Origin of the sequence: Terriglobus sp. 2YAB30_2 (genome assembly GCF_052114765.1) — a bacterium.
Taxonomy (GTDB): Bacteria; Acidobacteriota; Terriglobia; order Terriglobales; family Acidobacteriaceae; genus Terriglobus.
The window spans coordinates 1-115,343 of the sequence record NZ_JBFRFJ010000006.1 but is presented as its reverse complement, the minus strand read 5'-3'; the positions used below and the strand labels follow the sequence as shown (position 1 = coordinate 115,343).

At 59.0% G+C, this 115,343-nt stretch carries 98 protein-coding genes (1 of these 98 running past the window's edge); 58 read left to right on the top strand and 40 right to left on the bottom strand.

The window, feature by feature from the left end; genetic code table 11:
* From add to AB4Y89_RS11265, 4 genes are all read right to left on the bottom strand, one after another.
* Positions 1-299 carry the 5' portion of an adenosine deaminase gene (gene add, locus AB4Y89_RS11280; RefSeq protein WP_442301028.1) on the bottom strand. Its footprint begins 733 nt before the window's first position, so 299 of the gene's 1,032 nt are visible here — the first part of the coding sequence; its start codon is at positions 297-299; the stop codon falls past the left edge of the window.
* A 165-nt stretch (positions 300-464) separates the two neighbouring features.
* Complete coding sequence (locus tag AB4Y89_RS11275) at positions 465-2,030, bottom strand: amino acid permease (RefSeq protein WP_442301166.1); 1,566 nt, start codon at positions 2,028-2,030, stop codon at positions 465-467.
* Between the two features lie 383 nt (positions 2,031-2,413).
* The gene (locus tag AB4Y89_RS11270) at positions 2,414-2,569 is read right to left on the bottom strand and encodes a hypothetical protein (RefSeq protein WP_442301027.1); all 156 of its coding nucleotides are present in this window, start codon (positions 2,567-2,569) and stop codon (positions 2,414-2,416) included.
* A gap of 97 nt (positions 2,570-2,666) precedes the next feature.
* Entirely contained in the window at positions 2,667-5,375 is a 2,709-nt protein-coding gene (locus AB4Y89_RS11265; protein WP_442301026.1) for an ATP-dependent helicase, read from the bottom strand.
* A 231-nt stretch (positions 5,376-5,606) separates the two neighbouring features.
* Between AB4Y89_RS11265 and AB4Y89_RS11260 the strand changes: the two genes are divergently transcribed.
* From AB4Y89_RS11260 to AB4Y89_RS11250, 3 genes are all read left to right on the top strand, one after another.
* Entirely contained in the window at positions 5,607-5,960 is a 354-nt protein-coding gene (locus AB4Y89_RS11260; RefSeq protein WP_147646937.1) for a hypothetical protein, read from the top strand.
* 65 nt (positions 5,961-6,025) lie between these two features.
* Positions 6,026-6,589 (top strand): TIGR00730 family Rossman fold protein, encoded by a 564-nt coding sequence (locus AB4Y89_RS11255; protein WP_442301025.1) that lies wholly within the window; start codon positions 6,026-6,028, stop codon positions 6,587-6,589.
* Between the two features lie 181 nt (positions 6,590-6,770).
* A complete protein-coding gene (locus AB4Y89_RS11250; protein WP_442301024.1) occupies positions 6,771-7,829 on the top strand; it encodes an alkene reductase in 1,059 nt (352 codons plus the stop codon).
* A gap of 180 nt (positions 7,830-8,009) precedes the next feature.
* Here the strand turns inward: AB4Y89_RS11250 and AB4Y89_RS11245 are convergent, their stop codons facing one another.
* Positions 8,010-8,345, bottom strand: a complete 336-nt coding sequence (locus AB4Y89_RS11245) for a YbjQ family protein (protein ID WP_442301023.1) — start codon at positions 8,343-8,345, stop codon at positions 8,010-8,012.
* Positions 8,346-8,418: 73 nt separating this feature from the next.
* Positions 8,419-9,429: an anthranilate phosphoribosyltransferase gene (gene trpD, locus AB4Y89_RS11240; protein ID WP_442301022.1), complete on the bottom strand. Its 1,011-nt coding sequence runs from the start codon at positions 9,427-9,429 to the stop codon at positions 8,419-8,421.
* A 43-nt stretch (positions 9,430-9,472) separates the two neighbouring features.
* Between trpD and AB4Y89_RS11235 the strand changes: the two genes are divergently transcribed.
* The 10 genes from AB4Y89_RS11235 (at position 9,473) to AB4Y89_RS11190 (ending at position 18,941) form a co-directional block, all read left to right on the top strand.
* On the top strand, positions 9,473-10,168 hold the full coding sequence (locus tag AB4Y89_RS11235) for a hypothetical protein (RefSeq protein ID WP_442301021.1): 696 nt from the start codon (positions 9,473-9,475) through the stop codon (positions 10,166-10,168).
* A 90-nt stretch (positions 10,169-10,258) separates the two neighbouring features.
* Positions 10,259-11,437 (top strand): ADP-forming succinate--CoA ligase subunit beta, encoded by a 1,179-nt coding sequence (sucC, locus tag AB4Y89_RS11230; protein ID WP_442301020.1) that lies wholly within the window; start codon positions 10,259-10,261, stop codon positions 11,435-11,437.
* A complete protein-coding gene (sucD, locus tag AB4Y89_RS11225) occupies positions 11,437-12,312 on the top strand; it encodes a succinate--CoA ligase subunit alpha (RefSeq protein ID WP_442301019.1) in 876 nt (291 codons plus the stop codon). The genes sucC and sucD overlap by 1 nt, the downstream gene beginning before the upstream one ends.
* Positions 12,313-12,480: 168 nt before the next feature.
* Positions 12,481-12,786, top strand: a complete 306-nt coding sequence (locus tag AB4Y89_RS11220; RefSeq protein ID WP_442301018.1) for a hypothetical protein — start codon at positions 12,481-12,483, stop codon at positions 12,784-12,786.
* A 130-nt stretch (positions 12,787-12,916) separates the two neighbouring features.
* Positions 12,917-13,552: a BON domain-containing protein gene (locus tag AB4Y89_RS11215; RefSeq protein ID WP_442301017.1), complete on the top strand. Its 636-nt coding sequence runs from the start codon at positions 12,917-12,919 to the stop codon at positions 13,550-13,552.
* Positions 13,553-13,710: 158 nt separating this feature from the next.
* Positions 13,711-15,621: an amidase gene (locus AB4Y89_RS11210; protein WP_442301016.1), complete on the top strand. Its 1,911-nt coding sequence runs from the start codon at positions 13,711-13,713 to the stop codon at positions 15,619-15,621.
* Position 15,622: 1 nt separating this feature from the next.
* Positions 15,623-16,396: an ATP-binding cassette domain-containing protein gene (locus AB4Y89_RS11205; protein ID WP_442301015.1), complete on the top strand. Its 774-nt coding sequence runs from the start codon at positions 15,623-15,625 to the stop codon at positions 16,394-16,396.
* 180 nt (positions 16,397-16,576) lie between these two features.
* On the top strand, positions 16,577-17,692 hold the full coding sequence (locus AB4Y89_RS11200; protein ID WP_442301014.1) for a hypothetical protein: 1,116 nt from the start codon (positions 16,577-16,579) through the stop codon (positions 17,690-17,692).
* A 55-nt stretch (positions 17,693-17,747) separates the two neighbouring features.
* Positions 17,748-18,365: a thymidine kinase gene (locus tag AB4Y89_RS11195; protein WP_442301013.1), complete on the top strand. Its 618-nt coding sequence runs from the start codon at positions 17,748-17,750 to the stop codon at positions 18,363-18,365.
* Positions 18,366-18,425: 60 nt separating this feature from the next.
* Positions 18,426-18,941: a superoxide dismutase family protein gene (locus AB4Y89_RS11190; protein WP_442301012.1), complete on the top strand. Its 516-nt coding sequence runs from the start codon at positions 18,426-18,428 to the stop codon at positions 18,939-18,941.
* Positions 18,942-19,339: 398 nt separating this feature from the next.
* Here AB4Y89_RS11190 and AB4Y89_RS11185 read toward each other — a convergent pair whose 3' ends face one another.
* The gene (locus AB4Y89_RS11185; RefSeq protein ID WP_442301011.1) at positions 19,340-20,416 is read right to left on the bottom strand and encodes an SRPBCC family protein; all 1,077 of its coding nucleotides are present in this window, start codon (positions 20,414-20,416) and stop codon (positions 19,340-19,342) included.
* 166 nt (positions 20,417-20,582) lie between these two features.
* Here AB4Y89_RS11185 and AB4Y89_RS11180 point away from each other — a divergent pair, with 166 nt between their 5' ends.
* Genes AB4Y89_RS11180 through AB4Y89_RS11160 form a run of 5 tightly spaced genes read left to right on the top strand, consistent with a single transcriptional unit; the run spans position 20,583 to position 26,487 of the window.
* Complete coding sequence (locus AB4Y89_RS11180; protein WP_442301010.1) at positions 20,583-21,356, top strand: RNA polymerase sigma factor; 774 nt, start codon at positions 20,583-20,585, stop codon at positions 21,354-21,356.
* A 9-nt stretch (positions 21,357-21,365) separates the two neighbouring features.
* Positions 21,366-22,256: an anti-sigma factor family protein gene (locus tag AB4Y89_RS11175; RefSeq protein WP_442301009.1), complete on the top strand. Its 891-nt coding sequence runs from the start codon at positions 21,366-21,368 to the stop codon at positions 22,254-22,256.
* Complete coding sequence (locus AB4Y89_RS11170) at positions 22,253-23,440, top strand: B-box zinc finger protein (RefSeq protein ID WP_442301008.1); 1,188 nt, start codon at positions 22,253-22,255, stop codon at positions 23,438-23,440. Before AB4Y89_RS11175 ends, AB4Y89_RS11170 begins: the two co-directional genes overlap by 4 nt.
* A 4-nt stretch (positions 23,441-23,444) precedes the next feature.
* Positions 23,445-25,169 carry a DUF4097 family beta strand repeat-containing protein gene (locus AB4Y89_RS11165; RefSeq protein WP_442301007.1) on the top strand — a complete coding sequence of 575 codons (1,725 nt, stop codon included), beginning with the start codon at positions 23,445-23,447 and terminating at the stop codon, positions 25,167-25,169.
* Between the two features lie 16 nt (positions 25,170-25,185).
* Positions 25,186-26,487 (top strand): serine hydrolase domain-containing protein, encoded by a 1,302-nt coding sequence (locus AB4Y89_RS11160; RefSeq protein ID WP_442301006.1) that lies wholly within the window; start codon positions 25,186-25,188, stop codon positions 26,485-26,487.
* Positions 26,488-26,778: 291 nt separating this feature from the next.
* Here AB4Y89_RS11160 and AB4Y89_RS11155 read toward each other — a convergent pair whose 3' ends face one another.
* Entirely contained in the window at positions 26,779-27,012 is a 234-nt protein-coding gene (locus tag AB4Y89_RS11155) for a hypothetical protein (protein ID WP_442301005.1), read from the bottom strand.
* Positions 27,013-27,090: 78 nt separating this feature from the next.
* Positions 27,091-27,960: a class II fructose-bisphosphate aldolase gene (locus AB4Y89_RS11150; RefSeq protein ID WP_442301004.1), complete on the bottom strand. Its 870-nt coding sequence runs from the start codon at positions 27,958-27,960 to the stop codon at positions 27,091-27,093.
* A gap of 229 nt (positions 27,961-28,189) precedes the next feature.
* Between AB4Y89_RS11150 and mug the strand changes: the two genes are divergently transcribed.
* From mug to AB4Y89_RS11135, 3 genes are all read left to right on the top strand, one after another.
* Positions 28,190-28,720: a G/U mismatch-specific DNA glycosylase gene (gene mug, locus AB4Y89_RS11145; protein WP_442301003.1), complete on the top strand. Its 531-nt coding sequence runs from the start codon at positions 28,190-28,192 to the stop codon at positions 28,718-28,720.
* A 335-nt stretch (positions 28,721-29,055) separates the two neighbouring features.
* Positions 29,056-31,095, top strand: coding sequence for a M1 family metallopeptidase (locus AB4Y89_RS11140; protein ID WP_442301002.1), 2,040 nt, complete (start codon positions 29,056-29,058; stop codon positions 31,093-31,095).
* A 383-nt stretch (positions 31,096-31,478) separates the two neighbouring features.
* A complete protein-coding gene (locus AB4Y89_RS11135; RefSeq protein ID WP_442301001.1) occupies positions 31,479-32,102 on the top strand; it encodes a GNAT family N-acetyltransferase in 624 nt (207 codons plus the stop codon).
* A 52-nt stretch (positions 32,103-32,154) separates the two neighbouring features.
* Here AB4Y89_RS11135 and AB4Y89_RS11130 read toward each other — a convergent pair whose 3' ends face one another.
* Both AB4Y89_RS11130 and AB4Y89_RS11125 read right to left on the bottom strand, forming a co-directional pair.
* Entirely contained in the window at positions 32,155-32,709 is a 555-nt protein-coding gene (locus AB4Y89_RS11130) for a glutathione peroxidase (RefSeq protein ID WP_442301000.1), read from the bottom strand.
* 84 nt (positions 32,710-32,793) lie between these two features.
* Positions 32,794-33,945, bottom strand: a complete 1,152-nt coding sequence (locus AB4Y89_RS11125; protein WP_442300999.1) for a tetratricopeptide repeat protein — start codon at positions 33,943-33,945, stop codon at positions 32,794-32,796.
* A 101-nt stretch (positions 33,946-34,046) separates the two neighbouring features.
* On the opposite strand from AB4Y89_RS11125, the gene AB4Y89_RS11120 reads away from it, so the two are divergent.
* The 3 genes from AB4Y89_RS11120 (at position 34,047) to AB4Y89_RS11110 (ending at position 38,255) form a co-directional block, all read left to right on the top strand.
* Positions 34,047-34,829, top strand: coding sequence for a hypothetical protein (locus AB4Y89_RS11120; RefSeq protein WP_442300998.1), 783 nt, complete (start codon positions 34,047-34,049; stop codon positions 34,827-34,829).
* Positions 34,819-35,607, top strand: a complete 789-nt coding sequence (locus AB4Y89_RS11115) for a tetratricopeptide repeat protein (protein ID WP_442300997.1) — start codon at positions 34,819-34,821, stop codon at positions 35,605-35,607. Before AB4Y89_RS11120 ends, AB4Y89_RS11115 begins: the two co-directional genes overlap by 11 nt.
* Before the next feature lie 293 nt (positions 35,608-35,900).
* Positions 35,901-38,255 (top strand): Tex family protein, encoded by a 2,355-nt coding sequence (locus AB4Y89_RS11110; protein ID WP_442300996.1) that lies wholly within the window; start codon positions 35,901-35,903, stop codon positions 38,253-38,255.
* Positions 38,256-38,309: 54 nt separating this feature from the next.
* Here AB4Y89_RS11110 and AB4Y89_RS11105 read toward each other — a convergent pair whose 3' ends face one another.
* Positions 38,310-39,056 (bottom strand): SDR family NAD(P)-dependent oxidoreductase, encoded by a 747-nt coding sequence (locus tag AB4Y89_RS11105; protein WP_442300995.1) that lies wholly within the window; start codon positions 39,054-39,056, stop codon positions 38,310-38,312.
* Positions 39,057-39,204: 148 nt separating this feature from the next.
* Here AB4Y89_RS11105 and AB4Y89_RS11100 point away from each other — a divergent pair, with 148 nt between their 5' ends.
* Entirely contained in the window at positions 39,205-39,654 is a 450-nt protein-coding gene (locus AB4Y89_RS11100; protein ID WP_442300994.1) for a RidA family protein, read from the top strand.
* A gap of 207 nt (positions 39,655-39,861) precedes the next feature.
* Here the strand turns inward: AB4Y89_RS11100 and AB4Y89_RS11095 are convergent, their stop codons facing one another.
* The gene (locus tag AB4Y89_RS11095; protein WP_442300993.1) at positions 39,862-40,473 is read right to left on the bottom strand and encodes a superoxide dismutase; all 612 of its coding nucleotides are present in this window, start codon (positions 40,471-40,473) and stop codon (positions 39,862-39,864) included.
* A 283-nt stretch (positions 40,474-40,756) separates the two neighbouring features.
* Between AB4Y89_RS11095 and AB4Y89_RS11090 the strand changes: the two genes are divergently transcribed.
* The 8 genes from AB4Y89_RS11090 (at position 40,757) to AB4Y89_RS11055 (ending at position 53,474) form a co-directional block, all read left to right on the top strand.
* Complete coding sequence (locus AB4Y89_RS11090; protein ID WP_442300992.1) at positions 40,757-43,180, top strand: glycoside hydrolase family 15 protein; 2,424 nt, start codon at positions 40,757-40,759, stop codon at positions 43,178-43,180.
* Between the two features lie 102 nt (positions 43,181-43,282).
* A complete protein-coding gene (gene tkt / locus AB4Y89_RS11085) occupies positions 43,283-45,256 on the top strand; it encodes a transketolase (protein ID WP_442300991.1) in 1,974 nt (657 codons plus the stop codon).
* A 326-nt stretch (positions 45,257-45,582) separates the two neighbouring features.
* Positions 45,583-46,491: a phosphogluconate dehydrogenase (NAD(+)-dependent, decarboxylating) gene (gnd, locus tag AB4Y89_RS11080; protein ID WP_147646965.1), complete on the top strand. Its 909-nt coding sequence runs from the start codon at positions 45,583-45,585 to the stop codon at positions 46,489-46,491.
* A 41-nt stretch (positions 46,492-46,532) separates the two neighbouring features.
* Positions 46,533-48,071 carry a glucose-6-phosphate dehydrogenase gene (gene zwf / locus AB4Y89_RS11075; RefSeq protein ID WP_442300990.1) on the top strand — a complete coding sequence of 513 codons (1,539 nt, stop codon included), beginning with the start codon at positions 46,533-46,535 and terminating at the stop codon, positions 48,069-48,071.
* Between the two features lie 135 nt (positions 48,072-48,206).
* Positions 48,207-48,989 carry a 6-phosphogluconolactonase gene (gene pgl / locus AB4Y89_RS11070; protein ID WP_442300989.1) on the top strand — a complete coding sequence of 261 codons (783 nt, stop codon included), beginning with the start codon at positions 48,207-48,209 and terminating at the stop codon, positions 48,987-48,989.
* Positions 48,986-50,023 (top strand): glucokinase, encoded by a 1,038-nt coding sequence (gene glk, locus AB4Y89_RS11065; RefSeq protein WP_442300988.1) that lies wholly within the window; start codon positions 48,986-48,988, stop codon positions 50,021-50,023. Before pgl ends, glk begins: the two co-directional genes overlap by 4 nt.
* A gap of 217 nt (positions 50,024-50,240) precedes the next feature.
* Positions 50,241-50,561 carry a GIY-YIG nuclease family protein gene (locus AB4Y89_RS11060; RefSeq protein WP_442300987.1) on the top strand — a complete coding sequence of 107 codons (321 nt, stop codon included), beginning with the start codon at positions 50,241-50,243 and terminating at the stop codon, positions 50,559-50,561.
* Between the two features lie 357 nt (positions 50,562-50,918).
* Complete coding sequence (locus tag AB4Y89_RS11055) at positions 50,919-53,474, top strand: M1 family aminopeptidase (protein WP_442300986.1); 2,556 nt, start codon at positions 50,919-50,921, stop codon at positions 53,472-53,474.
* A 111-nt stretch (positions 53,475-53,585) separates the two neighbouring features.
* On the opposite strand, the gene AB4Y89_RS11050 is transcribed toward AB4Y89_RS11055, so the two are convergent.
* From AB4Y89_RS11050 to AB4Y89_RS11035, 4 genes are all read right to left on the bottom strand, one after another.
* On the bottom strand, positions 53,586-55,199 hold the full coding sequence (locus tag AB4Y89_RS11050; protein ID WP_442300985.1) for a VWA domain-containing protein: 1,614 nt from the start codon (positions 55,197-55,199) through the stop codon (positions 53,586-53,588).
* Between the two features lie 118 nt (positions 55,200-55,317).
* A complete protein-coding gene (locus AB4Y89_RS11045) occupies positions 55,318-56,028 on the bottom strand; it encodes an aquaporin (RefSeq protein ID WP_442300984.1) in 711 nt (236 codons plus the stop codon).
* Positions 56,025-56,489, bottom strand: coding sequence for an arsenate reductase ArsC (locus tag AB4Y89_RS11040; protein ID WP_442300983.1), 465 nt, complete (start codon positions 56,487-56,489; stop codon positions 56,025-56,027). Before AB4Y89_RS11040 ends, AB4Y89_RS11045 begins: the two co-directional genes overlap by 4 nt.
* A complete protein-coding gene (locus AB4Y89_RS11035) occupies positions 56,486-57,298 on the bottom strand; it encodes an arsenite methyltransferase (RefSeq protein ID WP_442300982.1) in 813 nt (270 codons plus the stop codon). Before AB4Y89_RS11035 ends, AB4Y89_RS11040 begins: the two co-directional genes overlap by 4 nt.
* Positions 57,299-57,376: 78 nt before the next feature.
* On the opposite strand from AB4Y89_RS11035, the gene AB4Y89_RS11030 reads away from it, so the two are divergent.
* Positions 57,377-57,775, top strand: a complete 399-nt coding sequence (locus AB4Y89_RS11030; RefSeq protein ID WP_442300981.1) for an ArsR/SmtB family transcription factor — start codon at positions 57,377-57,379, stop codon at positions 57,773-57,775.
* A 144-nt stretch (positions 57,776-57,919) separates the two neighbouring features.
* Here AB4Y89_RS11030 and AB4Y89_RS11025 read toward each other — a convergent pair whose 3' ends face one another.
* The 3 genes from AB4Y89_RS11025 to AB4Y89_RS11015 form a co-directional block, all read right to left on the bottom strand.
* On the bottom strand, positions 57,920-58,420 hold the full coding sequence (locus AB4Y89_RS11025) for a hypothetical protein (RefSeq protein WP_442300980.1): 501 nt from the start codon (positions 58,418-58,420) through the stop codon (positions 57,920-57,922).
* A gap of 96 nt (positions 58,421-58,516) precedes the next feature.
* On the bottom strand, positions 58,517-59,002 hold the full coding sequence (locus AB4Y89_RS11020) for a hypothetical protein (RefSeq protein ID WP_442300979.1): 486 nt from the start codon (positions 59,000-59,002) through the stop codon (positions 58,517-58,519).
* A 434-nt stretch (positions 59,003-59,436) separates the two neighbouring features.
* The gene (locus tag AB4Y89_RS11015) at positions 59,437-59,925 is read right to left on the bottom strand and encodes a heme-degrading domain-containing protein (protein ID WP_442300978.1); all 489 of its coding nucleotides are present in this window, start codon (positions 59,923-59,925) and stop codon (positions 59,437-59,439) included.
* Positions 59,926-59,988: 63 nt separating this feature from the next.
* Between AB4Y89_RS11015 and AB4Y89_RS11010 the strand changes: the two genes are divergently transcribed.
* Together AB4Y89_RS11010 and AB4Y89_RS11005 are read left to right on the top strand one after the other, a co-directional pair.
* Positions 59,989-61,197: an MFS transporter gene (locus AB4Y89_RS11010; RefSeq protein WP_442300977.1), complete on the top strand. Its 1,209-nt coding sequence runs from the start codon at positions 59,989-59,991 to the stop codon at positions 61,195-61,197.
* Positions 61,198-61,630: 433 nt separating this feature from the next.
* On the top strand, positions 61,631-64,846 hold the full coding sequence (locus AB4Y89_RS11005; protein WP_442300976.1) for a vitamin B12-dependent ribonucleotide reductase: 3,216 nt from the start codon (positions 61,631-61,633) through the stop codon (positions 64,844-64,846).
* 360 nt (positions 64,847-65,206) lie between these two features.
* Here AB4Y89_RS11005 and AB4Y89_RS11000 read toward each other — a convergent pair whose 3' ends face one another.
* Together AB4Y89_RS11000 and AB4Y89_RS10995 are read right to left on the bottom strand one after the other, a co-directional pair.
* The gene (locus tag AB4Y89_RS11000; RefSeq protein ID WP_442300975.1) at positions 65,207-65,593 is read right to left on the bottom strand and encodes a c-type cytochrome; all 387 of its coding nucleotides are present in this window, start codon (positions 65,591-65,593) and stop codon (positions 65,207-65,209) included.
* Positions 65,594-65,638: 45 nt separating this feature from the next.
* Positions 65,639-65,842 (bottom strand): hypothetical protein, encoded by a 204-nt coding sequence (locus tag AB4Y89_RS10995; RefSeq protein ID WP_442300974.1) that lies wholly within the window; start codon positions 65,840-65,842, stop codon positions 65,639-65,641.
* Positions 65,843-66,029: 187 nt separating this feature from the next.
* Here AB4Y89_RS10995 and AB4Y89_RS10990 point away from each other — a divergent pair, with 187 nt between their 5' ends.
* The 5 genes from AB4Y89_RS10990 to era all read left to right on the top strand — a co-directional run bounded on the left by AB4Y89_RS10990 (position 66,030) and on the right by era (position 73,571).
* The gene (locus tag AB4Y89_RS10990; protein ID WP_442300973.1) at positions 66,030-69,434 is read left to right on the top strand and encodes a carboxypeptidase regulatory-like domain-containing protein; all 3,405 of its coding nucleotides are present in this window, start codon (positions 66,030-66,032) and stop codon (positions 69,432-69,434) included.
* 243 nt (positions 69,435-69,677) lie between these two features.
* Complete coding sequence (locus AB4Y89_RS10985; RefSeq protein WP_442300972.1) at positions 69,678-70,715, top strand: PhoH family protein; 1,038 nt, start codon at positions 69,678-69,680, stop codon at positions 70,713-70,715.
* Between the two features lie 62 nt (positions 70,716-70,777).
* Complete coding sequence (gene ybeY, locus AB4Y89_RS10980; protein ID WP_442300971.1) at positions 70,778-71,230, top strand: rRNA maturation RNase YbeY; 453 nt, start codon at positions 70,778-70,780, stop codon at positions 71,228-71,230.
* Positions 71,227-72,558 (top strand): hemolysin family protein, encoded by a 1,332-nt coding sequence (locus AB4Y89_RS10975; RefSeq protein ID WP_442300970.1) that lies wholly within the window; start codon positions 71,227-71,229, stop codon positions 72,556-72,558. The genes ybeY and AB4Y89_RS10975 overlap by 4 nt, the downstream gene beginning before the upstream one ends.
* Positions 72,559-72,560: 2 nt before the next feature.
* On the top strand, positions 72,561-73,571 hold the full coding sequence (gene era, locus AB4Y89_RS10970) for a GTPase Era (protein WP_442300969.1): 1,011 nt from the start codon (positions 72,561-72,563) through the stop codon (positions 73,569-73,571).
* A gap of 350 nt (positions 73,572-73,921) precedes the next feature.
* Here era and AB4Y89_RS10965 read toward each other — a convergent pair whose 3' ends face one another.
* From AB4Y89_RS10965 to AB4Y89_RS10955, 3 genes are read right to left on the bottom strand one after another with little or no spacing between them, the layout of a single operon-like run.
* A complete protein-coding gene (locus tag AB4Y89_RS10965) occupies positions 73,922-75,187 on the bottom strand; it encodes a D-arabinono-1,4-lactone oxidase (protein WP_442300968.1) in 1,266 nt (421 codons plus the stop codon).
* Between the two features lie 8 nt (positions 75,188-75,195).
* Complete coding sequence (locus AB4Y89_RS10960) at positions 75,196-76,545, bottom strand: sigma-54-dependent transcriptional regulator (protein ID WP_442300967.1); 1,350 nt, start codon at positions 76,543-76,545, stop codon at positions 75,196-75,198.
* A gap of 10 nt (positions 76,546-76,555) precedes the next feature.
* Positions 76,556-78,826: a sensor histidine kinase gene (locus tag AB4Y89_RS10955; RefSeq protein ID WP_442300966.1), complete on the bottom strand. Its 2,271-nt coding sequence runs from the start codon at positions 78,824-78,826 to the stop codon at positions 76,556-76,558.
* Positions 78,827-78,859: 33 nt separating this feature from the next.
* On the opposite strand from AB4Y89_RS10955, the gene AB4Y89_RS10950 reads away from it, so the two are divergent.
* Together AB4Y89_RS10950 and AB4Y89_RS10945 are read left to right on the top strand one after the other, a co-directional pair.
* A complete protein-coding gene (locus AB4Y89_RS10950) occupies positions 78,860-79,273 on the top strand; it encodes a TOBE domain-containing protein (protein ID WP_442300965.1) in 414 nt (137 codons plus the stop codon).
* 239 nt (positions 79,274-79,512) lie between these two features.
* Complete coding sequence (locus tag AB4Y89_RS10945; RefSeq protein ID WP_442300964.1) at positions 79,513-82,848, top strand: carboxypeptidase regulatory-like domain-containing protein; 3,336 nt, start codon at positions 79,513-79,515, stop codon at positions 82,846-82,848.
* Between the two features lie 293 nt (positions 82,849-83,141).
* Here the strand turns inward: AB4Y89_RS10945 and ald are convergent, their stop codons facing one another.
* Complete coding sequence (ald, locus tag AB4Y89_RS10940) at positions 83,142-84,257, bottom strand: alanine dehydrogenase (protein WP_442300963.1); 1,116 nt, start codon at positions 84,255-84,257, stop codon at positions 83,142-83,144.
* A 215-nt stretch (positions 84,258-84,472) separates the two neighbouring features.
* Between ald and AB4Y89_RS10935 the strand changes: the two genes are divergently transcribed.
* The 7 genes from AB4Y89_RS10935 (at position 84,473) to AB4Y89_RS10905 (ending at position 95,136) form a co-directional block, all read left to right on the top strand.
* Positions 84,473-85,537, top strand: coding sequence for a rod shape-determining protein (locus tag AB4Y89_RS10935; protein ID WP_442300962.1), 1,065 nt, complete (start codon positions 84,473-84,475; stop codon positions 85,535-85,537).
* 160 nt (positions 85,538-85,697) lie between these two features.
* Positions 85,698-86,798 (top strand): rod shape-determining protein MreC, encoded by a 1,101-nt coding sequence (gene mreC / locus AB4Y89_RS10930; RefSeq protein ID WP_442300961.1) that lies wholly within the window; start codon positions 85,698-85,700, stop codon positions 86,796-86,798.
* 17 nt (positions 86,799-86,815) lie between these two features.
* On the top strand, positions 86,816-87,328 hold the full coding sequence (gene mreD / locus AB4Y89_RS10925) for a rod shape-determining protein MreD (RefSeq protein ID WP_442300960.1): 513 nt from the start codon (positions 86,816-86,818) through the stop codon (positions 87,326-87,328).
* A 148-nt stretch (positions 87,329-87,476) separates the two neighbouring features.
* Complete coding sequence (mrdA, locus tag AB4Y89_RS10920) at positions 87,477-89,381, top strand: penicillin-binding protein 2 (protein ID WP_442300959.1); 1,905 nt, start codon at positions 87,477-87,479, stop codon at positions 89,379-89,381.
* 67 nt (positions 89,382-89,448) lie between these two features.
* Complete coding sequence (rodA, locus tag AB4Y89_RS10915; RefSeq protein ID WP_442300958.1) at positions 89,449-90,549, top strand: rod shape-determining protein RodA; 1,101 nt, start codon at positions 89,449-89,451, stop codon at positions 90,547-90,549.
* A 443-nt stretch (positions 90,550-90,992) separates the two neighbouring features.
* Entirely contained in the window at positions 90,993-94,052 is a 3,060-nt protein-coding gene (locus tag AB4Y89_RS10910) for an Rne/Rng family ribonuclease (protein ID WP_442300957.1), read from the top strand.
* 172 nt (positions 94,053-94,224) lie between these two features.
* Positions 94,225-95,136, top strand: coding sequence for a hypothetical protein (locus AB4Y89_RS10905; RefSeq protein WP_442300956.1), 912 nt, complete (start codon positions 94,225-94,227; stop codon positions 95,134-95,136).
* Positions 95,137-95,538: 402 nt separating this feature from the next.
* On the opposite strand, the gene AB4Y89_RS10900 is transcribed toward AB4Y89_RS10905, so the two are convergent.
* The 4 genes from AB4Y89_RS10900 to mqnC form a co-directional block, all read right to left on the bottom strand.
* On the bottom strand, positions 95,539-95,919 hold the full coding sequence (locus tag AB4Y89_RS10900) for a hypothetical protein (RefSeq protein WP_442300955.1): 381 nt from the start codon (positions 95,917-95,919) through the stop codon (positions 95,539-95,541).
* A gap of 11 nt (positions 95,920-95,930) precedes the next feature.
* The gene (locus tag AB4Y89_RS10895) at positions 95,931-97,289 is read right to left on the bottom strand and encodes an aminopeptidase P N-terminal domain-containing protein (RefSeq protein WP_442300954.1); all 1,359 of its coding nucleotides are present in this window, start codon (positions 97,287-97,289) and stop codon (positions 95,931-95,933) included.
* 200 nt (positions 97,290-97,489) lie between these two features.
* Positions 97,490-98,992, bottom strand: a complete 1,503-nt coding sequence (locus tag AB4Y89_RS10890) for a cellulose synthase family protein (protein WP_442301165.1) — start codon at positions 98,990-98,992, stop codon at positions 97,490-97,492.
* Positions 98,993-99,450: 458 nt separating this feature from the next.
* Complete coding sequence (gene mqnC / locus AB4Y89_RS10885) at positions 99,451-100,497, bottom strand: cyclic dehypoxanthinyl futalosine synthase (protein WP_147646999.1); 1,047 nt, start codon at positions 100,495-100,497, stop codon at positions 99,451-99,453.
* A 266-nt stretch (positions 100,498-100,763) separates the two neighbouring features.
* Here mqnC and AB4Y89_RS10880 point away from each other — a divergent pair, with 266 nt between their 5' ends.
* The gene (locus AB4Y89_RS10880; RefSeq protein ID WP_442300953.1) at positions 100,764-101,459 is read left to right on the top strand and encodes a hypothetical protein; all 696 of its coding nucleotides are present in this window, start codon (positions 100,764-100,766) and stop codon (positions 101,457-101,459) included.
* A 420-nt stretch (positions 101,460-101,879) separates the two neighbouring features.
* The gene (locus AB4Y89_RS10875; protein ID WP_442300952.1) at positions 101,880-103,544 is read left to right on the top strand and encodes a cytochrome c oxidase subunit I; all 1,665 of its coding nucleotides are present in this window, start codon (positions 101,880-101,882) and stop codon (positions 103,542-103,544) included.
* A gap of 170 nt (positions 103,545-103,714) precedes the next feature.
* Here AB4Y89_RS10875 and AB4Y89_RS10870 read toward each other — a convergent pair whose 3' ends face one another.
* The 5 genes from AB4Y89_RS10870 to AB4Y89_RS10850 all read right to left on the bottom strand — a co-directional run bounded on the left by AB4Y89_RS10870 (position 103,715) and on the right by AB4Y89_RS10850 (position 107,565).
* A complete protein-coding gene (locus AB4Y89_RS10870) occupies positions 103,715-104,419 on the bottom strand; it encodes a Crp/Fnr family transcriptional regulator (RefSeq protein WP_442300951.1) in 705 nt (234 codons plus the stop codon).
* A gap of 73 nt (positions 104,420-104,492) precedes the next feature.
* A complete protein-coding gene (locus tag AB4Y89_RS10865; RefSeq protein ID WP_442300950.1) occupies positions 104,493-105,533 on the bottom strand; it encodes an NAD(P)-dependent alcohol dehydrogenase in 1,041 nt (346 codons plus the stop codon).
* A gap of 38 nt (positions 105,534-105,571) precedes the next feature.
* Positions 105,572-106,504, bottom strand: a complete 933-nt coding sequence (locus AB4Y89_RS10860) for an AraC family transcriptional regulator (protein WP_442300949.1) — start codon at positions 106,502-106,504, stop codon at positions 105,572-105,574.
* A 123-nt stretch (positions 106,505-106,627) separates the two neighbouring features.
* Positions 106,628-107,167, bottom strand: coding sequence for an adenine phosphoribosyltransferase (locus AB4Y89_RS10855; RefSeq protein ID WP_442300948.1), 540 nt, complete (start codon positions 107,165-107,167; stop codon positions 106,628-106,630).
* Between the two features lie 116 nt (positions 107,168-107,283).
* A complete protein-coding gene (locus tag AB4Y89_RS10850; protein WP_442300947.1) occupies positions 107,284-107,565 on the bottom strand; it encodes an acylphosphatase in 282 nt (93 codons plus the stop codon).
* 37 nt (positions 107,566-107,602) lie between these two features.
* Here AB4Y89_RS10850 and AB4Y89_RS10845 point away from each other — a divergent pair, with 37 nt between their 5' ends.
* Positions 107,603-107,899 carry a hypothetical protein gene (locus AB4Y89_RS10845; protein ID WP_442301164.1) on the top strand — a complete coding sequence of 99 codons (297 nt, stop codon included), beginning with the start codon at positions 107,603-107,605 and terminating at the stop codon, positions 107,897-107,899.
* Between the two features lie 164 nt (positions 107,900-108,063).
* Here the strand turns inward: AB4Y89_RS10845 and efp are convergent, their stop codons facing one another.
* From efp to pncA, 3 genes are all read right to left on the bottom strand, one after another.
* Positions 108,064-108,624, bottom strand: coding sequence for an elongation factor P (gene efp, locus AB4Y89_RS10840; protein WP_442300946.1), 561 nt, complete (start codon positions 108,622-108,624; stop codon positions 108,064-108,066).
* A 231-nt stretch (positions 108,625-108,855) separates the two neighbouring features.
* A complete protein-coding gene (locus tag AB4Y89_RS10835; RefSeq protein WP_442300945.1) occupies positions 108,856-109,191 on the bottom strand; it encodes a hypothetical protein in 336 nt (111 codons plus the stop codon).
* Positions 109,192-109,229: 38 nt separating this feature from the next.
* Positions 109,230-109,862 (bottom strand): bifunctional nicotinamidase/pyrazinamidase, encoded by a 633-nt coding sequence (pncA, locus tag AB4Y89_RS10830; RefSeq protein WP_442300944.1) that lies wholly within the window; start codon positions 109,860-109,862, stop codon positions 109,230-109,232.
* A 23-nt stretch (positions 109,863-109,885) separates the two neighbouring features.
* On the opposite strand from pncA, the gene AB4Y89_RS10825 reads away from it, so the two are divergent.
* Positions 109,886-110,323 (top strand): acyl-CoA thioesterase, encoded by a 438-nt coding sequence (locus AB4Y89_RS10825; RefSeq protein ID WP_442300943.1) that lies wholly within the window; start codon positions 109,886-109,888, stop codon positions 110,321-110,323.
* A 150-nt stretch (positions 110,324-110,473) separates the two neighbouring features.
* On the opposite strand, the gene AB4Y89_RS10820 is transcribed toward AB4Y89_RS10825, so the two are convergent.
* Entirely contained in the window at positions 110,474-111,151 is a 678-nt protein-coding gene (locus AB4Y89_RS10820; RefSeq protein ID WP_442300942.1) for a hypothetical protein, read from the bottom strand.
* A gap of 101 nt (positions 111,152-111,252) precedes the next feature.
* Between AB4Y89_RS10820 and AB4Y89_RS10815 the strand changes: the two genes are divergently transcribed.
* Positions 111,253-111,882 (top strand): c-type cytochrome, encoded by a 630-nt coding sequence (locus AB4Y89_RS10815; protein ID WP_442300941.1) that lies wholly within the window; start codon positions 111,253-111,255, stop codon positions 111,880-111,882.
* A 52-nt stretch (positions 111,883-111,934) separates the two neighbouring features.
* On the opposite strand, the gene AB4Y89_RS10810 is transcribed toward AB4Y89_RS10815, so the two are convergent.
* The gene (locus AB4Y89_RS10810) at positions 111,935-113,086 is read right to left on the bottom strand and encodes a DUF481 domain-containing protein (protein WP_442300940.1); all 1,152 of its coding nucleotides are present in this window, start codon (positions 113,084-113,086) and stop codon (positions 111,935-111,937) included.
* Between the two features lie 139 nt (positions 113,087-113,225).
* On the opposite strand from AB4Y89_RS10810, the gene AB4Y89_RS10805 reads away from it, so the two are divergent.
* From AB4Y89_RS10805 to AB4Y89_RS10795, 3 genes are all read left to right on the top strand, one after another.
* Positions 113,226-113,360, top strand: coding sequence for a hypothetical protein (locus AB4Y89_RS10805; protein WP_263419549.1), 135 nt, complete (start codon positions 113,226-113,228; stop codon positions 113,358-113,360).
* 3 nt (positions 113,361-113,363) lie between these two features.
* Positions 113,364-114,053, top strand: coding sequence for a trimeric intracellular cation channel family protein (locus tag AB4Y89_RS10800; RefSeq protein ID WP_442300939.1), 690 nt, complete (start codon positions 113,364-113,366; stop codon positions 114,051-114,053).
* A 259-nt stretch (positions 114,054-114,312) separates the two neighbouring features.
* Positions 114,313-115,113 carry a GvpL/GvpF family gas vesicle protein gene (locus AB4Y89_RS10795; protein ID WP_442300938.1) on the top strand — a complete coding sequence of 267 codons (801 nt, stop codon included), beginning with the start codon at positions 114,313-114,315 and terminating at the stop codon, positions 115,111-115,113.
* The last annotated feature ends 230 nt before the right edge of the window (positions 115,114-115,343 follow it).

Genomic DNA, 115,343 nt, shown 5'->3' with positions numbered 1-115,343 from the left:
ACGCCCTGGGCGGCGAGCGCGCTCACCATGTTATAGGTGATCAGCTCGTAGTCTTCCGGTGTCTGCAGGCGTTCGGTCACGGCCTTGAAGGCCATCAGAAACTCAAGGAAGTTGTCGTACCGGTAGAGTGCGCGGGCCTGTTCCAGCGTAAGGGGAGTGGTGTCATGCCTGCGGGAGAGCTCGACCAGGGTCTCCGGCTCGATGGTGCCCTCGAGATGCAGATGCAGCTCACACTTCGGCAGGCGGCGGAGCCAGTCGCGCGGTTCGAGATCGGGGGGATACAAAGCCCGTTGCGGCATGATTGTTAGTGTACCGGGCAATAGAGCATTTTCCCTGTAGGTGCAGTGCAGGGTTTCGGCACCTATGGGCGTTATCCGCAATGAAAACGCCGCGGCACTCTTCTTCCGGGATGCCCAATAACAGGGAAAATGCTCTAAGTGGAGAGCATGCGGAGGTAATGGTAATTACCTTCCCTGCAGCGTGGCGACGGTTTCTGGCTTGGGCGCGAACTCGCTGCGCTTGCGGCTGTAGAGGAAGTAGACAAAGAGCCCGATCACCAGCCACACGAAGAAACGTACCCAGGTGATAGCCGGCAGGCCGGCCATCAGGAGCAGGCAGCAGAGAGTGCTGAGGACGGGAATGACCGGGCCGAATGGAACGCGGAAGCCTCGATGACGTTCCGGCTGGCGGCGGCGAAGTACGATCACGCCGATTGAGACCAGAACGAAAGCGAAGAGGGTGCCGATGTTCGACATCTCTGCGAACGAGCCCACGTCGAAGAGTCCCGATGGAATGGCTACGAGGATGCCGGCGAACCAGGTCGCGAAGGCGGGGGTGCGGTACTTCGGGTTCAGGCTGCTGAAGATATCGGGCAGCAGGCGATCGCGCGACATGGCGAACCAGACGCGGGCCTGACCGAGTTGGAAGACGAGGATGGAGGAGATCATCCCGACGATGGCTCCGAGAAGCACGGCCAGACGCACCCAATGCAGGTGATGGCCTTCCGGCGTGAGGCTGATACGTTTGAGGGCCGTCACCACCGGGGCAGCATCGCCCGCGATGGACTGCCAGGGCACGATGCCGGTCAGGATGGCGGCGACCCCGACGTAGAGAAGGGTGCAGATCACCAGCGTGGCGATGATGCCGATGGGAACATCGCGCTTGGGATCGCGGCACTCTTCACTCGCGGTAGAGACGGAGTCGAAGCCGATGTAGGTGAAGAAGATGATCGAACCGCCGGCGAGCACACCAGGGAAGCCATTGGGAACGAAGGGATGATAGTTGCCTGGATGGATAAAGCTCAGGCCGAAGAAGATGAAGAGCAGGATGGCGAATATCTTCACCAGCACCATGATGTTGTTGGTCCGGGCGGATTCGCGGATGCCGCGGACAAGGATCACGGTGAGAATAAGCACAATGAGGAAGGCCGGGATATTGAAGCCGAAGTGCCAGCCCGGTTGGTAAATATCGTGTCCGGCGAGGTCCTGCAGGCCGAGTGGCAGATAGGCCGGGGAGAGCCACTTGGGATCCATCTTGATGCCGAGCCAGTCGATGAGGTCGACGACGTGCGCTGCAAAGCCGACGGAGACGCTCATGTTCGAGAAGGCGTATTCGAGGATGAGGTCCCAGCCGATGATCCAGGCGATGAGCTCGCCCAGCGTGGCGTAGGTGTAGGTGTACGCCGATCCGGCAATCGGAATCATGCTGGCGAGCTCGGCGTAACAAAGGCCGGTCAGGCCGCAGACGATGGCTACCAGAATCAGAGAGAGCGCGAGGGCAGGGCCCGCGCCCGGACGGCCGGCGACCGAGCCGTGATGCAGGATCAAGTCGATGATGGGCGAGGCCTTCCAGTCCGCGAGCTTGGAGGGATTGCCGCCGATGGCCGTTCCGATGACAGTGAAGATGCCGGAGCCAATGACGGCGCCGATGCCCAACGCGGTGAGCGAGACCGGGCCGAGTGTCTTTTTCAGGCTCCGTTCCGGGTCTTCGGACTCGGAGATAAGCTTGTCAATCGACTTGGTCGCGAAGATTTGCCGGGCCAGCGGAGTGCTCCTGCGGATGTGGTGTGGTTCAGGTTCGATTACAGCAAGATTAGAGCAATTCTCCTAATACTGTAGCTTTGGAGAGAGCATTTTCCCTGTAGGTGTAGCGTAGGGCTTCTGCATCGATGGGCGTTTTCCGCAATGAAAACGCCGCTGCGCTCCTCTTCCGGATCCCCAGTAACAGGGAAAATGCTCTAAATCTGCGAATGCCGTTTTCTTCGCAGGAAAACGGCGCAAACAGCCAAAAATCCGCCTTCACACCTTTAGGAGAAATGCTCCATCGTCTGGAGGCAATGATTCCGGACAGCAAAAAGCAAGGCCCGCCGCGTAGGCGGGCCTTGCTTCGACTACTTGTTGGAAGGTGTGTGGCTCTAGCGCTTAGACTGGCCGCGCGACAACTTCCGGAGTTTCTGCTTGTTGGAGCCGCGCGGGGTGGTGCGCTTGGCCTTGGGAGCCGCCTTCTTACGGGCAGCGCGCTTCAGTTTCTTGCGCTCTGTTGTGTCGGTAACGCTCTTGGTATTTGCCACTGTCTTCTCTCTGTTCTCTGAAAATGTTGCACGCCCAGATCGCCTGCATGCGGAACCCCGGAATACGGAACTCCTGAATACGAACCCTGGATGCGACCTAGATGCGTTCGAGCTGGGCAAACTTCTCCACCAGCTTCTTAACGCCATGCTTCGTAAATTCTACCGTAATTTTGGCGTCATCCCCCTCGCCTTCGCGCCGAACCAGGATTCCTTCCCCGTATTTGGGGTGGCGGACCCGGGTTCCGCGGGCCATTCCGGTCTTGCCGGTGGGCTCGGGGAGGTCCATCTTCGGGCGGGAGACCTTCTGGCCCCTCTGCGAGAAGAAGCTGGCGATGTTGTCTATGGAGGAGCCGGAATGGCCGCCGCCGCCACCGCTGCCGGCGCCATAGCGTTGCTGCGGACGTCCGCGGCTGCCGGACTGGTCTTCGTCCTCGTAGGAGTAGTGCCGTTCGCCCTCTTCGTAGGGATCGCGCCGCTGCTGGCCATACCGGCCGCCGCCGCTTGACCACGACGGGGTAGGCCGCGGGCTGCCTAGGTCTTCCATCAGGCGGGAGGGAATCTCCTCCAGGAACCGCGAGGGCATGCTGGCCTCGGGCATGTCATTGCCGTAGCGGCGGCGATAGCGCGCCCGGCTGATGATGAGCGTATCCATCGCTCGGGTGATGCCCACGTAGCAAAGGCGGCGCTCTTCTTCCAGACCGGTGGGGTCTTGCAGGACACGCGAGTGCGGGAAGAGCCCCTCTTCCATGCCGCAGAGGAAGACCAGCGGGAATTCGAGGCCCTTGGCGGCGTGCAGGGTCATCAGCGTGACCTTGGCGTCGGCCTGGTACTGGTCTACGTCGGAGACCAGAGCGGCATGGTCCAGGAAGTCGGCCAGGGTCTCGCCGCGCTCCTGGGCATCCTGGGCGGCATTGGCGAGTTCCTTCAGGTTTTCAATGCGAGAGAAGGCTTCGGGTGTGCCTTCGTCTTCAAGGGCGCGGATGTAGCCGGAGCGATCGTTGAGGAACTTGATCAGCTCGGGAAGCGTGGCCGGATCGCCGGGCGCGCGGAAGCCGTCGACGCGGGCGCTGGTCTCGAGCTTTTCCGTCGAGGCATCGGCGTTGGAGGCAGGAGAGGGCTTCTCCACCACCGGAGCGAAGGGATTGAAGGAGACATCCTCGGTACCGTGTGCGTTTTCCGGGGCGATGGAAGATTGTTCCTCCGTCGGACCGAAATCGAAGTTGAAGTTGAAATTGAAGCTGGTGTCGAAGGAGGCATCGGCCTCTTCGTTTTCGACCTCTGCCTCGGCTTCGGCGAAGGAGAACGATACGTCTTCGTCTGCCGCGGTGGCCGTATCTTCGGCGAGCTTCTCTGCAAAGCCAGGGCCAAGGATGGCGCGCGCATCTTCGATCAGACGCTTGAAGCCTTCGAGCGCGGTAAGGGCGCGTTGTGGCAACAAACGTTGTTTGATGGCCTGGCCAATGGCGTCCCATGTGGACATGCCGGTCTCGAGTGCCAGGCGTTCGAGCGTCTCCATCGTAGTCTTGCCGATGCCACGTGCAGGCGCGTTGATGACGCGTGCCAGGCCGACGGAATCATGCGGATTCTGGACCAGCTTCAGGTAGCTGATCATGTCTTTGATTTCGGAGCGTTCGTAGAACGAGAAGCCGCCAACCATCGTGTACTTGATCTGGTAGCGGCGCAGCGCTTCTTCCACCAGACGCGACTGCGAGTTGGTGCGGTACAGAATGGCGCAGCGCGCTTCGCCTTCCCCTTCGGAAGCAGTCCTTAGATAGCTTTTCAGGCGATCGGCGATGAAGAGAGCTTCGTTTTCTCCGTCGGGAGCTTCGTAGTAGCCGATCAGCGATCCGCCATCGCGCGTGGTGAAGAGGTTCTTGCCTTTGCGCTGCGTGTTGTTCGAGACGACCGCGCCTGCTGCTTCAAGAATGACCTGGGTGGAACGGTAGTTCTGTTCCAGGCGGATGGTCTGAACCTCGGGAAAGTCTTTTTCGAACTCGAGGATGTTGCGGATGTCGGCGCCGCGCCAGCTATAGATGGACTGATCTTCATCGCCGACGACGCAGACGTTGTGATGATCACCGGCGAGCATCTTCATCAGCTCGTACTGCGGACGATTGGTGTCCTGGTACTCGTCGATAAGGATGTAGCGATAGCGGCGGTTGTAGCGCTCGCGTGTTTCTGAGGAGGACTTGAACAGGCGCACGGTCTCGAGCAGAAGATCGTCGAAGTCCAGCGCGTTGGCTTTGGCCAGCTCCTGTTTATAGATCTTGAAGATGTGTGCGATCCGCTCTTCCAGGGGATTGGTGGAGTTGAGGAAGTACTCCTGGGGATCGATCATGTGATTCTTTGCCCACGAGATGCGACCGAGAGCAACACGCGGCTTCAACTGCTTGTCATCGATGCCCAGCCGCTTCAGTGCCTGCTTGACGACTGCCTGCTGATCGGTCTCGTCATAGATGGCGAAGGTCTTGGTGAGACCCACGTTATTCACACGTAGCGCTTCGATATCGCGGCGCAGTGTGCGCACACAGAACGAGTGAAAGGTTGAGATCGATGGTTTGGAGAGCGATCCGTGGCCCAGAAGTGCGAGGACGCGTTCTTCCATCTCCTTTGCGGCCTTGTTAGTAAAGGTCACCGCGAGGATGGAATCAGGAGAGACACCCCGTTGATTAATCAGGTACGCGATGCGGTGTGTGATGACGCGGGTCTTACCGGAACCGGCGCCGGCAAGCAGCAACACAGGACCATCGACGGTCTCTACACCGGCCCTTTGCTGCGGATTCAACTTGTCGAGAAGATGCTGCAAGACGAGAAAACTACTCCTGCATCAAGTTTACCGCCGCAGCGCACAAGAACATATAAGACAGCCGCGACGAAGCGGACGTTAGCAGGCAAAGTTCAGAAAATTACTCGAAATTAATTTCGAAAAAAGTTGGAACAAAGTGGGAACGGGCCGCGTAATGCCTCCTGCGTGACGAAATCACCTGAACCTAGGCCAGATGAGATTCGATCAGCCACCGCAAAGGAGAGAACTCACATGAACCGTCAGACTGTTACGCGCGCTGCATTCGCAATCGCCTTCACCGCCATGACTTTGGCCCCTACCGCGCACGCCGCATCGTTCTTCAAGAAGGGCACCCCGGATACACAGACTTCCATGAAGAAGGCCGGCAAGACCATCAAGTTCACCGTTCGTAACGATTCCAATGAGGCACGCGAGCTTCGTATCGGCGATGACGTTGTGACGATCGCCGCGAAGAGCAGCAAGCAGCTCGAAGCCGCTGACGGTACCCGCGTTTACAGCAACACTGCCACCGACAAGGTCGCTGCAGGCACCCTGATGGTGCAGCTCTCCAAGGACATGAACAACGCTACCCTGGCGTTGAACTAAGATTCACACTTCTCAATCCGCTCCCCTACTGGATGGCTGGCGGTGAAGGCGTACTCTAATGGAGTATGTCTTCGCCGGCAGCCATCTCGCCTTCCCGCAGTATCTGTGTCTTTTGTGCCTCTGCCAATGGAACGCGGCCTGAATACCGCGCCGATGCCGAAGATCTGGGACGGCAGCTTGCCCTGCAGAATATCGGCCTGATCTATGGCGGCGCTCGCGTTGGCCTGATGGGTGCGGTGGCCGATGCCACGCTGGCTGCAGGCGGACGTGTGACCGGTGTGATTCCGCATGTGTTGGTCGATATGGAAGTAGCGCATCACGAGATCACTGAGCTTCATATCGTGAAGACGATGCACGATCGCAAGGCGCTGATGGGAGAGAAGGCAGATGCATTTCTGATTCTTCCCGGTGGCTTCGGCACGCTGGAAGAACTCTTCGAGGTGCTGGCCTGGTCGACCCTGAAGCTTCACTCCAAACCGATCGTGCTGTTGAATACGGCAAAGTTCTGGGATGGCATGTTGGCGTTTCTGGATCACTGCATTGCAGAAGGTGTATTGACACAGCCGAGGCGAGAACTGCTGCTGGTGGCCGATACGGTGGATGAAGCGATCCGGCTTTGTCTGGGATAGTGCATTTTCCCTGCAGGTATAGTGCAGGGCTTCCACATCTATGGGCGTTTTCCGCAATGAAAACGCCGCTACACATCCCTCCGGAGATACCCATGAACAGGGAAAACGCTCTATTGCGCCTTTTTATGGGCAGCCCGATCTGTTGAATCTTTCACGTTCATCGAACCATCCAAGCGTAGGTATGCCTACTCTGTTTGATCCCATCCGCGTCGGTGACCTCGATCTTCCCAACCGTATCTTCATGTCGCCGCTGACGCGGCTGCGCGGCACTCCGGACCATGTGCCCACGCTGATTCAGGCGGAGTATTACCGCCAGCGTGCAAGCGCCGGGCTGATTATCAGTGAAGGAACTCCCGTGGCTCCGCTGGGTGTTGGTTATCCGCAGGTTCCGGGAATTTGGAGTGATGAGCAGGTTGAAGCATGGAAGCCGATTACGCAGGCGGTGCATGAGGCCGGCGGCCGCATCTTTGCGCAGATCTGGCATGTCGGCCGCATCTCGCATTCGAAGCTGCTCAACGGTCAGTTGCCGGTAGCGCCGAGCGCGATCGCCGTGCAGGGAACGGTAAATGTCCTGCGGCCACAGGTTCCATTCGAGACGCCGCGAGCGTTGACGATTTCTGAGATCAAAGAGGTTGTAGAGCAGTTCCGCCGCGGAGCGCAGAATGCGCAGCGCGCCGGCTTCGATGGTGTGGAGCTGCACGGAGCGAATGGATATCTGCTCGACCAGTTCCTGCAGGACGGCGCCAATCATCGCGATGATGAGTACGGCGGCAGCCTGGAGAATCGCGCACGGCTGATGCTGGAGTGTGCGGATGCTGCAATCAGTGTGTGGGGACCCGATCGCGTGGGAATGCATCTGGCTCCTCGTCCAGGCGCACATGGCATTCAGGATTCAAACCCGGCTGCGACTTTTGGCCATGTGGTGACGGAATTGGGTAAGCGGAAGATTGCTTTCATCTGCGCTCGCGAACGCGTGGCGGAAGACAGCCTGGGGCCGGAGCTGAAGAAGAAGTTTGGCGGCGTCTATGTGGCGAATGAAGCGTTCACCTTCGAGCAGGCGGCCAATGCATTGAATGATGGCTGGGCCGATGCAGTGGCGTTCGGCAAGTTATTTATCGCCAATCCGGATCTGCCGCGGCGGTTTGCCGAAGGGCTGACGTTGAATCAGCCCAATCCGGAGACGTTCTATACGCATAATCCGGAAGGCTATGTAGATTACCCCACGCTGCCGGAAGACTGAGGCTGAGGAGAAGATGGGATGAGGAAGTCGGGCTTATGCTTGACTTCTTTTTGTTTGTCATCCCGTAGGGATCTGCTTTTCGCCTAAATCCCTGTTCAAAGGTGGGGAGAAAAGCAGATTCCTCCGCATTCGCTACGGAATGACAAACAAAAGGTCATTACAACTCAGTCTGCCGCTACCCTAAATCTTCTCCACAACGACAGCCGTGCCGTAGGCAAGCACTTCGGTGACGCCTTGCATGATTTCGGTCGCGTCGTACTTGGCTGCGATGACGGCATTGGCTCCGCTTTGCTCGGCGTGCAGCAGCATCATTTGAAAGGCGTCGTTGCGTGTCTTCTCGCAGAGGTCACTGAGGATGGTGATATTGCCACCGATCAATGTCTGCAGACCGGCGCCGATAGAACCGAAGATCGAGCGCGAGCGTACCAGAATGCCGCGGACGACTCCTATATTGCGAACGATGCGATAGCCAGGCAGCTCAAACGCGGTGGTGACCATAGACGGATCGATAGGCATGGAGTTCTCCTTGCGGTGAATTGTACGAGGAGAAGGTTTACTGAGTTCCAGATTCGGCGAAATATAGCCGCGCTTAACTGCGAAGCTTTTCCAGCAAAGCAGTAACCGCGCCGCAGTCGATGGTTGATTGTGCCAGGGCAACGCCCTCTTTCAGCGTGGCAGCTTTGCCGGCGACGACCAGCACTGCGGCGGCATTCAGCACCACAACATCCCGGCGTGGGCCTTGTTGCCCGGCAAAGATGGCGGTGAGGATGGCTGCGTTCTCCACTGCATCGCCGCCGCGGATCTCTGAGATAGGGGCACTCTTCAGACCGAGGTCTTCCGGCTTCAAGGTCATCAGCGAGACGACGCGTCCCTTCACTTCAGCGATCTGCGTGGCGCCGTCGAGCGTGATTTCGTCCAGGCCGTTTCCATGCACGATAAACGCGTGCCGCGTGTTGAGCATGGCCATGGCTTCGGCAACGACCGGCACCAGGTGTGGCGCATAGACACCCATCACCTGGGATGGGGCTCCGGCGGGGTTCGCCATCGGGCCAAGGATGTTGAATACAGTACGGACGCCGAGAGCGCGGCGTACCGGCATGACGGCCTTCATGCCGGGATGGAGCTCAGGTGCATGAAGAAAGAGGAAGCTGTTACGGCGTAGGGTTTCAGCGCCGGCCTCGGGGGTCTGTGAGATGGGAATTCCCAGGGCTTCCAATACGTCAGCGGAGCCGCACATCGAAGTGACGGAACGATTGCCGTGCTTGGCAACGCTGGCTCCGGCGGCTGTGGCGACCAGGGCCGCGGCGGTGGAAATATTGAAGGTGCCGCTCAGGTCCCCGCCGCTGCCGCAGGTGTCGACCAGCATTTCGCGTTCGCCTGCGTTGAGAGGAAGTTGCAGGGCGGCCAGACGCATGGCTTCGGCAAAGCCTGCGATCTCAGCGGCGGTCTCGCCGCGGGTAGCCAGGGCTGTGAGCAGGCCGGCGAGCGTGATCTCGGTAAAGTCGCCTGTGAGGATCTCGGCCATCAGGGCACGGGACTCCTCACGCGTGAGCACGGCTTTCTGTTCGACGATGCGCTTGAGAGTGAGTGAGAGACCCATATCCGTTTTTTGAGGGTAGCATTTAGATGCGAATCGGCCGGGAATGTCATCTAATATCCGTATGCGCTGGATGGCACTCGTCGCACTGTTCGTGACGCTCACCGCGGCTGCGCAGGACCCGCAGCGGACGGCGAAGCCCGGCGACGACAACAACAGAATCCGCAGCGTCCCGACAAACGACAACTATTCGGTTCCAATCGACTCAATCGATTACGACAACCCTATGGCGCATCCGGAAAATCGCCCTGCCGCGCCAATCTGTGATCCGGAACAGATTGAGGTAAAGATCGGCTCGGACAACGCTTCCAACGGCCAGCACGGCATTCCCATCAGCTTCCATAACGGCAGCAATCTGACCTGTTCCTTTTCATCCGTAATGGTGATGCAGCTCGAGAACAGCTCCGTCGTTCAGGAGAGGGTGCGGCAGGGCACGACATGGGTAATGAAGACGGTCACGCGGTACCGTCCAGTGCCGATCACGACCTGTCAGAACTGTGGCGGATTCCACTTCAACTCCAGCATCGGACAGGAGATTGTTGTCGAATCCGATGCCGTGGTCTATGCGATTATCGGCTTTAGTTCGCTCAACTCCGCACCCTGCGCTGACCCAGACACGTTCAGTTGGTTGACGCGTCCTGGCAGCCAGATGCAGCATGTTCCTCTCTCACTGCATGTCTGTGCGCCGCTGCGATTCTCCGGAATTATTAAAAGTTTGCCCGATGGCTTCCTGACACCGTAACCCCGTGCGAACATCGCACGAAAGTGCGATCTCCGGTTGCGCCTCGTTCTGCGGCTCGACTACGATCATTGGCGGATAGCTCCGGAACCAATGAAAATTCACGAGTATCAGGCAAAAGAGATCCTGCGGAAGTATGGCGTCACCGTCCCTGCCGGTGAGATGGCCACCACGCTGGAAGAGGCCGACAAGGCCGCCAAGCAGCTCTTCTCCAACGGCGCTCCCGCCGTGGTCGTCAAGGCGCAGATTCACGCCGGCGGCCGTGGCAAGGGTGGCGGCGTGAAGGTTGCCAAAACGATCGACGACGCCAATGCTGCATCGAAGGCGATCCTCGGTATGCAGCTGATTACGCATCAGACTGGACCTCAGGGCCAGAAGGTGCAGCGCCTGCTGGTCGAGGAGGCTTCCGCCATCGACCGTGAGCTGTATCTCGGCATCGTGCTCGACCGCGCTTCGGCCAAGCTGGTGTTCATGGCCTCGCAGGCCGGCGGCATGGAGATCGAAGAGGTTGCCGCGAAGGATCCTGAGGCGATTTATAAGGAGTACATCGATCCAGGTATCGGCCTGCAGCCGTACCAGGCGCGCAAGCTCGCCTTCAAGCTGGGCCTGAAGCCCACGCAGGTGGGTCAGGCGGTGCAGTTCATGATGGGCCTGTATAAGGCGTTCGTCGAGACGGACTGCTCGCTGCTCGAGATCAACCCCTTCATCACAACGAAGGACGACAAGCTCGCTGCGCTCGATTGCAAGATCAATTTCGACGACAACGGCATGTTCCGGCACAAGGACCTGAAGGAGCTGCGCGACATCACCGAAGAGGATCCGCTCGAGGTCGAAGCCAGCAAGTTCAACCTGAACTACATCCGCCTGGAAGGCAACATCGCCTGCATGGTGAACGGCGCCGGTCTTGCAATGGCGACGATGGACATCATCAAGTACGCCGGCGGAGCTCCGGCGAACTTCCTGGATGTGGGCGGCGGCGCCAGCCAGGAGCAGATTGAACAGGCCTTCGGCATCCTGTTGAAGGATCCGAATGTGAAGGCGATCTTCATCAACATCTTCGGCGGCATTCTGCGCGTGGATGTGCTGGCGACCGCTGTTGTGGCCGCCGCCAGGAACCTGGGCGTCAACATTCCAATCGTCCTTCGCCTGGAAGGCACGAACGTGGAAGAGGGCCGCAAGATCCTGAAGGAGAGCGGTCTGAAGTTCGAAGTAGGCGCAACGATGAAGGAAGCCGCTGACCTGGCTGTCGCGGCAGCCAAGGGGGTGGCGTAATGGCAGTACTGGTCGATAAGAACACGCGACTGATCGTTCAGGGCATCACCGGCCGCGAGGGTACGTTCCACGCCAAGGCCTGCGCCGAGTACGGCACCAAGGTTGTGGGTGGCGTTACGCCGGGTAAGGGTGGCACCATTCACGAAGGCTGGCCTGTCTTCAACACGGTGGCAGAGGCTGTACGCGAGACCGGCGCCAACGCCAGTGTGATCTTCGTTCCTCCGCCGGCTGCGGCTGACGGCATTCTTGAAGCAGTCGACGCCAAGCTCCCGCTCGTGATCTGCATCACCGAAGGCATTCCCGCGCTGGATATGGCGAAGGCCTGGCCGGTTGTGAAGGGTTCGCAGTCGCGCCTGATTGGGCCGAACTGCCCGGGTGTGATCTCGCCCGGAAAGGCGAAGATCGGCATCATGCCGGGCCGCATTCACAAGGAAGGCAGCGTCGGTATTGTGTCCAAGTCGGGCACCCTGACTTACGAGGCGGTTTACCAGCTCACGACCCGCGGCATCGGTCAGTCGACCGCCATCGGCATCGGCGGCGACCCAATCATTGGAACGACGCACATCGATGCGCTGAAGCTGCTGCAGGACGATCCGGAGACTGAGGCGATCATCATGATCGGCGAAATCGGTGGATCGGCCGAAGAGGCAGCCGCGGCCTTCATCAAGGAGCATGTCACCAAGCCTGTGGTCGGCTTCATCGCCGGACAGACGGCGCCTCCGGGACGCCGTATGGGCCACGCCGGTGCGATCATCTCCGGCGGCGAAGGCACGGCGCAGAGCAAGATGGAAGCTATGCGCGCGGCCGGCATCCACGTCGTGCAGTCGCCTGCGGAGATGGGCGAAATGATGGCCAAGGTGCTGGGCAAGGCCTAATTCATCGATAGACATCAGATATGGGGCGGCTTCGGCCGCCCTTTCTTACTGCGAAAAATCTGGTGTCAAGATTTCACTCGTTCCGGTCTCGGCAGGATTATCGCGTCAGGGCCGGGCAAAGGAATGCGATCCCTCACCATCTCACGCTCCTATTGAAGGAGAGACTCTATGCCGTATCTCACAGATCAGGATCATCGCGTAGTTCCGGGACAGGTGAAAGAAGATCAGGTCACCTCATATATCGAAAAGTACACATCACAACTTCCAAGTTCGTTTTATCTTGGCGTCGCGGGTGTTTCTGTAGCCGCATCTCTGGTGCTAAAACTTACCGGACGCGACCGGGATGCTCAGTTCGTTGGCCAATGGGTCGCCCCTTTCTTACTGTTCGGCATCTACAACAAGCTCGTAAAACAGCATGGCTCCGATGCGCAGGTGCATCATCACAGCGGAGAACAGACGTTACGCGCGGCGTAATCCTGCGTGGCCCCCCATGGCAACCTGAGCGCCGAAGTGCGCATCCCCACACTTCGGCGCAAGTCATCGTCTAAGATTTCAGGCGGCACGGCGCCAGCAAATGACGCTGATTCCGCTCTGGAGATACAAAATGAAACGTACCGCACGGTTTATTTTTCCCCTGCTCCTTGCCCTGCTGATCGCACCTCTACCCGCTGCTCATGCGCAGCAGCAATCCAAGTGGTCGAATGAAGATGCTTCGCGGATTGCGCGCGAGGTACAAAAGCAGCTTCTTCGACTGACAAACTACAGCGTCTTCGATAGTCTGCACTTCGGCCTGCGCGGCGGAGTCGTGACCCTTGGCGGTTATGCCAGCCGGCCCACATTGAAAGACGACGCGGCACGCGTGGTGAAGAAGATCGAGGGCGTGACTGAGGTCGACAATCAGATCGAGGTTCTGCCAAACTCACCCAACGATGACCGTATCCGGATGGCGGTTTACACCAACATCTACAGGCAGCCGGCGCTCCGTAAATACACCTCGAACTTCCCGAACGCTGCGCTGACGCCATCGATTCCACGCGCTGCGGGTGGCATCACCTGGGATCCGCCGCTTGGCTATCACGCGATTCACATCATTGTGAAGAACGGCAATGTAATCCTGACCGGGGTGGTCAACAACGAAAGCGACTCGATCATCGCGCAGATGCAGGCAAACTCTACCCCGGGCGTCTTCGGGGTCGAGAACCAGTTGATCGTGGCTTCGCAGCCGAAAAAAGAGAAGTAGCGGCAACAGGGAAACCAGTCCTGGTAATTTACGGGAGGCGGCTTCGCAAGAGCGTTTTTCCTGTAGGTATCGTGTAGGGCTTTCGCATCTGCGGGCGTTTTGCGCAATGAAACGCCGCTACGCCCTTTCTGGGATACCAGTAACTGGGAAAACGCTCTATGCTTGCAAACATGATGCAAGCTGACGAGTCTCGCCGCCGCTTTCTTGGCGTGTGCGCCAAAGCCGGTGTGGGCGCCACGTTGTTTCCCGGTGCACTGTATACGCTGGCCGCGCAGGCGCAGCAGAGTGCTGGGCCTGGAGCCAGGCTTGGAGCCGGGCTTGGAGCAGATCCGGGCACCTTTGCGAAGATCACACCGGAGATGATCGACCAGGCGGCCGCGATGGCGGGGTTGACGATCACCGACGAGCAGAAGAAACAGTTGCTCGATGGTGTTGTCGATCAGCGGGATTCCATTCGCCAGCTTCGCGATCTGCATCTGCCGAATCGAGTGGCGCCCGCGTTTTCGTTCGACCCCGTGCCTTCAGGGATGAAGCTTGAGACGGCGCAGAAGCCCGCCGTGCTGTCCGTAGCGCCCGATGTCAGCGCGCTCTCCCTGAGCAATGAGGAGAAGCTTGCTTTTGCCACGGCGAGGGAGCTGGGCGAGCTGGTCCGGACCCGGAAAATATCGAGCGTCGATCTGACCAAGCTGTATCTGTCGCGCCTCAAGCGCTTCGATCCGCAGCTGCACTGCGTCATCACCCTCACTGAAGAGCGTGCGTTGCAGCAGGCGGCGGAGGCAGATCGCCAGATCGCGGCAGGTAAACATCTCGGACCGCTGCATGGTGTTCCGTGGGGCGCGAAGGATCTGCTCAGCGTAAAGGGATATCGCACGACCTGGGGAGCGGCCGGTTTCGAAGAGCAGCAGTTCGATACCACAGCGACAGTTGTTGAACGGCTCGACAAAGCCGGGGCCGTGCTGCTCGCCAAGTTGAGTATGGGAGCCCTGGCGCAGGGCGATCTATGGTTCGGTGCACGCACGCGGAATCCCTGGAATACGAAGCAGGGTTCAAGCGGATCGTCGGCTGGTTCGGGCTCGGCGGTCAGTGCAGGTCTGGTGGGCTTTGCCATCGGGACAGAGACATTGGGTTCGATCTCGTCGCCCGCAACGCGTTGCGGTGTTACCGGCCTGCGTCCGACGTTTGGTTTTGTGCCGCGCACCGGAGCGATGGCGCTGAGCTGGACGATGGATAAGATCGGCCCCATCTGCCGCAGCGTGGAAGACTGTGCGCTGGTGATGGACGTCATTCACGGTCCTGATGGGCAAGATCGCATGGTCAAAGAGGCGGCCTTCTCCTGGGATGCGCGCTTTGACTGGAAGAAGCTCCGTGTCGGTGTGTTGTCGGCGGCGTTTGAGGCACCGAAGTTTGAAGAGCCGAAGCGCAAGGATGGCGAGGCCGATGCGGCGTACGCCGAGCGCGTTGCCATGGCAAAGCGCAACTACGAGCGGTCTGTCTATGACAACCGCTACGACCGCGCATCGCTGGATGCGTTGAAGAAGATGGGCGTGACCTTGATCCCGGTGGAGCTGCCGAAGCTTCCCTGGGGAGCGATCACGCCGGTGCTTGAGGTCGAAGCGGCAGCTGCGTTCGATGAGCTTACCTTGAGCGGACGCGATCGTTTGCTGACCGGGCAAAGCTCCGGCGACTGGCCTAACACCTTCCGCATCGCGCGTTTCTACTCAGCAGTGGATTATGTGCAGGCGATGCGCGCACGCACTCTCGGCATCGAGCAGATGGCGGAACTCTTTGCGAAGGTGGACGTGATTGTGACTCCTTCGGGCGGCTCGCAGCTTCGGGCCACCAATCTCACGGGACATCCGGCGGTGATCGTTCCCAACGGCCTGCGTGGTGACGATGCACCACTGCCATGGAAGACTGGCGATGGTGATCCGGGGAACAACGGTGGACCGGGTACGATGACGAGTATTACGTTCCTCGGTCAGCTCTACTCTGATGCACGGCTGGCCGCATTGGCGCGTGCGTACCAGGAGGCCACGGGCTTCCATAAACTCCATCCCAAGCTTGCCTGATATGTCTTTTGTCGTCGCTCAGAATCTGGTGAAGGAGTACCCGGCGAAGAACGCCGCCGGTAAGGTGTGTGTGGTGGATGATGTCTCGCTGACGATCGAGCGCGGCGAGACCCTTGGGCTGGTGGGTGAGTCGGGCTCCGGCAAGAGCACGGTCGCTCGCATGCTACTGCGACTGGTGGAGCCTACGGAGGGCTCTGTGCACGTCGATGGTGTCGATGTGCTGTCGGCGGGACGCGCAGGCATGCACGCTCTGCGACGCCGTATGCAGGTAGTCTTCCAGGACCCTTACTCGGCGCTGAATCCGCGGATGCGTGTGCGGCAGATCTTGCTTGAGCCGTGTGCGATTCATGGCGCACCGCAGGGCATGCGGCCGGAGGAGAGAGTACGGCGACTCTTGCATGAGGTCGGGCTTGATGCGTCAGCGCTTGAGCGCTATCCGCATGAGTTCTCCGGAGGACAGCGGCAGCGCATCAACATTGCCCGGGCGCTGATGTTAAGGCCGGAGTTCCTGGTGCTGGATGAGCCGGTCAGCGCGCTGGATGTTTCGGTGGCGGCGCAGGTGGTGAACCTGCTGTGCGAGCTGCAGCGGAGCTATGGGCTGACGTATCTGTTCATCTCGCACTCCATGCCTCTGGTGCGGTATCTCTGCGATCGTGTAGCGGTGATGCAGCGGGGGAGGCTGGTGGAGATTGGGGAAGCGCTGGAGGTTTGCGATCGTCCGCGCGAGACGTATACGCAGCAGTTGATTGCGGCTACACCGGAGCTCCCGGTGTAGTGTGGTTGGGACGACTCTTCCTGGAGCTTCCGAACGATGAGATGCCACCCGCTTTCTGTTCTCAGTTTGTTGTTGCTGTGTCTACCCTGCCGTGCCGCGGTTCGGGATATTCCCAAAGATCGTCTGCCATCTGATGCTGAATTTCGGAGTACGTATGAGACTCTAGACCGTATTGAGCCGATGGTTGATCACTGGGATGCGACGTGGAGGTATACCACTCCCCGCCAACGGGTTGTTGATCAGCTCGCCACGGCTTTGAAGACGGTGCAGGCTGCGCACGACAGATCTCCTGACGATCTGGAACTGACGCTTTTACTGGGGGTGGTGGCTCACTACGGCTATAACGTGGACCTACCACAGACCTACGAGCTTGCGATGTCGATGTTTGGAAAGGCAAACACCCTCGCGCCGGAAGATATTCGCGGCAGATGGTTTGAGGCCGCTCATGTCTGCCAGTCCGCGAGGCCGGCCGCAGGGATGAAGGCATTTCTCGAAATCGAACAATCGCATCCATGGAAGTCTCTCCCCGTCGATTTCTGGGATGACTACATGGCATGCGGTACTGTGACGGTAATGCCTGCACACGTGCTGCGAGCGGCAGATTACCTCTCGAAACTCAACGCTCCTGCAAATGACATGCGTTCTTTTCTCATCGAGGCGAACTCCAAGCGATTCACCGATCCTGACCCAAAAAACGTTCCACAGCAACAGGCATGGCGTGTCAGGAAGGCTAACTCCCCGAAGGTCAGAATCGGGTCGTATCTTTGTGGCTTTTCGATGGACGTTCCCGGGGATTGGGAGATAGGCTTTGCCCCAGTGAACGAACAGATATGTATGGTGCAGATGCAACTTCCGCAGGAGAAGAAAGCAAGGCTGCACTCTCAGGTGGCCGTAATGGCGCGTCCCGCGAAATCAGAGGAGACGGTAAAGGAGTTTCTGCGAACCGCCGTCCAGCACGGTGAGATACAGGACCTCGCCGAGCTACCCTGTCCTGTGGCAAGTTGCGTTCAGGTCAAGCTGGCGGATAAGAACAAGGCCGGCAAGGACGGGGACGAGATCGGCTGGCTGATTGCCTTCGAGAAAGAAGGACCTGAGTATCCTGGGTTGTTGCTCGAAGAGCCAACAGATCCGCCTACGAAAAAAGAGGACAAGCCACAATATTTTCATCCTGCCGAGCGCTCGACTCGGGCCAAGGGGCGTATTCTTTACCTCTTTGTTCTGGACACATCTTCGGTGTCCGCTCCGATGGCAAAACCTCGGATGGAAGAACTATTGCGTAGTCTTCAGGTGGAATAATCGCCCTGAATCCGGCCCCGTTTTTGCACACCCCGTGCAGCAGTACCATTCCGGAATGACCCAGCATCACGTCGGCCGGCTGGAGGTGATCACCGGCCCTATGTTCTCCGGAAAGAGCGAGGAACTGATCCGCCGTTTGAAGCGCGCCAAGATCGCGAAACAGCGAGTCGCCTGCTTCAAACCTGATATCGATCTCCGATACCACCGTACGGCGATTGCATCGCACTCCGAGCAGACGCATGACGCCGCTGTCGTTACGCCAACCTCCGAGCGCCTGAAGGCGACTCTGTTCGAGAAAGATCACATTCATGAGGTGGATGTCATCGGAATCGATGAGGTGCAGTTCTTCGATGAGGCTGTGATTCCGTTGGTGATGGAGCTGGTGCACCTGGGAAAGCGGGTGATTCTGGGCGGTCTGGACACGACCTTCGCCAACGAGCCCTTCGGTCCCGTGCCGAACCTGATGGCGCTTGCCGACGAGGTGACGAAGTTGTCGGCGGTGTGCATGGTGTGCGGGAATCCGGCGATTCACACGCAGCGGCTGGGACAGAGCCAGGAGCTTGTGGTGGTGGGAGCCGCCGGGCTGTATGAGGCTCGCTGCCGTGAGCACTTCCAGCCCTTTATCGATGAGAACCAGAGCGAGCAGATGGAGCTTCCGGCGGTTGCACAGTAGGCCACGTTTTGCATCGTGACGCATCCTAAACGTATCCTGCGGGATACAAGGAGATTCACTATGCGTCTTGCATCCGTTGCTGCGGCTGCCCTTCTGGCTACCGTTCCCGTTTTTGCTGCCGCACCCAAGCCCGTCAAGGTTATGTTGAAGGACGCAAACGGCAAGGACGCCGGTTACGTCACCTTCTCCCCGGCTAAGAGCGGTGTGAAGGTTATGGTCATGCTCGAGAATCTGCCCGCCGGAGAGCATGCCGTGCATGTGCACGCCGGGGCGACCTGTGAGGCTCCGAGCTTCCAGTCCGCGGGCGGTCACTTCAACCCTGAAAACAAGCACCACGGTTTCAAAAACCCCGAGGGACATCACGATGGCGACTTCCCCGAGTCTGTGACGATGACCGGAAGCATGGGTCACAAGACCTTCGACGCGGATTACCTGTCGCTGGACCCGGCGGCGCCGAACTCCGTCTACGGCCACACAGTGGTCGTGCATGAGAAGGCCGACGATCAGATGACCGACCCGGCTGGAAATGCCGGCAGCCGGCTGGCCTGCGGTGTGATCGAAAAGCCCTCGATGTAGAAGTAACGGGCAGGAAAAAGCAAAGGGGCTGGAGACGTTGTGTCTCCAGCCCCTGTTGTTTGCGTAACCACGGATCTGGGTGGGATATTTGAGCGCTCGAATTTGTTTGTCATCCCGAAGGGATCTGCTTTTCCTGCCGTGGGCGGGAGAGCTCCCGAACGTCTGGCGAGGCACAATGCTGTTGCCCCATTCTTTCGCGAAGCGAAAGGGTGGGGTATCGAGCGAAGCGAGACCGCTTCAATTTCCGGAAGCATTGAAACTGCGGTCGATGCTTCAGCCCCTGAAAAACTGTCAGGCGAGCAAAAAAGGTCGCGCATAGCGCGATACCCCACCCTTCGCGATTTCATCGCGAAGAATGGGGCAACGGGTGTATCGGCTCCCAACAAAGATATCTGTCTTTACCGTGGTGTGCCTGCCGGCGGTGCAGGCCTGCGTACGGCGCCTTCCGGCAACGGCTTGCCTTCGGAGAGCAGCTTCATGTTTTCGAGCATCTGGGTAAACCGGGTGCGGCGGTTTTCAATGTCCTTCTGCTTCGCGGCATCGTCCGGCAGTGCGGAGTTGTCGTAGAGCAGGGTGTAGTGCAGGCGGGTGGTGGTAGCGGTCAGGGGCTCGGCCTCCAGGTCGCCGTGGTACATGATGTAGTTGCTGCCGGCTCGTTTCGGTTGCGTGTAGATGTAGCTGTACTTTGTCTTGCCGACAAGCACCTCGTTGCCGATGGTGCGAATGGCGCCCAGCTCTCCGTCTTTGCCGGAGGTAATGGTGCAGCCGGGGAAGCCCCATTCGCCAATATCGCAGTACTTCCCGATGCGTGCCCAGACTTTGTCTGCCGGAGCATTGACGTCGATGCTCATAGGGATGGTGACGTAGTGCGGCTCAGCCACCAGCCATGGCGCCGTGGAGAGCACCGGAGGAGGCGCGGTCGGTTTTTCTACTTTGCCACCTTCGGACAACGTCTTCATATTCTTCAGGAAGCCGGTAAAGCGCATCTTTCGGGTGGCGGTCTCGGTATTCCGAGCTGCATCGTCCGTGAGCATGGAGTTGTCGTAGAGGAAGCTGTATTCCAGCCGGGAGGTCTTCGCCGTCACCGGAACCACTTCCAGCGTGGCGTGGTAGAGGTTGTAGGTAACCCCCTGTCGCGGAGCCTGGGCGTAGGTGTAGCTGTACTTGGTTTTGCCGACCATCACCTCGTTCTGGATCGACCGAACGGAGCCGATCTCATCTCCTGGCCCCTGGAGGATGGTGCAGGGAAATCCCCAGTCGCCGATGTCGCAGTATTTTCCGACCCGAGCCCAGACCGTGTCGGCTGACGCGTTGACATCCTGGGTCAGAACGAACGAGACGTAGTGCGGGTTGGGGCTTTCCAGCGGCGGGGGAGCCGGACGTGCGGCTGGGGCGGCCGCTGGCGCCTGGGCAAGGGCAATGGCCGAGCAGGCCAGCAGAGCACAGGCAGACAGGGAGAGATGGACCTTAGACATGGGTCTCCTTGAAACGGTGGATGAAACGGTGGAAATGAGTGGGTTTCTGCTGCAGGAGCATCAGACTCCGGCGAACCGACCACTGTCAACGCGCGTCCCTCTTTTGGGTCAGATTTTCTGGGACGTCCCTGGGAACTGCACAGTTACGTTTTTCGTATAGAAACACATGGGCGTTTTACACATGGCGATTCCCGCGCACGGCTTGCCGGTCATACCGGTAAAGCGGGCCATGCTGCTGGGACCGGATCCTAGAAAGGGCCAGGTTCCACCCTCCGCGCCTGTGCCGCAAGTTACACTCGATCAGACACATAAGCAGGCTGAGGAACATATTGTGGAACGCACGCCCGAGCAGGAGGCGATGGAGAAGCTGGTTCGTCAGTGCATGGCGGGGGACTCCCATGCCTGGCAGCAGCTCGTCGCCGCACAGCATCGGCGGATTTACGCCATCTGCTACCGCTTTACGGGCTCGCCTACAGACGCCGAAGATCTAACGCAGGACGTTTTTCTGAAGCTGTACCGGAACCTGGACAGCTTCGACGCCTTCAAGGGCAGCTTCCAGACCTGGATTACGACGCTGGCGCGCAATCTGCTGGTAGATCACTTCCGCCGTACGCGCATGGACCGGGTCTCGGATTCGATGGATGCGAGTTTTGACGGGGAAGACGACGGCCCGACCTTCGCCGATCGGCTGGCCGATACGCGTAAGGGCCAGCATGAGCATGTCGCCGGTCTGGAGCTGAAGACCCGTATCCAGACAGCGTTGAAACAGCTCTCGCCAGAGTTGCGTGAAGCAGTTATTCTGCGCGATCTGGAAGACATGGATTACAAAGAGATTGCGGCTGTACTCAAAGTGCCCGAGGGCACCGTCAAAAGCCGCATCAACCGCGGACGCGGTGAGTTGGCAAGAATTCTAGGAAAGACCGAAAGGCAGGTGGTGTAAGTGGCGGAGATGAACCAATTCGGAGCGCAGAACCCGGGAAGCCGTGCCGGAGGGATGGGGTGCGCCGAGTGTGAGGCTATGCTGACGGACGCGATCGACAGCCTGCTTACACCAGAGCAGCGGGCTCGGTTCGATCTTCATCTGCTGGGCTGTGAAGACTGTGCGATGGCGTACGAAGACGCCCAGCGCGGCGCGGCCTGGCTGGAGATGCTCAAAAGCGATCGTCCGCAGCCAACGACGGACCTGATGGCCCGCATCCTGGCTCAGACCTCTGGCGCGCAAATGGCTCAGCCGGCCTACGTGGCCGCAGTGGAGCCGGTGATGGCGCCTGCCATCGCGGCACGGTGGTCGACTCGCGTACGGGCCTGGTTCAACCTGAAGAACCTTGGGCAGTCTCTTCTGCAGCCACGGCTGGCAATGACGGCGGCGATGGCGTTCTTCTCGATTGCCCTCACGATGAACCTGGTCGGTATCCGCATTACGGATATCAAGGCAAGCGATCTGAAGCCCAGCAACTTGAAGCGAACCCTCTACCAGACCAACGCGCGTGTGGTGCGCTATTACGACAACCTGCGAGTGGTCTATGAGTTGGAGTCACGCCTGGGTGAATTGCGGCGTAACGACGATGCACCGGCGGGTAACAGCAATAACCAGAACCAGAAGAACGCCCAGCCGAAGAATCAGCAACAGAATCAGCAGCAGAAGAACGAAGAGAAGCGGCCGCGCAACGGATCGAGCCGGAAAGAAAGCATTCATCCGAGCTATGTGCTGACGGCCCAGGTCGAGCTCAACCTGATTGAGCCGAACCATATCGATCCAAAAGTTTTGCAGTACGACTTCCATGGTGTAGTAGCCAACGCCGTCCGCGCGGGCGGTAAAACGGAAAGAGGCACGGTATGATGTGCGCCAACCATAACGATCGTGAAAACGTGGCGTTTTGCCAGAACTGCGGCAAACCGCTCTGCCAGGAGTGCACACGTACCGTCGGCTCGGCTGTCTTCTGTGAGCCCTGCCTGGCGGCCAAGCTGAGCGGCGCCGTTCCCCCGCCACCTGCGGGTGCCGGATGGCAGCCAGTCTCAGGCGGCACGGCCTACACCGCCGTCCCGCCGGTTTCCAGCGGGCCGAATCCCGGTCTTGCAGGTCTGCTGGGTGTGATTCCAGGCGTTGGCGCCATGTACAACGGTCAGTTTGCCAAGGGCATCGTCCACCTCGCCATCTTTGCCGTACTCGCCTCGATGAGTGACCACGTCAACGGTTTCTTCGGGATCTTCGTCGCAGGTTGGATCTTCTACATGGTCTTCGATGCCTACCAGACAGCGAAGGCCCGTCGTGAGGGCACACCGTTGCCCGATCCCTTCGGCTTGAACGATGTAGGCGAGAAGTTCGGTTTTGGAAAGACCTGGCCTGCGAATCACGCCACCGGACCGGCCGGCCCCGTTCCGCCGCCATCTCCGGAACCTGTGGCGCCACCGCCGCCTCCCGCCGGTTGGAGCAGCTCCCCCTACACACCGCCCGCCGCGAACTACAGCGTGCCTCCGGTACCTCCGGTGCCTCCCGCCACTCCTGCGTATGACCCGAACTGGCAGCCTGCTCCGGTCAATCGTTTCCCCACCGGAGCGATCTGGCTGATCGGCCTGGGTGTGATCTTCCTGATCGGCAGCTCCGGGATTCTCGGCGGGATGAGCATGAACTATCTCTGGCCATTCCTCATCATCGGGTTCGGTATCTGGATCTTCCTCCGTAAGATGACGGAGAGCGGCCTGACGCTGGGTGACGACGGCAGCCTGGGATATCGCCTGCGGGTGCTGCGTGCGTTCCGCGGCTCGGTATGGATCATTCTGGTGGGCGTGCTCTTCTTCCTGAATCAGGTGCACGTGCTGACCTGGGGACATAGCTGGCCGATCTTTCTGATCGTTGTCGGTCTGCTGGCGATTGCCGAACGCGCCGCCTACTCTGACGCTGCGGCCGCGCAGTACTACACGCAGCCTGCTGCTCCAGGTACGACGGCAGCGGCTCCAACAGGGCCCCCCACCGTGCCTTCTTCGGGTACGGAGTCTGTGGATCACGAAGGAGAGGCCAGGTAAGAGCATGGCTACGATTCCTCCAATCGATCCTCGTTTTCAACGTGAGCAGTGGCGTCAGCAGCAGCGTATTGCCCGCGATCAGGCAAAGGCGCAGCGGGATGCATGGCGGGCCCAGGCCCGGTTGCAGCGTGAACAGATGCGCTGGCAGATGCGGCAGTATCGCCGGGGCTCCATCGTTGGCCCCCTGCTCCTGGTGGCCATCGGCATTGTTTTTCTACTGATCCAGACGGGACGCATTGCAGCGAATCAGTTCTGGAACTGGTATGGACATTTCTGGCCGCTGGTGCTGATTGCGATCGGTGTGCTGATGCTGGCCGAGTGGGCTGTGGATCGCTACTTCCGGGCCGGCGATGCTCCGCCGGTGCGGCGCAGTGTAGGCGGCGTGGTCTTTCTGGTGATCCTGCTGGCGTTTGTCAGCTTCGCCTATACGGACTCGCGCCGCGTCAACGGATGGGTTGCCCGCAGCTTCCATGTCAGTGGTGATAACTGGGATGAGTTTACGGGCGACAAGCATGAGAGCGATCTCACGCCGGTCGAGCAGACATTTCCAGACGGTGGAACTCTAACCGTAGACAACCCGCGGGGCGACCTGACGATTGCCGGTACCAGCGACGACGGCAAGCTGCACATTACCGGTCACAAAGAGGTTTACTCCGACAGCGACTCCCAGGCTGAGCGCAAGGCGAAGGCGATCGATCCCAATATTTCCGCCAGCGGCAACAGCGTGGTGGTGAATATCGCGGCAGAGAAGGGATGCAAGCTCGACCTTGAGATTACGGTTCCGGCCACGGCCGTTGTGACCGCAACCGCGAATCATGGTGAGCTGCATGTCCGCAATCTGAAGGCTCCGGTGAATCTGACGGCCAACCATGGCAACGTCGATATCTCGGCCATTACCGGAACCTCGAACGTGCATATCAACAACAACGATTCGTCGCTGAATGCACATTCTCTGACGGGTTCACTCAATATTGAAGGCAAGATCGACGAGCTTAGCATCTCTGATGTGAATGGTCCGGTGCAGATGAATGGAGACTTCTTCGGTGCGGGACGCATCGAGCGTGTCCAGGGGCCGTTCCAACTGCGCACCAGCCGCACCGAGTTCCGCTTCGTCCGCCTGGACGGTCACGTCGATATCGACCCGGATCACGACATGACGGTGGAGGATGTGTTGGGTCCCGTCGTTCTGAATACGCGCAGCCGTGACATCGTCATGAACCGCGTTGCAGGCGACGTGACGGTGACGAACAAGAATGGCACGGTCGAGATTGGGGTTGCGCAGCCCGTTGGCAATGTTACGGTGACCAATCGAAGCGGCGATGTGAAGCTTACAGTGCCGGAGAAGGCCGGCTACACGATCTCCGCGGAGACGAAGAACGGATCGACCGATACTGACCTTCCGTTGGACCGGAACTCGAGCGGCGATCGTCACATGCTCTCAGGTTCTATCAATGGCGGTGGCAAGCAGATTCGCATCCTCAACTCTGAGAGCGATATCTCCATCAACCGCAATACGCTTCCGCCGATTCCGGCTACACCGCCGGCGCCGCCGAAGATCACGATGGAAAAGCCCGAGCCTCCGGTTCCTCCGGCAGGAATAGATATCAGAGACGCGAACGGCACACGTGTCATCATTAATCAGAACGGTGTGGTTGTGCACGAGGGCAACAAGACGGCCTCGAAGCAGAAGAATAAAGATAAGAACAAGAGCAACGACACCGATTTCTAAGGAACGAGTCAGGTCGATGCGATTCGAATCAGTCCTCTGCCGTAGTTTTCTCGGGGCTGCGATACTTGCAGCCCCGTTGGCATCTCCAGCGCAGAGCGCCATCCATCGCCTGGATGGTACGACGCTCACGACAGCGCAGGCGCGGACCATGGCGCGTACGACGCTTGCCTCAGCGAATATTCCCGGAGCGCAGATCGCGATTCTGAACCATGGCAGGCCAGTGTGGGTGGAGAGCTTCGGTCTGAGAAACGTGGCACAGAAGCAGGCCATGGACAACGATACTGTGATGTGGGCGGCCTCCATCACCAAGAGTGTCTTTGCGACCTTCGTCATGCAGATGGTTCAGGCGCATGAGATCGATCTGGATACGCCGATCGCTACCTATCTTCCGAAGCCGCTGCCGGAGTATGAGAAGTACAAAGATCTTGCGGACGATCCTCGCTGGCAGAAGATCACACCCCGGCATCTTCTCTCGCATACGGCCGGGTTTGCTAACTTTGCCGCGTTGGAGCCGGATCATAAACTGCATATCCACTACAACCCGGGCACGCGCTTTGCCTACTCGGGTGAAGGGTTGAACCTGTTGCAGTTCACCATCGAGCAGAAAACTGGTCGCAGCCTGCGCGAGCTAATGGAGGAGCGCCTGTTTATCCCGCTCGGCATGACCCGCACCGATATGAGCTGGAAGGATAGCTTTGCTCCGGATGTGGCCGATGGATATACCCCTGACAGTAAGCTCGTCGCCCATACGCATCGCAGCAATCCGCGTGCCGCAGGCTCGATGGATATCAACATCAATGACCTGGTGAAGTTTACCCAGGCGCTTCTGGCCGGCAAGCTACTCAGCGGACCAATGCAGGCACAGATGCTTTCGCCGCAGGTCCAGATCCATACGGCGCATCAGTTTCCAACCCTTGCAGAGGAGACCTCGGAAGAGCCGATGCAGGTAGGTCTGGCGTATGGCCTGGGATGGGGTCTGCTGACGAATACGAAGTATGGCCGGGCGTTCTTCAAAGAGGGACACGGCGACGGCGCACAGAACTACATGATCTGCTTCGAGAAGACGGAAGACTGCATGATCATGCTGACCAACAGCGAAAACGGCGAGTTTGCCTTCAAGCCATTGCTGGAGAAGTTGCTGGGCGATACGGTGACACCGTGGGAGTGGGAAGGCTATACGCCGGAGCGGATTCGCGCACAGCAGATGAATGAGCATCCGGAGCTTGCTCCGCCTCCTCCCCCGAAGCCGCAGAAGAAGAGCTGGGTACGTAAGGAAGCGGAGAAGCTGGAGAAACTTAAGAAGCACCCACGGCAATAAGGGTTCAGGGTAGGAAAAATAGTTTATTCAGCCTGCCCAATATCCAGCGGTGTGATTTTGCCGACGTGATTCAGCACGAATCTGAAATACGTCCGGAACTCTCCCCAGGCGTCGGAGTGGAACTTTCCTTCGATTACAAGGCACCCCTTCCGGGCTAGAGCAGTTCTCCTAAAGGTGTAGAGCGAAGCGTTTGCAGTTTGCGCCGTTTTCCTTCGAAGAAAACGGCATTCGCAGATTTCTCCAACACCACAGTATTAGGAGAATTGCTCTACCCAGCAACCGGAAAATGCTCTAATCGAGGTCGGGTTGCGTTTCCATGCCAGCAAGCATCTCTCGTTTCTCCCGGATCTCCGTTGTCAGTGCTTCTTTTTCGTCGCGATACTGTTCTTCGGTGGAAGTAGCTCGAAAGCCTTCCAGACCAATGTTTTGCATCATGTCGTCCTCAAGATGCTCGACTTCACGGTATCGCTGCTCTTTCTGAGCGATCTCCGACTCTAACTGCTGGATGGCCTGCGAATCTTTCATGGTCAGTCTCCTTCTGATGTCGATGTAGGGTTCGATCTCCGGAACAGCTCCTTCGAGAGAGCACTTTCCGGAGGAGTGTCAGGTCAGCTTGTTGAAGAGTTTCAGACGCGATGTGGCGACCTGTTTGATAGCATCGATCGCTGCCGGAAGAATCTTGTACGGAACAACCTCGTGCGGCTGTTTTGCCAGGCTCGCATCGAGCCCCTGCCGCCAGGCGATACGCAGTTCTGTGTTGATGTGGATGATGTTGATTCCGGCGTCGATGGCTTTGCGCATGTCGTCATCATCGGTTCCGGAGGCTCCGTGCAAGGTGAGCAGTGCTCCGGTCGCGCTTTTGATCTTTGCGATGCGGGCAAGATCCAGGCGTTTTTTGGCTTTGCCCTGCACCATGCTCTGGACCATGCCGTGCATATTGCCTACGGCCGGTGACAGGATGTCGATGTTGCTCGCAGCCAGATATCGTTTCGCCTCTTCCGGATCGGTAAGGCCTTTCGACAGATCGGGGACCTCGTCATGAATCTCGGACCCGGTGCCGATATCGCCGATCTCTCCTTCGATCAGGATGGATGGATTGATCGCTTTCAGCGTCTCCACGGCCGCTTTGGTCTGCCGCGCATTCTCATCGATTGGCAACGTCGAGAGATCGAAGACGATGGCGTCATACCCGGCCTTTGCGGCTTCGACAGCGCTCGCAAGCGTATGAGTATGGTCGGCGTTGAGGAAGATGGGGAAGTCAAACTCTTCGCGCAGGCTGCGGACCAGTGCAGCGAGCTGGCGAACGCCCATGAATTTCCGCTCACCTTCGGAGGCGCCGACGATGACGGGTACCTTCAATTCATATGCGGCAGCGAAGACCGCCTTTAACAGGGAAAAGTCAGCGATATTGAAGTGGCCTATGGCTATTCCCTCTTGCGCCGTCCGGGTTAGGACATCTCGTAAGTTGGTCATTGACACTCATCTCCAGTGCAGTGTTCGTGTTTGAGGGGCGAAGTCTTCCGCGATCGAGTGACAGCGCGGCGCATCGGGACGCTCTTTTATGAGGCGTAAAACGGCATCTGAACTCATGGATGCTCGATCAGGGCGGCAGGAGTCATCTGGATACATTGATTCGCATCAGAAATTGACGAAGCCGATTTCCGCAGCATCCGCATCTTTGCGTCTGCGATACAGTCAAAGCTTGGCAAACCTTCCTGCGGCAACGGAAACTGCACCCCATCTCCCCGATATCCTGGCGGAGAACCTTGATACTGTGTTCTGCGGCATCAATCCTGCTCTGAGTGCCGCTCTCGCTGGTCATCACTTCTCCAATCCCAGCAACCGCTTCTGGCGGACGCTTCATCTGGCAGGCTTCACGCCACATCTCATCCCTGCAACGCAGGACCGCGCTCTGCTGCAATACGGTTACGGCATCACCGCCGCGGTAGCCCGTCCCACCGTTAGCGCCGGTGACCTGGCGCCGCGCGAATTGCGAGCCGCCGGCGAGGAGCTGGAGAGGAAACTTTTGTGCTACCGTCCACGAGTGATCGCATTCCTTGGGAAACCTGCCATCAGCGCCATCGTTCGTAAGCCCACGGTTGCATGGGGACGGCAGTCATTCAGCTTTGCCGGCTCCACGGTGTGGGTGTTACCCAATCCCAGCGGCCTGAACCGGGCGTTTTCGCTGAACGCACTTGTCTCCGGCTATCGCGAACTTCGTGAGGCCCTCTAGAGCATTTCTCCTGTAGGTGTAGTGTAGGGATTCGTATCGATAGGCGTTTTCCGCAATGAAAACGCCGCTGCACCCTCCTTCCGGACTATCCAGCAACAGGAGAAATGCTCTAGTGAGCGGGATTCCCAAACAGGTTGCTAGTTGGTGTGAAACACAGAGGAGGAACGGCTTCTCTGCTAAGGGTGATCCACCATGCGGCTGCGTCCTTTTCGGCGTTCCAGACGTCTTCTCATCACGTGCAAAAGAAGGTCCATCGGCTCCCCGATCCCCGCGGGAAAAACTCGCGCGCCTTCGTCTGCCCAATCCGCACCGCCACCTCTGATTCAGGAGATTTCATGACGCACTCGTGTGCCATGCGCCGCGCTTTTACCGCGGCCGTACTTCTCGTTTCCGCCGCAATGATGGCCGCTCAGCCGCCCCAGGGGCAGGGCCGCCGTCCGCAGATTCCGGATACCGGCGGACGTTCCGCCACCTACGATCCGCTGAAGACCTTTGCGCCTTATGCCATGCCGCAGCCAGTTACGAGCTATCGTGGCGCCGATGGCGCACCGACCCCGGCGTACTGGCAGAACTCGGCTGACTACGAGATGCACGCGACCATCGATCCGGGGACGAAGACGCTCTCGAATATCGAGACCATTACCTATACCAACAACAGCCCGGTGGCGCTCAACAGCCTATGGCTGCAGGTAGAGCAGAACACCTATCGCGCTGATGCACGTTCGCGTGCCTTCTCTGGCGGTAGCCGCCAGCGGCCGGAGAGTATCAACACCGACGGCACGGTCTTCGAATCGATGGAGCTGGTCTCCACCGCGAAGGGCGCCAAGCCCGTGAAGGCCGAGTACGAGATCAGCGATACGCGGGCACGGATCGATCTGCCCGCGCCGCTGGCGCATGGAAGCAGCATCAAGATTCTGATCAAGTATCACTACACGGTGCCGGGTATCTGGGGCGGACGCACCTCGGTCGACGATGTGAAGGATGGGCCGATCTACGACATCGCGCAGTGGTATCCCCGGATGGCTGTTTATGACGATATTCACGGCTGGGACACGCAGCCCTTCCTCGGCAACGAGTTCTATACCGAGTTCGGCAATTACGACTTCTACGTCACCGTGCCCTCGAACTACCTGGTCGCGGGTACCGGTTATCTGGTGAATGGCACGGAGGTGCTCACCAAGACGCAACAAGACCGCCTGAAGCAGGCTGCAACGAGCGACAAGACGATCTTCATTCGCACGCAGGATGAGGTGCACGATCCAGCCAGCCGGCCGAAGAAGGACGGCACGCTGACCTGGCACTATCACATGGACCACACGCGTGATGCCGTCTTCTCCGCATCGCCATCGTTCATCTGGGATGCCGCCAAGATCAATCTTCCCGGTGGCAAGACCTCGCTCGCGGAGAGTTTCTACCCTGCGGAGGCCGCCGGCGATGACGGTTGGGGACGCTGCACCGAGTATCTGAAGGACGCCGTCGAGCACTTCTCGCAGGATTGGTACGCCTATCCCTATCCAGCAGGTATCAACGTTGCCGGTTTCTCTTCCGGAATGGAGTATCCGGGCTTGGTCTTCGATGGTATCCGTTCCAAGAGCAAAGGGCTTTTTGTCGTCACTGCTCATGAGATCGGTCACACCTGGTTCCCGATGGTGGTGCAGTCGAACGAGCGTCGCGATGCCTGGATGGATGAGGGCTTCAATACCTTCATCGATATCTACGAGTCTGACCAGTTCAACCATGGTGTCTGGGGTCCGAAGCGCGATGGCGAGTATGCTCCCGGCGGAGGATATCCGGCAGACGAGATCGCCAAGGTCAATGCCGATCCAGAGGCTCCGCCCATTCTGATGCGCTCTGACGCCATCCGGGAGAGGTATCGCCATCCCATCACCTACTTCAAATCGGCGGAGGGGCTGTATCTGCTACGCGAAGAGATTCTGGGCCACGAGGTCTTTGACCGCGCGTTCCGTAAGTACATCAACGACTGGGCCTTCAAGCATCCCACGCCGTCAGACTTCTTCCGCGAGATGGAGAGTGAGGGTGGTGAAGACCTCAGCTATTTCTGGCGGGGTTGGTATGAGAACAACTGGGCGATGGATATGGCTGCGAAAGATCTGAAGTACAACGATCCGGCTGATCCTTCTAAAGGGGCCCATGTCACCATCGAGCAGAACGGGCAGTTGGTTCTGCCGGCGTGGGTGCAGGTGAAGTACGACGACGGAACGGACCTGAAGGTCAAGCTACCGGCGGAAACCTGGATGCAGAAGGCGACGTACAACATGCCTCTGCCGACGACGAAGAAGATCGCCGAAGTCACCATCGATCCGGAACATCGTATCCCTGATGGCAACCGTGCGAATAACACGGCGAAGCCGTAGTCGTCATTTCTTCTCTGGAGACAAGGCCGCACATTCTGTGCGGCCTTTGTGCCTTGCAGGTGCCTCCCAAAGGCACTAACGAGGGGTACCGATGAGTCTAGCCCATGCACTGGGTGCCCCATGTCCCTCGGGGACATGGGCCCGGTCTTTACTTTCCTAAGCAGGGAAACAATCTCTTTGGAGCTGTCGTTAGAGAGCTGGAAATACGGTCGCGCAAAGCGCGATACCCCACCCTTCGCGGTAAAACCGCGAAGAATGGGGCAACGAGAGCGTACAGCGTCCGAATTTGTCGACATAGCAGCAAGGGCCACAAGGGAGCCCAGTGAAGCTATAAATAAAGCATGGTTGGATCGCTCGTTGCGGAAACGAAGCCTTCAGGACTCGTGCTGAAGCGCCTTCAGCTCTCTTCTGAAGCGGAGTTCAGCGATCTGCTCAGCCTCTATGAGGAGGCGTTCCCAAGCTCCGAACGTAAACCGGTGGCGGTACTGCGTCGCATGCTTGCTGTGGAACAGTACTATTTTCTTCTAGCAACGGAGAATGAAGTAACAGTCGGATTCGCGATTGTGCGTGTACTTTCCGGCGGCACCGCGGCGCTGCTGGAGTACATGGCTGTTGCGCCGTCGCAACGTCGCCGGGGGATTGGTGGTCAGATTGTCCTTGCCGCTGCCCGGGCGGTTAACGCCCCACCGGTAACGCTTCTGCTTGAGGTGGAATCTGACAATGTCAAGAGCCCGGATCAGTCGTTGCGCACAAAGCGGAAACACTTCTATCGCGCCTTGGGAGCGCTCGAGCTGCGCAACCTTAGCTGGATCATGCCGCCTGTCATCGCGACACTGCCGCCGGCGATGGAGATGATGGTCCTCGCTCCAGCGGCCAGTACTATTCGGCGGGAAGAGTTACGGCAATGGCTGGTGAATATCTATGTCGATGTCTATGGACAGAGCGCGGACGATCCACGCATCGACGTTATGTTGAGAGAGCTTCCGGAAGAAGTAGAACTCATCTGAGCAAACAAAAAGGCGCCCAGTGCAATGGGCGCCTTTGTTGACGTGAGATCGGTTACTTCTTGTTCAGCTCATTCTCAATGGCGGTAATTACTTCCGGGGAGTCAGGCTTTATCGCCGGTTCGAAACGGTTGACCGGTGTCCCACTGCGTGCGATCAGGAACTTGGTGAAGTTCCACTTGATATCGCCACCGACAGCGGGATTTGCCGCCTTGTCCGTCAGGTAGTGATAGAGCGGCGTCTGATCTGCGCCGACGACCGAAACTTTCGACATCATCGGGAAGGTTACGTGGTACTTGCGGTTGCAGAAGGTCTTGATCTCAGCTTCGGTGCCGGATTCCTGGTTGGCAAAGTTATTGGCCGGAACGCCAACGACAACCAGTCCCTTGTCCTTGTACTTCTCATAGATGGCTTCCAGCGCGGTGTACTGCGGTGTAAATCCGCACGCGCTTGCCACATTCACGACAAGTAGAACCTTGCCCTTGTACTTCGCCAGGGAGGTCGGCTCACCATCGATTGTCTTCAGGCGGTAGTTGTAGACCTGCGTTGCTGTTCCGGCAAATGCCGCGATCGTAAAGCAGAGCAAGGACAGTATCAGTCGTTTCCGCACAGGTTTCTCCATTTCGCTAGCCATAGATGGCGTGTGCGGCCATTATAGAGATCGCGCTGCAGGGAGATGTCACCGACTGATCTTCTAGCTTTCTCCTTTGCGCAGGCTGTCCAGCTTTTTCTGAACTGCGTCTCCTTTTGCTCCTAGTTTCAATGCTTGCTCGAAAGCGGCGATTGCGTTCTTTCTGTCTTTCTTCTGGAGATAGGCTTCCCCAAGGTTGTCGTAGGCATCCGCTGATTGCGGATTCTCCCGCACGATCTGAAGAAACACAGGTAGGGCATAGCTGTATCTGTCGACCTTCAAAAGTTCGTACCCGAGCCAGTTCATGTCATAGATCACGTCGGCATCTTTACCCTCGGTGCTGTGACGAAAGCCGGTGTAGGTTGCCATCATCTGGCTGGGAGTGTCGTTGTTCGCCTGCTCGAGCATCTTCAAAACAACGGCTGTGATTCCTGATGGATGTACCTCAGGCGACTGAAAGATTCCAGGATCGTTGAGCGTGTTTGCTTCGATGGAGGTCCATTCCACTCCGTCGATGACTTCGCCTGTGTTGAAGTTCACCTCTTCCTCGCGCGAGAGAAGCCGGACTCCGTTCACTTCCAGGTTTTTCGTATAAACAGCGACGGTGTCGACGGCATCGCCACGCGCGTGAATCGGAAGCTTAGCCCGCGTCATGCGAATGGCATAGGTCTGCGGATCGAAGTAGTAGAGCATGCCCGATCCGCAGTCCGGCCTGTCGATCTGAATGGTTTCGACATCCACGCCAAGAACATGCTGTGTGCCGAGATAAGTGGCGCGGAACCCGCGCTCTTTGTAGTCGATGAAGAGATAGTCGAAGGCGGCTCCACAGTGCAGGGCATGTTCGGCCTTATTGACGGTGCGCACCATCCGTTGCTTCGGCCAGTTGAGCTCCCATCCGCGCAGGCCATCGAAGCCTTCGACGATTCTGCTCCACTGCCCCTGGCAGCCAGGAATCTCCGGTCTGCACCCTACAAGGCGTAATCCCGGGCGCATGCGCACCATTACCGAGCTTGACGTCTTGGTCTGCACGTACTCCTGCTGATAGCTACCTTCGTAATGGAACCCGCGATAGATCAGGCTGTGGAGAGCGTGGATCTTCTCGATGCCACCCATGGCGCCGACCGCCCTATGGATGACCTCATCCGCCTTCGTGTCTTGTGCCATCAGGCTTGGCGCCGTAAAGAGGATCGCTGTCAGCAGCCACAAACATGCCATCGTCGTCTCTCCCGTGTCTCTTAGACAAGCGGCGGTTGAGCCGGTTAGGGAAGAAAAGGGGCGTATGACGATAAACTGGAAGTTCCGCGCGCGGAATCTGCATGCCTGCCGAAATCATTCTCCAGCAAACTCCGGACGCCGCCGCCCTGCTCGACAGGCGCGAGCAGCTTGCCGGTGTTCGCGTCAGGCTCGCCGAGTGCGAATCGGAGCTGGCACAGCTTCGTGCGCAGCTCAAGGCCTTCGAAGGCCGGTATCTCCGCCAGGTTGGCATTCTTTACGCCGAGCTCGATGATCTGGAAGCGCGCATCGCCGAGCGCGAAGTTTCCCTGTATGACTCGGACGCAGCCCGTCAACGCGCCCAGGAAGCCCGCCAGCGAGCACAGGAGACGCATGATGCCGCGTTCGGTGCGGCGCGCGAGGCGGAAGAGTTCGATCCGCCGCCCAATCTCAAAACTCTTTTTCGCGATGTCGCCAAGCGTATCCATCCGGACTTCGCTCGCGATGATGCCGAACAACAACACTTCACCCTACTGATGGCCCGCGCCAACCAGGCCTACCGCCGCGGCGATACCGAAACCCTGCAGCGCATGCTGGACGACCATCGCGAGATCAATGCATCCATTGCAGGCGAAGACGCTGCTGCGGAACTCCTTCGCATCAGCCGCCAGATCCAGCACGCCGAGCGCGATATCGCCGCCCTGGAGGCAGAACGGCACACGCTGCTCGCCAGTGAGATCGCCCAGCTATTCCTCGACACTGAGAATGCAGCCCGCGAGCATCGCGATCTACTCACGGAGCTGGCCACCAGCCTTCAGGAGCAGATCGCTGACGCTAAGTATCGCTTTGAGTTTGTCAACCGTCAGATCAATGCTTATGGAAGATAAGACCAAAGTCGGTTTGCAGCACCTCCCCACCGGAGCTGCGCTGTCGTTGCATTCCACACGCTCTGGCCTGATTGCCCGCGGCCGTCGCGATGCTGCCAGTGCAGCCGCGAATCCCTACTACCAGCAAGCCATCATTGCTTACAAGGCCGGCAACTTCATCGAAGCCGCGAACGGCTTTCGGCTTGCCGCTGAACAGGGCCATGCTGAGTCACAGTATCTGCTCAGCACGATGTACGACGATGGCCAGGGCATGTCAAAGGACGATAGCCAAGCGGCCTTGTGGGAACGTAAAGCGGCGGAACAGGGCCACGCCTATGCGCAGGCCAATCTCTCTTTCCGTTATTACAGCGCTGGAGATTTCGCGGAGGCCTTTGCATGGTGCCAGCGCGCGGCTTATAGCAGCCTTGCCTGGGCACAATACAACCTCGGCCTGATGTATCAGAAGGGGGAAGGGGTTCAGCAGAGCCTTGCTGAAGCCGCCCACTGGTATCGTCTGGCGGCCACGCAGACCTTCCCCGAGGCCCAGCAGAAGCTGGCCGGTCTTTACTACTTTGGCCAGGGAGTCCCGCAGAGCTATGCGCAGGCGGCAACGTGGTATCGCAGGGCGGCCGACCAGGGCAACGCTGAGGCCCAATTCCAGCTTGCGCATCTCTATGCCACCGGGCAGGGCGTCGAGCATGATTATGTGCAGTCCCGCTATTGGACAAAGAAGGCCGCCGAGCAGGGACACGAAGCGGCAGTTCGAGAGCTCAAGCGCCGCGAATATCGCGATCCATAGCGATCTCAACACCGGATGAGGCTCTCGTTTACGGACGAGGTGCGCTACTGGTTCGTCTCATCGTGGTTTGTGGATAAAGCCTTGGTATGCGCATGACCTCAGCGGCTAAAGCCGCATATCGTGCAGTACCGGTCCGGCATGGCTGAAGCCATGCCCTTAAGCGAGACGGAGCGCCTTTGGCGCTCTAAGAAATTCATCCTAAGCTAAAAGCTGGTTCTATCGGTCTTCCACGATCGAATGTTGATACGCCGACATTTCCTCACCGCAACTTCCTTTAAGATCAGTCGAGGACTATGGCTGAATCGAAGTTTCCCGCGCTGGCTCTTCCCCTGTTGCAACACATCTCCAACGAACTCAATGTTCCGCTACGCAGCCTTGTGGCTGTGATCGAACTACTGGATGACGGCGGCACGGTTCCGTTTATCGCCCGCTACCGTAAGGAGGCGACCGGCAACCTCGATGAAGTACAGATCCGTTCGATCGAAGAACGCGTGACCTACTTCCGCGAGCTGGTCTCCCGCCGGGAGACGATTCTGGCCTCCATCGCGGAGCAGGGCAAGCTCACCGAAGATCTCAAGGCCCGTATCGAGGCCGCGATGGATAAGAGCGAGCTCGAGGACCTCTATCTCCCCTACCGGCCGAAGCGCCGCACCAAGGCCACCATTGCACGCGAGGCCGGGCTGGAGCCGCTGGCAGAGTATTTGTGGGCGCAACAGCGTGGCGAGCAGGATCTGGTCACTCTCGCTGCCACCTTCGTCGATGCAGAGAAAGGTGTCGCCGATGTGGAAGCTGCGTTGGAGGGCGCTCGTCATATCGTTGCTGAGCGCATCAGCGAAGACGCCGATCTGCGTAAGGAGCTGCGTCAGGTCCTGTTCGATGAGGGCATCATCGTCTCGCGCAAGGTGATGGAGCTTGAAGGCGATTCTCCGAAGGATCCGCAGGAAAAGTTCAAGATGTACTACGAGTACCGTGAGCCGGTGAAGACGATTCCGTCGCACCGTATGCTGGCGGTCCGCCGCGGTGAAGAAGAAGGCGTGCTCTACTTTCTGATCGAGAGCGATCAGGAGCGCATTCTGGCGTTGCTGCGGGCACGGGTTCTGCGCGACCAGGGAGACTGGACGTCGCACATGACCCTCGCACTGGAAGATGCGTGGACGCGTCTGATGAAGTCATCGATCCAGAGTGAAATTCGCCTGGAGCTGAAGCGCCGTTCTGATAAGGAGGCAATCGAGGTCTTCCGCGAAAATCTCCATCATCTCCTGCTGGCTCCGCCGGCTGGTCCGCTTGCTGTGCTCGGTATCGATCCCGGCCTGCGCACTGGATGCAAGCTTGCCGTCGTCGATGAGACCGGCAAGTTCCTGGCGCACGATGTGATGTATCCGCACACCGGCAAGGCCCAGGTGGAGCAGTCCAAGCAGAAGGTCGCGGCGCTGCTGAAGGGGCACAATGTGCGTGCGATCGCCATCGGCAATGGAACCGCATCGCGTGAGACCGACCAGTTTGTGCGCGAGTTCCTGCGCGAACATCATCTGAACACTGTCTTTTCGGTCACCGTAAGCGAGAGCGGCGCCAGTGTTTACTCCGCGTCGGACGTTGCGCGGCAGGAGTTCCCGGATCTCGATCTGACCGTGCGCGGAGCCATCTCGATTGCGCGCCGTCTACAGGATCCTCTCTCTGAGCTGGTGAAGGTTGATCCCAAGGCGATCGGCGTCGGTCAGTATCAGCACGATGTCGACCAGAAGGCGCTGCAGGAGTCGCTGGAGCATACGATTGAGAGCTGCGTGAACCGCGTTGGCGTTGATCTGAACACAGCGTCGTGGACCCTGTTGCGTTACGTTTCAGGTATCAGTGAGCGCACGGCACAGAGCATCGTCAGCCACCGAGACAACAACGGCAAATTTGTCTCGCGGCAGCAATTGCTGGAGGTCTCCGGCGTTGGACCGAAGACCTTCGAACAGGCCGCAGGCTTCCTGCGCATCCGCGGCGGTGTGAATCCTCTCGATTCGACAGCAGTGCACCCGGAGAGCTATCGGGTCGTTGAGCAGATTGCTTCGGCGATCGGGACACCGATCGAAGATGTCATCAAGAATCCGCAGTTGCTGGAGAAAGTCGATCGCTCGCGTCTCGATGCAGGATCGTTCACGCTGAATGACATCCTCGAAGAACTGCGCAAGCCCGGACGCGATCCGCGCGAGAAGTTCGTTGCCCCCAGCTTTGCTGAGGGTGTCAACGAGTTGAGCGATCTGCAAGAGGGCATGGTGCTGGAAGGTGTCGTCACCAATGTCACCAAGTTCGGAGCGTTTGTCGATGTTGGTGTACACCAGGATGGCCTGGTTCACATCAGTGAGCTCTCGAACAAGTTCATCAAAGATCCGCATGAGGCCGTAAAGACCGGACAGATTGTGAAGGTCAAAGTGTTGGGAGCGGATGAAAAGACGCGCCGCATCTCACTATCGATCAAGCAGCTTGAGGCTCCTGCCGGACCGAAGGTGAAGAATGCAAGTGCAGCCCCCAGCGGAAACGGACCGAATCGGGCAGCCGGCGGAGCCAGGCCTCCTGCAGGGAAGCCGCGTCCTGCTGCTCCTGCTCCACCGCAGACGATGGAAGAAAAACTCGCCGCCCTCGGCGGCAAGTGGAAGACAAGATAAAAAGTTAGGCCCGGCGAAACTGCCGGGCCTTTTTATTGCGGAGAGAAACCTGTCTTAGACGTTCAGTACGCCGCCGGAGACCAGCAGCGTCTCACCGGTCACCCAGCGGGCGTCGTCGGAGGCGAAGAAGGTGACGGTCGGAGCGATGTCATCGGGTTGACCGATGCGGCCGAGCGGCGTCTTTGCAACTACGTCTTTCTCAAAGTCGGTGCCCAGGAAGTCTGCTGTTCCCTCGGTCGCTACCAGACCAGGGTTTACCGCGTTCACGCGAATCTTCTTCGGGGCAAGCTCCTTGGCGAGCGAGTAAGTGATCGTATCGACTGCGCCCTTTGTTCCGGCGTAGATGGTCCCGTTCGGAACGCCGGTGCGGACGACAGAGCTGATATTCACGATGCTTCCACCCTCGGCGGGGAAGAGCGGCACGGCTGCTTGCGTCACCTGCAGCAGGCCCAGAACGTTGGTGCCGTACTGCTTCTGGAAGTCCTCAGCGGTGACCGCTTCAATCGGAGCAAAACCATAGATGCCTGCGTTGTTGACCAGTACGTCGACGCGACCGAACTGCTGCTTCACATCAGCGAAGAGCTTCGTCACATCGTCTTTGTTCTCGACGCGACCGCCGATGGCGACGGCTTTGCCGCCGGCCTTGGTGATGTCATTGACGACCTTCTCCGCGCCTTCGCGGCTGCTGGCGTAGTTCACCACAACCGTCGCGCCCTCTTTGGCGAGATCTTTCGCAATCGCCGCGCCAATGCCTTTGGAAGCTCCCGTTACCACCGCCACCTTATTCGCCAGACGTCCCATGACCTTCTCCTTTAATCGTCCCGTCATCATTTCAACGTTTCGATAGTCGTCTAAATGGATGGCGCGTCCGAGAGGAACGATTCAACTCTTTTTCCTCAGGCGGGCTGCGAGCGGTATGCTCAGGGGAATTTCCTATTAGGAGTGCTCCATGAACAAAGGTCGCAGATCTGTGGTCGCCTCTGTGTCTACTCTCGGGCTTGCACTGCTGGCCCCGTTTGCGAAGGCGGAGGCAGCCTTACGTAAGAAGATCTTCAGTGCGAACCCTCCATCAACGCCGCCGGCGGTTTATTCGCCCGCGGTCGCGTATGGAAATCTGCTGTTTCTCGCCGGGAAGAGTTCCCGTAGCGCCGCGCCGGGAGAGATCCATGCCGATGCGAAATGGGTCTTCGACGAGTTGGAGAAGGAGTTGAAGAACGCGGGTTCTTCGATGGAAAAGGTGCTGAAGGTGAATGTCGCGCTGAGCGATATCAAGGACTACGCGGCGCTCAATGAGATCTTCGCTGCGCGGTTTCCCAAGGAGCCGCCGGTAAGAACGACCATCGTGGCTGCCAATCCGCGAGGAACAACGGTCGAAATCGACTTGGTTGCATATCTCTAAAGCATTTTCCCTGTTGCTGGGTATCCCGGGAGGGGCGTGCAGCGGCGTTTTCATTGCGGAAAACGCCCATAGATGCGGAAGCCCTACATTACCCCCACCGGGAAATGCTCTAAGCCCTCCACGTTCTATACCATTCAACCATTCAACCCAAACAGAAGAGCCACCCGTCAGGGTGGCTCTTCTGTTCTTCAACTATTCAACTAATTCCTACTTCTTGGCTGTCTCGAAGCGCTTGTTGACTTCGTCCCAGTTGACGACGTTCCACCAGGCGGCCAGGTAGTCCGGGCGCTTGTTCTGGTACTTGAGGTAGTAGGCGTGTTCCCACACATCGTTGCCCAAGATCGGAAACAGACCGTCGGTCAGCGGAGAGTCCTGGTTGGGCTTGGTGACGATCTCGAGCTTGCCGCCCTTGTAGACCAGGAAGCCCCAGCCGGAGCCGAACTGCTTCGCAGTGGTCTCATTGAAGCTCTTCTTGAAGGCCTCAAAGTCGCCGAAGTCCTTCGTGATCTGGTCGGCGATAGCGCCGGTCGGAGCTCCGCCGCCGTTCGGCTTCATGATCTCCCAGAACATGGTGTGGTTGACATGGCCGCCACCGTTGTTGCGGACGACGGTACGGATGTCTTCCGGTACGCTCGCCAGACCGGCCACAAGCTCTTCCGGCGACTTTGAACCCAGCTCCGGATGCTTCTCGATGGCGCCATTCAGGTTCGTCACGTAGGTCTGGTGGTGCTTGTCGTGGTGCAGCTTCATGGTCGCCTCATCAATATGGGGCTCCAGGCCGGCGTAGTCGTAGGGAAGGGCGGGTAGTTCGTAGGCCACGTGAGATCTCCTGTCGGGTCGTTTCGGTTCAGGGTTAGGGCGTGCCATTAAATTCTGGCGTCAGCGGTGTGACACGCCCTTTGATGCGGCGATTGAGCACTGCGATGCGCAGTACGTCACGGACTCTGATGATATCGCAGCGAGCCGAAGGTCTGCTGCCACGTGAACTTAGGGACGTCGGCGCGCAATATGCCTCAGAAATAGTGCGACTCGCATAGAACCGGGCCGACATTTTTCCTTCATTTGCGGTTACCTGCGTTCCTATGGTTTTTAATCAGTAACAATGAACGCTTTATCCGCTGCGTATCGTTGGCTTGACGACCAGGGCATGGCTTTTGGTGCGCCTGGGCTTGAACCTCGCTGGACTTCCTCAAAAAAAGACGCTGTCTGTACGGCGTATGCCGCATCCTCACGAGTCTGGTTCACCGTCTCGCACGGAACACTGAATGAGGTCTACTACCCCACCATCGATCGTCCGCAGATTCGCGACATGGAGTTTCTGTTCACCGATGGGGAGACCTTCTTCCACGAAGAGAAGCGTGACTTTGAGTACGACTTCCACTATGTGGATCCGGATGCGCTTGCGGTCCGCGTCGTCGCCACCGACCTGCAGGGCCGATATCGCGTGACGAAGGAGTTTCTCTGCGATCCTCACCACCCGGTGGTGTTGGTCCGCGTGAAGATTGATGGGGAAGAGGACCTGCTGCAGCGGTTGAAGTGTTATGCCCTGCTGGCGCCGCACATTGAAGGTGGTGGTGCGGGAAACTCCGGCCGATCGATTGAAGTTGCTGGCCAGCGTGCCCTGATTGCCTGGAAGAACGGAACTTCGCTGTCGATGGGCGCCTCCTGCGGATTCACGCGTTCGTCCTGCGGTTTTGTGGGCTCGTCAGACGGCTACCAGGATCTGATTCAGAACATGAAGATGGACTGGCAGTTCGGGCAGGCGTTGAACGGCAATATCGCTCTGATGGGCGAAATCGATGTCGCCCGCAACCGTGAGTTCACCCTTGCGATCTCCCTCGGAGAGGGCCATCACGCTGCTCTTGCCGGAATGATGCAATCGCTCTCCACTCCTTACGAGGCGCACATGAAGCGCTTTATCGAGCAGTGGTACCGCGCTCCGGCTCCCGAACACTTGGCAGGAAAGTCCACCGACGGCGGCCGGTTGATGCGCATCAGTCACAACGTTGTGCTGGCGCACGAAGATAAGACCTATACCGGAGCATTCATCGCTTCTGCCTCCATTCCCTGGGGTGCATCGAAGGGTGACGACGACCTGGGCGGCTACCACCTGGTCTGGACGCGCGATATGGTGCAGTCTGCCAGCGCTCTGCTGGCCTGTGGGCGCGTCGATACGGCACGCCGGGCGTTGGTATATCTGGCCTGCTCCCAGCAGCCTGATGGCAGCTTCCCGCAGAACTTCTGGATCGACGGAACACCCTACTGGACCGGCATTCAGTTGGATGAAGTCGCGTTCCCCATCATTCTGGCGTGGCGTTTATGGAAGCTGGGTGGATTGGGTGGCTTCGATGTGTTTCCGTTCGTCGAAAATGCCGCCGCCTTCCTGGTGCACTATGCTCCGGTGACGCAGCAGGAGCGCTGGGAAGAGAACGCCGGATACTCTCCATCGACACTGGCTGCGGTCATCAGCGGCCTTATCTGCGCTGCCGATATCGCACGTGGCCATAAGGCGCCGGAGCTGGCGGAGTTCCTCGAGGTCTACGCCGACTGGATCGAGTCGCATCTGGAAGAGTGGACGACGACGACCAACGGTGTGCTGCATCCGGATGTGAGATATCACTATGTCCGTGTCACTCCTCCCTATCCCGGAGATCCTTTTTACAATCCGGCGATCGGCGATGGACGCCTGAACCTGGCCAATCGCACTCCGGGCGAGCAATACAACTTCGCTGCCAATGAGATTGTGGACGCCGGCTTCCTGGAGCTTGTGCGTTACGGCGTTCGCCGCGCAGATGATCCGTTGATCATCAATTCGCTGAAGGTTATCGACAAGGTATTGCGTATCGATACGCCCTACGGCCCCTGCTGGCGCCGTTACAACCATGATGGCTACGGCCAGCAAAAGGATGGAGGTCCGTTCCTTCACTATGGACAGGGCCGCGCCTGGCCTCTGTTGACTGGTGAACGTGCACACTATGAACTGGCGGCGGGCAAAGACGTGACCCCATTCATTACTGCGCTGGAACGCTTCTCAAGCTTCGGCGGCATGTTGCCCGAGCAGATTTGGGATTACCATGATCTCCCCGAAGAAGGGCTGTTCTTCGGCCGGTCCGCCGGGGCGGCGCAGCCGCTGGTGTGGGCGCACTCGGAATATCTGAAATTGTTGCGATCCACAACGGACGGTCAGGTCTTCGACCGCATCTCATGTGTCGCCGAGCGTTATGCAGCGCCCTGTGAGCAGCGCAAGGGCGGCTGCCAGATTGAGATCTTCAAGATCATCCGTCCGGTGCATACCGTCGGTGCAGGAAAGCGGCTCAGAATTGTGGATCGCGACCAATTCCAGGTGATCTGGACGACAGATGGTTGGACCACTCGTCAGGCTGCCGATTCGAAATCGGCGGGCTATCCGGGTTTCTTCGCTGAGATTGCAACTCAGTCAGGGCAGCAGGGCCACATCGAATTCACCCTCTACTGGCCGCAGCAGCATCGGTGGCTCGGCTATAACTTCACGGTGCAAGTCAGCTGACCACCCAAGGCCAGTCAACGGAACCTGTACACTGGAAGTGATAACGAAAACCCTTACTAACACGAGCGCACTAAGGCTTTTGCCCTGGTGCCCGAGGAATACATGAGCGACCTGGTTCAGAAGTCCATCAATACCCTTCGTCTTCTCGCAGTCGATGCCGTTGAAAAGGCCAAGAGTGGCCATCCCGGTGCTCCGCTGGCGCTTTCGCCGCTGACCTACCTGCTGTACCACGATGTGATGAAGCATAATCCCGCGGACCACAAGTGGATCGATCGTGACCGCTTTGTGCTGTCGAACGGACATGCTTCGGCGCTGCTGTATAGCGTGCTGCATCTCTCCGGGTACGACGTTCCGCTGGATCAGGTGAAGAGCTTCCGTCAGTGGCACTCCATCACGCCAGGTCACCCGGAGTACGGTGAGACCCCCGGCGTTGAAGTCACTACCGGTCCGCTGGGCCAGGGCCTTGCGATGTCCGTCGGTCTGGCGATCGCTGAGAAGCACATGGGTGCTCGTTTCAATCAGCCGGAGATGAAGATCGTCGATCACCACACCTATGTGATGTGCGGTGACGGCGACCTGATGGAAGGTGTCTCGCACGAGGCCGCGTCGCTTGCCGGAACGCTGAAGCTGGGTAAGCTGATCGTCTTCTATGACGACAACCTGATCTCGCTGGACGGACCGACCGAGCTCTCATTCACCGAAGATGTGACCAAGCGTTTTGAGGGCTATCACTGGCAGGTGCTGCACGTTGCCGACGGCAACGATCTGGACGCCTTGCGTAAGGCCATCAAGGAAGCTCAGGCTGAGACTGAGAAGCCGACCCTGGTGCGCGTGCGCACGGTCATCGGCTACGGCAGCCCGCACGCCGGCACCAGCAAGGTGCATGGCGAGGCTCTGGGCGCTGAGAACACCAAGAAGACCAAGGAAGCTCTTGGCTTCCCGCCGGAGGAATCGTTCTACATTCCTGAGTGTGCTGCGGACGACTGGGGCTCCATCAAGCCCAAGGGCGAGAAGATCCAGGAAGAGTGGAACGCTCTCTTCGCCAAGTACAAGGTCGCGCATCCTGACCTGGCCAACGAGTTCGCGCGCACCATCAAGGCAGAGCTGGCTGCTGACTTCGCCAAGGAGATCAAGCCCTTCCCGACCGACAAGCCGGTTGCGACCCGCAACGCCGGCCAGGTTGTGATGCAGGCTCTGTACAAGACGGTTCCGGAGCTGATCGGCGGCGCCGCCGACCTCACCGCCTCCACCAAGACCATCTTCAAGGAATCGACCAACTTCCACATCGACCCGAACGGCCGCAACATCTTCTTCGGCGTTCGCGAGTTCGGCATGGCTGCTGCCGTCAATGGTATGGCTGCTCACGGCGGTCTGATTCCGTTCGGCTCGACCTTCTTCGTCTTCTCCGACTACATGCGGAACGCTATCCGTCTGGCGTCGCTGATGAGCACGCACTCGCTGTTCATCTTCACGCACGACTCGATCGGCCTGGGCGAAGACGGCCCGACCCACCAGCCGGTGGAGCAGCTCATGAGCCTTCGCGCCATTCCGCAGCTCACTGACTTCCGCCCGGCGGACGCCAATGAGACAGCTGAGTGCTGGAAGATCGCCCTGCAGCGCAAGTCGGCAAGCTTCATGGCCCTCTCGCGTCAGGACCTGCCCGTTCTGGACCCTGAGAAGGCCAAGGGCGCCAGCAAGGGTGCGTACGTTCTGGAAGACGCCGCCGATGCACAGATCGTGCTCATCGCGACCGGTTCGGAAGTCTCGCTGGCTCTGAAGGCGCTGCCGGAACTGAAGGCTGCAGGCATCTCGGCGAAGGTTGTCTCCATGCCGAGCTTCCGCCTCTTCGACGAGCAGGACGAGGCCTACAGGGCTAGCGTTCTGCCCTCCAATCTGCCCAAGCTGGCCATCGAGGCCGGCGCCACCATGGGCTGGTACAAGTACCTGGGCGGCAACGGCGCTGTTATCGGTATCGACCGGTTCGGCGCATCGGCCCCGGCGCCAATTGTGTTCGAGAAGTTGGGCTTCAACACCGCAAACATCGTTGAGCACGCAAAGAAGCTCACCGGTAAGTAAAAGAAGGAAGGGAAGGGCCTCCGGGAACGGAGGCCCTTTCGCAAGACAGGCAAACGGGCATTGCCTTCCGGCTGGTTCAGGTTTCTTTGAAGACCGCTGCGACCTCCGCCTGCTCCGGAACACAAACTGCACCGCAAACTCCGCCGTTGTTCGGAACGGTGGACTGGGCCTTCCCAGAGGGTCTCTTTGAACCGTCCTGCTGAGGCGGAGCATCGAACGTAACGATGAACCGCCGGCCGGATAATTCAAAAATGGCCCAATAGTTGTCCAATCGTCGTACTGGTTTTACAGAAAGATATAAAAATAAAGCTACGTTAGGAGTCGAGATGGAAATCGGCCTCATTGGTCTGGGAAAGATGGGTGGCAACATGGCGGAGCGTCTTCGCCTTGCCGGCCATAAGGTAGTTGGATTCGACTTTAACCCACAGGCAACCGCCAAACTGACGGCGACCGGATCGGTCGGCGTGAATTCTCTGGAAGATCTGGTAGCGAACCTGACGACCGGAAAGCGCGCCATCTGGATCATGGTTCCGGCCGGAGATCCGGTGGACGAGACCGTAGCCAAGCTGAAGCCTCTGATGAAGCAGGGCGACATCTTTATCGACGGTGGCAACTCGAACTACAAGGACACCATCCGCAGGCACGATGAGCTGAAGCCGCAGGGCTTCGATTTTGTCGATGTGGGAACCTCGGGCGGCGTCTGGGGTCTGCAGGAAGGCTACTCGCTGATGATCGGCGGCGATGAGGAGCCGGTGAAGTATCTCTCGCCTATCTTTGAGGCGCTCGCTCCGGCTGCGGATAAGGGCTGGGGCCACGTTGGACCTACCGGTTCCGGCCATTTCACCAAGATGGTGCACAACGGCATTGAGTACGGCATGATGCAGGCCTTTGCCGAGGGTTTTGCGATTCTGAAGGCTAAGGAGAGTCTGAATCTCGATCTGGCGCAGATCTCCGAGATCTGGCGTCACGGTTCGGTTGTCCGCTCGTGGCTGCTCGACCTCACCGCAGAGGCGCTGAAGGAGAATCCGAACCTGGAAGGTCTGGCCGCGTACGTTCCGGACTCCGGCGAGGGCCGTTGGACGGTCTTCGAGGCGATCGACCTGAATATCTCCGCTCCGGTGATTACGGAGGCGCTGATTCGCCGTCTGCGTTCCCGTGAGGACAACAACTACACGGACCGCGCGCTCTCCATCATGCGCAATGCATTCGGCGGCCATGCCGTCAAGAAGTCTTAACCTCGTTTAGCCTTGAAGTAGTAAGGAGCTGGTGTAAGCCCATGGCGACTGCCGAAGTAACTGTATCTCCTGCGACCGTGAATGAACAGCGCAACGAGCGCAAGCCTGACCCATGTATCGTGGTCATCTTTGGCGCGTCGGGCGACCTGACCAAACGTAAGCTGCTGCCGGCGCTGTTCCATCTGGAACAGGAAGGTCTTCTGCCGGAGGAGTTTGCGGTGGTGGGTGTTGCCCGCCGCGACCTGTCGGCCACCTTTGCGAAAGACATGCGTGATGGCATCCTCAAGGGCGGAGGTGTGGATGACGACGACCCGAAGCTGAAGGAGTTCGTCGACCGCGTCCACTACTTCACCACAAACTTCGATGACGATCAGGGTTTTCAGAACCTGAACGCCACTCTCTCTGATCTCGATACCAAGTACGGTACCAAGGGCAACCGCCTGTTCTATCTGGCAGTGGCGCCTGAGTACTTCTCTGACATCATTCACCGGCTGGGCAAGCACAAGATGGCCAAGCCGGGGAGCGATGCCTGGGTACGCGTCATCATCGAAAAGCCCTTTGGCCATGACCTGCAGTCGGCGCGCGAGCTGAACGACGAGGTCAACCAGGTGCTGGACGAAGACCAGATCTTCCGTATCGATCACTACCTCGGTAAGGAGACGGTGCAGAACATCCTCGTCTTCCGCTTCGGCAATGGCATCTTCGAGCCGGTGTGGAACCGTACATATATCGACAACGTGCAGATCACCGCAGCGGAGTCGATCGGTATTGAAGGCCGTGGACCGTTCTACGAGAAGGCCGGCGCATCGCGCGACGTTCTGCAGAACCACATGATGGAGGTTCTGAGCTACGTTGCGATGGAGCCGCCTGACTCTTTCGAGGCCTCCACCATCCGTGTCGAGAAGCTGAAGGTATGGCGCGCGATTGAGCAGTTCAAACTCGAGGACACGGTACGCGGACAGTATGGTCCGGGAACCGTCGATGGCCAGCAGGTGATCGGCTATCGCGAGGAAGAGCGCGTCGACCCGAACTCGCAGACGGAGACCTTTGCTGCTCTGAAGCTCCAGATCGAGAACTGGCGCTGGGCGGGCGTTCCGTTCTATATCCGCGCCGGCAAGCGTTTGGCCAAGCGTGAAACCGAGGTGACCATCACCTTCAAGCAGCCGCCGCTGCATATCTTCAAGGGAACGACCAACGACTGCGGCACGCAGGTCACGCCGAACATCCTGACCATGCGTATCCAGCCGGATGAGGGTATCAGCCTGCGTTTCGGCGCCAAGGTTCCGGGACCGACGACCAACATCGCTCCTGTGACCATGAACTTCAAGTACGCCGATGCCTTCGGCAAGTCCACGGCCAACGGCTACGAGCGTCTGCTGCTGGACGCCATGCTGGGCGATGCGACGCTGTTTGCGCACCGCGACGGCGTGGAGGCGACCTGGGCGCTGTTCACTCCTCTGCTCGAGAAGTGGGCCGAGACTCCGGTCTCCGACTTCCCGAACTATGATGCGGGCAGCTGGGGCCCCGAAGCCTCGGACGACCTGCTGGCGCGCGACGGCCGCTGCTGGAAGAGCTGCTAGAGCATTTTTCCTGCAGGTGTAGTGCAGGGCTTGTGCATCTATGGGCGTTTTCCGCAATGAAAACGCCGCTGCACACTCCTCCCGGGATACCCAGCAACAGGAAAAATGCTCCAACCACTGAGTAGAAGGAACTGAATGGCTCGTACGACCCTGGTAACGTTGGATGTCTCGCCGGATGCGGCGGCTGTGGCAAAGAAGGCGGCGGAGCACTTCGCCACAACAGTTAGGCAGGCGGTAGCGGCACGCGGAATGGCGCGTGTCGCTATCTCCGGCGGATCGACTCCGAAACGCATGTTCGCCCTGCTCTCGCAGGAGCCATTTCTAAGCGATCTTCCCTGGGACAAGCTCCATCTGTACTGGGTGGATGAACGCTGCGTGCCACCGTCGGATCCTGAGTCCAACTATGGTGTGACCAAGGAGTTGCTGCTGGATAAGGTCCCGCTGCCGGCTTCTCAGGTCTACCGGATGGAAGGCGAGCTCGAACCTCATGAGGCGTCTTCCCGTTACGAGGCCCTGATCCGCAATACCTTCAAGCTGGAGGGAGCGGAGACTCCGGTCTTCGACCTGGTTCAGCTCGGCATGGGCGACGATGGCCACACCGCATCGTTGTTCCCGCATACGGCAGGTATCGATGAGCTGAGCCGTATTGCCTTCGCTAACCATGTGCCGCAAAAGGACACGTGGCGCATCACGCTCTCGTGGCCGGTGATCATCGCCGCTCGCGAGGTGGTTTTCCTGATCGAGGGTGCCGCCAAGACCGAGGTCCTGGCACGTGTGCTGACCGGTCCGAAGGATCCGGAAACGCTGCCCTCGCAATTGATTCGGCCCGCAAATGGTAAGCTGCTCTTCTTGCTGGATACGGCCGCGGCAGCCAAACTGCCCTCGCCGCATGGCGGCACCATGGAGTGGGTTGGATGATTCTTGCAGGCGACGTCGGCGGTACCAAAGTACACTTAGCACTTTTTGACTTTACGGGCGGGCGCCTGCACATGCTGCGCGAGCACAAGTTCGCCTCGCGCGACTTCACCTCGGTCGAGGATGTCGTGAAGGCCTTCATCGCCCAGGACAACACGGGCGACACGCACGGCATCACCGCAGCGTGCTTCGGCGCTCCAGGCCCGGTAATCGATCAGCGCATGGAGCCCACCAACCTGCCCTGGAAGCTGGATGCGCGCGTCATCTCGCGCACCAGCGATATTCCCCATGTGTTGCTGCTGAACGACCTGGAAGCCAATGGGTACGGTATTCCCGAACTGGAGCCGAAGGACCTGGTCACGCTCTACCAGGGCGATCCATCGGCGGTGGGCAATGCCGGTCTGATCTCCGCCGGTACCGGGCTGGGAGAAGCGTTGCTGGTTTGGAATGGAAAGCGGCATATCCCTGTAGCCAGCGAAGGTGGCCATACCGATTTTGCAGCCCGAACGCCGGATGAGATTGCGCTGCTGCAGCATCTGACAAAGAAGCTGAACGGCCGCGTCAGCTACGAGCGCGTGATCTCAGGGCTGGGACTGATCAACGTTTATCAGTTCTTCCGCGACGTAAAGAAGATGGAAGAGCCTCAGTGGCTAAAGGACCGCATGGCGAAGGAAGATCCAAACTTCGTAATCGCAACCTGCGGCGAAGATGGTTCGAGCGAGCTCTGCGCGGAAACCTTGAACCTGTTCGCGGGTGTCTACGGTGCGGAGGCAGGCAATATCGCGCTGAAGGTTCTGGCGCGCGGCGGTGTGTACCTGGGGGGAGGCATGTCGCCCAAGCTGCTGAAGACCCTGCAGAACGGTACGTTCCGGAAGGCGTTTTTGGACAAGGGACGGCTCTCGCCCCTGCTCGAGACGATCACGGTGCGCGTGATTCTGGATCAGAGCTGTGCGCTCCTGGGAGCAGCGGCCTACGCGGAATCGCGGGCGGCGGAGTTCTCCGGAATGAGCGAGCGGGCTGCTTCGCGGCATCAGTAGCGGCTACTGAATGGCGGATCCCCGATGGGGATCCGTTTTTTCCTTTAAAGTTCGGGCAGAACATCGGATTTCTCCGCTTTGCTGCGAAATGACAAAATTATGGGCTGTTTGATTGCTAGAGGTGCCCTGACTGTTGAAATGGTCCGGCACGTTTTGTTTGTCATCCCGTAGGGATCTGCTTCTTGCTAAACAACGCGACGCTCTAGAATAGGAACCCATGGCGCGCGAGTACGTCTTCTATGTCTATATCCTCGCGAGCCGTTCCCGCACCCTGTACATCGGCATGACGAATGGCATCGTTCGCCGGCAGCGGCAGCATGCCATGAAACAGCCTAGATCCTTTACAAGCCGATATAACGTCTACCGGCTTGTTTACTACGAGCGGCACCAGTACGTACTTAACGCGATCGCGCGGGAGAAGGAACTCAAAACCTGGAGCCGTCAGAGGAAGGTTGAGCTGATTGAGCAGGACAATCCTGCTTGGGAGGACCTGTCGGAGGCGTTTTATAGGAATTACAAAGGGGAACGGATTATGTAAACGCCCTATGCTCCGGATAGGGGTTTGGTAGAGAAGCAGATTTCTCCGCTACGCTGCGAAATGACAAAATTATGGGCTGTTTTGATCGCGGAGGTATCCGTCGCCGAATTGGCCAAGACGCCTTTTTTGTTTGTCATCCCGTAGGGATCTGCTTCTCTACCCAAGCTTTCTCGGGCAAGCCAACTACAATCCTTTTTTGTCATTTCGCAGCGTAGCGGAGAAATCTGCTTCTCTACCCAAAAGCTGGCCCCAAATGAAATACCTTCCCCAAAACGCCAAAACCCGACAAAAAAGCCATTCCAGACTAATAGGCGAGCGAAACCTGCCGATCTTTAGTATCGTCATTTCATTTAACAGATGCGATTTTGGCTTTCCCTCTTTGTTGCAGCACTTTCTTTCATCACCTCTGCACAGGCTCAGCGTCTCCCGTCGAATGCCCGTCCAACGCATTACGGGTTGACCATCACGCCTGACCTGAAGGCAGCGACCTTTGGGGGCGAGGAGAGCATCGATCTCACGCTGGATGCTCCCGCGACAGAGATCACGCTGAATGCTGCGGAGATCACGTTTACGTCCGTACGCGCTGCCGGGCAGGTTGCCGGGGTGTCGCTGGACGACGCGAAAGAACAGGCGACGTTTACCTTCGAGCATGCCCTGCCCGCCGGGCCGGTTACGTTGCAGATCCGGTATACGGGCATCCTCAACGATAAGCTTCGTGGCTTTTATCTTTCGAAGACCCAGCAACGCAGCTATGGCGTGACCCAGTTTGAGCCGACCGATGCGCGGCGTGCCTTTCCCAGCTTCGACGAGCCGGCGATGAAGGCGACTTTCGATATTGAGCTGGTGCTCGACGAGGGCGATACTGCGATCTCGAATACACAGATCGTCAGCGATACTCCGTTCGGCAGCGAGAAGCATCGCGTGAAGTTTGCGACGACGCCAAAAATGTCCACGTACCTGGTGGCGTTTCTGGTTGGCGAGTTTGCCTGCTCTACCGGGAAGGCGGATGGCGTGCCCATCCGCGCCTGCTCCACGCCTGACAAGGTGAAGTACACGAAGTATGCGGTGGATGCGGCTCAATACATCCTGCACTACTACAACCAGTATTTCGGTATTCCGTATCCGATGCCAAAGCTCGACATGATCGCTCTGCCGGACTTCGAGGCAGGCGCCATGGAGAACTTCGGCTGCATCACCTACCGTGAGACCGATCTGTTGGTTGACATCAAGAACGGATCGGTCCCGGCGAAGAAGAATGTCGCCGAGGTGGTAGCACACGAGATGGCGCATCAGTGGTTCGGCGACATGGTAACCATGCAGTGGTGGGACAATTTGTGGCTGAACGAAGGCTTCGCCACGTGGATGGAGAAGAAGCCTCTGGCTGCATGGCATCCGGAGTGGAACATGCAGCAGGAGCGCGCGGCCGAGCTCAACGAAACGCTCAACTACGATTCAGACTCCGCGACCCGGCCTATCCGCGCCACAGCGAATACGCCTGATGAGATCAACGAGATGTTCGATGGCATCGCCTATGGCAAGGCGGGCGCTGTGCTTGCCATGGTGGAGCACTACGTCGGCCCCGAGGTCTTCCGCCAGGGAGTCCATCGTTATCTCGCAGCGCATCTCTATGGCAATGCCACTGCCGAGGACTTCTGGACAGCACAGACCGAGGTGAGTCATCAGCCGGTTGATCGCATCATGGAGAGCTTCATCAGCCAGCGCGGCGTGCCACTACTGCGTTTTACCGACAAGGCAATGGACGCATCGCAGAGCCGCTTCTATCTCTCACCGCTGACAATGCGTGCGTCGCAGACAGAGCAGACGCAGGGTTGGGACGTACCGACGTGCCTCAAGGGTGTCGCCGCCGATCTCTGCCGCGTGATGGAGCCGGATGGCGCGAGTACGACGATCCCGGAGCCGTTCTTTTTCGCGAACTCCGGAGCGACCGGCTACTATCGCGCGACCTATTCGCAGCAGCAGTACAGCACCATCCTGCAGTTGATGGAGACACGCTTCTCTCCGGCAGAGCGGATGTTGTTTCTGGGAGAGCGTGAGGCTTTGATGCGTGCAGGGCTGATCCAGGTGAGTGATTACCTGAACCTGCTGCGCATGGTGAAGAAAGACGACAGCGCGGCGGTTCTGGAGACGGCAGCCGGCGGCCTTTTGGGTGTGGATGCCCGCATCGTCTCGGACGAGGACCGCGCACGGCTGCAGGACTGGATCTGCATGCAGTACCGTCCGGTCTACGATGCGCTGGGGAAGCCATCGAAGCACGACAGCTTTGAGAAACAGAGCCTGCGGGCTACGCTCTTTGGTCTGCTGGGCTTTGCAGGTGACAAAGCGATCATCGCCGAGGCGAACGGCTTCATGGATCAGCTCTTCCGTGGCAAGCTCTCGATCGATCCGGCGATGACCGGTACCGCACTGGCCATCGCAGCGCGTAACGGAGATCCATCGCTTTACGAGAAGATACGGAAGGCCTCGCAGATCGTGAAAGATCCTGGTCTGAAGACCAACTTCCTGCATACGCTGGCTCGGTTCACTAATCCGGCGCTGGTGGAGGCGACGCTGAAGTACGCCATCTCCGGCGAGGTGCGGACGCAGGATAGCTGGGTGCTATTGGCGATTCTGCTCTCGCGTCCTGAGACGCATGCACAGACGTGGGCTTTCATTCAGGAGAACTGGAAGCAGGTGCAGGCGACGCTTACAGAAAGCTCCGGTGCACGCATCGTGTCGGCAGTAGGAAGCTTCTGCACGCAGGATGAGCGCATCCAGGTAGACCGCTTTTTTGCGGAACACAAGGTCGATGCCTCCGAGCGCACGCTGAAGAAATCGCTGGAGTCGATCGACGCCTGCATCGCCCTGAGAAAGAGTCAGCAGGGCGAGTTGGCACGGTGGCTGGGAAGGAACTAATAGTTGAATAGTTCAATGGTTGATTTGTTGAATAGTTGAATGGTGTCTGGGGCTAGCTCAACTGTTTTAGCAACCCTACCTATTCCACTATTCAACCATTCCACTATTCAACTAGTTGAGCTCTGCATCAGCGGTTCCAATACGTCCTGTCGCGGCCATACGCAATGTGAAGCGGACGCGCACAGCTTTGTCGTTGCGTTTCATGTGGTAACGCAGGTTGAGTGGACGCACCAGCGGACCGGTGGGGGGAGCATCGCTTCCGGCTGAGATCTTCATGCTGCGAGCGTCACGGTCGATCTCTTTGCCTTTCTTGTCGAACTGCGTGCACATCAGGATGAGTTCAGCGCGCCGCGGCTCTGTATCGGTGGCATAGCTCCAGGCGACACCGCGTGCATCCACGTGTAGCAGGTACGTGTTTGCCTCAGTCGAATCTTTTTCCAGTGTTACAGGAATGCCGTCGTAAACCATCTGACTGTTTTCTGCGGCCACCAGGTCTGAGACCAGGCGCCGAGAGGGATTCGTAGGATCCACGCGGCCCGGACCGTAGGAGAGATAGTAGCCTTCGCGGGTAAGAACCTTTGCTCCTGGACGATTCACGGTGACCACGATCTTGCGGAACTTCTGCATGTCACGCGAGGTGTCAGTCGGCCGGTAGGTGAGGGTATAAAAGGTCGCGCCGTCTTTGATGGCAGTTCCAATCTCGGTGTCGACATCATTGCGGCCATAGAGCGCGGYCCCACCAGTTGCCTTTGCCAGAGCGGAGAACTGGTAGTTGCCGCCCAGCGGATCGTTGAACGCGGCGGCGCTGCCATACTTGCCGGGATCCGCCATCACACCTGCCGGATCGATCGTGTAGAGCGTGATGCGCGCGTCACGCAGTGTGTTGACCGCGTCCTGGATCGCGTTATCGACGCGGTGCTGCTGATCGACCGGGGCATTGACGAAGTTGAAGGGCGGGAAGCCACGGCCGACCCAGATCATATTCTTGTGGCCGAAGTGACCAGTGGTGGCTTGCGCAACGCGGCGCAGGGTGATGAAGGCGGTAGCGTAACGTTCGCCGATCCAGGAATAGTTATGTGTCTGCCATGGATACGCGACAAAGTGTTTGTCCAGGGACTGCAGGATAGCCTGCTTGTCCTGGGTGTAGTCCTTCAGTACGGTGAAGTGCTGCAGGTCTACGGCCAGCAGCATGGTCGGAACCTCGAGCTTGTCCGGCTGCTTCTCCATGAACTTTTTCAGCGAGTAGCGCGCGAAGGCCATGTCTTCAAAGCGCGTATTGAACTCGTCGAGAACGATGATGTTTACAGGCGCGCGCGGCGTCAGCTTATCAAGCTCACCGGTCGAGTTAATGGTGACAGAGGGCGGCGGAATGGTCGCGCCTGCCTGCTCGAAATTCAGAACCGTCTGCGGTTCGCCCATCTCGGAGACAGAAAAGTCTTCCTTCTTCAGGCCTGGAATGGGATTGCCCTTGCTATCGACGACTACGGCATCAAGGATCACCAGACGCGCATTGCGCTGAATCGTGTAGGCGCCGTTCTGCTGCTGGGCAGTGACCGGACCTTGCTGCGAAGACGGCGATTGCCCAGCGGCAGAAGGCTGGGGCGCCGGTTGTTGCGTGGATGGAGTCTGTTCCTGAGTGGATTGCGTGTTGGTACCGGAGGGCTCCTGCCCCGCGGAGATCGTCGCTGCTGTTGCAAGAACAGCAGCCCAAAGCATCGGTCGCATCGGTGTCACCTCTGTCGTGTGTTGCCGAGTGCCGCCAGGGGAACGGCGGCATCCTGAAGATGACACGAAAGCTGGGCAGAGGTTGCGGTCGGGACAAGAGAAGGCGACGAATTGTTGGCTAGGTGTTTGAAACCACGAACTCTTCTTCTTGGGAAGGAGTGACGGATACCGGTGACGGTTGAAAAAGCCACTGCTGCACGCCCAGAGCTGCCACCGCTCCCACCATCTGAGCAACGATGAAGGGAAGAACGTCGGCCGGGCGAATTGCGGCGAAGGTGTCGGTCAGGCATCGGGCAACGGTTACTGCGGGGTTCGCAAAGGAGGTCGATGAGGTGAACCAGTACGCGGCAGTGATGTATGCGCCGACGGCATAGGGAGTTGCTGCCGGACGTACACGAGAGCAGCTGAGCACGACCATCAGAAGACCGAAGGTGGCTACGAACTCCGAGAGCAGCAAGGCCGGTCCACTGCGGATATGGGTTCCATGCTGCAGCAGAGGCACACCGAAGATGGCATGCGCCAGAACTACGCCGCAGCAGGCGCCTCCGATCTGTGCAAGTACGTAGAGGACGGCGTGTCCGCGTGGCAGTGAGCGATCGAGGACCGCTGCCATGGTGACGACCGGATTCATGTGAGACGAAAGATCGCCAAAGGTGAGGATCAGTGCAACCAGACCTGCGCCTGTAGCCAGCGAGTTGACGAGTAGTGCTATTGCCTCATTGCCCTGAGTCAACCGCTGACCCATGATGCCGGAGCCAACGACGACGGCCAGCAGAAGAGCGGTACTGAGGAATTCTGAGACGGCGCGGCGGCCGAGAGTTGAGCTCACAAAGAACCTGCTTCGGATAAAGCTTCGGGCGTAATGGTCTTCAGATCGAGCAGACGGTGGATGCGCCGATCGAGTGTGGCGAAGGCTTCCGCATAGGCATGAGCGATCGCCTCTTCGTTGCCTTCTGCTGCTGCGGGATCGGGCAGGCCCCAGTGCGCGGTTGCGGGATGGCCGGGCCAGAAGGGACAGGGCTCCGCCGCAGCGTTGTCGCAGACGGTGAGGATGATATCCATCTGCGGCCCACCGGGCTGTGCGAACTCGTCCCAGCTCTTGCTGTGCAAGCCTTTGGTTGAGATTCCTTCACTCTGGAGCTGGCGCAATGCGCCTTCGCGCACCAGGCCGGCCGGCTGGCTGCCGGCGCTGAAGGCGCGGAAACGGCCGGCTCCACGATGGTTTAACAAGGCTTCGGCAAGGATGGATCGGGCTGAGTTTCCGGTGCACAGGAAAAGAACATTCATCATGCGAGAGCTTCCGTTGGTTTGGTGGCACGCACGAAGGCGCTGACAAACCTGTCTTCCACCTGCGAGGCGATGGAGTCCACATCGACACCGGCTTCGGTGAGGAAGTGACGGGCGTCTTCGATGCAATAGACGCGTGTGATTTCGAGGTCGATACCGGTGAAGCCTGCGGCAGCGAGTTTCCCGCGATACTCCCGCTCTTCCAGGGCTCCGGCAATGCAGCCTACCCAGAGCAGCATGCTCTGCCGGATCTCGTCCGGTACCTGTCCACGAACAACAACGTCGCTGACGGCAAAGCGGCCACCAGGTTTGAGGACACGGAAGGCTTCCCGCAATACGCGGTCCTTATCGCTGGAGAGATTGATCACGCAATTGGAGATGATGACGTCTACACCTGCGTCTGGAAGGGGAATCGCTTCGATATTGCCCTTCAGGAATTCGACATTGGTGACGCCTGCCTTCTGCTGATTCTCGCGCGCCAACTCCAGCATCTCGTCGGTCATGTCGAGGCCGTAGGCTTTGCCGGTAGGGCCGACGCGTTGCGCTGAGAGCAATACATCGATGCCTCCGCCAGACCCGAGATCAAGGACAGTCTCACCCGGCTTGAGATCGATCAGTGCCGTAGGATTCCCGCAGCCAAGAGAGGCCAGCACAGCTTTCTCAGGCAGAACGCCGTGCTGATCTGCCGTGTACAGATTGCGGGTGATGGGGTCACAGCACTGCATCAGCGGGTCGCAGCACGCGGGTTCGTTTTGCTTGACGGCGAGCGCCAGAGCGCCGTATTTGTCCTTCACGGCAGAGATGGTATCCATAGATCCTCCTGACATATCTGCTTAAGCAGATGTATCTGGTGAGGGCATATCTGTCAAGACGGATATAATGAATTTCGCATGGCGACGAAAGGGAGAACGGAGCAACTGGCGCAGATCTTTACCGCGCTCTCTGACCCGACGCGCCTGCGTATCCTCAATCTTTTGAATGGGCGGGAGGTCTGCGTCTGCTACTTCGTGGAGATTCTGAAAGAGCCGCAGCCGAAGATCTCGCGGCATCTGGCGTATCTGCGAAGCGCGGGCATGGTGGCGACTCGCAAAGAGGGCAAGTGGGTGCACTACAGCATCGCGTGGCCTGAGGAGAAGGATCTTCGGAAGGCGCTGAGTGCGGCCTTGCGGGCGCTGGAAGATGACAGGAAGATGCAGGCGGACCTGCGGCATCTGGAGATGGCCTGTTGCTCTCCGCAGAAGTTTGTCACGCTGGAAGGTGCGCCGATGCCGGCGCGAACTCAAGCGTGACGCCGACCCTAAACCGTACGGCGAAAATCGGCCCATTCTTCATGCTAGTCCTTGACTGTGGATCCGCTTTGAGCCTTCGGAAGAAGTTTTGTCTGGACCGATTTTCGCTGGCAATGCCGCCCGCCCTGGTAGTGTTAGCAGGTCCTAAGATCCTGTGATATTTTCGCAAGTCGATGAAATGCACGCTAACTGACTGAAAACGTCCATGCTGATGAGTTCGCTCTCAGGAAGCAGACGAGTCGCGATGTCCTCGATCGAGCTGATCTCCTGCTCAAAGCTGGATGGGGTCGGCGAATAGGTACTTAAGATCGCGCCGCAGCTCGATAAAATCGTCTGAATTTGCCCGATAAAGTCTCCGCTGACCCTGGGCAACAGGCTTTTGCAAATGTCCTGAATTTCGAGCGTCCCTTGATGCACGCTTATAGTGCTTGAGGTGAAGGTAGCTACAATCGCGTCGCAGGCAGACCGAATCGTACTAACCGAATCTGCGTAGTTGCCTGCCGAGGGCAGATTTGCGCAGATGCCCTGAATCATGAATATCCCATCCGCAAAGCCTGGGGGAATGTTCAGCGCACTGGAAGTTGTGGCTGGGCTGGAATTTTCTGTTGCGTTCTGGGCAGCAGGCCTTTGAGTACTTTCGGTCATGACAAAACTCCTCTGTTACGTCACGGTTGGCTTGGGTAGCGGATGCAGGAAGAAAGAAGGTGACCGTATAGGCGACGGTATCTGGGGGTACTCTCCTCAAGAACTCAGGATCGGCAAGACACTCTCGCAGACACCCTGTATCATTTGCAATTGTCCGTAAATGGATCCGTTCGATTCGGGCAGCAGACTGTTGCACATGTCCTGGATCGCGGTGAATCCTTGCTTAGGGCTTGATGCACTCGGATTTAGAATCGCAATGCAGACAGACAGGATCGCTTGGATCTGCCCCCTAACGTCTTCGCTGGATGCGAGCAGCAGATTTACGCCACAGATGCCCTGAATCGTACTGAACCCTGGCGCAGTGGCTGGTGGGTCAGTTGCCATGATCTGAGAGATTTCGTGGCAATACGTCTTGATTCCATCCAGATAAGCCGGAACTTCGATTCCTTCGTAGCTGAACTTGGTTAGGCTGTCGTAGAGACTCTGAATCATGGCGAGTCCATCCGGAAGGCTTGGCGTGCCGATCGAACCAGCAAGAGCGGCATCGAGTGTGTTCTTGGGGGTGGGAATGTTTTCGGTCATAACGGATCTCCACAGTTGCGTTATTCAATGGATTGGGTAGGAAGCAGAAGGGGGAAGACGAATTGACTGCAATCGTATCCGGGTGTAGCCCGGATTGGTCTGACGAGACTGCTCTCCTTATAAAGCACCGTGGCTTCAGACGTCCAACGGTTCACCCCGGCAATAAGCCCCACGCATCTTTCGAATGCTCCTGAGAGTCGTTCGTAATCTCGTATAGCAGAGGGCGCGCTGCGCGATACCCAACTGAACGCCGGTGGTGCACCAGGGCAAGAGAAAGCGTTAGAGTAGCAAATTTCTCCGCTGCGCTTCACCCCGGTCGCTTCGAAATGACAAAAGGCAAAGAGGGCCGTTCGAGCTTCGCTCGAATGTCCCTCTCACGCGCCACGTGAATGGGGCACCCGGTGTGTGGGTTCGTTATGCGGTGTATGGGCTGTCTATATTTCCAGACCGGGGGCGGTCACGCCGAGAATCTCCGCCACCGCGGTAACAACCGTCTCGTGGTCTTCCGGCTGGGTCAGGCCGCTGAGGACAATGGCTCCCAGGCAGCCTGAGCCGCGCAGCGTGAGAGGGAATCCGCCGCCGTGTGCGGCGTACTCGGCGAGCGTGAGTCCCTGGCGCACTTCGAGGGTCGTGTTCTGCCTTGCCAGTTCCTTGCCGACTCGGAAGCTGGATTTGGCAAAGCGAACGACGGTATTGCGCTTGCGGCGCACCCAGTCTTCGTTCCCTGGAGCCACGTTGGGAGTCGCGGCGTAGAAGAGCGTCTGACCGCCCATCCAGATGCCAAAGGCGGTTGGACGGCTGTCCTTTGCGACCAGAGTGCGCAGGCGGCTGCCCAGCTCCCAGGCCGTATCGGCGTTGAAGGTGGAGAACTGCAAAGCGGCTTCCTGCTCGGTAATGATCCGGATCTCGTCGTCGAGTGTCATAGCTTCCTATAAAGTTATCTCGTGCCCGACAGTGTAACGACCCTCAGCCCTGGGATTTCCGGCGTGGCTGTACCTGCCCCCGCTTCCAGTCCCGTGCGCCGCTGGCTGCCTGCCATCGCCATGCTGTTGCTGTCGTTCATCTCGTATGTCGACCGCAGCGTATTGTCGATCCTGTCGCCGACCATTCTTGCCGATCTGCATCTCTCGGCGCAGCAGTACGGCGAGGCGATCCTGGTCTTCTCGCTCTGCTACATGGCGGCGAACCCCATCTGGGGATGGGTGATGGACCGCAAGGGACTGTTCTGGACCTGCTTTGCGGCCGTGGGGCTGTGGTCACTGGCCTCCGGTAGCCATGCCATGATGACCGGCCTGCTGACGATGAGCGTTTTCCGCGGCGTGCTTGGCTTCGGTGAGGGAGCGACCTTTCCTGCCGGTCTGAAGACAGTGAGCGAAACCCTCCCGGCGGAGCAGCGGTCGTTCGGTCTGGCCCTGGCCTACAGCGGAGGCTCCCTGGGCGCGGCCCTGACTCCGTTGATCGTTACGCCGCTGGCGATCCATTACGGCTGGCGCGCTGCCTTTGTCTTTACCGCCGTCGTCGGAGCGTTGTGGCTGGTTCTGTGGCTCGGCCTGCGGATCGCCGGTATCTACCCTCCAAAGCATGCGCAGCCGGTGGACGAGGCGGTTAGACCCGTCTCCCGCTGGAACCGCGATCTCTTCGCTACGGCCGCGATCTATGGACTGGGAGCGGCTCCACTGGCTTTTGGGCTGTATGCAACGCCGTTGTACCTGTCGCGGGTACTGCACGTCTCGCAGGCGTCTCTGGGACACCTGCTGTGGGTGCCTCCCGCGGGCTGGGAGGTGGGCTACCTGGTCTTCGGTCGCTTGAGCGATCTGCGCCGCCGCCGGACCACCTCGCGGCCGTTCGGTGTCTTTCTCTTCCTGATGGTGGCCAGCTTCCTGATCACGGTGGTGCCGATGTTTACCTCGGTGCCGCTGGTGCTGACGCTCTTCTTCCTGGAGATGTTCTTCGCCGGCGGATTCGTCGTCTTTGCCCTGGCGGATGGCGCCAGTGTGCAGCCCAAGCAGAATGCGGCTTTTCTGGCTGGATTCTCGATCTCGAGCTGGGCGCTGCTGACGGGATTGTTGCTGCCCTGGCTGGGCCGCCTGTTCGATCAGAAACACTACTCGGCGACCTTGTGGATTGTGAGTCTGTGTCCGCCGGTGGGTGTGGCGCTGTGGCAGTTGCTGCGACGGGCTGAGGCTCATCGGTAGGGAAGAAAACAGGTATTCGCGTTTGGTGCGAAAACCATGTCCCCAAGGGACACCTGGCACCAGTGCATGAATAGCGTCAGCCGGGCCACTTTTCCACCCAAAGGACCCCTTTTCCGAAGGCGCAACAGGCGTAATCTCACCCGAGTGCGGTGTTAACCGGACTGTAAACTTCGCTTCTGGCGTGGCTCTTTCCGAACTTCCACAGCGAATTTGGGCTGATTTCGAGCCCTGGGTCATTTCGGGCCGCGATTCGCAGGGTATTCACAAAGCAACTACAATAGATTGTATATGCCGATTGACATGCCCTACAGAGAGCGTTACTTTCACATCTGCTTCCTTTTTCAGGGGCCCGGCAAGTCGCTAAGAAATAACGGAAGCGAGCAGTCCCAAGATCTGTACAAGAACATCTAAAACGTCTCCTAGGAGTTCCCCTATGGCTGAAAATCGTAAGGCCGCTGCTGTCGCTGACTCTGTCGCCGCCTCGGCCCCTGTTGCAACCAAATCTTCCACCAAGTCTGCCCCTGGGTTGACCTGGCAGCGCTATTTCTCCAAGCCCGGCGTCAGCCCCTATGACGAGGTCGTCTGGGAGAAGCGCGATGCCATCATTCAGGACTTCAAGGGCAAAACGATCTTCGAGCAGAAGGACGTCGAGGTGCCCGCTGACTGGTCCATGACCGCGACCAACATCGTCGCCAGCAAGTATCTGCATGGCCAGCTCGGAACTCCGGAGCGTGAGACGGGCGTGCGCCAGCTGGTGAGCCGTGTGGCGGAGACGATCCGCGACTGGGGCATGAAAGACGGCTACTTTGCCAGCGACGAAGACGCCGCTGTCTTCCATGACGACCTGGCGCACTTGCTCATCCAGCAGAAGGCTGCCTTCAACTCGCCGGTGTGGTTCAACGTCGGCTGCGACCGTCTGGAGCCGAACTCCGACGCGCAGAACTGGCACTGGAATCCGCATGCCTGCGCCATTGAGTTCTCGGTGACCGGCTACCGTAAGCCACAGTGCTCGGCCTGCTTTATCAACGCGGTGAATGACTCGCTGGACTCCATCCTGACGCTGGCCAAGACCGAAGGGATGCTCTTCAAGTGGGGATCGGGCACGGGATCGAACCTCTCGGGCATCCGCGGTTCCATGGAGACGCTGTCGGGCGGTGGTACCGCCTCCGGTCCGCTGAGCTTCATGCGCGGCTTTGACGCCTTTGCCGGCGTCATCAAGTCCGGCGGCAAGACCCGCCGCGCGGCGAAGATGGTGATCCTGAACGTGGAGCACCCGGACATCGTGGACTTTATCGAGTGCAAGCAGAAGGAAGAAGCCAAGGCCTGGACGCTGGTGCAGGCCGGTTATGACGGCTCCGGCCCGGACTCCGAGGCGTACTCCTCGATCTTCTTCCAGAACGCGAACAACTCCGTGCGTGTGACCGACGAGTTCATGCATGCGGTGGAGCGCGATGGGCAGTTCGCCACGGTGACGGTGAAGGACCGCAAGCCGGTCAAGGAGTATCGCGCCCGCGACATCATGAACAAGATCGCCGAGGCGACCTGGCAGTGCGGCGACCCGGGCATGCAGTACGACACCACCATCAACCGGTGGCACACCAGCAAGAACACGGCGCGCATCAATGCGTCGAATCCCTGCTCGGAGTACATGTTCCTGGATGACTCGGCCTGCAACCTGGCCAGCTTCAACCTGTTGAAGTTCCTCACGCCGGGCGGACAGTTCGATATTTCGGCCTACCGCGCGGCGATCCGCACGGTGATCACGGCGATGGAGATCCTGGTCGACAACTCCGGTTATCCGACTGAGGCGATCGCGAAGAACTCGCATGACTACCGTCCGCTGGGTCTTGGCTACGCCAACCTGGGCGCTCTGCTGATGGCCTTTGGCCTGCCGTATGACTCCGATGCCGGCCGCGACTTTGCCGCGACGCTAACCGCCATCATGTGCGGCGATGCCTACTGGCAGTCGTCACGCGTGGCTGAGCTGTGCCAGCCTCTGGCTGCCGCGACTCCGCTGACGCAGTCCGCCACCCGCGAGGGCGGCGCCTGCCCCGGCTACTATGTCAACCGCGAGCCGTTCCTGGATGTGATCCGTCTGCACCGCGCCAGCGTGAATGAGATCGGCAAGTCGAAGAGCTCGGAAGAGGGCTTCGTTGCTCCGCAGCTCGATGAGCTGATCGCGGCCAGCAAGGACTCGTGGGATGGCGCTCTGACCCACGGCGAGAAGTTCGGCTACCGCAACTCCCAGGTGACCGTGCTTGCCCCGACCGGAACCATTGGCTTCATGATGGACTGCGACACCACCGGCATTGAGCCTGACCTGGCTCTGGTGAAGTACAAGAAGCTGGTTGGCGGCGGCATGATCAAGATCGTGAACAACACGGTTCCGTCGGCCCTGTTCAAGCTGGGCTATGACAACGACCAGGTGAACTCGATCGTCAGCTATATCGACTCGACCGGCACCATCGAAGGTGCGCCTGGCATCAAGCCGGAGCACCTGGCGGTGTTCGACTGCTCGTTCAAGCCGGCCAAGGGCACGCGCTCCATTCATTACATGGGCCACATCAAGATGATGTCGGCGGCGCAGCCTTTCCTTTCAGGCGCAATCTCGAAGACGGTGAACCTGCCGCACGACGCCACGGCGGACGATATCGCCGAGGCTTACATCGAGAGCTGGCGTCAGGGCCTGAAGGCCGTGGCCATCTATCGGGACGGCTCGAAGGGAGCGCAGCCGCTGAACGTCTCTGCCTCTGATGGCAAGGCGAAGAAGGAGGGCATCGCCGACAAGGCGACTGCCGCCATCAACGCTACGGCTGAGCCGGTTGTCGACCCAGCCGTTGTTGCTGCGAAGGAAGCCCGCATCGCGACGCTGGAGACACAGGTGGCGCAGCTCATCGCGCAGTCGAACCAGAATACCGATGCCACCGACGCCACGGCACCGCCGCGCGCCGTACGGCACCGTCTGCCGGCTGAGCGTGCTTCGGTGACGCACAAGTTCGCCATCGCCGGACACGAGGGCTACATCACGGTCGGTCTGTATCCGAATGGAGCTCCGGGCGAGATCTTCATCCGCATGGCCAAGGAAGGCTCAACGGTTTCGGGCCTGATGGACTCCTTCGCGACGGCAATCTCACTGGCGCTGCAGCATGGAGTGCCGCTGAAGGTGCTGAGCGAGAAGTTCGCGCACACCCGCTTCGAGCCCTCGGGCTGGACGGGCAACGAGCAGATCGGCTACGCGAAGTCGATCATGGACTACCTCTTCCGCTGGATGCAGCTCCGCTTCCTCAGTGGGCAGCAGCTTGACCTCTTCCAGGGCCTGGCTCCGGCGAAGGCTGTGCCGGTGACAGGAGCGATCGAAGGCGAGCAGGCCACGGTAGTACCGAGCCTGTCGGCTGAGGTCTATGGTCCGCGTACCACGCCTCCGATCGAGGGCATTGCTCCCGATCCGACGGCAACCGGTGCCGTTCCCATGGCGAGCTATGGCGTGGAAGACCGCGGCATAGCGAAGACCGTTCACGCGGCCGATGCGATGAAGAGCATGTACGACATGGGCGATGCCCCGTCGTGCTCCACCTGCGGAGCCATCATGGTGCGCAACGGTAGCTGCTATCGCTGCATGAGCTGCGGTTCGACGAGCGGCTGCAGCTAGGACTGGCCGTCCAGGCAAATGCGCTTCACGCAAAAACAGAAAGCCCCGCCGTCAGGCGGGGCTTTGCCTTAGAGCATTTCTCCTGTAGGTGTAGTGCAGGGCTAGTGCCTCTATGGGCGTTTTCCGCAATGAAAACGCCGCCGCACGCTCCTCTCGGGATACCCAGCAACAGGAGAAATGCTCTAGACATGATCTCCTCAAGGGGCAAATCCGTTCACGCTACGCGCGAAGGACCACAGTGGCGTTAGAGCATTTTCCTGTAGGTGTAGAGTAGGGTTTCCGCATCTGTGGGCGTTTTCCGTAATGAAAACGCCGCTGCACGCCCTTTCGGGACACCCAGCAACAGGGAAAATGCTCTAGCTACTTCTTCGCCAGCGACCGCACGTAGATCACCATGTTCCAGAGCTCGTCATCCTTTAGCCGGTCGCCGTCACCAGGCATCTGGCCCTTGCCCGTTTTGATGATGGCGTAGAGGTCGGCATCGGACATGTCTTTGAGTGATGAGGAGTCGGTAAGGTCTTTCGGAGCCGGTTTCATGGCGATGTCGCCTTTGCCGTCTCCGGTTGGGCCGTGGCACATGGAGCAGTCATAGCCGTACATCTTCTTGGCTTTGGCTTGAGACTCGGCTGTGGGCTTGACGCGGTTGGTCATGTTCCCGGTTGCAGGCGCGGGAGTTGCGGGCACGGGTTGCTGTGGTGGAAACGCCAGAGCCACCAGGGCAGGTAGAACAAAGAAAGGCTTCAGCATTCGAGCCTCCTAATTAGGCGGCAGAATCGTACGCTGGGTTGTGGTTTAGAGGGAAGAAGATTTTTGAGGTGGTGTGGGGAAGGTAACTGGCGAACCCAAAAGCAGGTCTTTCCAGAGAGGGAGGCCTGCGGCTTCTGCCTGGCGGTCGAGCAGGTCTTCGCGGACGCCGTGGATGGCGATGCGCCGGAAATGTTCGTTGACCGACGTAAGAAGGGCTCCGACCTGCCACTCACCCTGCTCGCGCAGCAATTTTAAGGCCTAGGCAGAGTCTTTGCCGCCACTCCAACTGAGGATGCACTTGACGGGCATGACTGTTTTTGAGGTTACACAATCTGGTGCAGAAGACGCAGAATTTCCAATGATTTTGGCTCTGTTAACGCAACATTCACGATTTCGTTAACGGGTCGTAACCGGAGCTGGCGAAGCTCAAAGGTATATGAAACTCATCAGGCTTGCCCTTCTGCTTGCCATCTTCTGTATCCCGTCATTTGGCCAGATGACGACCGCCCGTCTGGTAGGTACCGTAACCGACCAGAGCGGCGCTGTGATTCCCAACGCAACCGTAGTCGTGAAGAATATCCGTACCGGTGAGAGCCGTACGGTGACGACCAACGATTCGGGTCTTTATATCATCCCGTCGCTCGTGCCCTCTGAGTACGAGGTGAAGGTCACGGCGAGCGGCTTCTCTGATGCCGAATCCAAGGGTGTGGTCCTTGCCGTCGGCCAGGAGCTGGTGAAGGACATCAGCCTGCCGGTAGCCGGCAGCGCAACCTCGGTGCTGGTCGATGCCGGTCAGCTCGTCGCCCTGGATACCTCTTCGGCACGTATCGGTGCCAACATTGCCAGCCGCGAGATCGAAGACCTGCCGATCAATGGACGCCAGGTTTCGCAGCTTTACCTTCTGGCTCCGGGCGCGACCAACGTCGGCTCTGGCAACTTCGGTGAGATCCGCTTCTCCGGCCGCGCCGTAGAGCAGAACATCCTTCGCCTGGATGGCGTGGAAGCTACTGCCATTATCGACGCCGCCCCCGGAAACTTGAACGGTGAAGCCAACTCGATCTTCCGTCTGCAGCAGTCGCTGGAAGCCATCCAGGAGTTCCGTGTCGACTCCAACAGCTACCCCGCCGAGATGGGTACCGGAACCGGTGGTCAGATCAGCTTCGTGACGAAATCGGGTTCGAACGCATTCCACGGATCGGTCTTCGAGTATCTGCGTAACGACTTCTTCGATGCTCGTAACACCTTCAATGCGGTAAACGTCGCCAACAACTCGCCGAAGTTCCGTCTGAATCAGTTCGGTGGCTCAGTAGGCGGTCCGCTCATCAAGGACAAGCTCTTCTTCTTCGGCGTGTATGAAGGTCTGCGTCAGTACTGGAACGTCGCTTCGACCGGCAACACGATCTCGAACTACACCATCTCCCGCATTCCCACCAACTCACCCATCCGTAATGTTGTGGGCGCCTATCCTTTGGATCGGAATCCGATCGCGATCGAGCAGCCGGGCGCAACCTTCACGGACGGTACGGTCAATGGAGCCACCGGACGCGAGCTGGTTTCGGTCAGCCGCGCAGTGCCCTTCTCGCTGACGGAGAGCTTTGCGGCCGTTCGTTTTGACTACCACTTCAATGAGAAGTACTCCTCCTACGTTCGTTTCAATCGGGACCAGGGTACGGCGAACCAGACACAGGATCCGGCGCTGGGCCTGACGCAGAACAAGTATGTTCCGCAGAACGGCGTGATCGCGCTGAATCAGGTGCTCTCGGCTTCGATGTTCAACGAGACCAAGGTGGGCTTCAACTATGCCAAGACGCGCGTCAACGGCGTCAGCGGACCGAGCCCCAATGCTGATCTGAGCGCCAGCTTATTCAGCATCGCCAATGCCGTCAAGCCGGGTGGTCTGGTTACGACCTCTTCGAGCTTTACCGGCCGTGGCGCACCGTACACCGCGTGGAGCATCTCGCCGATCGACAACTTCTCGATCGTCAAGGGAAACCACAACCTGAAGTTTGGTTTTGAGTCGCGCATCATCAAGATCTACAACGACCAGCTCGGCGGTACGCAGTACACCTTCAACAGTGTCAGCAACTTCGTGAACAATGTTCCGGATACGACTGCGTTCAATGGTGACCTCAGCGCTCCGAGCCCGTTCAGCGGCATCTCCGGTAATGCGCAGATGCGCCAGAACTACTACATCGGTTACGGTCAGGATGAGTGGAAGCTCCGCCCCACACTGACACTGGCTTATGGCCTGCGCTATGAGTACTTCCAGCCCCTGCATGAAGTAAACGACAAGTACGTCTTCTTCGATATGACAACGGCTACCCTGTACTCCAGCGGCCGCGTCGCAGCGTTTCCCAAGTACAACAAGAGCTGGTTTGGCAGCTCAACGAAGAACTTCGGACCGCGTCTGGGCCTGACCTGGGCTCCCGCCGGTCTGCACAACAACACGGTGGTCCGCGTCGGTGCCGGCATCTTCTTCGGCCCCGGTCAGACGGAAGATCAGGTGCAGCCTGAGGCAAACGACCGCGTAGGCCGCAGCTTCTCGAACGGCGCGCAGCCCTATCCGGCGAACACGGCGAACCTGCTGTCGAGCTTTGACGCCAACAATCTCTCCGGCTTCCAGCCGCGTGCGTATGCTCCGTACTATCACCTGCCGGAGCGTGTGGCGACCTACACCTTCTCGATCCAGCAGCAACTTCCGGGACAGATGCAGATGATGATTGGTTACGTCGGATCGCAGGGACGGAACCTCTTCCTGCGTTCGATCACCAACCGCATCACCAGCGTGACGACCAATGCCTCGACCGGCGCCGGCACTGCGGTACGTGAGTTCGGCAGCCGCTACGGCGAAATCGACTACAAGACCTCAGGTGGTACGAACCATTACCACTCGCTGCAGTCGACGTTGCAGCGCCGCTTCCGTCAGGGCCTGTCGCTGGGTGCGCAGTACACCTGGGCGAAGGAACTTGGCACGACCAGCGGATCGAACGAAGCCAGCACGGCGCAGAATCCTTACGACTTCAATACAGAGTATGGCCGTGGCAACTTCGATATCCGTCATAGCATGAACGCGACGGTTCTGTATGACCTGCCGATCGGCCATGGCAAGTCGATGGACTTTGGCAGCATCGGTAATGCGGTGGTGGGTGGCTGGCAGATTGGCGGTATCGTGAACTTCCGCTCGGGTCTCCCGGTCGATGTTCTGATCACCCGTCCTGACATCGCCTACGTCGGTACGCCGACTTCCGGTACCTACGCGGGCAAGGTCTACTCCTCGCCCGTGCTCTCCTCCTCGTGCCCGGCTTACTCCAGCGGCACCACCAGCGTGAATGCTGGCGTCTGCACCACGGCGGTGGTCAACGTTCCGGGCGGCGGCAACACCCGTAACATTCGCCGCGTGAACCTGGTGCCTGGCGTCAACCCATATACCAACGTCGGCAAGCAGTTGCTGAATCCGGCTGCGTTCACAATTCCGACGCCTGGAACCTTCGGTTCGCTGCGCCGCAATAGCCTGAATGGCGCCTCGCTGGCTCAGCTCGATATGACCCTGGAAAAGACCTTCGCTATCACCGAACGTGTGAAGGTTGACTTCAAGGCCGAGGGCTTCAACATCCTCAACCACCCGAACTACGCTGTTCCGGGCACCATCCGCCTGGCGCAGGGCATTCCGACGGGCGGTAATGCGGCCACCACGACCATCAGCAACGGCGTACAGCCGGGACAGGCATACTCCACCGGTACGGCAGGTTCGAACTTCGGAACCTTCACCTCGACGGTGGGTAACCAAGTGGGACAGGGAGCGAACCGCCAGCTCCAGCTTTCGGGCCGTATCAACTTCTAACCTGACGAAAACACGACTCCCCGCGGCGTGCCCCAACCAGGGCACGCCGCATTTTTGCCTGTTTTTTCGCTTGACTCCTGTTTTTGCGGGGGTTAATCTTTGCGCAACTTCATTGGCAGCTCTCGCCAACCCGGTCCGGCTCCCGTTAGCGCTAAGCGCAGCGCGGCGGCTGGATGTGGCATCTAATTCTCACAGTCAGTCAACCTTCACCGCCGTATCTGCTGACGGAGGTCAGCAAACTGCTTGATGAAAAAAGCGCTTGAAATTACGCCCAACATCGAGCCCCTGTTCGGGACCCGCGACGAAAACCTTCACCTGATGGAAAAGGCCCTGCGTGTTGCCATTGACCTGCGATCGGATGCGGTCATGGTGACGGGGGATCCGGAGAGTATTGAACGGATCGAGAAGATCTTCACGGACTACGACCAGCTTTGCAATCAAGGCATTGTCCTGCAGAACGGGGAGTTGCATGGCATGTTGAAGCTGGTTGTCTCAGATCCGCGCATTACCCTGCGCGGACTGGTCGAAAGCGGACGGCAGCGCTCCACCGGCGTAAAACGCACGGTGCAGCCGCGCTCGCCCAATCAGCGGAAGTACATTGAAACCATTGAAGAGAACGATATGTCGTTCGGCATCGGACCGGCCGGTACCGGCAAGACCTATCTTGCCGTGGCTATGGCCGTCTCCGCGCTGATGGCGAAGAGAATCAGCCGTATCATCCTGGTTCGTCCGGCGGTTGAAGCCGGCGAGCGCCTGGGCTTCCTGCCCGGGTCGCTGCAGGAGAAGGTAGATCCGTACATGCGTCCGCTTTATGACGCTCTGTACGATTTGCTGGATCCGCCACGCGTGGACAAGATGCTGGAGACCAACGTCATCGAAATTGCGCCGCTGGCCTTTATGCGCGGCCGTACGCTGAATGACGCCTTCATCATCATGGATGAGGCGCAGAACACCACCAACGAGCAGATGAAGATGTTCCTTACCCGCCTTGGCGCCAATTCCAAGGCGATCATCACCGGCGACCTGTCGCAGATCGATCTTCCGAATCCCAAGAAGAGCGGCCTGCTGGAAGCGTTGCGGGTGCTGGATGGCGTGGAAGGCATCGGTTTTGTTCACTTTGAAGACGCGGACGTCGTACGCCACCACCTGGTGCAGCGTATTGTGCGTGCCTATGACAGCTACAGCCGGGAGCAGCGGGAGCTTCCGCTGGGACTGGAAACTCCACTGGGAGAGCCGATGTCGACGGCCGCTCCGATCAAACGAATCGCAAAGCCGCAGTAGGACGGCATCGAATCGGGTAACATCATGGAAAGAGGGCGTTACGCCCTCTTTCCTGTTTCTGCATGATTCGCATCGAACCACAAGAGATGCCTGCTGCCGCGGAGATCAATCGAACCCGCCTGTCGCGCTACCTGCTGCGTGCACGCCGTGCTACGTGCCTGGAAGGCCAGGTGGATGTGCTGCTTACAGACGATAAGACGGTAAAGCGGCTGAACCGCGACTTCCGCGGTAAGAACAAGGCGACCGACGTGTTGTCGTTTCCCGCCGGCGATTTTGCTGAGGGAATCGTAGGCGATCTGGCCGTCTCGCTCGATACCGCATCAAAGCAGGCAAAGCGCTTCGGCCTCACCCTGGAGGACGAGATTAAGACGCTATTGCTGCATGGCCTGCTGCACCTGGCCGGCTATGACCATGAGACCGACAACGGCGAGATGGCCGCCGAGGAGACCCGCCTGCGAGCGAAGCTGCGGTTGCCTAGCAGCTTGATTGCGCGCGTCGAGGGTGGCCGGCGATGAGCTACTGGACCCTAGGGTCGCTGCTTCTGTTGCTGGCGGTACAGACACTCGCCTCCTACATCGACCGCGTGTACTCGGAGATGGGTAAGTTCCTCTCTCGCGACTTCCAGGAAAACGTCGATGCCTGGACGCGCGCGGCGGAGCCGAAGATGATTCTCGGCCGGGATACGCTGGCGCTTTCGGCTTCGGTGCTGCGCCAGATCACGCTGACGGCGATCGCTGTATTGTTCGGAGCCAAACTTTACAGCTCGCTGACACTGCTGCCGATCCTGCGGCATGGCCCCCGTCTCCCTGACTTCGCGATGACGGCGGTTGAGCTGGTGTGCATCGTCATCCTCTTCGACCGCCTGGTCCCGTATCTGCTCTTTGTCCGGACGAAGGGACTGTGGATCGCACGGCTGCGCCTGCCGCTGGTACTGATCTTTCTGGCGCTGTTGCCCATCACAGGTCTGCTGAGCCTGCTGATCTCAATCATTGCGCTGGCGGAGCCCGAGGAGCAGGAAGAGGAAGAGAACTCCTCGGAGGGCGTGGACGCCCTGCTGGATGCCGGCAAGGAAGAGGGCATCCTGGAGGAGAGCGATCGTGAGTTGGTGCGCAGCGTCGTGGAGTTCGGCGATAAGGTTGCGCGTGCGGTCATGACGCCGCGTCCGGAGATGTTCTGCGTTCCCGGCACCATGACCCTGGACGAGTTCACAAGCCTGATGGCGAAAGAGGCGTATTCGCGCGTGCCGGTCTATGGAGAATCCATCGACATCATTACCGGCATTGCGTTTGCGCGCGATCTGTTAGGCGTGGCCGACTCCGAGGCCGCCCGCCAGACAGTGGCCAGTATTCAGAAGCCGGTCGCGTTTGTCCCCGAGACCAAGAAGGTGAACGAGCTGCTGAAGGAGATGCAGCGGGCCAAGCAGCACATGCGCATCGTGGTGGACGAATATGGCGCGGTCGCGGGACTCATCACGATTGAAGACCTGCTGGAGGCGATTGTCGGCGACATCGAGGATGAGCACGATGTCGAGGAAGAGACCAATGAGCCGGTCGGCAATCCGCAGGAGGGATGGTCCGTTCCTGGACGTTTCGAGGTTTCGCGCCTGCGCGAGCTCTTTGAGAGCCAGAACGATGAGCTCCCGGTCGATCTGGAGCTACCTTCCGCGGTGGAGGCGACGACGGTCGGCGGTCTGGTAAGCGAATTAGCCGGCCATATCCCGCACTCGGGAGAGGTGGTGGAGGCCGGGCGGCTGCGTCTGGAGATACTGTCTTCGACCGACCGGCGGGTGCAGCGTGTGAAGGTACAGATGGCCGCTTCGCCCGAGACGGCGGATAATCAATAGCGATGCCTATTCGTTCCGGATTCGTTTCCATCGTCGGCCGCCCCAATGCCGGCAAGTCGACGCTGGTGAATGCGCTGCTCGGCCAGAAGCTGGCCATTGTGACGCATAAACCACAGACCACACGCAATCGCATTCAGGCGGTGCTGGAGGTCCCTCTCAAGAAGAAGACAACACGCCATCCAGGCCATCCTGCGGCGCAGATCATCCTGGTGGATACGCCGGGAATTCACAAGCCCTCTACGGAGCTTGACCGCCGCATGATGCAGGAGGTGCATGACGCCCTGGAAAGCCGCGATGCGGTGATCTTCATGGTAGACGTGACTCACCGGCTGCCGCAGGAGGGCGAAAAAGTGACCGGCAAGGCGAAGCTGTCTCTGGACGAGCACAACTTCACGCTGGGCCTGGTCAAAAAGCTGGACTGCCCGGTGATCCTGGCGCTGAATAAGATCGACGAGCTGCAGCGCGACCAATTGTTGCCCCAGATCGCCTACTGGCAAAAGCAACATGACTTCGCTGCGGTGATTCCCATCTCGGCAAAGAAGAAGGACGGTCTGGAGCGGTTGATCGAGGCCATCATCGCCGTATTACCGCTAGGTGAGCGCTACTTCCCGAAGAATCAGATCACAGACCAGCCCGAGCGTTTCCTGGTCGCTGAGCTGATCCGCGAGAAGGTGCTGCTTTTTACCGGTGAAGAGGTGCCGTATGCCGCGGCTGTTGTCGTCGAGCGTTTTGAGGAGCCGGTAAAGAAGGGTGCAGCGACGCGCATTGCCGCGGCGATCTACTGCGAGCGTGCTGGACAGAAAGCGATTCTGATCGGTAAAGGCGGAGCGATGCTGAAACAGATCGGAACTGCCGCGCGCAAGGAGATGGAGTATCTGCTGGGCGGCAAGGTCTTTCTGGAGTTGTTTGTGAAGGTGCAGTCGGAATGGAGGTCATCGCGTGGGTTTATCGATGATCTCGACTGGCGCAAGCAGCTTGAGGACCTGGCGATCAAGCAGTCGAATGAAGAGTAGCGGAATAACTCTGTTCCAGGTTATTTCATACTGTCATTCTTAGTGACGAACTCGTTGCCCCATTCTTTGCGACTCGGGGTCCCCGGCCAGCTTCGCTGGCTGGGGTGACAAGCAAAGGGTGGGATATCGCGTTATGCGCGACAGTTTTTATCGTCCCAGGCTCGATCTCTTTGGTTGTCATTTCGTAGCGCCCAGAGGGCGCGGAGAAACCTGCTCTGTCACTACCCTCTCGGCTCCATAGTCATGGACAGGGAAAAGCGGTCGAGCTTCGCTCGATACCCCACCCTTCGCGATAAAGCCGCGAAGAATGGGGCAACGGATGTGTGCCTACCGAAATTATCCGGTTCTCGCTATCCCGCGTAGATCGTGTTCTCCAAAAACTCGTTCAGGAACTTGCCCTTCGGGTCGTAGTGATAGATCAGGTTCTTGAAGCGGGTAAGGTTTGGCAGCCGGCGCTGCAGCACGCGCGGGTCCATGGTGAAGAACTTGCCCCAGTGCGGAATGGCCCCAAAGGGTGAGAGTACGGCTTCAATCTGCGGCACCAGGCGTGCCACGGCTTCGGGCTCTGCCTTCCAGGTGAAGTGAATGCCGAGCGAGTCGCGGCGATAGTTCGGGCTCATCCATAGGTCGTCAGCCGCGATGGCGCGCAGCTCAGTGACGTGCAGGTGCGGTGTGATCTGGTCCTTCAGTGTCTCGACGGCGAGAATGGCGTCGTAACCCATATCAATGGGAACAAAGAGCTCGGTCTGGATCTCTGCGCCGGAGCTGGGTGTGAACTCCATGCGGAAGTGCGGCAGGCGCTCGTGCCAGGGGCCGGGGACACCAAGCTGCTGGGTGCAGTTCACGGGATCGAGTCCGGCCAACGGATGCAGGTTGGTGGTCGCTCGTGTCGCTCCATAAAATTCCGCCGGTGCAGTAATACCGTCATCCACGCGCTGCTTGAGCCACACCTGCGTAGCGCGATGGTCCTGCCAGGTAGTGAAGAGAGACACAGAGTAGGCTGCGTCCATGATGGTACGCAGGTTGCCTTTCAGGTGGTCGAAGGAGAGGTTTTCATAGACCGTCTGCGCCACTTCGAAGGCCGGTTCCACCTGCAGCGTGATCGAAGTGACGATGCCGAGGGCGCCGAGGGAGACAACGGCGCCGGGAAAGGTATCTGGGTTTGCGTCGCGCGTCAGCGTGACCAGGTCGCCGTTGGCGTTCAGGATCTCCAGCCCAACGACTGCGGCAGCGAGATTACGATTGCGCAACCCCGATCCATGCGTTGCCGTCATCACGCCGCCTACGACTGAGATATGCGGCAGTGAGGCGAGGTTATGAATGGCATGGCCACGGCTGTGCAACCACACGGCCAGATCGCCGTAGCGCACACCCGCTCCCAGCGTGACGGTCCGGTCGGCTTCATTGAGCGTGATGGAGGTTAGCCGTTCGAGCGAGATCTGAACACCGTCCGAGTCGGCAATGCCGTGAAAGCAGTGCCGCGTGCCCAGGGCGCGTAGCTGCGATGTCTCCCGCACCAGCTCCTGTGCTTCTTCCACAGAGGCAGGGATCAGCAGATCGCCGGCGTTGTAGGTATAGTTTCCGGCCCAGTTGGTGCGAGGTGCTGCATTCGTCATGGTCTTGCTTATTCCTTGATGTTGATGCCGAGGGCCTTCATCTTGCGGTAGAGGTGGGAGCGTTCCAGGCCAAGGAGCTCGGCCGCGCGGCTTACATTGCCGTGGACGTCGTCCAGCTTTTTCAGGATGTAATCGCGCTCATAGGCCTCACGCGCCTGCAGCAAGGTGGGGAAATCTTCCGTCCGGCCCGGTTTGCCGGGCTCGCGGTAAACCAGCACGGGAAGATGCTTGCGTTCGATGCGCTGCACGCGCGGGTTCAGGATCAGCACGCGCTCGATGACGTTGCGCAGCTCACGCACGTTGCCCGGCCAGTGATAGTGCTGCAGCGTGGCGATGGCGTCATCGGCGATCTCCATACGCGGACGTCCGTACTGGCGGCCGAACTCGAGCAGAAATTCACGCACCAGCAGAGGAATGTCTTCCTTACGGTCGCGCAGCGGCGGAACGAAGAAGGGAATCACGTTCAGGCGATAGAACAGATCCTCACGGAAGTTGCCGCGGGCGATCTCTTCCTGCAGGTCTTTGTTGGTGGCGGCGATGACGCGCACATCCACGGCAATGGGGGAGGTGGCGCCCACCGGCGTGAAGCGCTGTTCGTCGAGGGCGCGCAACACCTTGGCCTGAGTCTTGAGGCTCATGTCGCCGACCTCATCGAGAAAGAGAGTGCCCAGGTGAGCGCGCTCAAAGGTGCCCGGTTTATTCTGCGTCCCATCGCCTCGCTGGCCGAAGAGCTCGGCTTCGATGAAGTCCTCAGGGATGGCGGCACAGTTGAGCTCGACAAAGGGATGTTCTCTGCGCAGCGATTCGCCGTGCATGGTGCGGGCGATCAGCTCCTTGCCTGCGCCGGACTCCCCATAGATAAGAACGCGGCCGTTGGTGGGCGCCATCAGCCCGATCTGCTGACGTAGCGCCTTCAACGGGACGGATTGCCCGGTGAGTGTGGCGCTGGTCGCGAGCTGGCGCTTGAACTCCTGGTTCTCAAGCCGTAGCTGGCGCGCCTGGATCGCATTACGCAGCACAAGCAGCGTGCGGTCGAGAGAGAGGGGCTTTTCGAGGAAGTCGAAGGCGCCAAGTTTGGTGGCGCGAACCGCGGACTCGATAGTGCCATGACCGGAGATCATGATCACCTCGGGCGGCGAGGAGAGATTCAGAGCACGAAATTGCGCCAGAAGATCGAGCCCGTCAGCATCCGGGAGCCAGATGTCGAGCAGAACGGCGTCCCACGTACCGTCCTGCAACAGTGCCAGGCCTTCGGCTCCGGTGGCGGCGCTGGCGACGTGGTATTGCTCATCGCTGAGGATGCTTTCGAGGGAGGTGCGGATAGAGGCTTCGTCGTCGATGACGAGAATGTGATTCATGGGGGAGGGCTCAGTTGCTGGCTGTGAGTTGCTGGTTAGGTTGTGTGGGCTGGTTGTCTGATTCCGATGCAGACGGCAGCTCGATGATGAAACGTGCGCCGACCGGTGTGGCGCTCTCAGCGCGGATGGTCCCGTGGTGCTCTTGCACAATCTTAGCGGCGATGGCGAGACCGAGTCCGGTGCCGCGCTGTTTGGTGGAGAAGTAGGGAAGGAAGAGTCGTTCCCTCATCTCGTCGGTTACGCCGGTACCGGTGTCTTCTACCACCAGCTCAACCATGCCCGAAGGCAGCGGCGATGTGCAGATGCTCAGCTCGCGCAGAAGCTGGTTCTGCATGGCTTCGAGGGCGTTGTCGATCAGGTTGGAAAGGGCACGCTTCAAAGCCTCCGGGTCCGCCAGTACAAGCGGCAGCGAACGGGAGAGGTTTTGGCGGATGCGAACGTTTTGGGTGCGTCCGGCGAAGAGGGCCAGCGAGTTTTCGACGATGGTGTTCAGGTCGGCGGGACGGGGCCGCGCCATCGGGAACTCGGCGAGGGACGAGAACTGATCGACCAGCGTCCGCAGGCTCTCAACCGCGGAGAGGATGGTGTCGGAGCTGCGGCGAATCACGGCGGGCGAAGGCGACTCGAGATGTGCTTCCTGGAGTTGGGTTTCAATGCGGCCGGCATGACGCTGAATCTGCTCGGCCGAGAGCGAGATGGGCGTAAGAGGATTCTTGATCTCGTGCGCGACCCGGCGGGCGACTTCCTTCCATGCGGATTGACGCTGGGCGCGCAGCAGCTCGGTGGCATTCTCCAGAACAAGGACGTAGCCGCGATGGTTGCGCTCGGCGGACTCCAGCAGCGCGACGGTAATGGAGAGGTTTAGGCCCATCATCTCGATCTCAGTCGATGCCGAACCCATGCGATGCGACCGCCGGAAGAGCCGCTCAAACTCCGGCATGTGTTCGGCGGGGATGACGGAGGAGAGGGCGAGACCGGTGAAGGCGCGCTGGCCGYCGGGATCGAGCATCTCGCTGAAGGCACGGTTCGCCAGCATGGCGCGCYGGTGTATATCGAGCATGACGACGCCATTGGGAATGGTCTCGAGCATCGTCTCCAGCTCTTTACGGCGGGCCTCCAGGGCGGCATTGGCGAGGGAGAGCTGCTGGGTCGATTCGGTGATCTGCGCACGGGAGCTCTGCAGGTCGGTCGCCATGTGATTGAACGATCGCACCAGCTCGCCCAGCTCTTCGGTGGCGCTGGCCTCTACGCGCCGGGCATAGTTGCCGGCAGCGATGTCTTCCATCGCGTCGGCCAGGGTCTCTACCGGCCGGGTAACCTGCCGCGAGAGGTGCAGACCGAGCCAGACCGAGGCGAAGAGCGCCAGGCCCGTGATCATGAGCAGCAGCAGCATGTACTGGTTGCGGATGGAGCGTCGTGTGCGGAAGAGGGTCCAGTAGGTATCGGCAGCGGTGCGGATGCGGTTGACGGTGTCAGACATGCCTGCCGGCAGAGGAAGGCCGACGACGACGATGTCTCCATTGGGTTTGACCCATGCCGTACCCAGAGCGAAGTCCTGTTTGCCTACGGAGTAGAGGGGGTCGTCAGAGCGGAGCGCCGTCTGGAGCAGCTCTGCGACGGAGGCGGAGGCCTCCGCTGCAGTGCTTCCCTCCGGAAGAAGCTGTTTGATGACGACATGGCCATTCTGCTCCTGCGGCAGATGGATGGCGGCGACCAGGACATTGTTGCGGTAAATGGCGACGAAGCCGCCCTGCAAGGTGATGTCGTGTTCCTGCAGCTTTCGGAGCAGGTCCTTGTTGTTGCTGGGGAGGGAGGTGGCAATCGCCTGGGCCTCGGCACGTGCGTTGGCAGCGGCATAGCGGGAGAGCTCCACGGCGAGGGAGTTGGAGTCATCGCGGAGCTGCGTCACCGGCTGTGAGAACCAGCGTTCGACCGCGCGATTCATCAACAGGTAACTGAAGGCGAACATGAAGGCGATGGGCAGCAGCGACAGGATGACGGCGCCCCAGACCATGCGTGCCCGAAGCCGGGAACCGAGAAGACGCGAACGGTGCTCCGCATAGAGCTTCAGCAGATTGCGCGTCAACAGGATCAGGACAACCACGAAGAGCAGGAAGGCGATGGTCGACAGCGCCGTAAAGAGAAAGATCTGCGGCGTGGAAGATGGGTCCAGGAAGTCGAGTTTGAAGGCGTTAAGGGCCGCCAGGGTGAGGAACAGGACCAGCAGGCACACCCCGAGAACGATGGTGAGGGCCTTACGCGTTGGCGTGGCAGGGCTCATGCAGTCCGTGAAGATTATGGTACAGAATGCTGTATGGCGACGGTGGCAATGTTCAGTGCGCGGGAAGCGGCTCGGATGCTCGGCATCAGTTATCCGACGATTAAGCAGTGGATTCTGAGCGGCAAGTTGAAGACAGTGACGACCCCCGGGGGGCATCACCGTATTCCGGAGCCGGTGCTGAAACCATACCTTGCCGAGGACCGGAAACGGCCCCAGGAGGAGTCGCGTGAGCGGTACCGGCGGGTCTCCGGACGGAACCAGATCGTCGGGAAGGTCGTCAGCGTCCGGATCGAGGGTCTGCTGGCGCAGGTGGTTTTGGCGATCGGCGAGCAGCGGATCAACAGCATTATTACCGCGGAGGCGGCACGCGAGCTCGGCCTGAAAAAGGGACAGACGGCGGCAGCCTTGGTGAAGTCGACCGATGTGATGATTGAGCGGTTGGATTAGGGTGTGTCGCGGTTTCCGGTGGGAGCAGCGGGCGAAACCCTCAAACCGTTGCGCGTAGCGCAACCATTTCGCACCCCGGGTGCGAATGCCTTGCTTAAGGGCACGGCTCAGCCGCCGCAGTCGAACGTGGAAAGCAAGCGGCTTCAGCCGCTGAGGACGATGTCGCGGCCACAGATGGCTCCCACCCATGCATCCGCGCCAATTCGATTAATACGATTAGAATCGTATAAATTCGTCGTATGTTCAGATTTCCGCGCACGTCTCTTCTGATCGCCTTCGTCTGCCTGCTTGTCCTTTTCGGCCGTGCAGACGGACAGGTTCTTGGTGAACTGAAAGGACGTGTCGTGGACGCAAGCGGAGCGGCAGTGGCGGGGGCAAAGGTCACTCTCACACAGACTGCGACCGCGATTGCACGGGAGACCGTAGCGGGATCATCGGGTGAGTTCTCATTCACGCAACTCACCTCCGGGAGCTACAGCCTGGCCGTGGCGCAGACGGGATTTGCTCGTCTGGAGCGTCGCGGCGTCACGGTCACTACCGGACAGACTGTGACTTTGGAACTGCAGCTGAAAGCTGGTGGAGCAGGGGAGTCGGTCACGGTGAATGAGGATGCTCCGCTACTGCAGGCGTCGACCAGCGATATCGCGACAACGATTCCCAGTCACGCCATTGTGGCGCTTCCGCTGAACTCACGGAACTTTATCCAGTTGACCCAGATGGCTCCCGGTGTGGAGCTGCCTCCGGGCACGGTGCTGCCGCGTATCAACGGCGGTCGCCCGCGTACGAACGAGTATCTGTACGACGGCATCTCCGCGCTCCAGCCGGAGCCCGGACAGGTCGCCTTCTTTCCGATCCTCGACAGCATCGCCGAGTTTACGGTTGCGGCGAACAACGTTCCCGCTGAGTTTGGCCGTTTCAACGGCGGTGTGGTGAACGTTGCCACGCGCAGCGGCGCCAATGCCTTTCATGGCAGCGTCTTCGAGTTCTTTCGTCATGAGGCACTGAATGGCCGCAACTATTTCGCCTCCTCTACGGCCCGCAAGCCGCAGTATCGCCGCAATCTGTTTGGTGCAACCCTGAGCGGACCGATCAAGCGCGACCGTCTCTTCTTCTTCACGGACTATCAGGGGATCAAGCAGCGCATCGGTGTCACTCGCATCTCCACCGTGCCGACGGCGGCAATGCAGCAAGGCATCTTTACCGGTGTAGCGAAGATCTATGACCCGTCGTCGACAACTGTCGTGAACGGCCAGGTGCAGCGCAAGGAGTTTACGAACGACGTCATCACCTCGGCTTTTGATCCCGTAGCGCAGCGGCTGGTCGGCCGTATTCCTACACCGACCAGCAGCGGCTCGGCGAATAACTACACCCGTACGGCTCCGGATGATGATCATCAGAACCAGTTCGACATTCGACTGGATGGAGCCTTCAGCGCGAAGGACAGTGGTTTTGCGCGTTACACCTACTACCATGAGGTTGAGCGGCCAGTGACGCCGTTTGCAGATGGCTCGGGATCGATCTCCGGCTCGGTGCTTGGAACCGGAAATGTCTCCGGCCTTACGGATGTTCTGGGGCAGCAGGTGGTGTTGAATGAGACACACCTCTTCTCGCCGCGTGTGCTGAATAACTTCCGGCTGGGATATACGCGCCGCGGCAACTCGCAGAACGGCGTATCGCTCGCCAATTCTCCATCGGCCGATCTGGGGATTCCCGGTATTCCGGTCAACGCGGCGTTCAACAATACGCTGCCGCTCTTCACCTTCACGGGACTCCAGCAGCTCGGCGCCAACGCCAGCACCTCGGCACGGTATCAGACCTCGGTTAGCGAACTGATCGACATGGTGGTATGGACCCACGGCGGCCACTCCCTTAAGGCCGGTGGCGATCTGCGCCGGTATGAGCTGAACGCTATCTCGCCGCCGAACCCGACCGGTTCCTTCGCCTTCACAACGACCGGCACGAATACCACCGGGACCAGCGGCGCCAGCGGAGGCAATGCCTTTGCCAGCTTCCTGCTGGGGCAGGTGGATACCTTCTCCATCGATCTGCAGACGAAGACGATCCGGCCGCGCGATTACATCCACGAGTTTTTCCTGCAGGACGACTGGCGTGTCACGCCTCGTCTGACTCTGAACCTGGGCGCACGCTGGACGCTGCACATGCCATCCACCGAGACGCATAACCAGGGAGCGGTATTCAATCTGGCCACGCAGCAGCTCGACTATCTGGGCGTGAATGGCTACCCCCGCAGCGCGCGCCAGTTGCACTGGGCCAATGTTGCACCACGTGTCGGTCTTGCCTATGCGGTCGATCCGAAGACCGTGCTGCGCAGCGGCTTCGGCATCGTGTTTATCGACCAGAGCGGTATTACGACGCCGTTTACGACACCGCAGTATCCCTTCATCCAGAATGTGCAACAGCGCACACAGGATGGCTACGTGGCTCCATTAAAACTGAGCACCGGACCGACGGTTTCGTCCATTCCGCTGACACCGGATGCCGGTCTGGGACAGAGCGTCTATACAGCGAGCCGTAAGGCTGGATCGGGATACGTTGAACAGTGGAATCTCGCAGTTCAGCGCGCCATTACGAAGAACATGTCGCTGGAGCTGGCCTACGTCGGGTCGCACATCGTGCACGTCGGCATTCCGGACTCAAACCTGAATCAGCTCACGGCTGCTCAGCTTGCGCAGGGGACAGCGCTGACTGCCCGTGTCACCAATCCTTATTACGGACAGTTGCCTGCGGGTTCGACGCTCGATACACCCACCATTGCCGCGGCACAGTTGCTGAAGCCGTATCCCCGCTTCCAGAACGTGGCGACGTATCGCAATAACTCCGGCACCAGTAACTACAACGCTTTGCAGGCAAGACTGGAACAGCGGCTTGCCAGTGGCTTGTACCTGCTGGCGAGCTATGCGCACTCGAAACTGATTGACGATGCATCGTCGGTGTTTTCCTCGACGGTGTTGTCTTCGCCCAACAGCTCGTCACTGATCGCGGCAGATACCTTCCGTCCTTATCTGGAGCGCGATTCGTCGAGCGGCGATATGCCGAATGTGCTGACGGCCAGCGTCGTCTATGACCTGCCGAAGTTCCGTGGACATGGAGCAGCTACGGCCCTGCTGGGTGGATGGACGGTGAATATCATCGGCACGATGCAGAGCGGCATGCCGGTCCCGGTCACGCAGGCGACGAATAACAATTCGTTTGCGGGCATGGTGCTTCAGAGGCCGAATATGCTGACGTCGCCTTCGCTGCCTGCAGACCAGCGCACGCCGCAACGCTTCTTCAATACCGCTGCATTTCAAACGGCGCCGCAGTTCACGTTTGGTAACGCCTCGCGTAACCCGGTACGTGGGCCGGCGTATCGCGACGCTGATCTGGCGCTGGTGAAGCATACGGCTGTCGGAGAGCGAACGGATGTCGAGTTCCGGGCGGAGCTGTTCAATGTGACGAACACGCCCGCATTCTCGCAGCCGAGCGGATCGTTTGGAACGTCGGCGTTCGGCAGCATTACCAGTACGACGACTGACCCACGGGTTGCTCAGTTTGCGGTGAGAATTCGGCGATAGAGCATTTCCCCTGTAGGTAGTGCGGGGCTTGTGCATCTATGGGCGTTTTCCTCAATGAAAACGCCGCTGCACACCCTTTTCGGGCTACCCAGCAACAGGGAAAATGCTCTAGGGATTGCCCTCAGGGCTGGAAGCTCCTCTAGGGCGGGTGCAATGTTTTATCTAAGTGATTTGTGATCAATGACGTAGGCGATGCGTGCGTGAAAAATCGAAGTGGAGGGATTTCCAGTAGTAGAGAAAACAGAACGGCGCCGCGGGCAAAAGCACGCGGCGCCGTATGTTCTTGATCGGATCTACTGAATCAGCGAGGAGATCGGGGTGTAATCGCGACCCTGGTCCTTTGCGACCGCACCGTAGGTGCAGTGTCCCCGGTAGGTGTTGACGCCCTCGGCGATGCCCTTGTCCTGGCGGATGGCGGCCTCGGCGCCGTTCTGCGCCAGGCGCATCACGTAGGGGAAGGTCGCGTTGGTCAGGGCCAGCGTGCTGGTATTGGGAACGGCGGCAGGCATATTCGTCACACAGTAGTGCACCACGCCATTGACCTCGTAGGAGGGATCGGAGTGCGTGGTCGGGTGCGCCGTTTCGATGCATCCGCCCTGATCGATCGCCACATCGACGATGACCGCGCCCTTCTTCATGGTGGCGACCATCTCTTTGGTGACCAGCTTGGGTGCTGCTGCACCCGGAATGAGCACCCCGCCGACCAGCAGGTCCGCCTCGGCGGCGGCACGGGCGATGTTGTAGCTGTTGGAGGCGACAGTGGCTACACGGCCGCTGAAGATGTCATCCAGCTCGCGCAGGCGCTGCAGCGAGAGGTCGAGGATGGTGACCTTGGCTCCCATGCCGACGGCGATCTTGGCGGCGTTGGTGCCAACGATGCCGCCGCCGATAATGGCGACGTTCGCCGGGGGAACGCCCGGAACTCCACCCAGCAGAAGGCCGCGGCCGCCATGGGCCTTGGTCAGGTACTCGGCGCCCACCTGAACGGAGAGCCGTCCAGCGACCTCAGACATGGGGGTGAGCAGCGGAAGGGTGTTGAAGCGGTCGCGTACGGTCTCATAGGCGATGCCGGTGACCTGCTTGTCCAGCAGCTTCTGGGTGAGGTCCTTGAGGGGAGCCAGGTGCAGATACGTGAACAGAGTCAGGCCTTCGCGGAAGTGGCCGTACTCCTTTTCGACGGGCTCCTTCACCTTGACGACCATATCGGCCAGTCTCCAGGTGTCATAGGCGGAGCCAACGATCTCGGCTCCGGCACTCTGGTAGTCGTCGTCGGGGAAGGCAGAGAGCTCGCCGGCGTTGTGTTCCACCAGCACCTTGTGGCCGGCTTCGGTGAGGGCTCGTGCGCCGGCGGGAGTAATGCCGACACGCGTTTCGTGGTCCTTCACTTCCTTGGGGACGCCAATAATCATGGTGTACAACTCACTTTCCGATTAAGAATATCAACCGGGCCACACCGTGCCGCTTTTGATGACACCTTGACAGTAGCTGTGCTTTCTTAAGCTTGTTCGCGGTATGGTGCAGATACGTTCGATCGGGCCGCGGTTTTATTGTGTTCCTCAGACCCAAAGCTGATTTTGTAGCCTTACAATGGAACTAATCTACGGATCAGGACTTCAGCTTCAAAATGTCGTCAAACGGTTTCCAGCAGCGCACATCGCGGGGGCGTAGCCTCCGTTCCCTTTTCAGCCTATTTTCCAGCGATCTCGCAATCGATTTGGGCACCGCAAACACCCTGGTCTATGCCCACGGGAAGGGAATCGTTGTCAATGAGCCCTCCATCGTCGCGATCAATAAGTCGACGGGCGAGGTCGAGGCTGTGGGAAAAGAGGCCAAGGAGATGCTTGGCCGTACTCCGGGCAACATTGTTGCCATCAAGCCGATGAAAGACGGCGTCATCGCCGATTTCAAGGTGACGGAGAAGATGCTGAACTACTTCATCCAGAAGGCGCATAACCGCAAGCGCATGGTGCATCCGCGCATCATCATCGGTGTGCCCTCTGAGATCACTCAAGTGGAAAAGCGCGCTGTTGAGGACTCCGCCTATCGCGCCAAGGCGAGCGAAGTCTACCTGGTCGAGCAGGCGATGGTGGCCGCGATCGGTGCAGGTTTGCCGATCACTGAGCCAGGCGGCAACATGGTTGTGGACATCGGCGGCGGAACCACGGATATCGCGGTGATCTCGCTGGCCGGTATCGTCTACTCGCGCTCGGTCCGCATGGCCGGCAACCAGATGGACGAGTCGGTGATGAACTACCTCAAGCGCAAGTACAACCTGCTGATCGGCGAGCGTACCGCGGAGCAGATCAAGATGGAGGTCGGCTCGGCGTATCCGCTGGACAAACCGCTGACGATGGAGATCAAGGGCCGCAACCTGATCGAAGGCGTTCCGAAGACCATTTCGATCGATGATTCGGAGATTCGCGAAGCACTGGGCGAATCGATCGCCACCATCATGAACGCTATCCGCGTGGCGCTGGAACGTACGCCGCCGGAGCTGTCTGCCGACATCAGCGACCGCGGTATCGTGCTGACCGGTGGCGGAGCATTGATCAAGAACCTGGACAAGCGGATTCGCGAGGAAACGGGACTGCCGGTCTCGATCGCCGACGACCCGCTGGCGTCCGTGGTTCTGGGCACCGGAAAGATGCTCTCGGACTTCAAGCTGCTTCGTAAAATTTCTATCGACTAGAAGCATTTTCCCTGTTGCTGGGTATCCCGTGAGGGGGCGTTCGGCGGCGTTTTCATTGAGGAAAACGCCCATAGATGCAGAAGCCCTACACTACACCTGCAGGAAAAATGCTTTAGTCGAGGTCAAGAGGACGGCCCCTCGCGGGCTGGGATCTCACGTCATGGATGGGTTCTTTGCCAGGTATAGAAATGCTCTCGTACTGATTGCCGTGCTGGTGGTGTTCACCATCGGCCTGGCAGTGCAGGTGCGGCGGCCCGACTATGGCTCGCGCGAGGACGGGAAGCATATCCGTGTCTTCCGGTACTGGGCAGTGGCCCTGGTCTCTCCCTTCGAGCGCCTGTTCCGTGCGACCGGCCAGGGTATTCGTGGGACCTGGCACAACTACATCGACTTGCGGGATGTCCGCCGGCAGAACGAGCAATTGAAGAACGATCTGAACCGCATGCGGCTGTACCAGGCCGCCATGGCGGAGGATGCCCGCCAGGGACAGCGGCTGCAGGCATTGCTCGAATTCAAGCAGCAGTACATCGCCAAGACCGTTGCAGCGCAGGTAATTGGCACCAGCGGGAGCGAGCAGTCGCGCGTGCTGTATATCGACAAGGGCATCGCAAACGGCCTGAAGCCGGATATGGCGGTAATTACGCCGGATGGCATCGTGGGCAAACTGCGTGACGTCTTTCAGCACTCGGCGCAGGTCCTGCTTATCAGTGACACCACCTCGGGAGCGGGCGTGGTTCTGGAGACAACGCGAATCCGCGGTGTGCTTCGCGGTACGACCGATGGACGGCTCCGCATTCTGGATGTGCTGCCTGACAGCCGCATCAAGCCGGGTGAACCTGTGCTGACCAGCGGCGGCGACCAGGTCTTTCCCCGCGGCCTGAAGGCCGGCGTGGTGGAAAGCATTGGCCAGGATCGCAACTATGCGCTGGTGACGGTGAAGCCCACTGCGAACCTCGCGCGGCTTGAAGAGGTCCTGGTAGTCCTGGAGAAGGGTCCGGCCGCTCCGGAGCAGGTAGCTACCACGGAGAATGAGCCGGAGACCGGAGCGCGCGGAGAGCATCTGCCCCAGTTGAAGCCCGAGGCTCCCGACGAAGAGGCAAAGAGTGCGAAGGAAGCTCCGCTGCCACGGCCCACGCCGGCTATCCGGCAGGACACGTACAGTCCTGGGGCCACGCCGTCGGCTGCAACGCTGACGCCGGGTGCGCGTCATGACAATGCGGCCCCTGCTCCGTCTACAGAAGCAGGCGGTGACCAGCACTGATGGCCGCCCTGGGAAGGATGTACAGCTCCCGCCGGGAGATGGATGAGCACGTCTTCCATCCTGCGGTCAGTCTTCTGGTGCCGCTGGTTGCCGTGTTTGCCGGCGCGTATCTGCCGAAGCTGGCGCCCTGGTTGATGATTCTGGACCTGCCGCTGGTGGTGGTGATCTTTTTCGCGGTAGCGCGGCGTAGTCCGATCTCCGGCGTGATGACGGGGGCTCTGGTTGGCGTGTTGCAGGATCTGCTGCTGAACCAGCCGATCGGTATCAACGGCATGGTCAAGGCTGTGGTGGGATATGTGGCGGCGTCGATCAGCCTGCGCGTAGATGTGGATGCGCTGGCAACACGCGTCGTGATGAACTTCAGCTTCTGCCTGCTGCAGAGCCTGATGTTGCTGGGCATCTATCAGTGGCTGTTGCAGGACGCGAATGTGCAGACGCGCTGGCTGCATGAGTTGTTGCGTGCAGGAGTGAATACGGTGGTGGCGATCCCGCTGTTTTTCCTTTTGGACTACGCGAAACAGCGCGCATAGAGTATTTTCCCTGTAGTAGTAGAGTAGGGCTACCGCATCTATGGGCGTTTTCCCCCAATGAAAACGCCGCTGCACGTCATTTTCGGGCTACCCAGCAACAGGGAAAATGCTCTAGTAGGAAGAGATAGAGATTTGGAGAGCGGAAGCGATGATAGAGGAGGAGAAGCTAACAGCCCGCGAGGAGAAAGTCTCCCCGCTGAAGCTGAACTCGGTGCAGTATGTCGTCGCCCTGCTTCTGGTGGTGCTGCTCGCCGGGCTGTGGCGGCTGCAGGTGGTCAGCGCGGATAACTACCGCGTGCTGGCCGAACAGAACCGTGTCCGCAAGGTTCCCATCATGGCGCCGCGGGGCAAAATCTTTGATCGCGAAGGCCGCCTGCTGGTGGACAACTATGCCTCCATCTCCTGCTACCTGCTGCGCGAGCCAGCCCGTGACTGGGACGCCGACCTTCCCATGATCGCCCAAGGTCTGCACATGACTGTTGACCAGATCCAGTATGTGCTGCGCCGCTATCAGTTTGCCCCGAAGTATCAGCCGATTCCGCTCAAGCAGGATCTTTCACCGGACGAGGTTGCGTTTATTGAGGCGCACCGGAATGAGTTGCCGGAGCTGGAGACCCTGGACGAACAGCGCCGCCTCTATCCCAATGGAGGCTTCGCCGCGCACCTGATCGGGTATGTGGGTGAGATCAGCGAAAACGACCTTAACAAAGAAAAGTATGCCTTCTATCAGGCCGGTGACGTGGTCGGGAAGTCGGGCGTGGAAGCGACCTATGACGCGGTGCTGCGCGGTACGGACGGATCGCGCGACGTAGTGGTCGATAGCCGCGGCCGCGAGGTCGGCCAGCTCGGCCAGCAAGATCCTGTCCCCGGCAAGGACCTCAGGCTGAGCATCGATCTGGACGTGCAGATGGCGGCAGAGAAGGCGATGGAAGGTAAAACCGGAGCCATTGTCGCTATGGATCCCCATACGGGCGAGATCCTCGCCATGGTCTCCCGCCCCACTTATGACCCGAATCAGTTTGCGGTGCGGCTGACGAAGGAATACTGGAACAAGATCCTGAACGACCCCGACCACCCGATGATGAACAAGACCATCCAGGCACAGCTCGCGCCGGGGTCCACTTTCAAGATCATCATGTCTTATGCAGGTCTGGAAGAGGGAGTCGCCCAGGACATGCACGTGAACTGTGCCGGGGGCGGAACCTTCTTCGGCCACTTCTTTGCCTGCGATAAGCACCACGGTGGTGTGGACATCTACCATGCCATTCCCTGGAGCTGCGATACCTTCTACTACACACTGGCGGAGCGGCTGCAGATCGATACGATTGCGAAGTATGCGACCGCAGTCGGTATCAGCCAGAAAACGGGCATCGATCTTCCGGATGAGGCTACGGGCACCATGCCATCAACGGCATGGAAGCTGAAGAACTTCCACGACAAGTGGTACGCCGGAGAAGTGATCTCGGTTGGCATCGGCCAGGGCGCTGTTCAGGCCTCACCCATTCAGCTTGCGCGGGCGTTGAGCGGCCTTGCCTCCGGCGGAGCTCTGAAGCGGCCACATGTCATTCTGGAGGGCCAGATTTCGCAGCAGTATCAACAGGCGATTCTGGATACTTATCCAGGCGGCGGCGATAAACAGGTCAGTCTCAAGACTGAGAACTGGCAGATCATCACCGACGCCATGGCCGAGACCTTGAATTCCGGGACAGCCGCCGCGTCGCATCTGGAAGGCGTGGACTTTGCCGGGAAGACGGGTACTGCGCAGGTGATGAGCCACGCGGCTCTCGCCAGGAGCGGTGGCGGCCACAAGACGGTTCCCAATGCGTGGTTTGTGGGAATGACGCCGCGGCGGAACCCGGACGTCGTGGTTGCCGTTCTGTGGGAGAACGGCGATTGGGGCGCCAACGCCGCCAAACTGGGTGCGCAGGTTGTGAACACCTTCGTGGAAAAACAGCGGAAGAAGGCTGGGAACCTGATGAAGGTTGCCGAAGCTCCGAAATCGGCTACACCGCTGGAGAATGCTGCAAAGAAAGAACAGCCTGTTACCAACTAGTGTGGGGGCCGTTCATTGCCTTCATGTTGCCACTGCTGGATACCGTTACACTGAAATTGCCTGATCCATGCGCCGTTTTTCTTCGTTCCGTGACTTTGACTGGGTTCTGCTCGGCTTCGTGCTCCTGCTGAGCGTGATCTCGGTCTTTGAGATCTATTCGGCGACTCTCCACACCAAATTCCACGGCTTTGAGAAGAAGCAGCTCGAGTACCTCGCCGTGGGCCTGGTGCTGATGTTCATCGTCTCGCTGATCGACTATCACCAGTTGCTGGAGATTGTTCCCTGGGCCTATGGCACCAGTATTTTTGCGCTCGTCGCCGTGGCGGCGGTGGGCACCAGAGTGCTTGGAGCGAAGCGATGGATCAAATTTCCCGGCGGCATCCACTTTCAGCCGAGTGAATGGATCAAGCTGGTGCTGGTTGTGGCGGTGGCGCGGTATTTCTGGAGCCTGGGCGGCCGCGACCTGACGTGGAAAGACATCGGCAAAGCCTTCCTGCTGGTAGGCGTTCCTATGCTGATGGTGTTGAAGCAGCCTGACCTGGGAACGGCCCTCACCTATTCGCCGATCCTGATCTGCGGTCTGTTCCTGGGCGGCATCCGGTTCAAGCAGGCAGGCATTCTCATCCTGGGGTTTCTGCTGCTGGTAGGTGGTGTGTGGAGGACTGGAAAGCTGCTGAAGCCCTACCAGAAGGCCCGCCTGACCAACTTCATCAATCCGGATAACGATCCGAAGGGCTCCGGCTACCAGATCCGCCAGTCCCTGATCGCTGTCGGATCGGGAGGCGTTTGGGGCAAAGGCGCGACGAAGGGAACGCAGACGCAGGGTGACTTTCTCCCCATTCCCTATACCGACTTCATCTTTGCCGCCTTTTGCGAAGAACATGGGTTTGTGGGCGCCCTGGGAGTACTGCTGCTGTACTTCCTGATCCTGATGCGCCTGATCCAGAATGCCCAGACGGCTCCGGATCCACCAGGTACGTTCATCGTGATGGGGATTGTGGCGATCATCATCTTCCAGATGGCGGTCAATATCGGCATGGTGATCGGGTTCATGCCGGTGACCGGAATTCCGCTGCCGCTGATGAGCTATGGGGGATCGTCGGTGCTGTTTACCTTCATGGCGCTGGGGATTGTAATGAACGTGCGGATGCGGCGATTTGTGAACTAAATTCCCTGAAATCCCTGCAAGGTTACAGGCTGGTTTAGACGCGGCACTCTGGATAGTGCATACTATGGGCAGGACCTGCCCGAGGCGAGACCCTCCGGCAGATGGCCTACAGCCGTCCTAGCGGCGCTACGTGAGCGCGGACGGCAAACAAAGATTTTTATGTGATTCCGGCCAGGCGAAGACCATTCCGCCCGCTGGACAGGATTGAAGAAGAAGCGATGAACGTACACGGACCGCGAACGGCCGCACCTCAAAACGAGGCAGCACAGGTCACAAAATCCGTCTGCGTTTTCCCGGTTGTAATCCCCTCAAAGTCAGTTGCAACACACTTCGGGGCTCCCCCAGGATGGGGCGCGCACGGGGCGAGGGTGTAGCACGGGTTTTTCTCCTTTCCTGTTCGGCAGGTAATTGATTCGCCTGGTCTTAGAAGAAAGAGACCAGATATGTCGAAGGAAATTTTTATCTCCTCAACGCCGCATGAAACGCGGCTGGCCATCGTAGAAAACGAGGCACTTTCGGAGATTTACTACGAGCGCGAGAACGAATACACTCTCGCCGGCTCGATCTACAAAGGCAAAGTAACCCGTGTTCTACCCGGTATGCAGTCGGCGTTTGTCGACATCGGGCTCGAGCGTGATGCCTTCCTCTACATCACCGATTTTCTGGAAGAGACTCCAGATTCAGAGGAATTTGAGACAGAAGGCAGCGCTACGCCCGTTGAGAATGGCGCCGGTTCCGGAGACCAGCGGGAGCGCGGCCGCCGCCGTGGCCGTGGACGCCGTGGGCGCGACCGTGGAGAACGCGGTGGTGAACAGCAGGGCGGGCAGGAGGCTGTTCCAACGGGTGAGACCCTGGTGCTGGAGGGCGGTTTCGCCGAGGAAGAGACCGTTGAGTTTACCGGGTCCGCAGACCGGGCAGAGGGCGAGGAGCGTCCCGCCGAGGATCAGGGCGAGGGTGGCAGCCGCCGCTGGCGTGGACGTCGTGGCCGCCGCCGTGGCCGTGGACGCCGCGAAGAGTCGCAGACGCTCAGTGGAGAGCCACGCTCTGAGCACGAGTCTGATCCGGTGGAGTTTGAGCCCGAAGCGCATCCGGCAGAGCAGCCCGAGCTCTCAGCCGAAGTAGCCGCCGATCTGGAAGCTCCGTTTATCCTTCCGGGCGAATCGCTCTCGAAGTATCGCCGCGGTGAGGGACCAGCCGCTGCCGCAGCCGAGGAGAAGTCCGTGCCGGCTGGCCCCGTAATCTCGGGTGTGGCGAAGCCCGCAACGCTCGTGGAAGAGGTCGACACCACCGGCTGGGATGGCGGATTTGCGCTTCCTGGCGAGTCGCTGAGCCGCCGCCGTAGTGCCCCGCAGGCCGCTGCTCCCGTTGTACCGGTTGCTGCGGTTGTTGAAGAGGTTCCGGTGGTTGCCGAGCAGCCTGCCGAGGTTCTGGGTACGGCGACAGACCTGGAGTTCGCTCCTGCAGCCGCAGAGGCTCAGGAAGTGGCCCAGGCTGAGCCGGTTGAGGAAGCTGCAGCAGTGGAGCAGAAGCCTGTAGAGCCGGTAACGCCCGCGGAGTATGAGCCCACCGAGGGTTCGGTGTCGTTCCGTGTGGATGTCGGCCAGAGCGAGTTTCGCCAGAAGGTGGAGCCGGAGTTTGAAGAAGAGGTGATGGTTGAGGAGGCAGCGGCGGAGGAAAATTCCGCGGTCGAGCATGCCTTCACCACGCTGCAGCCGACCGGCGAGATGATCTCTGAAGTGGAGACGCCGGAGGTCCCATCCTCTCCTATCGAGCATGAGTCTGCCGTGCAGTCGGTGACTCTGGCGGAAGCGGAGCATCCGGTAACACCGGTGGAAGCAGCTACGGTCGAGTCGTCCATCGTTGAGGCACTGCATGAGGGTGAGTTCGAGGAAGAACTGATCGACGAAGACGAGTACGAGTTCGAGCCCCTGGCGATGCATGCGGCCGACGAGGAATATCTCGAAGACGACCTGGAAGAGGAGACGCTGGAAGGCGCCGCGGATCTGGGTACGATGCTCCGCGATATGTCCATCGACGAAGCCACACAGACTGAGGAAGAAGAAGAGGAAGAGGAGCAGGATGAGCCTCTGATCGAAGGCGAGTTCGAAGAGACGTCTGAGGATGAGGGTTCCTCGGAAGAGGAGACAGAAGAGGTAGCGGCCGAAGGTGAGGCACAGCCCCGCCGTGAGCGTGGAGGACGGCGCGACCGTCGTGGACGCAGCGGACGAGACCGTGACCGTGGCCGGGATCGTGGGCGTGGCGGACGTGGTCCGAGCCGGGCCTCGATGCAGACCACTAACCTGCCGGCGATCAGCGATCTGCTGAAGCCGGGACAGGAGATCCTGGTGCAGATTGCCAAGGAGCCGATCGCCAAGAAGGGTGCGCGCATCACCTCGCACATCGCCCTCCCTGGCCGCTTCCTGGTCTTTATGCCCACGGTCAACCATGTGGGTGTTTCCCGCAAGATTTCGAGTGACGATGAGCGCCGCCGCCTCAAGCAGGTGCTGCTAAGCGAAAAGGCCGAAGCGACCGGCGGGTTTATTGTTCGTACGGCTGCGGACGGCGCCAGTGAGCAGGAGCTGCGTAGCGATCTCCGCTTCCTCATCAACCTCTGGAACGACATCAAGGGGCGGTCGGATTCTTCGAAGTCGCCTGCCCTGATCTATCACGACCTGAACCTGGTAGAGCGCATTTTGCGTGACCAGGTGACGGATAACTTCTCCCATATCTGGGTTGATAACGAGACTGAGTACGAGCGCGTGTTGCGCTTCCTGCAGCGCTTCGAGCCTTCGCTGATTCGCCGGGTGAAGCTCTACAGCAAGGAAACGCCGCTGTTTGAGCAGTTCGGTATCTCGGAGGAGATCAACAAGGCGCTGCGTTCGAAGGTATGGCTGAAGTCCGGTGGATCGATCGTGATCAACCAGACTGAGGCTCTGGTGGCCATCGATATCAACACCGGCAAGTACGTTGGTAAGACGGCCCGCCTGGAAGACACCATCGTGAAGACGAATCTCGATGCCATTCCAGAGATCGTGCGGCAGATCCGCCTGCGCGATCTTGGCGGCATCATCGTGATCGACTTTATCGACATGGATGAGCGTAAGAACCGGCAGAAGGTGCTGGCTGCGCTTGAAGAGGAGCTGAAGAACGATCGTGCTCCTTCCAAGGTGCTACAGTTCAATGATTTTGGCCTGGTGGCGATTACCCGTAAGCGTGTGAAGCAGTCGCTGGAGCGCACCCTGAGCACGCAGTGCTCCATCTGCACCGGTACGGGCATGGTGAAGTCACCAGTCACGGTCGCGAACGAGATCTACATCGAGATGCGCAAGATGTATCGCCATATCGAGAAGAGCGACATCATGTTGCGTGTGCATCCGGAGGTCGTCAAGCAGTTGAAGAGCAACAATGCAAGCTGGCTGCATGAGATAGAAGAACTCACGGGCAAGACCATCCTGGTGAAGAGCGATCCGAGCCTTCATCCTGAGCAGTTCGACATCCACTAGTCATTAGGAAGAAGCGGGTCCTGTGTTGCTGACACAGGGCCCGCTTTCTTTTGCGACGAATCCATTTGTCGTCGAAGAGCGTCCTACACAACAACCGGGAAAAACCGGTGTCTGAACAGGCTGAGGGCGGTCCTCCCCGTCCTTTTTGAACAAGGAGCGTATGTACATGCTGATGAGCACTGAGTTTACCGGCCGGCGCATGGCGCGGATCGTAGGTTTATTTGCCTTGGCGGCTGGTTCATTGGTTGCGAAGGCGCAAAGTGCGAGCGAACCGAAGCTGGATCTTACTCCGACTCTCCCTTCGCTCAATGAGTACCTGTACGACACGACGCCGTCAGCGTCTTACAGTTCGTCGGTCGTGGCTTCGGTAGAACCGGAGATGAACTTCTCCAGCGAGATGCAGCCACCTCCACGCCGCCAGTATGGCCGTCCGCGCTATAACGACCGGAATCATAATCCTGACGGATCGAACCGGTACACCTTTATGGTGGGCGGAGGTTTCGTTTCGCCTGTCGGCTCCACAAGCAACTATCAGACGCTCGGCTGGAAGGTTGCTGTAGGCGGCGGAGTGAACTTCAACAAGTACTTCGGCGTGCTGCTGCAGTACGATTATGACCGGATGAATATCCCGAGCTACATCCTGCGGAAGATGATCTCAGATTATTCGTCAATCGGCTTCGATGCCAGCGGCCTGGACGGCAATACGCATCTCTGGTCGATTACGCTGAACCCGATTATTACCTTCATGCAGGATGAGTCTTCCAGCGCTTACGTCACTGGCGGTGGAGGCTTCTACCGGAAGGTAACGAACTTTACTCTGCCTCAGGTGGGCTATTACTGCGACTACTTCTACGGTTGCTATGCGGTTTCATCCAACCAGACCTTCGATCACTATTCGAATAATGCTGGTGGTGTGAATATCGGCCTGGGCTTCACGCACAAACTGTCTCACTACAGCAACCAGAAGCTGTTTGCCGAGGCGCGCTATACATGGGTGGACAACCAGCCCAATAGCAACATCTATTACACCCCGAACAACTACCGTACGAGCTACATTCCGGTAACGTTCGGCTTGCGCTGGTAAAGCATTGTCACTTACAAAAAATCCGTGAGCAAAGGCTCACGGCTTTTTTGCTTTAGGTGAGATTTGTAGCGTGTGAAACATTCAAGAAAGTTCGCGTTCGGTGGGAGCCGTCGACTTTAGAGCCTTTCTCCTGTTGCTGGGTAGCCCGGAAGGGGAGTGCAGCGGCGTTTTCATTGCGGAAAACGCCCATAGATACGGAATCCCTACACTACACCTACAGGAGAAATGCTTTTAGCCCACGGTATTTCGCCCATTCATGAGAGCGTTCACGTCACCGGGCTGAAGAAGCCGCTGCTCCCACTCAATTGGAAACGATGGATGTCTCGGGGCGAAGCGGAATCACCAGAGTAGAGGGTGGGAGTGAACAAGACGGAAGCTCGTGTGATCCGCTGATTCACAACACTAGAGAGCCATGCAGAGAGCCGTGCCGCCGGCGACGCCGAGGGCTGCGAGCAATGTCTGACCGACCCTTGAACGATTCAGTTGCCCTGTGTTGGTGAAGACGATGTAGCTGACCGTCAGAAGCAGAATTCCCGCAGGCAGAAAGGTCTGGTAGCCCTTGTTGACTGGAGACAGGACGGTGGCAACATATCCCCCGGCGAAGCCGCATACCGCCCAGAGGAGCGCATGCAATGTCGTATAGGCGCTGGTGAAACGGCCTTTCTGCATCACGAAGGTCGGCATCACCGACGTGATGACGAACGTCACGACGAGATAGGCGAGAATAACGGCAAAGTATCCAGCCAGTACCGCAACAGCCATGAAAAGTATGGACTTAGTCATCGTTCTCGATCCTATCGCATTCCTGCTTCTACGCTGTTTGGTTCGACAGGGAGGTTCGTAATGAGGTTTACCAGTTTGCCGTCCGCATCGACGTAGTAGGTATCTTCGATGCGAATTCCGATCTTTTCTTCGGGGATATAGATACCCGGTTCGATGGTAAAGACATTTCCCTTGTCGAGCGGTTTGGCAGGGTCATAGGGATCATGTACGTTGATGCCGACGTGATGGCCCAGTCCATGCAGGAAGTATTTGCCGAGAGGCTCGCCGTGCAGGTCCTTGCCATGGGTGTTGATGTAGTCGTAGGCGATCTTGTCGAGGGTGTCGGTGACTTCAGGGCCGCGCTGATTGACGTTGCCAAGACGCATCTTGCCGGCGATGAAGGCTGCTGCTGCGGCGCGGTGGGCTCCCAGCACAATCTCATAGAGTTCCCGCTGCCGCGGTGTGAACTTGCCTCCAATGGGCATGGTGCGGGTGATATCGGAGGCGTACATAGAGTACTCGCAGGCGGCGTCGATGACAACGACATCGCCTTTTTCCATAGTGGCTTCATTGGAGGAGTAGTGCAGCGTCGTGGAGTTGATGCCGCTGCCGACGATGGGAGCGTAGGAAGGGCGTTCGCATCCGCTCTCCAGCATCTTCGCAAGCTCCAGGCCGGCGATGGTGCGTTCGCGCACACCGGGCTTGATGGCTTTCATGCCGGCTTTTTGTGCTGCGGCAGAAGCTACGGCAGCTTTGCGCAGCAGATCGATCTCGGCATCAGACTTAACCATGCGCTGCGGAATAAGCAGCGGCCGTACCTCTTTTGCCGACAGTCCCGAGTTGCCGAGCGTAGCCCCTGTGAACTCCACTGCGGCATGGGCGGAAGACATATCGGTCTGGGTGAACAGACTGGAGGCACGGCGGCGATCTTCAGCGAGAAAGCTACCCAGGACCTGGGGCAGCGAGGACATGGACAGGACCTCGGCGAAGCCAGTCTTTTCGGTGACATCCTTCGTCGCGGCGTCCATCTTGATGCCGGTGTACTTTTCGGTCACGAGGTTACGGGCCGGCAGGAAGAGCACTTCGCGATAGCTGTGCTCGGGAATCTGTGTTCCGAGCCGGTCGACGGAACCCGGCCCCGCACTGATGATGAGGAGGGCCGCACCGGGCTCGTTCCAGCCGGAGAGGTAGTAGAAGTCCTCATCCTGCCGGTACGGCATAAAGTCCAGTTGCGGTTCTTCGGCGGCGAAGAGCAGAGTCGCGCCGCCCTTCAGCTTCTCGGCGAGAGCGATGCGGCGCTGACGATACTCGGACTGGGGAACGGCGTCCAGAGCGTGAGCGACAGTGGCGGCAAGCAGAAGGAACAGGGCAGCAAGATGCGGCTTACGCATAGGTCTAATAATCCATGAAGATTGAAGCGTCAGTGAGCGAGGTGGTACATCAACGTGCGTGAAAACAGCGATAGAGAGAAATCCTGCTAGAGCATTTTTCCTGTAGGTGTAGTGTAGGGCTTCTACATCTATGGGCGTTTTCCGCAATGAAAACGCCGCTGCTCGCCCCTTCCGGGATACCTAGTAACAGGAAAAATGCTCTAAATGCCCACTGGATACGGCTTTTCGTGTATTTCTGTGCTGCTGCCGGCTGCCAGCCTGTCGAAACGCCCTTGAAGCAGGCTGAGCAGACCCGTGTACCAGTAACCCAGAACGAAGAGCAGGAGGAAGGGCACGGTGAAGTAGTTTTCGCTTTCGAAGGCGTACCAGACGGTGAAGGCGAAGTAGCATCCGAGCGCCAGCTCGATCCACGGAATAATGCCGAGGCGCTTGCGGTACTTCTGTGCCTTGTTCTTCTCGCCCTTCTTCTGGACGCGGTACTTCGGGGTGCGGGCAAAGGCCGACTTCATGCCGAAGAGAGCTTCCATCACTGCCTTGGTGTTGGTGATGGTGAGGCCGACGCCGAGCGCCATCAGGAAGGGCAGATAGAGGAAGGTGCGGTACCAGGTCTTGGGGAAGAGTTCCTTCTGGCTGACCAGATAGAAGCTGGAGATCGAGAAGGTGCTGGCCATGAACAGGGGGAAGTCGATGAGCAGCATCTGAATATAGCCCTGCCAGCTACGGATGATCATGGCGGGCATCAGCAGCGTGGAAAGGATGATCATCAGCGGATAGCTGATGTTGGCCGTCAGGTGATACCAGGCTTCCAGCTTGGTGTGGAAGGGCGCGTCTGACTTGAGAACGCGCGGAAGAATCTTCTTGCCGGTCTGGATGAGGCCTTTGGCCCAGCGTGCCTGCTGCGTCTTGAAGGCAGTCATCTCAATGGGGAGCTCGGCGGGGCACTCAACATCCTGCAGGTACTTGAAGTGCCAGCCCTTCAACTGGGCGCGGTAGCTGAGGTCGGTGTCTTCCGTGAGTGTGTCGTGCTGCCAGCCACCGGCCTCGTCGATGGCGGTACGGCGCCACATGCCGGCGGTGCCGTTGAAGTTGAAGAACACGTTGGCGCGATGGCGGCCGCCGTGCTCCAGAACGAAGTGACCGTCGAGCAGAATGGCTTCCACCTGGGTGAGGAAGCTGTAGTTGCGGTTCAGGTGGGTCCAGCGGGTCTGCACCATGCCGACATTGGGTTCGGCGAAGTGGTGGATCACCTTCATCAACCAGTCGCTCGGGGGAACGAAGTCGGCGTCGAAGATCGCGATCAGTTCGCCCTTGGCAGTCTTCAGGCCGGCATCGAGTGCACCGGCCTTGAAGCCATAGCGATTCTCGCGGTGATGGAAGCCGATGGGCTGCGGTGGCATCCCTGGGAACCCCTCGGCATAGCGGCGGACAATCTGCTCGGCGACCTCTTTGGTCTCGTCGGTGGAGTCGTCCAGAAGCTGGATCTCGAAGCGGTCGCGAGGGTAATCCAGCTTGCAGCAAGCGTCGATCAGGCGGTCAATGACGTATTGCTCATTGAAAGTGGGGAGCTGGATGGTGACGAAAGGGAGCTCGTCTTCGGGGAACCGCGATGGGGGCTCGCTCGATTTAGCAGCGTTCTTACGGTGCTTGTAATAGAGATAAACGAGCTGATAGCGGTGGATGCCATAGAAGGCGAGGATCACCATGACGATGAAGTAGGGCACAAGGAGCCAGGTATCGAAGGTGTTCCAGCGATAAAGGGTGCCGTACTGACGAAAGGTGTTGTCCAGGTAGTGAGACCGGACGTAGTGGCCGAGGCCTTTAGGGGCCAGGAGCAGGCTCGCAATCAGGTTGAGATAGGCGATCAAGGGTCTGAAAACTCGAAGAAAACTATTGTTTTGATCTTACTTGAGGGCGGGCAGAGATGTCCGTAGTGAGATTGTTAGGATTTGACGCATGCCCTGGGTTGAGAAGAAGAGCATGCGGCAGGCGATCCAGCTGATTTTGGGGGATTGTGTCGGTGATAGCCGGCATGAAGGTGGGTGCAGATTAGAGCATTTTCCCTGTTGCCGGGTATCCCGAAAATGGCGTGCCGCGGCGTTTTCATTGCGGAAAACGCCCCATTGATGCTGAATCCCTACATTACACCTACAGGAAAAATGCTCTAGTTCAGAAACATGGTCTGGTAGAGAGTGTCGCGCTGAACCGGGCGGAAACCGGCGTCGCGGATGATGCGGCGAAGTTCCTCTTCGGTGGTGCAGTTGGCCGTTCCAGCGGCCTTCACTACATTTTCTTCCAGCATGACGGAACCGACGTCATTTCCACCAAAGCGCAGGCCCATCTGCAGGACCTTCAGGCCCTGTGTGACCCAGCTCGACTGCACATTTTCGATGTTATCCAGGAACATGCGGCTGATGGCGAGCGTCTTCAGGTATTCGACCGAGGTGGCTTCGTCCCAACCCCGGCCGCCGAGAGCGGTGTTCTTCGGCTGGAAGCTCCAGGGGATGAAGGCGGTGAATCCACCGGTCTCTTCCTGCAGGCGGCGCACGACCTCAAAGTGGTTCACACGCTGTTCAAAGGTCTCGCCGACACCGAACATCATGGTGGCGGTGGTGCGCATGCCGAGCTCATGGGCAGTACGGTGGACGCTGACCCAGTCCTCAGTCCTGCACTTCAGGCGGGCGATGCGGTGGCGCACCTCATCGTCGAGAATCTCAGCGCCGCCGCCGGGGATGGACTGCAGGCCGGCATCGCGCAGCCGCATGATGGTGTCGCGCAGAGATAGCTCAGAGTATTCGGCGATGGCCAGAATTTCGCTGGCGGAGAGACAGTGGAGCCAGATCTGGGGAAAGCGCTCCTTGATGCCGCGGAACAGTGACTCAAACCATTCGATCTTCAGGTCGGGGTGAATGCCGCCCTGCATCAGTACACCGGTGCCGCCCATCTCCACGGTTTCTGCGATCTTCTGGTAGATGGTCTCGAAGTCGAGGATGTAGCCCTCGCTGGCGAGTTTGCCCTTCAGGGGCCGGTAGAAGGCGCAGAAGGTGCAATATTCCGTGCAGAAGTTGGTGTAGTTGATATTGCGGTCGATGATGTAGCTCACGATGCCGTGAGGATGCAGCTTGCGGCGTACGGCGTCGGCTTCCATCCCGATGCCGATCAGATCGTCCGAGCGGAAGCATTCCAGGGCTTGTTCGCGAGTGATTCCCATATCTCGTTAAGGATAGAGCATTTTTCCTGTAGGTGTAGTCAAGAGCCTCTGCATCGATGGGCGTTTTCCGCAATGAAAACGCCGCTGCGCGCCATTTTCGGGATGCCCAGCAACAGGAAAAATGCTCTAACGCAGCGGTGGGCAGAGCGCGGGTCTGTTGGACGGGGCTGCCAAGCCAGATTTTTGCCGAATGATAACCGAACGCCCGCTGGCGCGTCTCAGCAGGAGCCTGCTAGGCTTTTCCCGCGGAAAAAGGAGACCTCGTAATGAAGTGTACCCAGATTGCAGTCATGTTGATGGTGCTCGGCGGTGTTGCCGTGGCACAGGGCCCGCCACAGGACGCGAACCGTAAAGTAGAGCATGGTGGTATCTTCGTGCCCGGATGGAAGGGCGTGGTCGATGATCTCTCCGCAAAGCGCGGCGAGACGATTGAAAACTCACGGCTGGCGATGGACGGCAAGAACCTGCATGTGACGACCGGACCGGCGACGACCTACTGGAACGTGTCCGATATGGCCAAGGGCGATTACACCGTCTCGGCGACCTTCCGGGAGCCGCACTACATGAACCTGAACGACCATCCCCATCCCTACGGCATCGTGATCGGCGCCAATGACATGGGGACGGAGAACCAGAGCTTCCTCTATTGCGCGGCCTATGGCAGTGGAAAGTTCATCGTGCGCGGCATGGGGCCGGGACCGTTCCAGATGAACGGACGCACCGGACAGGAGAATGAGGCTGTTCACAAGGCTGCCGCTAAGGACGCCGAGGTAGTGCAGCAGATCTCCATGCAGGTCAAAGGCGACACTGTGAGCTGCAGCATCAACGGCACGCAGGTCTGGTCGGCGAGCAAGACCGATGTAATGGCCTCCGGCAAGCTGAAGTCGACGGACGGATCCTATGGCATCCGCTCGGCACACAACACCGAAGTAGAAGTCATCGATCTGAAACTGTCGAAGTAAGCGGTGGTATTGCACACAAACACCCGGCATTGTGCCGGGTGTTTGTTTTTGAACGCGTATCGACAATTCGCGTGAAGAACGCGGAAGAAAGCAGATTTCTCCGCTGCTCTTCACCCCAGGCGGCAACGCCGGCCTGGGGCTCCGTGCGCTCCGAAACGACAAAACAAAAACTGCAATGCAGTGCCGCACAGAAGACCTGTGATGTAGATCACAGCTTGGGATGAATGCCGGACGGGAAGATGTCTCTTGAGGAGGGCATCTCTCTATGGTCCCGGTATGCAGAAACACAGTAGCGTCATGGGCTATGCATCCGTGCAGCGGTCACTGCCCGGGTTACGGTTCTCGTGAGGGATGTCCTCCATTGATTGTGATTGCCGTCCAGCAGCAGACAGCAAAGCCTTCCGTGGAGGGGAGCAGACAATGAGCACCGCGGTCGTGAGCCCGGATATTGTGCAGGAGCAAGAGGCTCGCTCACAGCGAGTCAACTATTTGAATGCAACTCATGGACTGAAGAGCTGGCTACTCACAAGCGACCATAAGCGCATCGCCTTGTTGTACCTGATGGGTGTCAGTTTCTTCTTCCTGGTGGGCGGCCTTCTGGCGATGGCCCTTCGCATGGAGCTGCTGACGCCGGACGCCGACATGATGGCCATGGATACCTACAACAAGGTGTTCACCATGCATGGCGTGGTGATGGTGTTTTTTGTTCTGATTCCGGCGGTTCCTGCCGTGATCGGCAACTTCGTTCTGCCAATGATGCTGGGAGCACGCGATCTGGCGTTTCCGAAGATCAATTTGCTGAGCTGGTATCTCTACGTGATTGCGGGCCTGCTGCTGGTAGTCACGGTAGTGAACGGCGGCGTGGATACGGGATGGACCTTCACCGCTCCGCTCAGTACACGCTTCGTCAATACGAACGTCATCACCGCTGGACTCGCAGCGTTTGTGGCTGGGTTTTCATCCATCCTGACCGGGCTGAACTTCATCGTCACCATTCACCGCATGCGTGCGCCGGGGTTGACGTGGTTTCGCTTGCCGTTGTTCGTTTGGGCGAACTATGCGGCGGCGATCATCATGATCCTCGGCACACCGGTGGTGAGCGTGACCATCGTGATGGTGGCGGTGGAGCGCATCTTTCACTTCGGCTTCTTCGATCCAACGTTGGGTGGTGATCCGCTGCTCTTTCAGCACCTGTTCTGGTTCTACTCGCATCCGGCCGTGTACGTGATGTTGCTGCCGTCGATGGGCGTGATCAGCGAGATCATCGCATGCTTCAGCCGTAAGCGCATCTTTGGATATACCGCAGTAGCCTTCAGTTCTGTATCGATCGCGGTCTTCGGCTTCTTCGTGTGGGAGCACCACATGTTCATCATGGGCGTGAGCCAGTATTCGGCGATGGTCTTCAGCCTGCTGACCATGCTGGTGGCGGTGCCTTCAGCGATCAAGACCTTCAACTGGGCGACAACACTCTATAAGGGATCGATCGATTTCTCGGCGCCGATGATCTACGCCCTTGGATTTATCGGGTTGTTTGTCATTGGTGGATGCACGGGAATCTTCCTCGGCAATCTGGGCACGGATATCCATCTGACCGAGACGTACTTCGTCGTAGCGCACTTCCACTTCGTGATGGTCGGCGCCGTCATTATGGGGTATCTCGGCGGGCTGCATTTCTGGTGGCCGAAGATTACGGGCCGCATGTACCCGGAGATGCCGGCCAAAGTGGCGGCAGCGCTGGTCTTTATCGGCTTCTTCTTTACCTTCGGACCGCAGTTCATCCTTGGTCACCTGGGTATGCCGCGCCGCTACGCGATGTATCCGGCGGAGTGGCAGGTGCTGAATGTGATGTCGACCGCGGGCGCCACGGTGATGGGCGCGGGTTACATGCTGGCGGCGGTGTATCTGATCTGGAGCATGAAGTGGGGTAGAGTGGCCGGCGACAATCCATGGCGCGCGTATGGCCTGGAGTGGCAGACGCACTCTCCTCCGCTAACGGAGAACTTCCTTGAGACCCCGATTGTCACCACGGAGGCATACGACTACGCCTGGATGGACGGGCTGAAGAACGAGACAGAGAACGTTTAGAGCATTTTCCCCATTGTCGGGTATCCCGGAAGGGGCGTGCAGTGGCGTTTTTGTTGCGGAAAACGCTCATAGGAGGCGGAAGCCCTACATTGCACCCACACCCACAGGGAAATGCTCCAGGTTTGCGGCAGCGGCTGGGCCAATTGATTGCAGGGCCCGGCCGCTCTTTTTTATTCGGTAAGTGCAGCGAGTCGATCAGGCCGTGGAATCTCAAGAAACGCACCGCGTCGATGAATAAGGCCTTCGCGTTCGAAGCGGGCCAGCAGGCGAGAGGTAGTTTCGCGCGTAATTCCAGCCATCGAACCCAGCTCTTCGTGTGTGAGTGTCATAGCAAAACGTGCCGGAGCGCTAAGGTCGCGGGGGTGCGCCCATTCAATCAGCGTATTTGCGAGACGTGCCGCGGCCGAGCCTGAGAGAGCAAGGCGGCGTGCCGAGATAAGCGCCTGTTGATACTCTGCTGCCGCTTCATTGGCGCAGTTCTGGCTTACCTGTGCGTGACTGTGCATGAACTCCAGGAACGCTGCCTGCGGAATGCGCTTCAAGCGGCAGGGCTCAAGACTTTCGGCCGAGGCTTCATACGGAACATTGCGCAGCACCGCAGCAAGGCCGATCACGTCGCCGGCACCGGCAATGCGGAGTAGAAGCGAGTGGCCGCTCTCAGAGGAGACAACAACCTTCAGACGGCCGGCGCACACGACGTACAGATTGCGCGGCTTGCTCTCTTCTTCGACGACGACGGTGCGAGGTTCGACGTCAATCTGTTGGCCGAGCGTATCCAGCCTTTCCAGGGCATCGGGGTCCAGAGCGCAGAAGCTATTGGGATGGCGGACGGCGCAATCCTTACAGCCTTTCTGGAGCCGATTGATGACAGGCATACAGCTTCTATTCTTTCATGACGCAAAGCGGCCCGCACTTTAGCGGGCCGCTTTGTTGGATGTACTGCGAGATTTACAGCGCTTTGCAGTCGAGGACAAAGCGATACTTCACGTCGGCCTTGACGACGCGAGTCCATGCTTCGGACAGCTTGGTGAAGCTGGTCATCTCGATGTCGGAAACGATGTTGTGCTGGCCGCAGAAGTCCAGCATCTCCTGGGTCTCCTTGATGCCGCCGATCATGGAACCGGTGACATGCTTGCGGCCAAGCACGCTGAAGGCCTGGATGGACAGAGGTGTTTCCGGAACGCCGACCGTGCAGTAGACACCATCACGCTTCAGCAGGCTGAGATACGGGTTCACATCATGCGGAGCAGCGACGCAGTCCAGGATGAAGTCGAAGCTGTGGATGTGGTTCTTGGTCCACTCGGCTTCCTTGGTCAGGATGACCTCATCGGCGCCCAGCTTCTTCGCGTCTTCGATCTTGGAGGGGGAAGTCGTGAACTGCACGGTCTTCGCCCCGAAGGCATGCGAGAACTTCAGGCCCATGTGGCCCAGGCCGCCCAGACCGATGATGCCAACCTTCTTTCCAGGGCCAGCGCCGAAGTGCTTCAGCGGAGAGTAGGTGGTGATACCGGCGCAGAGCAGAGGAGCCGCGGCGGCGAGGTCGAGGTTGCCGGGGACCTTCAGCACGAAGGCCTCGTCAGCGACGATGTGATTGGCATATCCGCCGAAGGTGAGGTTGCCCTGCTTGTCCTTGGAGTTGTAGGTGAAGACAGTGGCGAAATTCTCACAATACTGTTCTTCTCCGGCTTTGCAGGAGGGACAGGTGCGGCAGGAGTCGACCATACAGCCGATGGCGGCGGAGTCGCCTACCTTGAACTTAGTGACAGCGGAGCCGACCGCGGCGACCTTGCCGACGATCTCGTGGCCGGGAACCATGGGAAACATGGCATTGCCCCACTCATTGCGCGCCTGGTGGATATCGGAGTGGCAGATGCCGCAGAAGAGGATGTCGAGCAGGACATCGTTGGGACCGGGATCGCGATGCTCAAAGTTCCACGGAGTCGGGTCAGTGGTCGCATTGTGCGCGGCGTAGCCTTTGGTGGCAATCATGATGGTTCTTGTCTCCTTACGAGTGGTTCGGTTGGAAATTAGATCATGGCGACGCGGAGTGGGTGTTGCACCTGCGTGCCCAGGTTGGACCGCAGGCGAAGCGCTTCCTCCGCAGGGGAAACTCCGAAGAGCCGTTTGAACTCCCGGGAAAACTGAGATGGGCTTTCGTAGCCGACGCGCGTTGCCGCAGCCGACGGTCCGATACCTTCCTGGATCATCATGAGCCTCGCCTTATGCAGCCGCGTTGTTTTCAGGTATTGCAACGGCGAAGTGGAGGTCATGTTCTTGAAGTGGTGGTGGAAGGCAGAGAGACTCATGCCGGCATCGCAGGCAAGGGTAGGGATATCGAGCTGCCGGTCGTATTCGGTGTGAATGCGATGCATGGCTCGGTAGACCTGGCTGATGTTGCCCTGCATCGCCAGCAGATCGCGCAGAACCTGTCCGCGCGGGCCGGTAAGGACACGATAGGTGATCTCGCGCATGATCTGCGGGCCGAGGATCATGCGGTCATTGGGATTCTCATAGGCTTCCAAAAGGCGCAGTGCTGCCTCGGCAAGCGCTTCCGGCAGGGGTGTGGCATCGATGGTCCTGGGCTGTAGGCTGGATTGCGCCGGGGCAGGAGGTAGCTTGAGGACGAGGTCGGCGAGGACCGCCATGTCGAGCAGGATGGAAACGCCGCGTAGCGGCGCATGGGGCTCGCAGAAGGTCTCGCACTCGAAAGGCAGCGGTGCGGCGAGGACCAGGTAGTTTTCGGTGTCGTAGACAAAGCTTCGGCTGCCGACGTAGCCACGCTTGCTGCCGCTGGTGACCATCACGATGGAGGGCTCATAGAGCACCGAACTGCGAGGGATGTTTTTATGACACCGGACGGTGCGCAGGCCTGGGAGATCGGTCGGCCGAATGCCTTCCCCGCTATCGATGCGGTCGAGGACGCGGTTGATCCAGGCGTGAATGGAGGCCAGGCTGCTCACGAAGAAAAGTCTAGCGAAGCCGAGATACGAGAGACATCATTTCTGCGCAAATCTGCAGAAATAGGCAAGCCTTCCGCAGAAATGTCTACGGAAGGCTCGAGAGAGTGGAGATTCAGGCCGATTTTACTCGTTGTAGTGCAGCAGCGAGTAGACGTCGTAGTCCGGGAACTTGGCGCGGCCTTTGAGGAAGTCGAGCTCGACAGCGAAGCCCAGGCCGACAACGATGCCGCCAAGCTGGCGAACAAGCTGGTTGGTGGCTTCCATGGTGCCTCCGGTGGCGAGCAGGTCATCGACGATGACGACCTTCTGCCCGGGCTGGACGGCGTCCAGGTGGATTTCGAGCGAGTCGGAGCCGTATTCGAGGTCGTAGGTGACCTTGGCGGTGGCGGCAGGCAGCTTGCGCGGCTTACGGACTGGTACGAAACCTGCGTTCAGGCGATAGGCGAGCGCCGGTCCGAAGATGAAGCCGCGGGCTTCGATGCCGAGCACCAGATCGACATCCTTGTCGATGTAATAGGCGGCAAAGGCATCGATCATCTGCGCGAAGCCGGCCTTGTCCTTCAACAGGGTGGTGATGTCGTAGAACAGAATGCCGGGCTTGGGGAAATCAGGGACAGTCCGCACGAGGGACTTGAGTGGTTCACAGTTAATGGGTGTCGCCATGAGGAAATTTTAGAGGATAGTTGAATGGTGGAATAGTTGAATGGTTGAATCGTGCGGTGTGCCGGGCCAGCGTGTGTAATCGATCCCTTTGAGCACCATTCAACTATTCAACCGCCTTACCAAGCCCCTTCAATCTGGAACGGCCCAAGCTTGCCGGCTTCGCTGTCGTCGAGATCGTGGATCTGGAGACGATCGACGCGTGAGCCGCGCGAGCCTTTGCGGAGGTGGTCTTCAAGCTCTTTAAGTCTGTCTTCAGAGCCGGCGGCGACGCATTCCACTTTACCGCTGGGGAGATTGCGGACCCAGCCATTGAGATGCAGTTCCGCGGCCTCGCGGTGGACGAACCAGCGAAAGCCAACACCCTGTACACGACCGGAGATGAGGTAGTGACGCACCATGACTCTGGTCAGTGTAGAGCAAGTAGATAATTGGAATGTGGCTTTGAATTACAGCGTTGTGGCACAGAGTGTGGAGGAGATGCGCGATACCGGCAACTCTCCGTCGGTAAGCATGTGGGAGTACCTGCAGGCGACGGGGCAGGAAGACCTGCTGGGGACGATCAGCATCTACGGCGAGAGCGGAAAGACACGTGAGCAGGCGCGGACCTATTACATGAATTCTGAGGCGCTTCGGATATGGCAGGCAATGGGCAAAGCGCCGACAATCGTGGGAGAGATGCACCGTCCAGCGAGGACAGCAGCGATTGTGTTTGGAGTGCCTTACAGCCAGTAGAGCATTTTCCCTGTGGGTGTAGTCCAGAGCATCCGCATCTATGGGCGTTTCCGCAATGAAAACGCCGCTGCACTCCCCTTCCGGGATACCCAGCAACAGGGTAAATGCTCTAAAGAGAAAAGGCTCGCCGGGTGGCGAGCCTTTTTTAGAAAGTAATCGCGGACCTAGGCGCGTGACATGTAGGCGCCTTCGGAGGTGTCGATGCGGATCTTTTCACCTTCATTGATGAAGGGAGGAACCTGCACCACCAGACCGGTCTCGGTCTTGGCGGGCTTGGTCACGGACGAAGCAGTCGCGGACTTGATGCCGGGCTCGGTCTCGATGACGGTCATCTCCACAACCTGAGGAAGCTCGATACCTACGGCCTTGCCGTCGTAGAAGCTGACGGAGATGCCGATGTTCGGGAGCAGGTAGTCCACGGCCTCGCCAAGGATCTCACGGGACAGGGTGGTCTGCTCATAGGTAGCCGTGTCCATGAAGATGTAGTCATCACCGTCGTTGTACAGGTACTCCATCGCGATTTCATCGACGACGACGCGGTCGATGGCGTCGCCCGAGCGGAAGCGGTGCTCGAACATGGCTCCGGAGGAGAGGTTGCGCAGCTTGGCCTGAATGAAGGCGCGCAGGTTGCCGGGGGTACGGTGCTCCACTGAGAAGACCATGTGGAGCTTGTCGTTGTGCTTGATGATCATGCCCGGGCGCATCTGGGTGGCGGGAATCGCCATGGTGTATCTCCTGAACTGTTCTGATGGTTTTCCGGGCGCAAAGGGCCGGATATGGCAGGGCGTGACGCGCTGCTTTTAGAACCTGCTTCGATTGTAGCTCAGGGCCGAGGATCGAGCCCGAGAGCATTTTCCCTGTGGGTGTTGTGTAGGGCGTACGCATCCTATGGGCGTTTCCGCAATGAAAACGCCGCTGAACGCCCTTCTGGGATACCCAGCAACAGGGAAAACGCTTTAATCCAGGGCCAGGGGAGCGAACCCGGCAAACATCTGGGTGGCCTCGGGGAGCTGGTTGAGGGGGACGATCTCGCAGGCGGCAAAGTAGCGGTCCCACAGGGCTTTGACCTTCGGGTTGTTGTGAGCCTTCTCGATGCCGCCCTCCTCCCACTCGAAGACTTCGACGATGGTGCCATCGGCGGCGCGGCAGGCAATGAACTCACGGCTAGTGGCCAGGCCCTCTGTACGCAGCAGCGGCAGGTGTTCGCGGGTGAGCTGCAGCAGATCGGCTTCCTTGCCGGGTCTGGGGCGGTAGGCGACGATGACAATGCTGCGACCCTGGACTGCATTCATGCCAGACAGCGTAGCACGAGTGGAAAGGGCCGTTTCCTCTAGAGCAACGTGTCGCTGGAGATGCGGGCGATACCAGCCTGCTGCATCTCCTCGTTGACCCGGACGACAGAGCCGTTGAGGTCAATGGCGCGGCAGGCATCCTCGATGACACAAACGGTAAAGCCGAGGGATACGGCGTCCATGGCGGAGAAGAGGACGCAGTAGTCATAGGCCAGGCCGCAGAAGAAAAGACGCTGGATGCCACGCTCTTTGAGAGCGCCGCCGAGGCCGGTCGGCGTGGAGTGGTCGTTGTCCAGAAAGGCAGAGTAGGAGTCGATGCGCGGGTTGTAGCCTTTGCGGACGATCAGCTCAGCGTGTGTGGTATCGAGCAACGGATGGAAGTCCGCGCCGGCGCTTCCCTGAAGGCAATGATCGGGCCAGAGGACCTGGGGACCGTAAGCAACCTGAATGGTCTCGAAGGTCTGAGCGCCGGGATGGGAGGTCGCAAATGAGATATGCCCGACAGGGTGCCAGTCCTGGGTAAGAACGACGTGGGCAAAACACCGTTGCAGGCGATTGATCAACGGAACGATCTCATCGCCTTGTTGAACCGCAAGCGCGCCGCCGGGGCAAAAATCATTCTGCAGATCGATGATGACGAGGGCGTCAGTTGAGGATAGCGCGAAGGCCATACAGTTATTCGTACACTATGACTATGCCAGCACCTACAGCCGAAGCACGTATCAGGGTCCGCTATGCCGAGACCGACCAGATGGGCGTGGTGTACCACGCGAACTATGTTGTCTGGTTTGAAGTTGGCAGGGTGGAGCTTCTGCGCTCCATCGGTTTGCCGTACAAGCAGCTCGAAGCAGAGGGCATCCTGATCGCTGTGGCGGAGGTAAACGCGCGCTACAAGCGTCCGGCGAGATATGACGACGAGATCGCGGTCCGTACGACGGTCAAGCAGGTACGCGGATCGATCATCCGTATCGGCTACCAGGTCGTCCGTGTCGTGGATGAGGAACTGCTCTGCGAGGGCGAGACGGTGCACGTGGTAATCGACCGCGAATTCAAGCGGGCGAGTCTGCCGGAGGCGTATGCGGCACGGATGGCGGGGGAAGTAGAGCACAACGATTGCCCTGCGACCTTATAGGTAGAGAAGCAGATTTCTCAGCTCCCTTTGGTCGACCACTCCAGCCAGCACGCTGGCCGAGCAGCCAGGTCGCTGCGAAATGACAAACAAAAAACAAAGCCCGGCCGAAGCCGGGCTTTGTTTGATCTTTGTTTTGATCTGCGGGAAGACCTACTTGCTCTGGTGGCCCCAGCGATAGACGAGACCGGCGTTGAAACCCACGTTGTGCTGCAGGGTCGAGCCGAAGGTCGTGATCTGGTAAGTCGGGGCGATGCGGAAAGCCAGGTTCTGGTAGAAGCTATAGTCCACGCTTCCGCCCAGAGCGAAGGCTCCGGCGTTGCCGGTCTTCCACAGGCCCAATGCAGGTGCGGGAACGCCCTTGGAGCCGCCGTCGAAGTTGCCCATCGCCATACCGCCAAGCACGTTGACGTTCGCGCTCAGACGTTCCTTGCGATAGAAGCGGTACTGTGGTCCGCCCATGAAGGTGTAGTGCGTGATGAGCGGATCCCAGATGTTATAGGGGTTATTGCCTGTCTTGGCATTGCCATAGTGGCCGCGGACATCACCGACGACCGCCCAGCGCGGGTTCAGGTAGTAGTTCCCAGCAACCTGCCAACTGATCTCGTTGTTGCGCTGCAGGAAGTCACCCGAGCGGAAGCGCAGGTAGCCGACGCCGCCGAAAACCTCGTACTTGTGGGAGTAGGTATCCTCAATCATTTTGGCGATACGCGCCTGGCGATTGGCGTTCATGCGCCGCTGCCGGCGGTCCTGTTGTGCCTCGCCGTGAAAAGCCGTTCCCACCAGCGCGGCCAAGGCCAGCGCGCACACGATCCGCTTCAAACCGAACATCAAACGATACCCCTGCAGCCTTCTTGCTCTGTTAGTTTCAAACCAGGTGGGCCGGCATTTGCGGCACACCCTTTTATTAGAACATCCCCGACGCAGAATTCATGGCCAAACGATCAAGCAAAGGTTCATCCGGCTCCGGCAAGTTGCTGCTTGGCGCACTGCTGGGCGGTGGACTTGTGGCCGGCGCAGGCTACCTGTACCTCCATCCAAAGGCGCTGCACGGTGTCCGGAATTCGGTTGGGATTCACGGAGATTATCCTGACGCCGCTGGGTCAGGGGAGGAAGGTCAGGGCGACGAAAAGGCAAGCAGGCCGTCAGTGTCGAAGCCACAGGACAAGTCGCGTCCACAGGCGGTAACACCTGCTCCCTCCGAGGTGGCGCCGCCGAATCCGGCTGCCGTTGCCGCCGGGCAGCCTCCGTTTGCCGCCAGCGAGGATGTCTTTGAGGCTGCGGCTCCGATCTACCGGAAGCAATGTGCTGCCTGCCATGGAACGCCCAGCGGAAAGCCACGAACTGGCGAAGCTCCGCAGTTCTGGGTAACGGGTGCATCCGGCGTTGGCCCCAAAGCGCCGTCGGCGATTTACACGATGATTGCCAAGGGAAGTCCTAAGGCCGGCGGTCATGCCTTTGCGGGCAAACTGAGCAGCCAGCAGATCTGGCAACTCACGTTGTTATTGAAGGAGGCGGGCAGCGATCTGCCCGATCCGGTTCGAAATCTGATGGGAGACTAAAAACAAAAAAAGCCCGCATCTCGACGATGCGGGCTTTTGATTTTCCTTCCGCTTACGGCAGTGTATAGGCCACGCCGGTGATGAACTGGAAGGTGTTCTTTTTGAAGCCGGGCGACGGGTTGTTCAGAAAAGCGTCGCTGGCGGCGATACTCATGCTGAGTTTTTTGAAGACCGGCATCGCCAAACCGGTACTGAAGTTTGCCGAATAAGCCTTGGGCTCGTTGAAGGCCGGCAGGAGCTGTAGGGTCTGAGTGAAGATCATGGAACGCGGTAGGGTTCGCTTGTAGGCTTCGCCAATGCTCGCGCCAATAAGGTTTTGATTACTGGCAGGATCCTCAAACTCCTGCTTCTCGTAGTGAAGATCACCTTTGATGTCGAGCTGCTGCTTTGCGTCGAGCACGGGTGTCCAACCAACCCCGGCGCCGTAGATCTGCTGCAGGTCGAGGCCGGAGGAGAAGTTGTGGTCGAAGGCTGTGGTGCCCAGGTAATAGAACCTCTTCGAGACGTACTGATCGCGTTCGAGGTCGGTGTGGAAGATGCTGGTCTTAACCACGGAGTCCGGTGAAGCCGGCGTGGTCTGTGGAATGAGCGGCGTGGTGAGCTTTCCGTAGGTCTCTGAGAGACTGAAGATGGTGCGATTTCGTGTTGGTAAATAAGGCACAGTGGGGATAGTGCGGACCAGCTTCACCCCCGCGGAAAAGGTGCCACCGTGCTGGGTGCTCTGAACAAAGGAGGCGCCACCGGTGACGGTGCCTGCCCATCCATAGAGAGGGCCCGCCTTCTTTTCGAGTTCGCGGTCGTAGACGCTCTGGTCGATGATGTAGGCCACGTTGCTGACAGGAAGCGTCTCAGTCTGTCCCATGGGATGCAGCAAGGTGACGGTGCTGTCGTCCATGGTGACCATGCCGGTCTGGGTATTGGTACGGGTCGCAGGGGTGTCTTTCTTGAGGACGGCGAAGCTGCCGCTGGAGCGGAGTTCCTTGATCTTGCTCAAGGGGATGGTGACTTCGCCAACGATATCGCTTTTGAAGAGGATGGAATTGCCGACGCCGCGCACCAGGGTTCCGCTCAACTGGTCGCCGTTCTTGAAGACGATGACGTCGGGGTTTGATTTTTCGGCGTTCGGCTTATCTTCCGCCGGCATGATGGCTGGGGCCAGAATCAGGAGCAGCGCCAATCCGCGCGCACGTTTGAACAGGGACATGAACTCGCGATTTCCTCTCAACAAAAATAGGTTTCGTTCGGTTTTGTCTCGGGTTACGGGACCCTCATCCCATAGCCACATCAACGGGCATTCTCATAAGATGATGTCATCTTTCCTTTACGCAGACGAGGCACGTGCCATGAAGTCTCTTATCGATATGATCGTTCGCATTCTTTCCCTCGTAGGTATCTCGAACCCCGAGGACTCGCGAAAGCGCCGGGAGGCCAACGGGCCTAGCTGGCGTGACAAGCTGCCTGAAGACGGGAAAAAATAACCCATGCTGCCTGCGCTACCGCATGCTCCGATCCGCAGCTCTACGATCTCGACCGTCATTGAGTATCTGGCGCTAGGGGTTGGCGCGTTCGCAGGAGCGTTGGCGGTGCGGCGCGATCAGCGCTACCACTATGACTGGATAGGCGTGCTGGGCCTGGGAATGATCTCCGGTGTGGGTGGCGGTGTAACCCGTGACATCATCCTGCAGCAGGGCGTACCGCTCTCGTTTGAACACCCGTCTTATCTCACCTGCGCCCTGGGTGGTGCGAGCCTGGCGCTGTTCTTCGGTTCCGTGGTGGGAGCGCGGGTGCAGCGGTTCATTTTTTTTATCGATGCGGTCTCGCTTGGGCTGTTTGCCGTCGCCGGGGCGACCCGGGCTCAAGATGCAGGCCTGGCGTTTTTACCGTGCCTGTTGCTGGGAATTACCACCGCCGTCGGCGGGGGAGCCCTGCGCGATGTCTTCAGTGGCCGGACCCCGGCCGTCTTTGAGAAGGGTGAGCCGTACGCTCTGGCTGCAACCGCTGCTGCTGCGACTTATCTGATGGCCGAACGGCTGGGGTTCTCCCCGGAGACCAGCTCGACCCTGGGATCTGCAACGGGTTTCCTGCTGCGCCTGTTATCGAATTTCTTCGCCTGGCGAACTCCCTCCATGCGCCTGAACCGTAAGGGGCAGGGCGTGTCATCCAGTTCCTGACTGACCAGCAATTAATTGGCATGCTCCATGCTGGCTGCTGAAAGGCGCCGCTGGTGCCTTTCGGTTTTTCCTTCAAGCCCGCAAGAAAACATCTGCTTGCCAAACGTTGTATGGCGGGCATAGTATCCGTTTCGCAATCGGTTCAGTCCGCCATAGTGGTCGAACCAGCTGCCAAACGTCGTTGAGCTTTACCGCACTATATACGTCGATAACGGCCCAAGGGATGTATTTGATTCCTAAGGCTTTATGCGGAGATAATATGTCTTGGTATGCATACTGTATCGCTGAACGTCAGGCGTTTCCGGAGCTTTCACGTCATCGTCGTCCGATGCCCCTGGAGAACGTAAAGGGCCTCTTTGGAAATCAGGTATTCCTCTTTCCGGCGAGCGACCTCGCTGTTCTGGTATCTGAGCACTCTGAGGAAGATGCAGCACGCATCGATCAGCAGTGCCAGAAGGATCACGCTCGCGTGATCGCCGACTGTTTTAAACAGACGACGCTTCTGCCATTTCGTTTCAACACTACGTTTACGGATGACGACGCGCTGCGGCGGTCGATTCGTTCCAACCATCGCCACTTTGTCGCCAACCTGGAGCGCTTCCAGGGCAAGGCGGAGATGCATTTGAAGGTCCTGGTCGACGATATCGAGGGTGCCTCCAAGATGCAGACCTGCTGTGCCGGCAAAGAGTATCTGGCTGGTCTGCGTGAGCAGGCTGGTCGCCAGCGTGAGCGTCAGGCTCGTGCCCGAGCCCTGTCGGTGCAACTGAATCGTATGTTCCTGCCGCTGGCGGAGGAGATCTCCTGCAAGCGTCTGGACTCCGGCAAGCTGCTGATTGACATCGCTCACCTGATCGATCGCAAGTGTGTGGAGCGTTACCAGAACAAGTACGTTCAGGCGCAGCAGACAATGAAGGATTGCCAGTTCCAGCTTTCCGGTCCCTGGCCGCCGTATCACTTCGTGCATCGTCCTCAGACGGGGCATCAGACCCACCAGCCGGCGGTTCCGGCCCAGGTGGTTGCTGCCGCGGTACGTGTGCCGGTGGCTGCTGTCAGCGCATAACTTCCGAAAGAACTCCGCACAAAAGCCCCGCCTTCGGCGGGGCTTTTGTTGTTCAGTCTGAGTGTTCCAGTATCTTCCCGGCTGGGTGCCTGTGATGTTTCAAGAGGTTGTTGTCCATCCGTTTGTATCTGGAGATTCTGTTTGTGACGAGCAAATAGAAGTTTCCGGAGGAACGGATGGACTATCACTATCATGCCCGATTGACGGTGCATGGTCGAAGAGCGATGTGT

Bases quoted from the DNA above. Each gene is read 5' to 3' on its own strand.
- mreD (WP_442300960.1), top strand. From the start codon at position 86,816: ATGTACAGCTCCCGCCGGGAGATGGATGAGCACGTCTTCCATCCTGCG.
- AB4Y89_RS10935 (WP_442300962.1), top strand. From the start codon at position 84,473: ATGTCGTCAAACGGTTTCCAGCAGCGCACATCGCGGGGGCGTAGCCTC.
- AB4Y89_RS11060 (WP_442300987.1), top strand. From the start codon at position 50,241: ATGGCGCGCGAGTACGTCTTCTATGTCTATATCCTCGCGAGCCGTTCC.
- AB4Y89_RS10945 (WP_442300964.1), top strand. From the start codon at position 79,513: ATGTTCAGATTTCCGCGCACGTCTCTTCTGATCGCCTTCGTCTGCCTG.
- pgl (WP_442300989.1), top strand. From the start codon at position 48,207: ATGGCTCGTACGACCCTGGTAACGTTGGATGTCTCGCCGGATGCGGCG.
- zwf (WP_442300990.1), top strand. From the start codon at position 46,533: ATGGCGACTGCCGAAGTAACTGTATCTCCTGCGACCGTGAATGAACAG.
- AB4Y89_RS10870 (WP_442300951.1), bottom strand. From the start codon at position 104,419: ATGCCTGTCATCAATCGGCTCCAGAAAGGCTGTAAGGATTGCGCCGTC.
- AB4Y89_RS11020 (WP_442300979.1), bottom strand. From the start codon at position 59,002: ATGACCGAAAACATTCCCACCCCCAAGAACACACTCGATGCCGCTCTT.
- AB4Y89_RS10815 (WP_442300941.1), top strand. From the start codon at position 111,253: ATGGCCAAACGATCAAGCAAAGGTTCATCCGGCTCCGGCAAGTTGCTG.
- AB4Y89_RS11040 (WP_442300983.1), bottom strand. From the start codon at position 56,489: ATGATGAATGTTCTTTTCCTGTGCACCGGAAACTCAGCCCGATCCATC.
- AB4Y89_RS11035 (WP_442300982.1), bottom strand. From the start codon at position 57,298: ATGGATACCATCTCTGCCGTGAAGGACAAATACGGCGCTCTGGCGCTC.
- AB4Y89_RS10805 (WP_263419549.1), top strand. From the start codon at position 113,226: ATGAAGTCTCTTATCGATATGATCGTTCGCATTCTTTCCCTCGTAGGT.
- AB4Y89_RS11255 (WP_442301025.1), top strand. From the start codon at position 6,026: ATGTCTTCGCCGGCAGCCATCTCGCCTTCCCGCAGTATCTGTGTCTTT.
- AB4Y89_RS11205 (WP_442301015.1), top strand. From the start codon at position 15,623: ATGTCTTTTGTCGTCGCTCAGAATCTGGTGAAGGAGTACCCGGCGAAG.
- AB4Y89_RS11185 (WP_442301011.1), bottom strand. From the start codon at position 20,416: ATGTCTAAGGTCCATCTCTCCCTGTCTGCCTGTGCTCTGCTGGCCTGC.
- AB4Y89_RS10875 (WP_442300952.1), top strand. From the start codon at position 101,880: ATGAGCACCGCGGTCGTGAGCCCGGATATTGTGCAGGAGCAAGAGGCT.
- AB4Y89_RS10825 (WP_442300943.1), top strand. From the start codon at position 109,886: ATGCCAGCACCTACAGCCGAAGCACGTATCAGGGTCCGCTATGCCGAG.
- AB4Y89_RS11110 (WP_442300996.1), top strand. From the start codon at position 35,901: ATGGCTGAATCGAAGTTTCCCGCGCTGGCTCTTCCCCTGTTGCAACAC.
- AB4Y89_RS11210 (WP_442301016.1), top strand. From the start codon at position 13,711: ATGCTTGCAAACATGATGCAAGCTGACGAGTCTCGCCGCCGCTTTCTT.
- mreC (WP_442300961.1), top strand. From the start codon at position 85,698: ATGGATGGGTTCTTTGCCAGGTATAGAAATGCTCTCGTACTGATTGCC.
- AB4Y89_RS11170 (WP_442301008.1), top strand. From the start codon at position 22,253: ATGATGTGCGCCAACCATAACGATCGTGAAAACGTGGCGTTTTGCCAG.
- AB4Y89_RS11200 (WP_442301014.1), top strand. From the start codon at position 16,577: ATGGTTGATCACTGGGATGCGACGTGGAGGTATACCACTCCCCGCCAA.
- mrdA (WP_442300959.1), top strand. From the start codon at position 87,477: ATGATAGAGGAGGAGAAGCTAACAGCCCGCGAGGAGAAAGTCTCCCCG.
- AB4Y89_RS11245 (WP_442301023.1), bottom strand. From the start codon at position 8,345: ATGCCTATCGATCCGTCTATGGTCACCACCGCGTTTGAGCTGCCTGGC.
- AB4Y89_RS10880 (WP_442300953.1), top strand. From the start codon at position 100,764: ATGAAGTGTACCCAGATTGCAGTCATGTTGATGGTGCTCGGCGGTGTT.
- AB4Y89_RS10835 (WP_442300945.1), bottom strand. From the start codon at position 109,191: ATGAATGCAGTCCAGGGTCGCAGCATTGTCATCGTCGCCTACCGCCCC.
- rodA (WP_442300958.1), top strand. From the start codon at position 89,449: ATGCGCCGTTTTTCTTCGTTCCGTGACTTTGACTGGGTTCTGCTCGGC.
- AB4Y89_RS11175 (WP_442301009.1), top strand. From the start codon at position 21,366: ATGAACCAATTCGGAGCGCAGAACCCGGGAAGCCGTGCCGGAGGGATG.
- AB4Y89_RS11100 (WP_442300994.1), top strand. From the start codon at position 39,205: ATGAACAAAGGTCGCAGATCTGTGGTCGCCTCTGTGTCTACTCTCGGG.
- AB4Y89_RS10865 (WP_442300950.1), bottom strand. From the start codon at position 105,533: ATGATTGCCACCAAAGGCTACGCCGCGCACAATGCGACCACTGACCCG.
- AB4Y89_RS10960 (WP_442300967.1), bottom strand. From the start codon at position 76,545: ATGAATCACATTCTCGTCATCGACGACGAAGCCTCTATCCGCACCTCC.
- AB4Y89_RS10905 (WP_442300956.1), top strand. From the start codon at position 94,225: ATGAGCACTGAGTTTACCGGCCGGCGCATGGCGCGGATCGTAGGTTTA.
- AB4Y89_RS11190 (WP_442301012.1), top strand. From the start codon at position 18,426: ATGCGTCTTGCATCCGTTGCTGCGGCTGCCCTTCTGGCTACCGTTCCC.
- AB4Y89_RS11235 (WP_442301021.1), top strand. From the start codon at position 9,473: ATGTCATCTAATATCCGTATGCGCTGGATGGCACTCGTCGCACTGTTC.
- efp (WP_442300946.1), bottom strand. From the start codon at position 108,624: ATGGCGATTCCCGCCACCCAGATGCGCCCGGGCATGATCATCAAGCAC.
- AB4Y89_RS10795 (WP_442300938.1), top strand. From the start codon at position 114,313: ATGTCTTGGTATGCATACTGTATCGCTGAACGTCAGGCGTTTCCGGAG.
- AB4Y89_RS11155 (WP_442301005.1), bottom strand. From the start codon at position 27,012: ATGAAAGATTCGCAGGCCATCCAGCAGTTAGAGTCGGAGATCGCTCAG.
- AB4Y89_RS10965 (WP_442300968.1), bottom strand. From the start codon at position 75,187: ATGACGAATGCAGCACCTCGCACCAACTGGGCCGGAAACTATACCTAC.
- AB4Y89_RS11250 (WP_442301024.1), top strand. From the start codon at position 6,771: ATGCCTACTCTGTTTGATCCCATCCGCGTCGGTGACCTCGATCTTCCC.
- AB4Y89_RS10895 (WP_442300954.1), bottom strand. From the start codon at position 97,289: ATGCGTAAGCCGCATCTTGCTGCCCTGTTCCTTCTGCTTGCCGCCACT.
- AB4Y89_RS11220 (WP_442301018.1), top strand. From the start codon at position 12,481: ATGCCGTATCTCACAGATCAGGATCATCGCGTAGTTCCGGGACAGGTG.
- AB4Y89_RS10975 (WP_442300970.1), top strand. From the start codon at position 71,227: ATGAGCTACTGGACCCTAGGGTCGCTGCTTCTGTTGCTGGCGGTACAG.
- tkt (WP_442300991.1), top strand. From the start codon at position 43,283: ATGAGCGACCTGGTTCAGAAGTCCATCAATACCCTTCGTCTTCTCGCA.
- AB4Y89_RS10850 (WP_442300947.1), bottom strand. From the start codon at position 107,565: ATGGTGCGTCACTACCTCATCTCCGGTCGTGTACAGGGTGTTGGCTTT.
- AB4Y89_RS10900 (WP_442300955.1), bottom strand. From the start codon at position 95,919: ATGACTAAGTCCATACTTTTCATGGCTGTTGCGGTACTGGCTGGATAC.
- AB4Y89_RS11125 (WP_442300999.1), bottom strand. From the start codon at position 33,945: ATGGCATGTTTGTGGCTGCTGACAGCGATCCTCTTTACGGCGCCAAGC.
- sucD (WP_442301019.1), top strand. From the start codon at position 11,437: ATGGCAGTACTGGTCGATAAGAACACGCGACTGATCGTTCAGGGCATC.
- AB4Y89_RS10990 (WP_442300973.1), top strand. From the start codon at position 66,030: ATGAAACTCATCAGGCTTGCCCTTCTGCTTGCCATCTTCTGTATCCCG.
- AB4Y89_RS11015 (WP_442300978.1), bottom strand. From the start codon at position 59,925: ATGACACTCGACGACGAGATCCGGATCATTACCGAGCAGGAAGCCGCT.
- AB4Y89_RS11105 (WP_442300995.1), bottom strand. From the start codon at position 39,056: ATGGGACGTCTGGCGAATAAGGTGGCGGTGGTAACGGGAGCTTCCAAA.
- AB4Y89_RS10855 (WP_442300948.1), bottom strand. From the start codon at position 107,167: ATGGCGACACCCATTAACTGTGAACCACTCAAGTCCCTCGTGCGGACT.
- pncA (WP_442300944.1), bottom strand. From the start codon at position 109,862: ATGGCCTTCGCGCTATCCTCAACTGACGCCCTCGTCATCATCGATCTG.
- AB4Y89_RS11195 (WP_442301013.1), top strand. From the start codon at position 17,748: ATGACCCAGCATCACGTCGGCCGGCTGGAGGTGATCACCGGCCCTATG.
- AB4Y89_RS11260 (WP_147646937.1), top strand. From the start codon at position 5,607: ATGAACCGTCAGACTGTTACGCGCGCTGCATTCGCAATCGCCTTCACC.
- AB4Y89_RS10820 (WP_442300942.1), bottom strand. From the start codon at position 111,151: ATGTTCGGTTTGAAGCGGATCGTGTGCGCGCTGGCCTTGGCCGCGCTG.
- AB4Y89_RS11140 (WP_442301002.1), top strand. From the start codon at position 29,056: ATGACGCACTCGTGTGCCATGCGCCGCGCTTTTACCGCGGCCGTACTT.
- ybeY (WP_442300971.1), top strand. From the start codon at position 70,778: ATGATTCGCATCGAACCACAAGAGATGCCTGCTGCCGCGGAGATCAAT.
- AB4Y89_RS11150 (WP_442301004.1), bottom strand. From the start codon at position 27,960: ATGACCAACTTACGAGATGTCCTAACCCGGACGGCGCAAGAGGGAATA.
- AB4Y89_RS11025 (WP_442300980.1), bottom strand. From the start codon at position 58,420: ATGACCGAAAGTACTCAAAGGCCTGCTGCCCAGAACGCAACAGAAAAT.
- AB4Y89_RS11160 (WP_442301006.1), top strand. From the start codon at position 25,186: ATGCGATTCGAATCAGTCCTCTGCCGTAGTTTTCTCGGGGCTGCGATA.
- mqnC (WP_147646999.1), bottom strand. From the start codon at position 100,497: ATGGGAATCACTCGCGAACAAGCCCTGGAATGCTTCCGCTCGGACGAT.
- AB4Y89_RS10810 (WP_442300940.1), bottom strand. From the start codon at position 113,086: ATGTCCCTGTTCAAACGTGCGCGCGGATTGGCGCTGCTCCTGATTCTG.
- AB4Y89_RS11000 (WP_442300975.1), bottom strand. From the start codon at position 65,593: ATGCTGAAGCCTTTCTTTGTTCTACCTGCCCTGGTGGCTCTGGCGTTT.
- AB4Y89_RS10800 (WP_442300939.1), top strand. From the start codon at position 113,364: ATGCTGCCTGCGCTACCGCATGCTCCGATCCGCAGCTCTACGATCTCG.
- AB4Y89_RS11180 (WP_442301010.1), top strand. From the start codon at position 20,583: ATGGGCGTTTTACACATGGCGATTCCCGCGCACGGCTTGCCGGTCATA.
- glk (WP_442300988.1), top strand. From the start codon at position 48,986: ATGATTCTTGCAGGCGACGTCGGCGGTACCAAAGTACACTTAGCACTT.
- AB4Y89_RS11120 (WP_442300998.1), top strand. From the start codon at position 34,047: ATGCCTGCCGAAATCATTCTCCAGCAAACTCCGGACGCCGCCGCCCTG.
- AB4Y89_RS11055 (WP_442300986.1), top strand. From the start codon at position 50,919: ATGCGATTTTGGCTTTCCCTCTTTGTTGCAGCACTTTCTTTCATCACC.
- gnd (WP_147646965.1), top strand. From the start codon at position 45,583: ATGGAAATCGGCCTCATTGGTCTGGGAAAGATGGGTGGCAACATGGCG.
- era (WP_442300969.1), top strand. From the start codon at position 72,561: ATGCCTATTCGTTCCGGATTCGTTTCCATCGTCGGCCGCCCCAATGCC.
- sucC (WP_442301020.1), top strand. From the start codon at position 10,259: ATGAAAATTCACGAGTATCAGGCAAAAGAGATCCTGCGGAAGTATGGC.
- AB4Y89_RS11030 (WP_442300981.1), top strand. From the start codon at position 57,377: ATGGCGACGAAAGGGAGAACGGAGCAACTGGCGCAGATCTTTACCGCG.
- AB4Y89_RS11165 (WP_442301007.1), top strand. From the start codon at position 23,445: ATGGCTACGATTCCTCCAATCGATCCTCGTTTTCAACGTGAGCAGTGG.
- AB4Y89_RS11115 (WP_442300997.1), top strand. From the start codon at position 34,819: ATGGAAGATAAGACCAAAGTCGGTTTGCAGCACCTCCCCACCGGAGCT.
- AB4Y89_RS10890 (WP_442301165.1), bottom strand. From the start codon at position 98,992: ATGGTGATCCTCGCCTTCTATGGCATCCACCGCTATCAGCTCGTTTAT.
- AB4Y89_RS10910 (WP_442300957.1), top strand. From the start codon at position 90,993: ATGTCGAAGGAAATTTTTATCTCCTCAACGCCGCATGAAACGCGGCTG.
- ald (WP_442300963.1), bottom strand. From the start codon at position 84,257: ATGATTATTGGCGTCCCCAAGGAAGTGAAGGACCACGAAACGCGTGTC.
- AB4Y89_RS11005 (WP_442300976.1), top strand. From the start codon at position 61,631: ATGGCTGAAAATCGTAAGGCCGCTGCTGTCGCTGACTCTGTCGCCGCC.
- AB4Y89_RS10950 (WP_442300965.1), top strand. From the start codon at position 78,860: ATGGCGACGGTGGCAATGTTCAGTGCGCGGGAAGCGGCTCGGATGCTC.
- AB4Y89_RS11090 (WP_442300992.1), top strand. From the start codon at position 40,757: ATGAACGCTTTATCCGCTGCGTATCGTTGGCTTGACGACCAGGGCATG.
- AB4Y89_RS11215 (WP_442301017.1), top strand. From the start codon at position 12,917: ATGAAACGTACCGCACGGTTTATTTTTCCCCTGCTCCTTGCCCTGCTG.
- trpD (WP_442301022.1), bottom strand. From the start codon at position 9,429: ATGGGTCTCTCACTCACTCTCAAGCGCATCGTCGAACAGAAAGCCGTG.